Raw genomic sequence first — 115,343 nt, forward strand, 5'->3', positions numbered from 1 at the left:
GCGATAACCAGATCGTCCAGCGACAGCGTAAACGCCAGCAGCCAGCCGGAAAGCAGCGCAGGAGCAATCATCGGCACTGTGATAATGAAGAATACCTTGAGCGGGTTCGCGCCCAGATCCATCGCTGCTTCTTCAATCGAACGGTCCAGTTCACGCAGTCGCGCGCTGATCACCACGGTGACATACGCAGTACAGAACGTGACGTGTGCCAGCCAGATGGTGAGCATTCCCCTTTCCGCGGGCCAACCAATGGCATGCCCTAATGCCACAAAGAGCAACAGCAGCGACAGGCCGGTAATCACATCTGGCATAACCAGCGGCGCTGTCAGCATAAAGGCAAACCCATTGGAGCCACGGAAACGGCCAAAACGCACCATGACCACGGCGGCGATCGTGCCAAGAATCACGGCCATCGTGGCCGAGGCGGCAGCAATCGTCAGGCTCAGGAGTACCGCGCTGATCATCGCCGTATTGTGGAACAGCTCGACGTACCAGCGTGCCGACCAGCCAGCCCATACGGTCACCAGCTTGGAGCTGTTGAACGAGTAGATCACCAGCATCAGCATCGGCGCATAGAGGAACGTAAAGCACAGCACCAAAATCACAATACGCCACGGTGAGCGAACAACAGGTAAATTATTCACGCCTCACCCTCCGCCGTTTTGCTCTGATGTTTGTGGAACCAGATAATCGGCATAATCAACAGCAACAGCATGACGACGGCAACGGCAGATGCCACTGGCCAATCGCGGTTATTGAAGAATTCCTGCCACAGAATACGGCCAATCATGATGCTGTCCGGCCCGCCGAGCAGTTCTGGAATCACGTACTCCCCCACCGCTGGGATAAAGACCAGCATCGAGCCTGCAATGATTCCACCTTTCGTTAACGGGACGATCACGCTGAAGAAGGTTTTCAGCGGTCGCGCTCCGAGATCCAACGACGCTTCCACTAACGAATAGTCCAGACGCATCAGCGCGGTATAGATCGGCAGCACCATAAATGGCAGATAGGAATACACAACGCCGATATACACCGCCAAATTGGTATGCAGAATAACCAGCGGTTCATCGATCACGCCCAGCCACAGCAGGAAGTTATTCAGGATACCGTTATTTTTCAGAATCCCCATCCAGGCATAGACGCGAATCAGGAATGATGTCCACGATGGAAGAATCACCAGCAACAACAGGATATTACGCGTTGACGGTTTACTGTGCGCCACTGCCCAGGCCAGCGGGTAACCGATAAGCAGGCAGCACAGCGTCGACACGGCAGCAACCTGAAGCGATTGCATATAGGCATCGAAATACAGCGGATCGTCCAACAAATGCAGGTAGTTCCCAAGGTTCAGGGAAATATCCAGCTTGCCGTCCAGCCACGAGACCAGATCGGTATACGGCGGGATCGCCCGCGCCATCTCTGCAAGACTGATTTTGAACACGATCAGGAACGGCAGCATGAACAGCAGCAGCAGCCACAGATATGGCAGCGCGATGACCAGCTTACGCCCGTGTTTTTGACGCCAACGCGCCATCAGTACACGGAACCAGAGTCTGGCCTTGCCCGGTGGTTCCGCCGTGTTATGTTCGGGAAATAAAGTCATGACATTCTTCCTCGCTACACCGTCAGAACCACACAGCTATCGGCATCCCAACACAGCCGAACCTCATCTCCCCAGGTCGGTGTGCCTTTGCGATAGCGGTAGGCATTTTGTAACTGCGCGCTGATGATTTGCCCGCTATTAAGCCTGACGTGGTAAATCGACAGGTCGCCCAGATAGGCGATATGCACCACTTCCCCTACTGCGAAGTTACAACCGTCGGCCGGCACTTCTTCGCACAGCATGATTTTCTCTGGACGCAACGCGATGTAGACCGGAACGCCATCGACCACCGAGACATCCGAATCCACCTTCAGCGGATGCACGAGTCCAGGGCTTTTGATGATCAGCGCATCGTCCTGACGTTCCTGCAAGATCCCTTCAAACATATTGACTGAGCCGATGAACTCCGCGCTGAAACGCGTGTTCGGATGCTCATAAATCTCTTCCGGCTCGCCAATTTGTACGAACTTACCGCGATTCATAATGGCAATACGGCCAGCCATCGTCATGGCTTCTTCCTGATCGTGCGTTACCATCACGCAGGTCGCGCCCACACGCTCCAGAATATCGACGACTTCAAGCTGCATGCGGTCGCGCAATTTTTTGTCCAGCGCGCCCATCGGTTCATCAAGCAGCAGCAGTTTAGGGCGCTTCGCCAGACTACGAGCCAGCGCAACACGCTGGCGTTGGCCGCCAGAAAGCTGATGCGGTTTACGATTGGCGAACTCTTGCATGTGCACCAGCGACAACATCTCTTCCACACGATCTTTGATTTCTGCACGCGGCAGTTTGTCCTGCTTCAGACCAAACGCGATATTCTTTTCCACCGTCATGTGTGGGAACAGCGCATAAGACTGGAACATCATATTGATGGGACGCTGGTAAGGCGGCACCAATGATAAATCCTGACCATCCAAAAAAATCTGCCCCTGCGTGGGGAGCTCAAAACCTGCCAGCATACGCAGCAGCGTGGATTTCCCACAGCCGGATGCCCCCAGCAGCGCAAAAATTTCGCCTTTATAAATAGTCAGACTGACATCATCAACGGCGGCCTGACCGTCGAACGACTTCGTCAGGTTACGCACTTCCAGCAGCGGTGTGGCTGCTTTTTGAGGTTTTGATTGAGGGCGGGGGATCGCGTCATTCACTTCGCATTGCTCTCCGGCAAAAGCAGAACAAGCCACACCGCAGATGCCGCCATTCGGCGCTTTTTGCATTCAGCAGTGTGACACAATATAGAGCGCGAACAGGCGGATTATCCGCCTGTTCTTTGCCACGTTTTATACCCATCCATCAGGTTGCCACAACCAGCAACCCTCAAGCTCTTGGGCACTATCCAGATCCAAGAGGCTACTTGCCGCTTTTAACCTTAGTCCATGCACGCGTACGCGTACGGTCAATCTGAGGAGATTGCACCTTAAGCGTAAACAGTTTGGCACGCACATCCGCCGGCGGATAAACGCCTGGGTTGTTACGAATCTCTGCGTTTACCAACGGCAAGGAGGCCAGATTACCGCTCGCGTAATACACATGGTTACTGATTCCCGCCATCACTTCCGGTTTCATCAGGTAATCCAGAAACGCATAGGCTTCATCCAGATTTTTAGCATCTTTTGGAATAGCGAGGACATCAAAGAATGCCAACGCGCCTTCTTTCGGAATGCTGTATTGGATATTCACCCCGTTCTTCGCTTCTTTCGCACGGTTTCCTGCCTGCAGGATATCGCCAGCCCAGCCTACTGCGACGCAGATATCGCCGTTTGCCAGATCGTTGATGTACTGCGATGAATGGAAGTAGCGAATGCTCGGACGCAGTTTCAGCAGCAGGTCGGTCGCAGACGTGGTGTAATCACCCGGTTTGGTGCTGTTTGGATCTTTACCCTGATAGTTCAGCACGGTTGCGAAGATCTCTTCCGGTGCATCCAGGAAGGAGACGCCGCAGCTTTTCAGCTTTTCCAGGTTCTCCGGCTTCAGAACCAGATCCCAGCTGTCAACCGGTGCATCGGCACCCAGCGCGGCTTTGACTTTCTCAACGTTATAGCCGATGCCCGTGGTCGCCCACAGGTAAGGCAGGGCATATTTATTCTCTGGATCGTGCTGCGCAATCAGCTTCATCAGATCAGGATCCAGATTTTTGTAATTCGGTAACTTGCTCTTGTCTAATGGCTGAAAAACTCCCGCAGAGAGCTGGCGCTCCAGGAAGCTGGCAGAAGGCACCACCAGATCAAAACCCGTGCTGCCCGCCATGAGCTTGCCTTCCAACACTTCGTTGGAATCAAACACGTCATAGACGACTTTAATGCCGGTTTCTTTCTGGAAATTGGCTAACGTGTCCGGCGCGATATAGTCGGACCAGTTATAAACATGCAGCGTTTTCTCTTCCGCAGATGCGGTGACGGACGCGGCCATCAGCAAGCCGGTAACAACACCCGATAGCCATTTTTTACGTTGGGTGAACATCCGTTCCTTCCTCCATTCAAGGGGGTGATTCGTGGGAGTAGTATGTATCGTTCCGATACAAAATATGTCCTGCCGCGCTCTCCAATCGGTGAATGAGTATGCACCGATTTTTATTCGCCCAGACACACACATAGCCCTGATTCCGCTGTCTGTGTCTTACAGGAATAAAGCATAACCCCACAACATCGTGTGCACCATACTTGAACGTAAAAAATGGGTTTTAACGATTATTTATTCACATTTTATCGATGTGATGAAGGCGTTTAGCGGCAAACAAAGAGAAATATCTGGCAATAATGCGAAATAACCAGAATAAATGGCGGTGAAAGGAAAATAAGTAAAACCAATTGCTGCCGTTGGCAGCAACCGTATCAATGCAGATGAGAGGTGGTGACTCTGGCAGCAGAGCCCTCTTCTTCCTCACCAATAAACAGCAGATTATTAGCGCCGGCCTCAAGGATCACCATTGAGATTTGTTCTTCGGACTGCTGCATGAAATGTCTGAATTGTTCCAACGTCATGCCAGCGGCTACGCTGAATGACTGGCAGACAATCAGTTTCGGCAGATTATCATCCTGGACGTCGATAAACGCCTTGACGGTCAACGAGCTGGCATTGATTTGGCTCAGATCGCCAACCAGAGGAATCAACGCGCTGGGCTTCACTTCGGCAAGAGCAGAAAACAGAATCACGTTATCTACCAGATCAACTTTCGCATCGAACACGCCATCAAAATTTTGCATATGAGGAAGATGGAGCGCCTGACAGGAATCACATTCGAAATACAGAATGTTCAGTTGATCCAGCCACCGCCGTAGCATAGCCAAATCCGGGACGATGAGTGAATCCATCATGTTTGCCTCATACCTGCCGCCGTACAGACAGCGTTGTTGAAAAGAAAACACCGTTTACACAGAAGCGATGTTAAAACAGAAACAGCGTTAAAAACGGCCCATAGCTTACGGAATATTGCGCGACGATGCCATGATAAAAGCGCCCCGCCACCCGCTTTCCCCGTTCCGCGGCACGTGACGTACCGGATAGCGCCGCTGTCCAGTGCTTACACGCCAAAATAAGGAACGCCGTATTTTACGGCGCGGCCCCTGTTTCAGAAAGCTAACTTTTGCTTATTGTTGCCGATATTGCGAAGCGCCTCTGGGTATTTTGCTCAATAAACTCAATCATCATACCGGCAATATCGAGTCCGGTCGTCGTTTCAATCCCTTCCAGCCCCGGCGAGGCGTTGACTTCCATCACCAGCGGCCCCCGATCGGCACGCAATATATCGACGCCCGCGATATTCAGCCCCAGCGTTTTTGTCGCCTTGATAGCAATCGCACGCTCCTGCGCCGTAATTTTCACTTTATTCGCCGACCCGCCGCGATGCAGGTTTGAACGGAATTCCCCCGCTTTCGCCTGTCGCTCAATCGCCGCCACAACGCGGTTGCCAATCACAAAACAGCGGATATCTTTCCCCTGCGCTTCATGCACATACTCCTGCACCAGAATGTGCGCATTCAGCCCGCGAAAGGCATCAATCACGCTTTCCGCCGCCTGTCGCGTCTCGGCCAATACCACACCAATTCCCTGCGTGCCCTCCACCAGCTTTACAACCAGCGGCGCACCACCCACCATCGCAATCAGATCGCCGGTATCATCCGGCGAATGAGCAAATCCGGTGATCGGCAGGTCAATCCCCTCACGAGCAAGCAGTTGCAGCGAATGCAGTTTGTCGCGGGCGCGAATAATGGCGACTGAATTATTCAGCGGGTAGCTGCCCAGCATTTCAAACTGGCGCAATACCGCCGTACCATAAAACGTGATTTGTGAACCGATACGCGGAATAACCGCATCAAATTTATCCAGCCGACGCCCTCGGTAATGCACCGACGGCGCCGCCGAATTGATATTCATGTAGCAGGAAAGCGGGTCGATAATCTCAACGCTGTGTTGGCGCGCCTCAGCCGCTTCACGCAGACGTTTGCAGGAATATAACGCCCCATCACGAGACAGAATGGCTATCTTCATAAATATCCTACGGATACTAACGTATCGCCCATCCTTGTTGATGTAAGTAGTCCAGCATGAATGGACGTAACTCTTTTTTCAGCGTCCGTTCCACGTGCTCACTCCAGCTTTCACGACGACTACCGGTACGTTGCAGATAATATTCCACCATCTGCTGGTCGTATTGCGCCAGCACATCGCGGTCGAGCGGCTGATAGACATTTTCATGCAGCATCATCGCGGTTGGCATGCGCGGTTTCAGCATGGGGTCCGCGTCTGGATGCCCCAGACACAGACCAAACAACGGCAGAACTAACGTTGGCAGTTGCAACAACTGCGTCACGTCAGCGATTCGATTGCGGATCCCGCCGATAAATACCCCACCCAACCCCAGCGATTCGGCGGCAGTCAGTGCATTCTGCGCCATGAGCGCGGTATCGACACAGCCAATCAGCAATTGCTCAGCCAGCCCGGTTTCTGCCTGTGGGAAGATCGCCACATGCCGGTGGAAATCGGCACAAAATACCCAAAACTCTGCCGCCTGCGCCACATAGCCTTGCTCGCCAGTATAGTGAACGAGCGTTTCACGCACGGCAGGATCGGTAATACGGATAATTGAGCTGCATTGTAAAAAACTGGAGCTGGACGCACTTTGTGCGGCGCTAATGATGGCGTGGCGTTGCTCATCCGTTATGGCCTGAGACGTAAACGCGCGAATAGAACGGTGGCGCTGTAGCAAATCAATCGTTGGTGTCACACTGGCATCCTTCAGTCGGTAAAGTACATCTCATAGGCAGCTTGAAGTATGACGAAATTATATCGTAGCTCGGGCGGAATCTGCATTACCCCACCACCTAATAGCTTCAGCAAATCGTTGTAACAGGTAATGACTACTTTTTTTCATCAATGAATGCGGGCATAGTATTGATAAATTTCGGTATAGTGACGCGATTCGCAGTAACCTCATTAACCGTAACATTTTTAGCCGTGACCTCGTCTGTAATGGGCGTCACGCTATACGTTTCAAGAATGAGAACATTTTTCTAATTTTACAAAGGAGTTTACATGTTCGCTGTAATTTTCGGGCGCCCCGCTTGCCCTTATTGTGTACGTGCGAAAGAACTGGCAGAGAAATTGGCCGAGCAACGTGATGACTTCAGCTTCCGCTATGTAGACATTCACGCAGAAGGCATTTCGAAAGAAGATTTGTCCAAGACGGTAGGAAAGCCGGTTGAAACCGTACCGCAGATTTTCCTGGATGAAAAACACATCGGCGGCTGCACCGATTTTGAAGCCTATGCTAAAGAGCATCTGGCTCTGTTCCAGTCATAATCATCGAACTGACAGAACACCTAGATCATCGAACTGACAAAACAATAGCGCGGCGACAGTCCGCGCTTTTTTATGGGTTCGGAATCGCGTCCGTCAACGCAGATAGCGCCGATAAAGACTCCGCAAACACAGCACGCCCATTGCCCCCAACACGCACCAAAAAACCGCACTCATCACGTAGGCCAGCTCTTGCCAGAAAGAGCGCATTGGCGTATTCCACAGGTGGAGCACCAGCAAACACACGGGCATTGCCGCCAGTGCGCCAAATAGCGGGTAAAGCAGGCGACCGCGCGCGGAAAGAAAACAGGCCACCATGCCGGGCAGCAGAAAAAGCAACATTCCTGGACTACCGCGTAGCCCATCACTCGCCGCAACCTCTGATGCCTCAATCTTTTGACTCAGAAACACGACGGTGAACAATAAAAAACAGCAGGTCGCACCAACCCAGCCTTTATTTCTTGCCATAAATCGCCCCCACTCAATATGCCTCCCAACCTGCCTCAACCAGATACCGAAAATATGCGGCATGGTAAAAATGATTGGTGTATCTATTCCCCGATATGAAAAACATGAGGCTTCGCTACGATTTATTCGACACGCAGGCTGTCCACAGAAAAAGACGATAACCCAGCGCATTTCTTCAACAGCGACACCACAATCATTAAATTAAACAATAATTACACTGAACAATTTTTATCGGATAAATTATACTGAACGAGGCTGATTCCTTTCAGCTGACGCGTATTGATACCGTCACGGGAATTCATGCATTTCATGGCTAAATCTAGCCGCTATAATGAATAACATCAAGAACTTACTGGTAAACAACAAGTTACATTCCATGAATATAAACGTCGCTGATTTGTTAAATGGGAATTACATTTTACTTTTATTCGTGGTTCTTTCATTAGGACTCTGTCTGGGGAAATTGCGCCTCGGGCCAGTACAACTCGGTAATTCCATTGGAGTTTTAGTTGTTTCTTTATTACTCGGCCAACAGCATTTTTCGATTAATACCGAAGCGCTGAGCCTCGGCTTTATGTTATTTATTTTTTGCGTGGGCGTGGAAGCTGGGCCAAATTTCTTTTCTATTTTCTTCCGCGACGGAAAGAATTATTTCATGCTAGCTCTGGTGATGGTCGGCAGTGCTATGTTACTGGCGTTAGGCTTAGGGAAATTCTTTGGTTGGGGAATTGGCCTGACGGCGGGGATGCTGGCCGGGTCCATGACTTCAACGCCGGTGCTGGTCGGTGCGGGCGACACGCTGCGTAACACTGCCAGCTTGGGTAATCAGCTCGGTATCGAGCAAGATCACCTGAGTTTGGGCTATGCGCTGACGTATCTGGTCGGGCTGGTCAGCCTCATTTTTGGCGCACGCTACCTGCCCAAACTCCAGCATCAGGATTTGCCTACCAGCGCTCAGCAGATTGCACGCGAGCGAGGATTAGACCCAGACAGCCAGAGAAAAGTGTACCTGCCAGTGATTCGCGCCTATCGTGTCGGGCCGGAATTGGTTGACTGGGCGGATGGCAAGAATCTGCGCGAGCTGGGGATTTATCGCCAGACTGGCTGCTACATCGAACGTATCCGACGCAACGGGATTTTGGCTAACCCGGATGGTGACGCCGTCTTGCAAATCGGCGATGAGATCGCGCTGGTCGGCTATCCCGACGCCCATTCTCGCCTGAACTCCAATTTCCGCGATGGCAAGGAAGTTTTCGACCGCGATTTGCTGGATATGCGCATCGTAACGGAAGAGATTGTCGTCAAGAACCACAATGCCGTCGGCAAACGCCTGAGCCAATTGAAGCTGACCGATCACGGTTGTTTCCTCAACCGTATTGTCCGTAGCCAAATTGAAATGCCGATTGACGATAACGTCGTGCTGAATAAAGGCGATGTCTTGCAGGTCAGCGGTGACGCCCGCCGGGTAAAAAGCATTGCTGACAGAATCGGCTTCATTTCTATTCATAGCCAGGTCACAGACCTACTGGCCTTCTGCGCCTTTTTCGTCATCGGCGTGATGGTCGGGCTGATCACCATCCAATTCAGCAACTTCACCTTTGGCATCGGTAACGCGGCTGGATTATTGTTCGCCGGTATCATGCTGGGGTTCCTGCGCGCCAACCATCCGACCTTCGGCTATATTCCGCAAGGCGCGCTTAACATGGTCAAAGAATTCGGTCTGATGGTTTTTATGGCTGGCGTTGGCCTGAGTGCAGGTAGCACCATCAACAGCAGCCTGGGCGAGGTTGGTATTCAGATGCTGGTTTCAGGGCTGATCGTTAGCCTGCTGCCGGTGGTGATTTGCTTTCTGTTTGGTGCGTATGTGTTGAAAATGAACCGTGCGCTGCTGTTTGGTGCCATGATGGGTGCACGAACCTGTGCCCCCGCGATGGAAATTATCAGCGATACAGCACGCAGTAACATCCCTGCGCTCGGCTATGCGGGTACCTATGCTATCGCTAACGTGCTACTCACCTTAGCAGGTTCACTGATCGTGGTTATCTGGCCTGAACTGCCCGGCTGAGAAAGTGTAAAAAATCGTCAATATTATTTTCTCAAAGCCAGAACTTTTTCTTTGCCCTACAGTCTGAATAAGTGCCACTGCTTTTCTTTGATTCCCCTTATTGAGGAGCCCATCGTTCCCGCCTTTCAGGTTCAAGAACGATGGGCGTTTTCTTTTCCGCTCTACGTTAGCCAAAACACCTCACCTTCTTACTCTTCATGCGTCTGTTATCACATTCACTTCATTTTTTGTTATTAAAATAACAAAAATTAATTTTATTGTTATTTTTGTGACATTAAAATCATTGAGTGTCATAATCACGCTATCTGATTTCTTATCTCCACCTCCAAGGATTTACCATGACTGACTACGCTCGCTATATCGACCACACACTGTTGGCAGCCAATGCCACCGAACAGCAAATCGCCACCCTGTGCGATGAAGCGATCGCTCACCGTTTTTATGCCGTCTGTGTTAACTCAGGTTACGTTCCTCTGGTGGCCGAAAAGCTGAAAGGCACGGAAGTACAGGTATGTTCTGTTATCGGTTTCCCTCTTGGTGCAGGCCTGACATCCAGCAAAGCTTTTGAGGCGAAAGCGGCGATTGATGCCGGTGCGCAAGAAATTGATATGGTGATTAACGTTGGCTGGTTGAAAAGCGGGAATGTTGCTGCCGTCAAAGCGGATATTCAGGCCGTGCGTGAGGTTTGCGCCGCTATACCGTTGAAGGTAATATTGGAAACCTGTCTGCTTAATGACGAACAGATTGTTCTGGTGTGTGAAATGTGTCGTCAGTTGGATGTCGCGTTCGTCAAAACGTCTACCGGTTTCAGCACGGGCGGTGCTCGTGAAGAACACGTTCGACTGATGCGCAGCACCGTCGGCAGGGACATGGGTGTCAAAGCATCCGGCGCGGTTCGCGATCGCCAAACGGCACAGCGTATGATTGAAGCAGGCGCCACGCGTATCGGCACCAGTTCAGGCGTCGCTATCGTTTCAGGTGAAGCTGCCGCAGCAGGAAACTACTAACAACAAAAATAGCTTACTAGCAGGGAATTTTATGGAAACGCGGCGCGACGAACGCATCGGCAGACTGGCTCAGGCATTAAAGAAAACCGATAAACTCCATCTTAAAGACGCCGCACAGCTACTCGGCGTGTCCGAGATGACCGTGCGCCGCGATCTGAATGCCGATTCCACCAGCGTCATGCTGCTCGGCGGCTACGTGGTTAGCGACCTGAAGAATAACGGCGCCACGAACTATTTTGTCTCCGACCAGCAGACCAAGCACGTAAGAGAGAAGCAGGCTATCGGTACTGCAGCTGCCTATCTGGTGGAAGAAAACGATACCGTTTTTTTCGACTGTGGCACCACAATTCCTTTCATCATTGATGCCATTTCTGATGAGTTGCCCTTTACCGCGATTTGTTATTCCCTGAACACCTTTTTAGCACTACAGGAAAAAAAGGCGTGCAGAGTGATTTTGTGCGGCGGGGAATACCATCCAGATAACGCGATTTTTACCCCGCTCAGCCAGCGAAGTGAGCTGGACAACGTCTGTCCGAACAAAGCCTTTATCTCTGCGGCGGGTATCGAACTGAGCGCGGGAGCCACCTGCTTTAACTTTGCCGAACTGGGCATGAAGCAACGCGCGATGGCAACCGCACAGCGAATCATTCTTGTGGCGGACAGCAGCAAGTTCGGTCAGATTAAACGTGCCTGCATTGGCCCGATGACGCTGTTTGATACCGTCATTTCCGACAGCGCCCCGAGCGACGCCTACTTACGTTATTTTTCCAACAACGGCATTCAGTTAATCCACCCCGGAAATTAACTGAATAATCCACCGAACCACTGCTGAACCTTCATCATCACCGTATCCCAGAGGCGGCTAAAGAAACCAGCCTCGGGGATATCATCCATCGCGACCAGTTCGCGCTGCCCGATGCTCTTACCGTCCAGTTGGAAGTCGATAGTGCCGACAACCTGATTTTTGGTCAGTGGTGCGGCAAGCTGCGGCTGATTTAGCGTAAAGCTGGCTTTCAGGTTCTTCATTTGCCCTTTCGGAATGGTCAGCGCAGCATCCTGTGCGACGCCGAGTCGTGCCTCTTTCTCAGTACCAAACCAGACCCGCTGCGTAGTAAAAGGCGCATCCGTCTTGATAGGCGTTACCGTTTCGAAAAAGCGGAAGCCCCAGGTGAGCAGTTTTTCACTTTCACGGAAGCGAATGGCATCCGTTTGCGCGCCCAGCACCACGGAAATCAGGCGCATATTGCCTTCGGTGGCTGAAGCCACCAGATTGTGTCCTGCCCCGCTGGTGTGGCCGGTTTTCACACCGTCCACATTCAGGTTAGTGCTCCACAACAGACGGTTGCGGTTAGGCTGGCGAATATTATTGAAAGTGAACTCTTTTTCCTTGTGCAACGCGTATTCTTCCGGCACATCGCGAATCAGCGCCTGCCCTAACAGCGCCATATCACGTGCGGTGCTGTACTGCCCCGGCGCATCGAGACCGTGCACGGTCCGAAAATTCGTATTGGTCAGGTTAAGTGCCTTCGCATAATTGTTCATCAGGCTAACGAACGCATCCTGACTACCCGCGACGTAATCCGCCAGCGCGATGCTGGCATCATTGCCGGACTGAATGACAATGCCTTTATTTAACTCAGAAACGGGGATACGGTCGCCCGGCTTAAGGAACATCAGCGACGAGCCACGCAGCGCCGGATTACCGGTTGCCCAGGCATCTTTTCCGACGGTCACTTCATCCGTCGGACGAATTTTACCGGATTTGATCGCCTGCCCAATCACATAGCTCGCCATAATCTTTGTCAGGCTGGCAGGGTCAAGACGCTCATCAGCATTGCTTTCCGCCAGCACTTTGCCGCTGTGGTGATCGATCAGGATATAGGCTTTAGCATCAATCTGCGGCACCGCTGGCAACTGTTCCGCATAGGTGAATGGCACTAAACCAACAAGAAATACCGTACCTACAGAGAAAGACGTGAGTCTAGTCAGAAAAGGAGTTGTTTTCATGAGTTCGCCGCGATATCCATCAGTCGTTAAAAATTCTTAATTTTCAATATGTTTTGAAAACTTTAGCAACATATAAAGGTAACGCGTCATCTCTGGGATGAAAACCGTTCATTCTGTAAAGATAGTCAAAGAAATGAAAGCTTCTAAAAAAACGCAGATAAAAAAAGGACTTAGGGGAATTAAGGAATGTCTGAAAATGCAGACAGCAGGACTACCAGAAAAATAACGGATAGCACGAGGGACATGGCTGCGTAGCCTCCCTCGTACCAGTGATGGACATCCCCTTAGCGGCGTTCGCGCTTATCTGCACGTTTTGACAGCCAGTCACCCAGCGTCTGTACCACCTGTACCAGAATAACCAGCGCAATAACGGTAATCACCATTACCTCGGTTTCATAGCGGTAATAGCCGAAGCGGATCGCCAAATCCCCCACCCCGCCGCCGCCGACAATGCCCGCCATCGCCGAATAGCCAATGAGGCTCACTAGCGTGATCGTCAGGCCACGCAATAGTCCCGCTTTCGCCTCTGGCAGCAGCACCGTGCCGATAATACGCATCGGGCTGGCTCCAAATGCTTCGGCCGCTTCTACGATACCGGGGTCGATTTCACGCAGCGCGCTATCCACCAAACGCGCATAAAACGCGATCGCGGCGACCGACATCGGCACCGCCGCCGCTACAGGCCCAATCGTATTGCCTAAGAGACACTGCGTCAGCGGTAGCAGCAAGACCAGCAGAATCACGAAAGGAATAGAACGGATAATATTCACCAGTACCGTGCCAAACAGATAAACGGCGCGGTTTTGCCAGAACAGGTTCCTGTCGGTGACGTAAATGAGCAACCCCAACGGTAAACCGCCAATCACGGCAAGCAGCGTGGAGATCCCCACCATCTGGAACGTTTCGCCAAACGCCGCGACCAGATCGATCCATAAATCAGCCATGCAGCACCTCCACGTTCGCCGTTCTTACCTGAATATGTTCCACGGCTTCGGTCACTTTTTCGGGGTCGGATGGATGAGCCAGTAGCGCGACGAGGATGCCTAGCGCACGATTACCAATGTATTCGATCTTGCCGTGCAGAATATTAACGGACACGCCAAAGCGCATCGCCACGTCCGACAGCACGGGTTGCTCCGCCGATTCGCCAACGAACAGAATCTTCAGTAGTGTGCCCTGCAAATCCACCAGCAAGCGAGGCGGCAATGCAAGATCGAGCGTGTGGGATACCAGTTGACGCGTAAATGCGTGCTGTGGCGTCGCAAAGATATCGAAAACATCACCCTCTTCTACAACCTGCCCGCCCGTCATTACCGCCACGCGATCGCACACGGCCTTAATCACGCTCATCTCATGAGAAATCAGCACGATGGTAATGCCCAGTGTCTCGTTAATCTCTTTCAGCAACGCCAGAATAGCGGCTGAGGTTTCCAGATCGAGCGCCGACGTTGGCTCATCGCACAGCAATACTTCGGGATCGTTGGCAATGGCTCTGGCGATACCTACTCGCTGTTTCTGACCGCCGCTGAGCTGCGCCGGATAAGACGACGCTTTATCCGTCAGCCCTACCACGTTCAGGATTTCCGGCACGCGCACCGCGATATCCGCACTGGATTTCCCAGCGGCTTTTAGGCTGAACGCCACGTTTTCCGCCACGGTACGCGTCTGCATCAGGTTGAAATGCTGAAAGATCATGCCGATTTTCTGGCGCTGTTCGCGCAGCGGCTGGCCCGCTAATTCGCTGATGAGCACGCCATTGACGAGCACGCGACCCGCAGTCGGCCGCTGCAAGAGATTAATGGTCCGCAGCAGCGTGCTTTTGCCCGCGCCGCTGGTGCCGACAATCCCGTAGACCTCGCCCCGTTGGATGTGCAACGACACGTTGTCTACCGCGCGGTTTTCTGGTTGCTTCCCTTGTGAGAAGTCAACGCTTACCCCTTCTAGCTGAATCATTATCCGCAAACTCCTGGCCTGAGCGGAAAAGAAGAAAGCCGGTCATAGACCGGCCAAAAGATATTCTGTGTAGCCTAAAACTTACTGTGCGGGCGCTGGCGTTTTCGCCTGCATCCACTCTGGTTTCTGGAACTGGCTATACATCAACGCCGGATCGTTGATCACCGCAGCATACGCCGGTGATTCCACAATCGCTTTGGTATCTTTAACAAATGGCTTATCGAGATCGTCGGTGCGCACAGCAATAACATTTTTCAGGTTTTCATCCAGCGTTTCCAGCTTGATAGCCGATGACAGTTTCATACCGGACGCCAGTGCAAAATTCCCGTTCACCAGCGATGCCGTCACGCTATCCAGCGTGCGGGGCAGTTGTGCCGCTTCCATCGGTTTGAAGACCAAGCCGCGCGGGTTTTCAAGAATATCTTTCTCAGATGCCTTGGTCGGATCGATATCAGCTTTGATCGTAACCAACCCTATCGATTGCAGGAAACGCAGACCGCGCGCCAGATTGGTGGCATCGTTAGAGAGCGTGACCACGTCTCCTTTTTTCAGCTCATCCAGCGATTTGATTTTCTTCGAGTAGAAGCCCATGCTGGCTGTCGGTACGGTAATCAGCGGGGAAATTTTTAACCCTTTATCGGCAGCGAATTTTTCCAGATACAGCGTATGCTGGAAGAGGTTGGCATCGATGCTGCCGTTGGCCAGCGCCAGATTGGGCTGAACGTAATCGCTGAATTCACGCACGACAACCTTGTAGCCTTTTTTCACCAGCTCAGGTTTGATGGCCAGATTCACCATGTCACCATACGGCCCGGGTGCTACGCCAAACGTGATCGTCTGTGGATCGCTGCTGGCCAGCGCCAGTTGCATACCGGCGGCAAGCAGTGTGATGCCCAGCACGGCGCGAACAGAATGCGTCAATGTCATTGTGTAACTTTCCTGTCTGAATGTAACTTGCTGTCATTATTAAGAATGACGAGTTAAATCATAAAGACTAAAAAGGCATATCATTATTTCTCATCGACTGTCGCGGATAACCGGGGCAGGCTTCACGAAGAAAGGGGGCAACTATGATAACGATTTGGGGTCGTGATAACTCGACCAACGTAAAGAAAGTCCTGTGGTGTGCGGAAGAACTTGCGCTGCCTTATCAGCATATTGTGGCAGGCGGACAATTCGGTCTTAACCATGAAGCCGACTATCTGGCGATGAATCCTAATGGCCTCATCCCCTGTTTACGTGACGACGATCTGGTGCTGTGGGAATCCAATACCATCGTACGTTATCTGGCGGCACAGTATGGTCAGGATTCGCTGTATCTTGCCGATCCGGGCAAGCGCGCCAGTGCCGAAAAATGGATGGACTGGGCAACCTCTCTCGCCTTCTCCTTCGGGCCGGTGTTCGTTAATATCGTGCGTACGCCACCGGAAAAACGCGATACCGCATTGGTACAGAAAGGCATCGCCGAATGCGAACGTTTGTTTGATATTGTGGATACCGTTCTGGCTAATCAGCCGTGGCTATCCGGCGATCAATTCGGCGTTGGCGATATTCCGCTAGGCTGTATTGCTTACGGCTGGCTGAATATGCCGATTGAACAACAGTCGCATCCTCATCTGGAACACTGGTATCAGCAACTCACCGAGCGCCCGGCGTATCAGAAGCACGTCATGATTCCACTGTCTTAAGTGAAACAGGCACCGTAAGGTGCCTGATTTATTACTCCAACCCGACTTTCAGCAATTTGCCATTGTCGTGATCGGTCAACAGATAGAGGTAACCGTCTGGCCCCAGTCTTACGTCGCGGATGCGTTCACCGCGGTCGCCCAGCAAGCGTTCTTGGGACGCGACTTTGTCGCCATCAAGCGTCAACCGAATCAGGTTCTTCTCTGCCAGCGCGCCGATAAAGACTGAGTTTTTCCACTGCGGGAAACGGTCGCTGTTATAGAAGGCCATTCCGCTGATGCCCGGTGATTTCTCCCAATAAAAATCGGGATTCACCATACCGGCGATCTCTTTTCCTTTCGCTTCTGGAATCTTCAGCCCGGAATAGTTAATGCCATGCGTTGCAATCGGCCAGCCGTAATTTTCGCCCGCTTTGGGAATGTTAATTTCATCGCCACCTTTCGGGCCATGTTCATTTTCCCACAGCACGCCAGACCACGGATTAATCGCCAATCCCTGCGGGTTGCGATGTCCATAAGACCAGATTTCCGGTCGTGCGTTAGGCGTATTCACAAACGGGTTATCGGCCGGTACTTTCCCCTCCGCGGTCAGGCGAACAATTTTGCCCTGTAATTTATCCAAATCTTGTGCAGTCGGGCGTTCGTTGTTTTCGCCCAGTGCGATAAACAGATGCCCTTGTCGATCAAAGGCCAGCTTGCCGCCGAAGTGGTTACCCGTCGACAGCTTCGGTTCCTGACGGAAGAAGACCGTGAAATTCTCTAACCGCTTATTATCCTCGGAGAGTTTACCGTAGCCGACAGCGGTTCCCGCTTTCCCCCCGCTCCCTTCTTCGGCAAAGCTCAGGTAGATGCGTCGATTCTGCGCAAAATCCGGCGATAGCGCGACCTCCAGCAATCCGCCCTGTGATTTAGCAAAGACCTTCGGTACTCCGGCTATCGGCGCAGACAGCGCGCTGCCCGCTTTCCATAAGCGCAAATTCCCGGCGCGTTCCGTAATCAGAATTCCCTGCTCTTCCGGCAAAAACGCTAATGACCACGGGTGATCCAGCTTATCCTGCAATTCCGTCACTTTCGGTTCCGCCGCCAAGAGCTGGCTGGAAAACAGCAGCGTTGCGCTAAGCAGCAGCCAATGTGGGGCAGCAGAAAATCGTCGTAACAGGGGATGTGAAGCAGAATTGCGAGGCATCAGGCGATAGGGCATAGCGTTGTCTCCATCCAACAAAAGTCCTGTAAATTTAGGCGGCAGGCCGTGTTTGTGCAAAAAAACGTGGCAAGGTTTACATTTATTGAAGAAATCGCTCATTAGAAGCGTCATCTCCACAGCGATAAAATGCTGAGTTTTACACCACTGACTATAAGGATAATCAACTATGGTGTAGAATCCTCCGGTTTTTATTTTCTGTTTATTTTGTGAGCGAATAATATGCAACAACCACGTATCGGCTTTGTTTCCCTCGGTTGCCCGAAAAACCTCGTCGACTCCGAGAGGATTCTGACCGAACTGCGTACTGAAGGTTATCAGGTCGTCCCACGTTATGACGACGCTGAGCTGGTGATCGTCAATACCTGTGGTTTTATTGACAGCGCCGTACAAGAGTCGCTGGAAGCCATCGGCGAAGCGCTGAATGAGAACGGTAAAGTCATCGTAACGGGCTGTTTGGGTGCCAAAGAAAATCAAATACGCGAAGTGCATCCAAAAGTTCTGGAAATTACCGGTCCGCACAGCTATGAGCAGGTGCTGTCGCACGTACATCAATACGTCCCTAAACCGACGCATAACCCGTTTACCAGTTTAGTTCCCGAGCAGGGAGTGAAACTCACGCCACGCCATTACGCCTATCTGAAAATTTCAGAAGGCTGTAACCACCGCTGTACGTTCTGCATCATCCCTTCTATGCGTGGTGATTTGGACAGCCGTCCAATCGGCTCGGTGTTGGATGAAGCAAAACGTCTGGTTGATGCCGGGGTAAAAGAGCTGCTGGTAATTTCTCAGGATACCTCAGCGTACGGCGCAGATGTGAAGCAACGTACCGGCTTTTGGAACGGACAACCGGTCAAAACCAGCATGGTCAGCCTGTGTGAGCAACTGGCATCGCTCGGCGTGTGGGTGCGCCTGCACTATGTCTACCCGTATCCGCACGTGGACGATGTGATCCCGTTAATGGCAGAAGGCAAAATCCTGCCTTATCTGGACATTCCGCTCCAACACGCCAGCCCGAAAATTCTCAAGCTGATGAAACGCCCTGGCGCAGTAGAAAGAACGCTGGAGCGCATTAAGCGCTGGCGCGAAATCTGCCCGGACTTAACGCTGCGTTCTACCTTTATTGTCGGCTTCCCCGGCGAAACGGAAGAAGATTTCCAGATGCTGCTCGACTTCCTGAAAGAAGCCAAGCTTGACCGCGTGGGCTGCTTTAAATTCAGCCCGGTCGAAGGTGCTGCGGCAAATGAATTGCCAGATCAGGTGCCGGAAGAGATCAAAGAAGAGCGTTTCCACCGCTTCATGCAGCTTCAACAGGCGATTTCTACCCAGCGTTTGCAGGATAAAATTGGCCGTGAAGTGCTGGTGCTAATCGATGAAATCGACGAAGAAGGCGCGATTGGCCGTAGCATGGCCGATGCCCCTGAGATTGACGGCGCGGTTTATCTGAACGGCGAAACCGGCGTGAAAGTCGGTGACATCGTTAAAGTGAAAGTCGAACACGCAGACGAGTACGATCTGTGGGGTAGCCGAGTTTAATACTCCTGTCACGCCAGCTTTTCTGCCCGAAAGGCTGGCGTTTTATTTTTACGCCATGTCGTCCCGAACGCTGAAAATTCAATCAATAAACCGCCCGTTCCTCGCCTTCGTCTTGCGTCCCCCTGTCAGGTAAAGTAGCCTTGGGGCATGATTAGTCTACTCGCCTTACCTGAGGCATAAGCATGTGGAAACGCCTGACATTCGGTTTGTTAGCCCTCATTGGCGTGCTGCTGCTCTCTGCTTTTGCCCTCGATCGTTGGATCAGTTGGAAAACCGCGCCCTTTATTTACGATGAGCTTCAGACCTTGCCGAAACGTCAGGTCGGCGTCGTATTAGGTACCGCGAAATACTACCGTACCGGCGTAATCAATCAGTATTACCTGTTCCGCATGCAAGGGACGATTAACGCTTACAACAGCGGTAAAGTCAGCTATCTGCTATTAAGCGGTGATAACGCACTACAAAGTTACAATGAACCGATGACGATGCGTCGCGATTTGCTCGCCGCAGGCGTTCCACCTTCGGACATCGTGCTGGACTATGCGGGGTTCCGTACGCTGGATTCTATCGTCAGAACACGTAAGGTGTTTGATACCAACGATTTCACCATCATCACTCAGCGTTTCCACTGTGAGCGTGCGCTATTCATCGCACTGCACCTGGGTATTCAGGCACAGTGTTACGCCGTGCCCTCCCCGAAAAACATGATGACCGTGCGCGTTCGTGAATTTGGCGCTCGTTTGGGCGCGCTGTTCGATCTGTATATCCTGAAACGTGAACCGCGCTTTTTAGGGCCGCAGGTGCCGATTCCTGCTGAACATACTATCCCAGAGGATGCTCCAGATTATCCTGCCGTCCTGCCGGAACAGGTGCTTCCTGCGCCAGCGCATCAGGCTAAACCGGAGCAACCGGCAAAAGCCGAGCCCGAATCCGAACCTCACCACGAACAGGCCGCGCCGTAGCGTCTTTCTCTACGCCGTTTTGCCTATCGCATTGGTGAGTGTGCGCCATAACCATTCGAGCGGTCCCTGACGAAAATAGCGCAGCCAGTAGTGAGAGAACACCAGATTGACGATCCAAATGGCGGGAACCAGTGCCAGCAGTTGCAGACGACTGAACGCCATAAACAGGCCAAGCTGATTAAACAACGCAACGCAAATCAGCGTTTGCAGCAAATAGTTGGTTAATGCCATACGCCCGACATCTGTAATCCAGTAGGTGATACGTGATTGGCACAGCGTGGTCCAGAAGCCATAGCACAGCGCCAGATACCCTATCGCCTGCAAAGGTGAACTCAGCTCGCGCGGAATCTGCAATAACAGCCCGCTCCAGCGATATTCCCAGTCCACCAGCCACTGCCCCACTATGCCAACGCTGTTAATGGCGATACCTAGCGGAATCAGCCACAGCGCAACCTTACGATAGTGTGTCGTGCTGAATTCACCTTTCAGCCAGCCGCTGCGCATTAACCCTGCCCCCAGCAGCATCGACCCCGCCAGCAGCCAGCCGTACTGCACGCCCAGCGACAACAGGCTTTCCGTTAGCAGGTCGACACGATTTCCCCACGCTTCCGGACCACCTAACGCCCGCCAGTAGGCTTCATAGGCGATATCCGCCATGCCCGGCAGCCAAAAACGTCCCGGTTGCAGGCTCAGAATCTGGCTCAACACAAACAGTACGCCGATGCCCACCAGATACAGAACCGCCCCCGTCCGCATTAGCAACCGGCTGCTTTCCGCATGACGAATCATGCCGTAACACACCAGTCCAATCAGCGCATAGTCGAGTAAAATGTCACCATCCCACAGGAAAATGGCATGGATCAGACCGATGATCATCAACCAGAACAGGCGTGCGTGTACCCAGCGTTTTCCCCGCGACAGCAGCAGTTGTAACCCTGCGCCAAAAAGAAGAGAAAACAGCGTCAGAAATTTCGCCTGCGCAAGCAGATCCATCGCCGCCCAGGTTAAGACATCAGACAGCGTGGGGTCCCCTTGCCAGGCGGGATTCAGATAGGCTGCATGCGGTAAACCAAACGCCGTAATATTCAGCAGTAAAATGCCCAAGATGGCGACGCCGCGGGCAAAATCCAGCGTGGCGATCCGCGAGGGTGGCGAATGAGGTGACGGTATAGAGTGAGAAGGCATACAAATTACATTTTCAAATCATCGAAGTAGCGATTGTATGCAGATACAGAGAAAAAGCGAAGATGCTTACTGATTTCACGATGACCGATTTGACGATGACAAAACGTGTTTGCTTCATCATCGTCAATAAGAAGGCTTAATTGTGGTGACGTACCGCGCGCAAGAATTCCTGACGCGTATTTTGGCTGGATTTAAACAGCCCACCGAGCGATGTTGTGGTCGTGGCACTGGTCGCATCACGAATGCCGCGCGCCTTCACGCAGTAGTGCACCGCATCAATCGAGACCGCAACATTGTTGGTTCCCAACAGCGTTTGTAGCGCAACCAGAATCTGCTGCGTTAAGCGTTCCTGCACCTGAGGGCGCTGAGAGAAAAACTGGACGATTCGGTTGAGCTTCGACAAGCCAATGACGCCATCTTTCGGAATATACGCCACAGTCGCTTTCCCATCGATCGTCACGAAATGGTGTTCACAGGTGCTGGTCAGCGTGATATCCCGTACGGTAACCATCTCATCGACCTTCATTTTGTTTTCAATGATGGTGATTTTGGGGAAGTTGGCGTAGTCCAAACCGGAGAATATTTCATCAACGTACATTTTGGCGATACGCGTCGGTGTTTCAGCCAGGCTGTCATCGCTCAGATCGAGGCTCAGCAAATTCATAATTTCCGTCATATGCTCGGCAATACGTTGCTTACGCGTATCCCGATCCAACAACGCCCCGCGCAGCGGCGTTTCCAGACCGCGTGCCAGCAGCGCTTCGTGCACCATAACGGCTTCTTTACTTAGTGATGACATTATTATTCTCCTGCAGGTGTAACTATGCCTATCGCACGGCCCTGATCAGACCCTAGCGCCGTCAACACTCTAGTTGAGAGAGTCACGATTATCCAGCGATTGTATGTCATGATTGTTGAAATAGATTCAAGTTATCAAGCGTGCCGGATGTACCCATGTGCAGTAACAAGGTCGAATCATATGCACAAAAAAACGCCTATTCAGCCGTAACTATTCAGTGATAAACAAAAAAGCACCGGGAAACTATCCCAGTGCTTTTAACGATAAATCACCTGATTTTTGCGGCTGTCAGCGCCTTGACGCCGCGTATTGTGCGGTTATCAGAAAGTTTCCCAGTTATCGTTAGCGTTACCTTTCTTACCACCGGCGGCAGCTAATAACATCGGTTTCTGCACTGCTGGCGCTTCCGCCAAACGCTGCTGAGAACGACGAGGTGCATCTGCGGCCGACAGCTGGAATACCGATACTGCTTCAGTTAACTGACGTGCCTGATCTTCCAGCGATGCCGCAGCGGCGGCTGATTCCTGTACCAGAGAGGCGTTCTGCTGTGTGACGCCATCCATCTCGGTAACAGCCTGACCAATCTGCGTAATACCACGGCTCTGCTCATCCGACGCCGAGGCAATTTCTCCCATCAGATCATTCACCCGGGTAATCGCGGAAATGATGGAATCCATCGCTTCACCGGTTTGTGTAACCTGATTCGACCCTACATTGATGCGTTCAACCGATTCGGTGATCAGGCTTTCAATTTCTTTCGCCGCCTGCGCACTGCGCTGCGCCAGATTGCGAACTTCGCCCGCTACCACCGCAAAGCCACGACCTTGTTCACCGGCTCTGGCGGCTTCTACCGCTGCGTTCAACGCCAGAATATTGGTCTGGAAGGCAATACCGTTAATCACACTGGTGATGTCGGCAATTTTCTTCGAACTGGTCGTAATACTTGCCATCGTCGCCATCACATCAGCCGTGACGTCGCCACCTTTCTTCGCCGCAACAGAAGCGTCCTGAGCCAGCTTGGTCGCCTGATGGACGTTATCGGCATTCTGTTTCACCGTCGCACTCAGCTCTTCCATACTGGCAGCGGTCTGCTCCAGTGCGGCGGCCTGCTGCTCGGTACGTGCGGACAGATCGTTGTTACCGCTTTTGATCTCGCTCGAGCCCTGATGAATCGATGCAGAACTGTCACGGATGATGGAAACGGTATTAACCAGACTGCCCTGCATCTCTTTCAGGTAAGGAATCAGCTGTCCGGCACAGTTGCGGCCAAACTCTTCAAGTGGGTGACCAAGCTGTCCGGCTGCCAGTACCTGGAAATACCCTTTGATCATATTCAACGGCTTGACCAGGTAGTTAACCAGATAGCGATCCGTCAGCAGCAGGATGAGCAGCCCAAGCACCGCCGCGCCCAGCAGAATACGATTACTCCAGCCAACCAGGTCGTAGACCTCACTCATTGACCGCTCTGACGACGAAATAATCGCGGTCTGGTATTTATCCATATTCGCGCCAAACGCGACACTCAACGGCGGGTAGGTTTTACGGAAAAGCTGACGGAACTCCTCTTGACGATTCTCACGCGCGGCGTTCAGCATCGGCGTCAACCCGTTATCCAATATCTGGGTCCACGCAGCGATCATATTGTCTGCCGTTTCTTTATCGACGCCGACATGCCCAGCGGCTTTAAACGCAGCCAGCTGATCTGACGTGTTTTTAAACGCGGTTGTTGCTGACGTAAATACTTTTTCTGCTTCCGCAGTTTCACCTGTTTGCTGGAAATCCATAGAACGCAACAAGCGAGTAACCGTACGAAAATACTGGTCATTGCCTTTCACCAGCATCTCTACGTTTTTACGCTGAGTTTCGCCGGACTCCAATAGTTTGGTCATGCTGCTTAATGAGGTGGTGGTAAAGAAAGACGCGCCCCCCCATACAACCAGAAACAGACCCAGTATTGTTAAAAGCATTGCCCTGATGGTGATATTTTTTAAAAAATTCACAGAAGACTCCTATAAATTATCTGGCGATTTTCCTCTGCGCTTTCTGCAAGATAGCCGCACATTTTTAATTGGAAATACGCCGGGTGTTACGTCATTTAATGAAGAGCAGAGGCTCTCATTAGTTAGAGTTATTTTCCTTTAATGACAAAAAGACACACTTCCTTACAATAACGATAATGTATTCCTACCATACATTAACTTTATCGGCACTTTAGGCGGGCACTTTACGCCTTCCCATCAACAAATGCGATAAAAATGAAGAATTGCGATAGTTTCTGGCTATTGCTCCGATACAACAATTTATCTTCACATTTAACTGTTTATTTTAATTATCTATTTATTTTCACGCTTCCACTATTGCGTCAGGATAAAATACAGTTTTATTTTTCTGTGATTATTCTTATTTTTTCATTCTGCCCTATTCATTAGAAAATATGCCCCTATTCGGGGTAATAGTTGATTGTGGTGCTATTAATTCCGGCCGCGATCATTTTATCGCGTTCTTCTCTTTCTAAGCCCAAATATTAATCCTGATGATAATTACGCCCGTCATTTTCATCATTCAGAGCACATCTCATCGCGCTGGGTTTACGTTACGTTCACATCAGTGTGGCGTAAGCCAGTTGCGAAATGTGCTGCTTGCCGCTACACTTCACAAAAAATGAATAATCAAACATCAGTTCATTACGAAAAGAGAAAGATATGGATTTGACCCAGCTCCGCATGTTCTGTCTCGTCGCCGAAACGGGCTCCGTCGCGCGCGCCGCAGAGCAGCTTCATCGGGTACCCTCAAATCTGACCACGCGGCTGCGCCAGTTGGAACAAGAACTGGGCACCGATCTGTTTATCCGTGAGAAGCAGCGCCTGCGCCTGTCCCCTATTGGCCACAATTTCTTATGTTATGCACAGCGCATTCTGGCGCTTAGTGAGGAAGCGATCAGCATGACGCGCACGGGGGAACCTGCCGGTAATTTCGCGCTCGGTTCGATGGAAAGCACTGCGGCAACCCGTTTGCCTACGCTATTAGCGGCTTACCATCAGCGTTACCCCAATGTTTCGCTGTCCCTGAATACCGGTACATCCGGCGAAATCATTGAGCGCGTGCGCGCGGGAACATTAGCGGCAGCGTTAGTCGATGGCCCCGTTGTCTACGATGAGCTGAATGGCTGTTCGTGTTTTACGGAACGACTCGTGCTGATATCCGACACGACGCACGCGCCGATTACCCATGCGCGGGACGCCAGCTACGATACGCTGTTTGCCTTCCGCCCCAGCTGTTCCTATAGAAAGCGCCTTGAGAACTGGTTCCGGCAGGATGGCGTGGTGCCCGGCACGATCATGGAAATCCACTCATACCATGCCATGCTTGCCTGTGTAGCCAGCGGTGCCGGACTCGCCATGCTCCCGTATGCCGTCCTTGAATCACTGCCCGCAGGCACGCGCGTTCAGGTGCATGAATTACCGCCCGACATCGCTGCCGCGTCCACCTGGCTTGTCTGGCGACGCGACGCCTTCGGCCCGAATGTCGAAGCGCTTAAAAAGCTCATTATTGAACAGGGCAGCATGATTGAACCACCCGCTCAGTCGGAATGAACCCATTATTTTCTCTGAGCAGCCATTTTCAAGACAGGACGACACCGTGATGAATAGCACGTCCTGTCATTCAATTTACCACCCATAACGGAATGCCATTAGGAGCCTCCACCATGCAAATGATTAAAACCCGTGCCGCTATCGCCTGGGGTCCCAACCAGCCACTGTCGGTTGAAGAAGTGGATCTGATGCCACCGCAGAAAGGTGAAGTATTGGTGCGCATCGTCGCAACCGGCGTGTGCCACACAGATGCCTACACGCTGTCCGGCAAAGATCCTGAAGGCGTGTTCCCGGCGATTCTTGGCCATGAAGGCGGCGGGATTGTCGAAGCCATCGGGGAAGGCGTGACCAGCGTTGCCGTTGGCGATCACGTTATTCCGCTTTACACCCCAGAATGTGGCGAATGTAAATTCTGTCGCTCTGGCAAAACCAACCTGTGCCAGGCTATTCGTTCCACGCAGGGTAAAGGCCTGATGCCGGACGGCACGACTCGCTTCTCCAAAAATGGCCAGCCGATTTTCCATTACATGGGCACATCTACCTTCGCTGAGCACACCGTTGTGCCTGAAATTTCGCTGGCGAAAGTGAATAAAGAAGCACCACTGGAAGAAGTTTGCCTGCTGGGTTGTGGCGTCACCACCGGTATGGGTGCCGTGCTGAATACCGCAAAAGTGAAAGCGGGCGATACCGTTGCGATTTTCGGCCTCGGCGGCATTGGTCTGTCGGCGATTATCGGTGCGCAAATGGCAGGTGCCGGACGCATCATCGGTATCGATCTCAACACCAGCAAATTCGATCTGGCGCGTAAACTGGGTGCGACCGATCTGATCAACCCGAAAGATTACGATAAGCCGATTCAGGACGTCATCGTTGAACTGACCGATGGCGGCGTGGACTTCTCCTTCGAGTGTATCGGTAACGTCAATGTCATGCGTTCCGCGCTAGAGTGCTGTCATAAAGGCTGGGGCGAATCCATCATCATCGGCGTGGCGGGTGCAGGTGAAGAAATCGCCACTCGTCCGTTCCAACTGGTGACGGGTCGCGTATGGCGTGGTTCTGCTTTCGGCGGCGTGAAAGGCCGCAGCGAGCTGCCAGGCATTGTCGATCGTTACCTGAAAGGTGAATTCCCGCTGAATGACTTCATCACCCACACCATGGGGCTGGACGAGATCAACACGGCATTCGATTTAATGCACGAAGGCAAATCGATTCGCTCTGTGATTCATTTCGGTTAATTGCGCTACTGTCAGGAACAGAATAAAGGAGGCTGTACAGCGATGACTTCATCACTGGAACTGCTGGAAGAACACCGTATGTTTGGCGGTTGGCAACAGCGCTACCGCCATGTGTCGGAAACGCTGAACACCGCAATGACGTTCAGTATTTATCTGCCGCCGACACAGGATGACACGCCGCCGCCCGTGCTTTACTGGCTGTCAGGGTTAACCTGCAACGACGAAAACTTTACGACGAAAGCCGGTGCGCAACGCGTTGCCTCCGAGCTGGGTCTGGTGCTAGTCATGCCGGACACCAGCCCGCGCGGCGATGGCGTAGCAGACGACGCGGGATACGATCTGGGTCAAGGGGCGGGATTCTACGTGAATGCCACGCAGGCACCCTGGGCGGCACACTACCGGATGTATGACTACATCAGCAGTGAATTGCCGGCGTTAATCCAGCAACATTTTAACGTGAATCGCCGTCAGTCCATCAGTGGGCATTCGATGGGCGGCCACGGCGCACTGATGCTGGCGCTACGCAACCCAGATCAATTCCAGTCTGCGTCAGCGTTCGCACCGATCGTTAACCCGAGTCAGGTTCCCTGGGGACGCAAGGCGCTGACCGCCTACCTCGGTGAGGATGAAACGCAGTGGTTGCAGTATGACAGCTGCCATTTGCTGGCGAATAGCCAGAAGAAGCTGCCCATGCTGGTCGATCAGGGCGATTGCGATCAGTTCCTTCCCGATCAGCTGCAACCGGCGAAACTGGAAGAACTGGCAAGCCAGTATGACTGGCCGCTGACGCTGCGGACACAGTCTGGCTATGACCACAGCTATTTCTTCATTGCCAGTTTCATCGAAGATCATCTGCGCTTCCACGCCCGCTATTTATTGGAAGAATAGTTATTGGAAGAATAGCGCGTCGAATAATGGTGCTATGCTTACCTTGTTGAGCGCCGCGCTCAGGAATCTCCTGAGCGCGTTTTCTCTTCCTGTAATAACTCCATCGTCATAACCCCTGAAAGACATGAGCGCACCTGCCGCGTGCAACATGACGGATAAAAAAAGAAAAAAAGGAAACCTTGATGATACACGTTCATCACCTCGAAAAATCCCGTTCGACCCGCGTAACCTGGCTGCTGGAAGAGCTGGGCGTTGACTATGAAATCATTCGCTACGCGCGTGATCCAAAAACGTTTAGCGCTCCGGCATCACTCAAACAAATCCACCCGTTAGGGAAATCACCGGTGATTACCGATGGCGAACTCACGATTGCCGAATCCGGGGCCATTGTAGAATACCTGATTGAGACTTACGGCAACGGCAGGCTCCGCCCACAGAGCGGACAAGCACTGCTGGACTATCGCTTCTGGCTGCATTTTGCGGAAGGTTCACTCATGCCGCTGCTGGTGATGCGTTTAGTTTTGGCAAAAACAGAATCCGCACCGATGCCATTTTTCATCCGCCCCATTGCACGCAAAATTGTGCAAAGCATCGAGAAGGCCTTTATTGTGCCGCGGCTGACGACACAGCTTCAGTTCATCGAGCAGCATTTGAGTAAACAAGAGTGGTTTGCAGGAGCGTCGCTCAGCGGTGCCGATATACAAATGGCCGTTCCGCTGGTGTTGGCGAAAACGCGTTTGGATTTCAGCCACTACCCGCACATCAAGCAATACATTGAGCGGATAGAAAGTCAGCCAGCTTTTCAGCGGGCTCTCGCTCAGGATTAACGGTGCGATTGGAATATCACCTCATCGACAACGACAAACAAAGCGGGTCGCTGGGCGACAGAGCAAGAATTCTGTGAGCGTTTACTGATTATTCATGAACTGATAACGATATGCTGCTGTTTACCCCCGATATATTTCGAGCTATAACACGCTATAGCTAAAAGGTGGTATACCGTCAGGATGCGGCATTGATACGTTGGGAGTGATTAATTTTGCAGAGAAAACGAGTTTCATCAACAGAGTTGTTTTCAGTCGGATACGATGCAGAAAAAAGCCAATTGGAAGTCGAATTGCTAAATGGGAGCATCTATCTCTACAGCGGCGTAGCACGCATGATTTATGAAGAGCTGATGGCCAGCAAGACGAAGTACCGTTACTACGCCAGCTTTATCAAAAATTCATTCCCCTACGAGAAAACGCAGTAGCAGTAATTTTTGAAGATAAATAATAGCCTTTAGGGCGGAGAATACTCTCCGCCCTTCTCTTTCTACCCGCTTATTCCCCAGTCGACTCAACGGTATTAAACGCCGCCAGCAGGACGTCTTCATTGAGCGTCAACGGCAGATAATGAATGGATTCCCCCGCCTGCAAGGTGCGGGCAATAACCGCCTGAAGCGCGGCGCGATCGTGAATATCCACGTCCAGTGCGGCGAGTGTGGTCGGCAAACCGAATGCCTTAAACGCCTCCTTCAGTTGAAGCAGCGTGTCGTTATCGCCCAGTAACGCGCTTTGCACCAGAATGCCATAAGCCACCTTGGTGCCGTGCAGGAAGCGCTCAGTTTGTGGCAAGACCGTTAAACCGTTGTGCACCGCATGCGCCGCCGCCACACGGGTATAGCGTTCACCCAACCCGCCAACCATGCCGCCACCAGCAATGATCGCATCTACGACATCCAGAAAATCCTGCGTCAGTTCACCACGCTCGACGGCTTCCAGCGCCGCCGCACTTTGTTGCAGCAACACATTGCGGATATCCAGCGCAGCCTGTAAGCCCAGCCGAACAGAAAGCGGCAGCGTTTCTGGCTGAGGGCTGAGAACGACGGCTTCATACCACTTCGCCAGCGTGTCGCCGACGCCAGCCAGTAAGTATTCCACCGGTGCCGCCAGCATAATCCGCGGTTCCACCAGCACCAGATGGTTAGCATCAGTGAAAATCTCGAAGCACAGCGCCTGTCCGGCATCGTTATACCACACGGACAGCGGCGTCCAGGCCGCACAGGTCGCTGCAATAGTCGGGATAGCAACAAGCGGCACACCGATATGACGCGCGGCGACCTTCGCGGTATCCAGCACCGCCCCGCCGCCGACACCAATGACGACCTGACATTCATCGCCCGCCTGCGCCACCAGTTTTGCGACTTCCCCTTCGCTACAATGCGCACCAAACTGCACGCGGCGGGCTGAAGGCGCATCGAATTCGGCCGGTAAATACGGTCGAGCCGCAGCAATCGCCCGCTCGCCGTAGATCCACAGCGCGTTTTTCAGTACATCTGGTGGATAAAAATCCAGCAGCTTATCGATAGCGCCAGAGAAAGAGAAATAGTTAGCAGGGCCAACCTGTACGCGGACTGTCGTTGTGTGCATGTTTGAATCTTCCTCGCCGCGCTCTCTCTTGAACACGGTTCTTATCTTATGTTTGTCTGATAGATGAATCTGCTGCGCTACCCTATTGATAACCTCATCTTATTCACTTGCCTGCGCCAGCTTAAGAACTTTTTTATTTAATTTATGCCTTTTCGTTCATAGCCAATAACTCTCAAACACTTGAAGCTGTATTAAATTCTCTGGGATATGTGCTACCTTTCTTTTCCGTTATTTCATGACCCTGACCGCCAAGAGCGTTACCGACCATGATTCCTACCTCCCAAAGCCGATTGGAAATGCACAACATTTCCATCTCCTTTTCTGGTTTCCACGCCCTCAAGCAGGTTAATTTCACACTGGAAGGTGGTTCGATTCATGCCCTGACTGGCGCAAACGGCGCAGGTAAATCCACGCTTATGACGATCTTATCGGGCGCTTACGATCACTATCAGGGCGACATTCTGATTAATGGTAAGCAGGTCGATGTCCATTCCCCGCGTGATGCCAAGCGATACGGCATTCATCTGGTGCAGCAGGAAGTCGATGTCGCGCTGATCCCCACGCTGTCCGTGGCGGAAAACATTATGCTGGATACGCTGGCGCAGGACGGACATCTGCTAAGTTGGCCGCAGATCTATCGTCAGGCGCAGGCGCTGCTCGATCAGCTTGGCGTTCACCTCAATGTTCGTCAACGGCTGGATACCTGCTCGCTCGCTGAGAAACAGCAAATTCTGCTCGCCCGCGCGTTATCTCACGAATGTCGTTTTCTTATTCTGGATGAACCCACCGCCCCGCTGGATCAGGCCGAAAGCGCGCGCCTCTTCGAGGTGGTACGCCGTTTACAGGCCGATGGCATCGGGATCGTGTTTATTTCCCACCGTATTCATGAGTTGAGCGAAATCTGCGATACGTTAACCGTTCTGCGTGACGGCGAGTTTGTCAGCAGCGGTGCGATGCAGGGACTCAGCGGTGAAGCGATCGTAGAGAGAATGCTGGGGCACCGGCTTGACGATATCTTCCCACCGCGCCGAACAACACCTGCTGCAGAGACGCTGCTTCAGGTTACGGGTTTGCACGACGAAACGCTGTTGCACAATATTTCTCTCACGCTGCGCAAAGGAGAAATTCTGGGCATTGCCGGGCTGGCTGGTGCGGGGAAAACTGAGCTGTGTAAAGCGCTATTCGGCGCAGAACCCTGCCAGATCGCACAGGGAGAATATCGTGGTAAACCCTGGCGGCCGCATTCGCCGCACCAGTCCGTCGAACAGGGACTGGCGCTGGTTCCTGAAGAGCGGCGCAAAGAAGGCATTTTTATTGATGAATCTGTCACCATGAATCTCAGCATCACCGCCACCGATAGCTTTTCCCGTTGGAGTGTATTCAGCCGTGGCAAGGCATTGCGCTGGGCAAAACAGATCGTTGAGCAGTTGGCGGTTCGCACCACCGGTCCGGCGCAAAAGCTGGCGCGCCTGTCGGGTGGGAATCAGCAGAAAGTCGCTATCGGCAAGTGGCTGCGCAGTGAAGCACAGGTTCTGATTTTTGACGAACCCACCAAAGGCGTGGATATCAAGGCCAAACAGGACTTGTTCACCCTCATTGACGGCCTCGCCCGTCAGGGTAAAGGCATTATTTATGCGTCGGGCGAGTTCTCCGAACTTGTCGGGCTCTGCGATCGCATCTGCGTGCTATGGGACGGCCGCATTGTCGCAGAGCTAAATGCCGCTGAGATTGACGAAGAAACCCTACTTTTATATTCAACTGGAGGAACTCCCGCGTGAGTCACCCACTTTCATCTAACGGGGCGCTCCCCTTCCGTCACCACGTTTTCGAGTTTCTCTATAAGTGGGGCATGCTGATCACGGTTGTTGCGCTGATTGCCCTCTTCGGGCTGGCGTCGGAGAACTTTCTCGACCCGTATAACATCATCAATATTTTGCGCTCTATCGCCATCGTTACGGTGATTGCGATTGGCGTCTCCATTTCGCTGTCCGTGGGCGGATTCGACCTTTCCGTGGGGTCAACGGCCTCGCTGGCTAATGCGCTGGTTATCTCGCTTTTCGTCTGGCATGGATTCGGCACCACCGGCGCGATTGTCCTGACGTTGCTGCTGTGTACGCTGGTCGGGCTATTCAACGCCTTCCTCATCGTCGTGCTGAAGATTCCCGATATGCTGGCGACACTCGCCAGCCTATTCGTCATTCAGGGCGTGGCGATGACCTACAGCTATGGCGGCTCCATCACGCAGAACATGGTGCTGCCTAGCGGCGAAATGGCGGAAGGCGTCATTCCTGAATTCTTTGCCACGCTAGGTCAGGTACCGGTCATTGTTGTCATCATGCTGGCGGTAACGGTACTGGTGCAGCTATATCTGTCCCTTACCAAGCACGGTCGCCGGATGTACGCCATTGGCGGCAACCCAGAAGCCGCGCGACTGGCGGGCATTCGCACGGCGCGTTATCGGGTACAGGCGTATGTGTTTTCTTCACTACTCGCGGCGCTGGGCGGTATCTTACTGGCATCGCGCATCGGCTCTTCGCAGGTCAATGCCGGAGGCGGCTATTTGATGGATGCCGTTGCAGCGGCCTACATCGGCTTTTCACTGGCGGGATCCGGCAAGCCGAACGCGCTGGGTACGCTGCTCGGTGCCGTTATTCTTGGCGTCTTGCAGAATGGGCTGGTGATGCTCTCCGTGCCTTATTACGCAATGGACATCATCAAAGGTCTGGTTCTGGCACTCGCGCTAGCCATGACGTATATCCAGAAGCGCTAACCTCTCTCGCGTTCAGTAGCGTCTCACTTCCGCCCCGTTCATCCGAATTTGGGGCGGATTCATAATACAGCCCACCAATGCCTTCTCTCATTAAGCCGCGTTTTGCCGCAGACACCTATCGCTGCACTCGTTCTATTATTTACTTCCGTTATTATTAAGAAATAAATATTCGCTCATACAATCAAGAGTGGTTCAGAATAATCACAAATAATAACGTTCTCACTTTAGGTCTGACGTGCGCCACTTTCATTCCCTGTCGATATAGCGAGAGCGACAAAGATAATCGACAGGGAAAGATTCAATCCGATGAAACGTTCAATTTTGATAATCAATTAAAATTGATGAATATCATCATTCCTCTACCGGGCAATATTCCGTCATACCCGACGAAATCAAACTACACGTTATTTATATCCGTTCTGCTGAGCATACTCATCAATATTTTCAATCGTCTTTTCCATCAGTAATTGCAGCGATGAGGCGGATGTCCAGGAGATATGCGGAGTAATCAGAAGATTAGGCAGGGTTTTCGCCGCAGCCATCAATGGGTTGTCTTTTGCTGGCGGTTCCTGTGTCAGGCAGTCTAACGCAGCGCCGGCAATGACGCGCTGCTGCAAGGCTTCTGCCAGCGCGTGCTCATCAATCAGCCCGCCTCTGGCCGTGTTAATAATAAACGCGGTAGGCTTACACAGTGCGAGCGTCTCCGCATTAATCAGATGCTGCGTGCTCTCATTGAGCGGGCAGTTGAGTGAAATCACATTCGCCAACCGCAGAACGTCTTCAAACGGCAGATACCCAGCGCGACACGATGAAGCTCCCCGGTGCTCGGCAAAAATCACCTTCATCCCCAGCGCCTGCGCCAGACGTGCAACTTCCCGCCCAATCGTACCCGCGCCGATGATGCCCAGCGTAGCACCGGCGATGTCCTTGACCGGATGATCAAAATAAGCAAATTGCGACTGGCTGGCCCAGCGATCGCCCAGTTGATCGCGATACCACGCCATCAGGCTGTGCTTTAGCGCAAAAATCATGGCAATCACGTGCTCGGATACGGCCTGCGTCGAGTAGCCCGGTACATTTTTGACCGTGATACCCAGTTCTTTGGCAGCAACAAGATCGATATTGTCGGTGCCCGTTGCCGTCACGGCAATCAGCTTCAACGCAGGTAACGCGGCCAGGGTGTCTCGCGTTAATAGGGCTTTATTCGTGATGATGACGTGGGTGTCTTTTGCTCGGGCGATAACGTGATCGGGCGAGGTATAGTTATATTCAATCCATTCATGGCGGCACTGTGGACGCCTAAAACTCGTCTTTTTCAGGAAAATGGTTTCAGGCAGTGAGCCTTTATCCAAAAAGGTAATTTTTAACATCATCGTGCCCTGGTTGCTATTCATACACTGATTTCCGCTTGCAGATATCAAGGGTTCCGCAGTCGACAATCACGACAGGTATTCTCATACAAAAATAATGAATTAAATTCTCTGTATGACACAAGACAACGAACGTATTAATGACGTTACACTTCCTGCCTCATCGGAAATCCATCACTCCGTAACGTGAAGCGTAGTCAGCATTAAAGCAATTAACAATACCTAATATAATGAATTTCATTCATCGACATTGTTATCGTCGATATTCAGAAATATCACAAAAACAATAAAGCCCTGCTGCTCATTGTTATCATGACATCGGTAAAGAGATAACCGTAATAACGGGTCACAACTAAGCCCTGTAGTTAATCAGAAAGAATACATTCGCGAGAAAAACCGCAGAAGTGGCGCCATATCATTGGAGAGAGGGAGTAAGCGAGGGTCATAATGCCCCGGAACGAGCTGGCCCATTCCGGGGAGGTGCTACATCAGAAGTTGACGTTTACCGATACCCAGTAGTTACGACCTGGCAGTACGGAACCCGTAGTCACCTGGCTTGACGTAAAGTAATCGCCAGCCGTCGTGGTATCCGTACCAACAGGGAAAACATAGGTTTTGGTGAAGTCTTTATCTAACAGGTTATTAACTGACCCGTTCAATGTTACATCTTTAGAGATCTTATACGATCCGCCCAGATTCACGACGGTAAACGATTTGAAATCCGAGCCAAGATTGTCATAGACGACTCTGTTTGCTTGATTGCTCGCTGCGGCAAGCGTGGAATAATTCTCCGTAAAGCGTGCTGTTTTACCCCGATATTCAGCCTTGAGCCAGGTGGTCAATTGCTCGTTAACATTCCAGTTTAAACGGGCATTTGCCATGTGCTTAGGCGTATTGGTCAAGCGAGCGCCGGGATTTTCTCCGCCTTTTTGCTCGCTGTCAGTAAAGGTGTAATTCACATTCAGCGTCCAGTTATCCGACCATAGCGGGATCGTCGAACCCAGTTCCAAACCTTGCGTGTTAGCTTTACCGATATTGCGATAGCTAGACGTTACTGTATCAATGTCGTAACTATCGATCTTATTACGGAAGCGGTTATGGAAAAGCGTAGCGTTAGTAGAGAAACCGCTAAAATGCTCATAGTACGCACCCAGTTCCGTATTCACGCTTTCTTCTGGCTTCAGATTTGGGTTGCCAATCGTATTGCGTGTACCTTGTCCTGTTACGCCACTTATCCCGTTATGTAACCGCGCCAATGACGGTGTCTTGTAGCCTGTACTTACCCCACCTTTGATCGTTAATTCATCCAGCGCATTCCACACTAAATAGGCACGCGGGCTCACATGACCACCAAATGCTTCATGATGTTCATAACGGGCACCTGTCGTTAGCGCGAGCGAATCAACGATACGCCATTCATCTTCAGCAAAAAGTGACCACGAATTCTGTTCGAATTTTTCACCCGTATTCGCCAGAACAATCCCGTCTTTCATGACGGCATTCCAGTATTGCCCACCTAACGTCAGTAAATGACTCTCTCCTAGCGGGCTCACCAGTTTCGTATCAAGGATGTAGTTAGTGTTTTTAAGCTCGCGCTTTTGCCCTGCCGTTGCTGAGCCCGCAGGTACCGTAGAGCGAGGGATCAAACGTCCTTTATTTTCAGTCTGGTTGAAGGACAAGCTTGAATTCCATGTACCAAAATCGAGTTGATTATCGCTACCCAGCGTAATCTTGCGACGCTCATAACGCAGTGTATCTTCATAACCGCCGCCCCGAGTTGCAGCACCCGCCCCCAGCGCACCGAGTTGTTCTTCCTTGTTATCATATTTCTGATTGGAGACTTCACCATCCAGCCATAGGGTATTACGGCTATCCAGCAGCCAGGATAGTTTGCCACCGAGGAGGTAATTATCTGACTTCACTGGATTCGGGCCGCGTGTACTAAGTTCCTGTCCAGTCGAGGATGAACTCACCTCTGACGCATCACGGCGTAAAATATTACCGCGCAGGGCGAGCCCCAGTTTGTCTTCGATCAGCGCACCGCTGGAATAAATCGAGAACTTGGAAGCGTCACCATAGTCTCTGTCTTCCTGGAAGGTATGATCCAGCGTGATATTCCCAACCCACTCTTTCGACGCTTTTTTGGTGATGATATTGACCACTCCGCCCATCGCATCAGAGCCATATAACGTTGACATCGGCCCACGGATAACTTCAATACGTTCGATCGCTGCCAGCGGGGGAATAAAGCTGGTGTTCATCGTACCAAACCCATTCGGGGTGACGTCCGATGAACCATTCTGGCGAATACCATCAACCAGAATCAGCGTGTAGTCACTTGGCATACCGCGAATACTGATGTCCAGACCGCCCGTTTTCCCCGTTGAACTACGCACATCCACGCCTTCTACGTCGCTAAGCGCTTCGCCAAGATCGTTATATTTACGCTTCGTCAGTTCATCCTGGCTGACAACGGAAATACTCGCTGCCGCCTCAGTGATTTTTTGTTCATAGCCAGAAGCCGTTACAACCAACGTATCGTCCTGTGCGGCGATAACAGGTGTAGATACGGTTGTAGCAAGTGCCAATGCCACCGATTTTCTTATATTTATTGCCATGCGTCTGTGTCCTCAGAGCGAATAACTTACATTGAGTTTTTTTGTCGGACACATTGTAATGATCGAGAAATAATTGTAAATGAAAATTAAAATCATTTGTATGCGCAATAAAAACAAACAAGAATTAATATAAAATCATTAATAAACAATTAATTAATGCTATCCATTATTCATTAAATCGAGTTAATGTAAAATATCCCTAAAAAATCAATGTGAATAAATTTGATTTAAATCAACATGCGAGTGCAAAGGAAGACGTGAGACGTAACGACAGAACAGAAAAAAACCAATAAAAAAGGCGACACCCGTCAGGGAGTCGCCCGTTAACCGCGTTCTTACGATTTAGTCTTTATGATCGGGGTACGTCATATCCTGATACTTGATAAAGCGCGTGCCACGGCACAGCTTATAGCCGAACCAAATCAGCAGGAACAGCGGAATACCGATGTACGTTGCCGTCACACCATACCAGTCGATTTTATCTTCCAGAAACGCCTGATAGTTCTGCCCCAACGTAATGATCAGACAGAGCACAAACGCGAAGATCGGTCCGAGCGGGAAGAAACTTGATAAATAAGGTAAGCGATTCAGATCGTGACCTTGCATGACATAGCCACGACGGAAACGGTAATGGCTGATCGCGATCCCTAGCCAGGCAATAAAGCCTGTCATACCGGAGGTATTCAACAGCCACAGGTAAACCGTTTGGTTACCATATAAAGAAGACAGGAAACACAGCGCCGCCACCACGGTGGTAGCGTACAGCGCATTACGCGGCACGCCGCCTTTTGACAGTCTGGCGAAAATGCGCGGTGCTTTACCTTCCGATGCCAGCGTAAACAGCATACGCGTAGACGCGTACATCCCGGAGTTACCCGCCGACAGCACCGCCGTCAGGATAACCGCATTCATGACCGCCGCCGCAGACAGCAGGCCTGCGTTCTCAAACACCAGCGTAAACGGACTCACCGTAATGTCTTTGACATCATTACGCAGCAGGTTCGGATCGGTATACGGAATGATTAAGCTGATAATCAGAATCGCGAAGATGTAGAACAACAGAATGCGCCAGAAAACCTGACGGATCGCACGCGGAATGTTTTTGCTGGGTTCCTGAGATTCCCCCGCCGCCACGCCGATCAATTCCGTTCCCTGAAAAGAGAAGCCGACGATCATCGCCACACCGATCATGGCAGAGAAACCGCCAGCAAACGGCGCATCGCCAATCTCCCAGTTGTGGAATCCGGCATTTTCCGCGCCGCTCATGATGCCCGTAATCATCATCACGCCAACAGCAATGAAAACGACGACCGTGACCACTTTAATCAATGAGAACCAGTATTCCGCTTCGCCAAATCCTTTCACGGAAATGTAGTTAAGCAGGAACATCAGCGCGAGGAACAGCGCGCTCCAGATCCAGCCGGAGACATCGGGGAACCAGTATCCCATCACCAGCTGCGCCGCCACCAGATCGACCGCGATGGTCACCGCCCAGTTGTACCAGTAGTTCCAGCCCAGCGCAAAGCCGAACCCTTCTTCTACATAGCGGGAACCGTAGCTGGAGAACGAACCGGAAACCGGCATGAACGCCGCCAGTTCGCCCAGGCTGGTCATCAGGAAGTAAACCATCAGCCCAATCAGGGCATAAGACAGAAGTGCGCCGCCCGGGCCGGCTTGTGAAACCGTCGCACCAGACGCGACAAATAACCCGGTGCCAATCGATCCGCCAATGGCGATCATCGTTAAATGCCGTGCTTTCAGTTCACGGCGCAGGGTCGGTGTGCCCTGTGTTGTTTGTTGAATATCGTGCTGAGCCATTGTTATCCTGCATGCTCGTGCTAAAAATCGAGGCAGGATTGTAGCAAATAGCGTTGTGCTGAATAGTTAAGATCGTCGAGTTATAAGAGAGGTTAATAACTCACGTCCGATTATTAGCAGCAGAAAATATTTTCGCTATGGCGTTTCGCAGCAATAACTCAGGAAACGCTGCAGCACATTTGAAAGATGTTTCTGTCGGTGATGAACCAGATACAGCGTCCGCGTGAGTTTAGGCAGCGGCACCTTCAGCTCCACCAGCGAGCCTGACGCCAGTTGCTCGGCAATGACATGCCGCGACAGGCAACTGATGCCGATCCCGTGGCGCACCGCATGTTTGATCGCCTCTGAATTCCCTAATTCCATCACCAGATGAAAATGCGACAGGTGCGTTAGCAGCAGATGATCCAGCACTTCGCGCGTTCCTGAGCCACGTTCACGCAGGATCCAGTGCGCATCCGCCAGCGCGGTTAATGAGACAGTGCCCCGGCTGAGCGGATGTTCGGGAGAGCAAAACACCACCAGCTCATCTTCCAGCCAGGGTTGCGTAATCAAATCAGGATGATGGCAAGGCCCTTCGATCAAGCCCAAATCGACACTGAATTCAGACACGCGCGTGATCACATCTTTCGTATTGCCGACATGCAGTTCCAGCGGAATATCGGGGTAGTCATGACGATAGCGGGCAATCATCGCAGGCAATAAGTAGTTACCAATCGTGCTACTGGCATACACACGCAGCGCCCCGTTATCACGCCGGAACAGTTGCTCAATTTCCATCGACTGTTCAAGCAGAGCCAGTGCCTTGGGATACAGCAGGCGGCCATGCTCATTCACCACCAGACGTTTACCCACGCGGTCGAAAAGTTGAACCCCCAACTGCCCTTCTAAATCCGCCAGAGCCGCGCTGACAGCCGATTGAGACAGGGCAAGCACAACGGAGGCCTGTGTCGTTGAACCACTTTTCAGGACTTCGGCAAAGACTTCCAGCTGACGTAACGTGATATGCATAGTGCGCTCTTTATCTGAAATACTTATAGGTTATAAATATATAATCAATTTCTCTTTTAATCTCGTGGATTATAAGCTGGCTTCTCAATTTTCGGTACGGTCAGAATAGGCACCCAATCCATGGCTCTTCCTGCGACATTACACACGATAGCCCCGCCCGATGGAGCAAAAGCGCGATTACCCGGCCTGTTGTTAGTAAGTTTAATGACTTTTTTGCTCCTCTGGCTGGCAAATATTCCGAAAATCGCCCACTGGGGTCCGGGTTCGCTGACATTGGCGATCCTGATTGGGATCGTGCTCGGAAATAGCATTTATCCACGTATTCATCCGCTGTGCGATCCGGGCGTGCAGTGGGCCAAACAGCATTTACTCCGCTGGGGCATCATACTTTATGGTTTTCGTCTCAGTTTTCAGCAGGTTGCTGCCGTTGGCTTTACCGGTGTCGCGGTCGATCTTACCGTCGTCACGCTGACGTTTTTACTCGCCTGCTGGATAGGCAAGCGCTGGCTGAAACTCAACAATCAAACCGTAATGCTCATCGGTGCTGGCAGCAGCATCTGCGGTGCGGCGGCGATCATGGCAACCGCACCGGTTGTCAAAGCGTCCAGCAATGCGATTGCCGTCTCCGTTTCCACCGTGGTGATTTTCGGTACGACGGCGATGTTTTTGTATCCGTGGCTCTATCAGCTCAATCTCGAACATCACTGGATTGACGCCACACCACAGATTGTCGGTCTGTACTTCGGCTCAACGATACACGAAGTCGCTCAGGTTGTTGCCGCCGGACATGCCGTTGATGGTGCGACGGAAAACATCGCCGTCATCAGCAAGATGCTGCGCGTGATGCTGCTAGCCCCTTTCCTTCTCATTCTTGGGTTTTACCTGAAAAAAACGACGCAAAAAAGTGACGCGGAAAACGCGATTCCACTGATGTTTCCGTGGTTTGCACTGGGGTTTATCGCCGTAGCGGCATTCAATTCTTTCCAGCTACTTTCACCTACGCTCGTCACGCAGTTGGTACAGCTCGATAATGTGCTGTTGACCATGGCGATGGTTGCGCTGGGGCTCACAACCCGATTCAGCGCCATCCGTCAGGCCGGCGCAAAACCACTTCTGCTGGCACTCATTCTGTTTCTCTGGCTGGTTGTTGGCGGTGCGGGCATCAATTTGTTCTTCGAGCATTTATTCGGCTAACGATAAATTATTTACCTGTTAACGTCTGATTAACGTGCCCGGCGGAGCCATGACAATGCCATAATGTCTCCGTTACCAAAGGAGACCAACATGAAATACATCGGGGCGCACGTTAGCGCATCTGGCGGGGTCGATCAGGCCGTGATTCGCGCGCATGAGATAAAGGCGACGGCTTTCGCGTTATTTACCAAGAACCAGCGCCAATGGCAGGCTGCACCGCTCAGCGCCGAGGTCATCGACCGTTTTAAAACCGCCTGTGAGCAGTACGCGTATACGTCAGCACAGATTCTGCCCCACGATAGCTATCTGATTAATCTGGGTCACCCGGATGCCGAGGCGCTGGAGAAGTCACGCATCGCGTTTATTGATGAAATGTCCCGTTGCCAGCAGCTTGGGCTAAGCCTCCTGAATTTTCATCCCGGCAGCCATCTAAAGCAGATCGAGGAAGCTGACTGTCTGGCACGTATCGCCGAGTCCATCAACATCGCGCTGGCGGAAACGGACGGCGTCACCGCCGTGATTGAAAACACCGCCGGGCAAGGCAGTAATTTGGGTTTCCGCTTTGAGCACCTGGCGGCCATCATCGATGGCGTAGAAGATAAAAGCCGCGTCGGCGTCTGTATCGATACCTGTCACGCCTTCGCTGGTGGCTACGATCTGCGGACAGAAGCCGATTGCGAAGCCACCTTTGCTGAATTCGATCGCATTGTTGGGTTTCGCTATCTGCGCGGAATGCATTTGAATGATGCCAAAAGCACGTTCGCCAGCCGCGTTGACCGACACCATAGTCTGGGAGAAGGCAACATCGGCAAAACCGCTTTCAGCTATATCATGAAAGATGCCCGCTTTGACGGCATCCCGATGATTCTGGAAACGATCAACCCCGATATCTGGGCCGACGAAATCGCCTGGCTCAAATCTGAAGCCCAGCGCTAATTAGTTTTTATCCCATAAAAAAGCGCCAGTTGGTGAATACCAACTGGCGCTATCTCATCCACATCCTTGTGTTATGGCGTTACTTTTTATTCACGACGATGATCAAACTTACGCAACTTTCGCCAGTTGTTCATCAGAGCGTTTCAGCAGTGCGTACAGCACGCCAGCGACGGCAGTACCCGCAATGATCGCTAACAGGTAGCCGATAACTGGGGTAATCGCGCCAGGAATCAACAGCACGAACAGACCGCCGTGTGGTGCCATCAACTTAGCGCCCACCGCCATTGACAGCGCACCAGTCAGTGCCCCACCGATGATGCAGCAAGGCAGAACGCGCATTGGATCACGCGCCGCGTAAGGAATCGCCCCTTCGGAGATAAAGCACAGGCCCAGTACAAACGCCGCTTTGCCCCCTTCACGTTCGGTCGGGTTGAATTTTTTGCTTGCCAGTACCGTCGCCAGACCCATTGCCAACGGTGGCACCATACCGGCTGCCATGACGGCGGCCATCGGCGCGTAAATCTGGCTACTGAGCAAGGTGGTACCGAAAACGTAAGCGACCTTGTTAACCGGCCCGCCCATATCCGTACACATCATCGCGCCCAGGATCGCACCCAGAATCACCGCATTCGCCGTGCCCATGGATTGCAGCCAGCCTGTCAGGCCAGTCAGGATTTTCGCCACTGGCGTGCCAACGACGTAAATCATGATGAGACCGGTGATCAGCGTAGCGAACAGTGGAATGATCAGGATCGGTTTTAGCGCCGTCAGACTTTGCGGCAGAATCAGTTTATTGTTGATCGCTTTGGCAACATAACCGGCCAGGAAACCAGCAATGATCCCACCGAGGAAGCCTGCACCCGTACTCACCGCCAACATCCCGCCAACCAGACCAGGCGTTAAGCCCGGACGATCCGCAATGGAGAACGCGATATAGCCCGCCAGCACCGGCACCATCAGTGCGAAGGCAGAACCGCCACCGATCTTCATCAGCGCCGCTGCCAGCGTACCTTCCTGTTTAAAGGCTTCAATACCAAAGACAAACGACAGGGCGATACACAAACCGCCTGCCACAACCATCGGCAGCATGTAAGACACGCCGGTTAACAGGTGACGGTACGGGCCTGCTCCACCTTTCTGGCCAGACTCGCTCGTGCTTGCCGCGCTGGCTTGTCCGGACGGCTGGTACACTTTCGCTTCAGCCTGCGCTTTATCTAACTCCTGCGCCGTCTTCTTCAGTGCCAGCCCGGTCGACGTGCGATACATTTTCTTACCGGCAAACTTCGCCAGATCGACTTCAATATCCGCAGCCACGATCACCAGATCGGCTTGTTCAACTTCTTCAGGGGTAATCGCGTTGCCGGCGCCAACAGAGCCGCGCGTTTCCACTTTGACCCACCAGCCGCGTTTTTTCGCTTCGCTTTCAATCGCTTCTGCCGCCATAAACGTGTGCGCGACGCCCGTCGGGCACGCCGTTATCGCCACAATACGCTTGGCAGCTGCAGGCTGCTGAACAGGCGCTGACGTAGCGGCCTGATAGACCGTGGCTTCAGCCTGTGCTTTCGCCAAAAAGGCTTCCGGCTGCGAAACTGCCAGTTCGATGTCACCGACATAAACTCGCTTGCCATTCAGTGCGCTGTCCGCCGCAGCGGATGCACCCAGAACGATCGCCAGTTCAGCGTCGTTAACCTGTTCTGTAAACGTCACCCCTGCTTTCGCAGCGGCAGCGCCGAGTAGGTTCTTCACCAGTTGGCTTCTCGCCAGGCCCAGTGATTTATCCAAAATCAGCAGCGTTTTCATTGTTTATCTCCTGCTGTATCAGTTAAAGGGTTTGAGGTCGACACGCGCCATCATTGCGGCCAACTGAGGACGATCGGTAATACCAACATTACTTTGGCTGACGGCCAGCGCTGAAACCGCCGTAGCCAAACGCAGAGTGTGCTCACTGGACTCACGCATTAATAAGCCATAAATCAACCCCCCAACCATGGAGTCGCCCGCACCTACCGTACTTACCACATCACAGGCCGGTGGTTTTGCCAGCCACGCACCCGATGCATTCACCCACAGCGCGCCTTCCGCACCCAGTGAGATCACAACATGCGCGATACCCTGCTCACGCAGCGCGTGGGCGGCATCCACCACATCAGCCAGCGTAGGTAATTTACGCCCAGCCCATATCTCCAGCTCCCGGCGGTTTGGTTTCACCAACCAAGGAGAGGCTTTCAGTCCCGCCACCAGCGCTTCACGGCTGCTGTCGAAAATAATGCAAGGACACTGCGTACGCAGACGCGACATCCAGTCGGTAAAGGCATCAGGATCGACGCCAGCAGGCAGACTGCCGCTCACCGCGACCATGTCGAACTGCCCCAGCCAGCTCAGCGAGTCATTGACGAAACGCTGCCAGTCTTGCTGTGTCACTTCAAAACCGGAAAAGTTGAAGTCGGTTACGTCGCCATCTTTTTCGGTTAATTTGACATTAATACGCGTACGTCCTGGCACAACCTGGAAACGGTTGGCAATGCCCAGCTCGCTGAACAATTGCTGAAAACCATCCTGATTGTCTTTACCCAGAAAGCCACCTACCGTGACATCAATCCCAAGATCTTTCAGCACCTTGGCAACGTTAATACCTTTGCCTGCGGCGTGCAGACCCGCTGTCTGAACCAGATTGACTTCGCCTTTCTCAACTTCCGGGCAATAGCCAACCAGGTCATAAGCTGGATTCAGGGTAATTGTGGCTACTCTCCTGCTCATGCTGCCCCCTCGCCCAAACCGGACGTAATCGCGTCGCCAATAGCGGCCAGTGCTTGTTCTGCATCGCTACCGCTCGCGGTGAAACGCAATTTGTGACCTTTCTTCACGCCCAGCGCGACGACTTTCATCAGGCTGCGGCCATTTGCCGGTTTGCCTGTGCCATCCAGATTGGTGACGGTAATGTCACTGCTGAATTGCTTGATCACGTTCACCAGCATCGTTCCCGGACGCGCATGCAGACCGTGTTCGTTGCGAATGGTGAACTCTGCCGTCAGCACTTCGCTTTCTTCTGGTACGTCGCTGGTCAAGAGTGCCAGCAGCGTCGGTGCGTCAGCCGTCAGCAGACGTTCCGCTTTTTGCGCAATCAGCAGGTTGCTCAGGTAATCGATCGGGGCGAAAGCCTGATCGTCAGCTGCGGCTACCGTCACCAGTAAGGCCACGTTTTCGCCGTCAACGCTGAAAGGCGTAGCCGGACGTGCCACCGCAGCCGCGCTGCTGAGGTTACCGACAGCGCTATCGCTGAACCACACACCTTGCCCCAGATTCAGCGGCTTGCTGCTGACTGCGGTGCTGACGAAGCTGGCGTCTGCTGCACCGATCTGCTGAAGACGGCCGGCGTTCAGCGCCTGAAGCGTCAACAGATTATCGGTCGCCACATCCAGCGCAATCAGCGAGGTATCAAAGCGGAACTCCGCCAGTTGCTGCTCGCCCATCAGCAGGCTACGCAGTTCTTCTGCTGACGTTGTACTTGCCAAACGTGCTGCCACGCGATCGTCGCTCAGAACGTGGGTCAGCTGACGCAGCAGCGCAAGGTGTTCATCAGAACGGGCTGCAATCCCCAACACCACGTAGGCGGTTTGATCTTCACCCCAGGAAATACCCTGAGGAAATTGAAATACTTGAACCCCGGTCTTCAATACCAGATCGCGGGTATCGGTTGTGCCGTGAGGGATAGCAATGCCGCTTCCCAAATAGGTGGATGTTTGCTGTTCACGCTGGAGCATGCCGTCGACATACCCTGCGTTAACGCACCCGGCCTCGGTCAGTGCTGAAGCAACAAGCTGGATAGCTTCCTGCTTAGTACTGGCCGCTGCGCCCAAATGAATATCTTGCTGTGACAACTGGAACATGGCACTCCTCTCTTGCTGAAAGTTGAATCGTTTCAGCTTTTATGAGAAAAAAATGTGTCGATTGTTAGGGCGTTTCAAAAAAATTCCGCTGAAACGTTTCAAAAGTCTCATTCTATTACGCCATTTATGCAAGCTTTCTACGCTGCTGACGTAACAGAATTTTGACATCACGCACATTTTAACGTGGATGACGCGCTGCCCGCCAACAAAAATCACCCAATGGCTGAAGCCGTGCTGACGAAAAATAATGAAACAAGATTTCTGTTTCATTATAAACCCGAGTACTATGTCGCGCTCGACAGCCTCTGCCTATTTTCCAAGCGCTATCAATTTATGTTCATTCCTGCAAACACAACGCGACGTCCGCTCGATCTGACATCGTCAGCATTTTTAGTTATTGCCTTCCTGACCGGAACGGCCGGTGCCCTGCAACTTCCTACGCTTAGCCTCTTTCTTTCCAGCGAAGTCCAGGCTCGTCCTTTCTTAGTCGGGATGTTTTATACCGGTAGCGCTGTTATCGGTATTGTCGTCAGCCAAATGCTGGCCACACGGTCGGACCGTCAGGGCGATCGCAAATCGCTGATTTTCGTTTGCTGCCTGCTGGGCGCACTCGCCTGCATGCTGTTTGCCTGGAACCGTAACTACTTTATTCTGCTCTTTATCGGTGTATTGCTGAGCAGCTTTGGCTCGACCGCGAACCCACAGCTTTTTGCGCTGGCGCGGGAGCATGCAGATAAGACTGGTCGTGAAGCGGCGATGTTCAGCTCCATCCTCCGCGCACAAATTTCTCTCGCCTGGGTTGTCGGCCCGCCTATCGCCTTTGCGCTGGCACTGGGATTCGGCTTCACGACGATGTACCTGACCGCCGCGGTCGTCTTTATCTTATGCGGCATTCTGGTCAAACTCTTTCTGCCTTCCATGCCCAAAGCCGTGGAAAAGACCACTTCCACACTGGAATCACCACGTCGCAACCGCCGGGACACGCTCTTGCTGTTCGTGGCGTGTACCTTGATGTGGACCTGCAACGGCATTTACCTCATTAATATGCCGCTGTATCTGGTGCATGAGTTGCATCTGCCGGAAAAGCTGGCGGGTATCATGATGGGTGTGGCCGCCGGGCTGGAAATTCCCGTGATGCTGATTGCCGGCTACGTTGCCAAACGCTTCGGTAAACGTTTCCTGATGCGGCTTGCTGTTGCTTCCGGTTTACTGTTCTTCGGCGGCTTGCTGGTTCTTGATGGCGAAATAGCGCTGCTGGCGTTACAGGTGCTGAACGCCATTTTCATCGGTATTCTGGCGGGAATCGGTATGCTTTACTTTCAGGACTTGATGCCCGGACAGGCAGGTGCGGCAACCACGCTATTTACCAATACCACGCGAGTTGGCTGGATCATATCTGGTTCACTGGCAGGGATTGTTGCTGAAATCTGGAACTATCACGCCGTCTTCTTCTTCGCGCTGCTGATGATCGCTGGCTCTGTCTATTGTATGTGGCGCATCAAAGACGCCTGATCGCTGCACATTAAGGAGCGGTATCAGCTTCCAGCTTCAGCAGGTAAATCATCGCCTCATCACGACGGCCGAAACACATATCCGCGCGCGGCTTTAGCCCCGCGCAAACCTCAGGTCGCAGTGGAGAATGGAACAGCCCGCAGCGCATCGCCTCATCGAGATGAATACAGGGTGTGTTTGCAGGCTTACCGTGCGGCAGACCCGGCATCGGCGTTGAAATCGATGGTGCGGTACAACAGGCACCGCAATGGGGGCGACAGTCCATCAGCAAGCTCTCCGGTGGGCTGACAAGAAGTAAGAGCGCCACGATAGCAGTCCCGTCGTAAAAAACCAATATCAGCCCTTTTTTCCTTATACTTTAAATAATTCGAATTTCAGGCAGGCGGCAAGTGAAGGAATCCCGATGAGCTTACACAAGTAAGTGATTCGGGTGAGTGAACGTAGCCAACGTACATGAAATTTGAAGGATGACGAGTATATACTTGCCTGAACTCTTCGGCGCGAGTAACGTGTCGCCACAAAAATCACACTCCTTATAGCAGGTAATTTTTATGGCAAGAGCGAACGAAATTAAACGCGGAATGGTCGTTAACTATAACGACAAGTTATTGCTGGTAAAGGACATCGACGTCCAGAGTCCCAGCGCCCGCGGTGCCAGCACGCTGTACAAAATGCGTTTTTCTGATGTCCGCACGGGGTTGAAAGTGGAAGAGCGTTTTAAAGGCGACGACATTATCGATACCATCACGCTGACGCGCCGCACGGTGACTTTCTCTTATATTGACGGCGACGAGTACGTCTTCATGGATGATGAGGACTACACCCCTTACCTCTTCAAAAAAGATCAAATAGAAGAAGAGCTGCTGTTTATCCCTGAAGGCGGTATGCCGGGGATTCAGGTATTGAGCTGGGACGGCCAAATCATCGCGCTGGAATTGCCACAAACGGTCGATCTGGAAATTGTTGAGACGGCACCGGGCATTAAAGGTGCCTCCGCCAGTTCACGCAACAAACCAGCGACCATGAGCACCGGTCTGGTTATCCCCGTTCCAGAATATCTGAGCGCGGGTGAAAAGATCCGTATTCATATTCCAGAACGTCGCTACATGGGTCGTGCAGACTAACATTCTACCTTGTGCTTCCCGCACAATACTTGTCGCCGGATGCTCTATCCGGCACACGTCAACTCTCCCCCGCATAGGAGCCTGCCATGCTAACGAAAGTCAATTTGATCACAGGGTTTCTCGGTAGTGGAAAAACCACCACGATTCGTCATCTTCTGTCGCAAAAACCTGAAGACGAAGTCTGGGCGGTGCTGGTCAATGAATTCGGCGAAGTGGGTATTGACGGTGCGCTACTGGCGGACAGCGGTGCAGTGTTAAAAGAGATTCCCGGCGGCTGCATGTGCTGCGTAAACGGCTTGCCGATGCAGGTTGGCCTGAATATGCTGCTGCAACAGAAGAAGCCCCATCGGTTGCTCATCGAACCTACGGGGCTCGGCCACCCGAAACAAATTCTCTCCTTGCTGACAAGTGATATCTATCAGCCCTGGCTGACATTACAGGCGACGCTATGTCTGCTGGATGCTCGCCAGTTAAGTGAAACGCGTTACACGGAAAATGAGAACTTCCGCGATCAGCTTGCCGCCGCGGATATGATTATCGCTAACAAGCGTGATACTTATACCGCCGACGATCTCGCGGCCTTGCAGCAGTGGCAGCAGGCAAGCGGCGGCGGTCGACAAATTATCGAGACTAGTCAGGGAAATGTTGACTGGCAGTTGCTCGACCAACCGCGCCCCCCTTCATCGCAAGAACGTATACGCGAACTTCCAGATGGTGCACATCACCATGCGCATCAGCCCAAAAATGGCCTGGCCGCGCTGCAATTACCGGGTGGTCAATCCTGGCGACGCTCTCTCAATCAGGGACAGGGCTACCACGCCTGTGGTTGGATATTCGCACCTGAAACCGCTTTTGATACCGCTGCCCTGCTGGACTGGGTCCGCCTTTCTCCCGTGAGTCGGGTTAAAGGGGTGATGCGTATAAAGGAAGGGACGCTCGTCGTGAACCGTCAGGGACACGATCTGCATATAGAAACCCGATCGGCGGCACCGATTGATAGCCGTATCGAAGTCATTAATGAAACACCAGCAGAATGGAATACGTTACAAGCCTCGTTGTTAAAGGCTCGTTTAGTTAACGTGGAGTAGACTGGAGTTTTTTCGTCTTTGTTTGGATGCTTTGCCTTATGTCATTTGCCCGTTTTTCTTCTATTTTAGTGCTCAACGTGTTGGGCATCAGTCTGTTTTTATCCTGGTATCTACCGGAAAATCATGGTTTTTGGCTCACGATCGACAGCCATATCTTTTTCTATTTCAATCGTCTCTTGGTTGATAGCCCGACGTTTTTACATCTGGTTGCCATTACCAATAACCGCGCTTTTGACGGCTGTGCGCTCGTTGCAATGGGATTGCTGTATCTGTCGTTTTATCTAAAAGCGACGTCAACAGAGCGTCGCCGTTTGTTGATCCTTGGTTTTATCATGCTGTTAACTGCTGTCGTGCTGAATCAAGCAGGACATTTATTGCCGGTGCAACACGCCAGCCCAACGCTCTATTTTAGTGACGTCAACCGCGTTTCAGACTTAACCGGTATTCCGACCAAAGATGCGTCATCGGACAGCTTCCCCGGTGACCACGGCATGATGTTGATGATCTTTGCTGCTTTTATGCTGCGTTATTTTACCCGTACCGCTTTCGCTATCGGTCTGGCCATCATGGTGATTTTCTCATTGCCTCGCATCATGATTGGTGCACATTGGTTTACCGATATTGCAGTCGGTTCTCTGTCGGTTGTTCTGGTCGGATTGAGTTGGTGGTTATTAACGCCAGCGAGCGATGCCGCTATTAACCTGTTAAATCGGCTATTACCTAAAAAATCGACAGTATAAATCCCTATGATTTCAGATTTTTTACATCGACATTTTTTAGCTGAACACATCATTAAATCTTATAAATAAAATGGTTAAAACTTCTCGCAATCCTGCTGCTGTTGCGGTAGTCTCGTTCAAGTTTGCTTTTTAGCGCACACTGAACTACCAGCGGCAAGAAAAATAATGTGCATTCTGGCACATTTTCGTCGATGAGTGTTTGGCTAAGAAGAAACTCTGATTTAGTCTGAGTCTCGTTTTCGTTTGGCATTTATACCCCAGTGAAATGGGGATACTACATAGCGATATTTATCGTTAAGGACAGCAAGGGAACATAACAATAATGGTCAAGTCTCAACCGATTCTGAGATATATCTGGCGGGCAGTGCCTGCCGTTGCGGTAGCAATGATGCTCTCCGCATGTGGAAGTAATAGTGCATACAACAGTAAAGCTCAAACTGATATGCATGCAGTTAATGATAAAGATGGTCTTTTACTGCAAGCCTCTCAGGATGAATTTGAAGCTCTGGTTCGTAACGTGGACATCAAGTCTAAGTTGCTTAACCAATATGCCAGTTGGAAAGGTGTTCGTTACCGTTTAGGCGGTGATAGCCGCCGTGGCATTGACTGCTCAGCTTTCGTTCAACGCACGTTCCGCGAACAGTTTGGTATGGATTTACCGCGTTCAACCTATGAACAGCAAGAGATGGGCCAGCAAATTCAGCGTAGTAAACTGCGCGTTGGCGATCTTGTTCTGTTCCGTGCAGGTTCGACCGGTCGTCACGTTGGCATTTATCTCGGCAACGATCAGTTCGTCCACGCGTCAACCAGCAGTGGTGTCATCATTTCTAAAATGACAGAAGACTACTGGAATAAGCGTTATCAGGAAGGACGCCGTGTCCTGAGCAAAGGAAAAACCAGCTAAACAATATCGCTCCCTTGCTGTGACATTGTTTTTTAGTAAAAGAACTTTGCTGTTAGCCAACGAAATCAGACAACATCAACGCCGCTTATCACCACAAGCGGCGTTTTTTTATGATGGACATCCTGGTTCCATCACCCTACGGGCCGTTGCTACGCAACGTTGAAAAACGTTCCCTACGTTTTTTTATGCCTGCTTTTCCCCCGAATATCACCGAGTTCCTCCCCTTCTGCGGCACACTGCGCAAAATATGACTTGTTCAACAACCTGAAACATTAACAGGACGTGATTAAGGTAGGTTTATCACCTGATTTCATGATAAAAAGAAAACACGCAGCTTCCCGATGGGAATGTTAATTATTTCAAGAACTTTATGCCGAGGAAATCGGCATTGTTGACGTTACAGTATGGCATGTCTGCATCAGACGATGCCTAGTCAGATAACGTCCACTCGCAGGAGATTACCGTCAGATGTTAAAACGCGTTATCGCTGCCGTATTGCTTTGCACGGCCCATTTTGGGGCGCATGCCGAGACGATTGAAAACAGCACCAGCTTTGCACTTTTGGGGGAGCCCAAATATGCCGAGAACTTCAGCCATTTTGATTACGTCAACCCAGATGCCCCGAAAGGCGGCAGCATCACCCTCAGCTCACTGGGTACTTTTGACAATTTCAATCGTTATGCGCTACGCGGCGTGGCAGCGGCACGTACCGAACGCCTCTACGATTCCCTCTTCACGACGTCTGATGACGAGCCCGGCAGTTATTATCCGCTGGTCGCCCTGACGACGCGCCATTCGGCGGATTTTCGCTGGATTGAAATCGAGATGAATCCCAAAGCCCGCTTTCATGACGGCTCACCAATCACCGCCGCTGACGTCGCGTTCACCTACAATATGTTTATGACGCAGGGCGTGCCGCAGTTCCGCATCTATTTTAAAGATGTCACCGCCAAGGCCGTTGCCCCGCTGACTGTGCGTTTCGATTTTCCCGTATCCGACAAAAATCGCATGTTCAGCCTGCTGACGCTGCCAATCATGCCGGAGAAGTTCTGGAAGAATCATAAATTCAACGAACCGCTAGCGTATCCGCCACCGGCCAGTGGGCCTTATCGCATCACCGCCTATCGTACCGGACAATATGTCACCTATTCTCGAGTGAAAGACTATTGGGGTGCCGATCTGCCGGTCAATAAAGGCCAATACAATTTCGATAAAATTCGCTACGACTACTATATGGATGACAGTGTCGCGCTGGAGGCGTTTAAAGCCGGCGCTTTCGACCTGCGTGAGGAAGGTTCGCCAAAAAACTGGGCGACCCAATATCAGGGCGGCAACTTCGCGCGTGGCTACATCATCAAACAGGATCAGGTCAATCAATCCGCTCAGTCTACGCGCTGGCTGGTATTCAATACCCAACGCCCACTGTTTCAGGATCGACGCGTGCGTCAGGCATTAGCGCTGGCATTTGACTTTAACTGGATGAACAAGGCGCTGTATTACAACGCCTATCAGCGTACCAACAGCTATTTCCAAAACACCGAGTATGCTGCTAAAGGCGAACCCAGCGCAGAAGAATTGGCCTGGCTGACGCCGCTGAAAGACAAGATACCCGCCGAGGTCTTTGGCCCCAGCTATCAACCGCCCTCTTCCGACGGCAGCGGCTATGATCGACAAAACTGGCTTAAGGCACTCAAACTGCTGGAAGAAGCCGGTTGGGACTTGAAAGATCAAAAGCTGGTCAATCGCAAAACCGGACAGCCATTTACGTTTGAACTGCTGCTGCCAAGCGCCGGTAACTCGCAGTATGTCCTGCCTTTTCAACAGAGCCTGAAAAAACTCGGTATCACCATGAACGTGCGTAATATCGACAGCACGCAGTTCAACAGCCGCCTGCGCAAGCGCGATTTAGATATGACGGCAACGGTGTACCCTGCGTTCATCTACCCCGATGACAGTCTGCAAATGCGCTGGAGCTCGCAGTATATCGACTCAACCTACAATACTTCCGGCGTCAGCGATCCCGCGATTGATTCGCTCATCGCAGAAATCGTTAAGCATCAGGGGCAGAAAGTCCCGTTGCTGTCATTAGGCCGCGCGCTGGACAGGGTATTGACCTGGAATCAGCTTATGATTCCGATGTGGTATTCCAATCATGACCGTTTCGCCTATTGGAACAAGTTTGCCATGCCTGCTGTACGCCCGGCCTATTCGCTTGGGTTTGATGGCTGGTGGTTCGATACCAAACAGGCGGCCACGCTGCCCGCAGAGCGACGTTAAGGAATAAAAATGGGAACGTATCTGTTACGCCGCCTCTTGCTGGTTATTCCAACCCTGTGGGCAATCATCACAATTAATTTCTTCATTGTACAAATTGCTCCCGGCGGCCCGGTGGATCAGGCCATTGCGGCGATTGAAATGGGCCACGGCAGCGGTTATACCGCTAATAGCGGAATGGATGCCGGTATGGCACGGGCGGGCACCAGCGGCGCACCGAATATCGAGAACGCTTATCGCGGTTCACGCGGCCTCGACCCAGAAGTCATCGAGGAAATCACCAAACGCTATGGCTTCGATAAGCCGATCCATGAACGTTATTTTAAACTGCTGTGGGATTACGTACGCTTTGACTTCGGCGATAGCCTGTTCCGTGGTTCTTCGGTGATGCAACTCATTAAGGAGAGCATGCCGGTTTCGATTACGCTGGGGCTGTGGAGTACGCTGATCGTCTACCTGATTTCCATTCCTCTTGGCATCAAAAAAGCCGTGAAGAACGGCACACCGTTCGATACCTGGAGCAGCACGTTAATCATTATCGGCTATGCCATTCCGGCGTTTTTGTTTGCGATCATTTTGATTGTGCTATTCGCGGGCGGCAGTTACCTGGACTGGTTCCCGCTTCGAGGGCTGGTTTCCAGCAATTTTGATACCCTGCCGTGGTACAGCAAGATTACCGACTACTTGTGGCATATCGCGCTACCGGTTCTGGCTTCCGTCATTGGCGGTTTCGCCACGCTAACGATGCTCACCAAGAACTCCTTTATGGATGAGATTCGTAAGCAGTACGTTGTTACCGCGCGCGCTAAAGGGCTGGATGAAAAGAGCATTCTCTACCGCCACGTATTCCGTAATGCCATGTTGCTGGTGATTGCCGGCTTCCCCGCCACGTTTATCAGTATGTTTTTCACCGGCTCGCTACTGATTGAGGTGATGTTCTCGCTCAACGGGCTGGGCCTGTTGGGCTATGACGCCACGCTGCAACGTGACTATCCCGTCATGTTCGGTACGCTGTATATCTTCACGCTGATCGGCTTATTGCTGAATATCGTCAGTGACATAACCTATACGCTGGTGGATCCGCGTATCGATTTTGAGGGACGCCAATGAGCCGCTTAAGCCCGATTAATCAGGCGCGCTGGGCGCGTTTTAAAAGTAATCGTCGCGGTTACTGGTCGCTGTGGATTTTCATGGCGCTGTTTATCGTCAGCCTGTTTTCCGAATTGATCGCCAACGACAAACCGCTACTGGTGAAGTATGACGGCCAGTTCTATACGCCGGTGCTCATTGACCACAGCGAGAGAATGTTCGGCGGACAGTTGGATACCACCGCTGACTTCCGCGATCCTTATATCGCCGAACGTATCAGCAGCCACGGTTGGGCCATCTGGCCTCTGATTCACTACAGTTACGACACCATAAACTACGCCACTACAGCGTCCTTTCCCTCTGCACCAAACTGGCAGAACTGGCTGGGCACGGATAGCCAAGGGAAAGATGTGGTCGCGCAGGTGCTGTATGGCTTCCGTATTTCACTGCTGTTCGGTCTGGCGCTCACGATCCTGTCCAGCGTGATTGGTATCGCCGTCGGTGCGACACAGGGCTATTACGGCGGACGTCTCGACCTGTGGGGGCAACGCTTTATCGAAGTCTGGTCCGGCATGCCGACGCTGTTTCTGATTATCTTGCTGTCCAGCGTGATTCAGCCGGATTTCTGGTGGCTATTAGGCATTACCGTCCTTTTCGGCTGGATGAGTCTGGTTGGCGTGGTACGGGCGGAATTTCTGCGTACCCGCAACTTTGACTATATTCGTGCCGCGCAGGCGATGGGGGTCAGTGACCGTGCCATTATGTTCCGCTGCATGCTGCCAAACGCGATGGTCGCTACGCTGACCTATCTGCCCTTTATTCTTTGCGGCTCGATTACCACGCTAACATCGCTGGATTTTCTCGGCTTTGGTCTGCCGATGGGCTCGCCATCATTAGGCACTTTATTGCTGGAAGGGAAAAATAACCTTCAGGCGCCGTGGCTGGGCATTACCGTGTTTATGGTGCTTTCCATCGTGCTTTCCTTACTCATTTTTATCGGCGAAGCGGTGCGCGACGCCTTTGACCCCAGCAAGGCGCATTAATATGTCCAGTTCACCTTTATTGCAGATAGATAATCTCAGCATTGCCTTCCGCAAAGGCGATCAGGAGCAATGCGTTGTCGACCAGCTTTCACTGGCGGTGAACGCGGGTGAGACGCTGGCGCTGGTCGGTGAGTCGGGTTCGGGGAAAAGCGTCACCGCGCTGTCGGTTTTGCGTTTGCTCCCCTCCCCGCCCGTGGTTTATCCGCAAGGGGATATCCGCTTCGCAGGACAATCGCTGCTGCATGCTGATGAAAAAACACTGCGTCAGATACGCGGCAATCGGATCGCGATGATCTTTCAGGAACCGATGGTGTCGCTTAACCCCCTGCAAAGCATTGAGAAACAGCTGATTGAAGTGCTTTCGCTCCACCGTGGCATGCGTACCGAAGCAGCCCGCAGCGAAGTCATCACCTGTCTGGATCGCGTGGGTATTCGGCAGGCTAAGAGTCGATTGAATGATTTCCCGCACCAGCTTTCCGGCGGGGAACGCCAGCGTGTCATGATTGCGATGGCGCTGCTGACACAGCCGGATTTACTGATTGCCGATGAACCCACAACGGCGTTGGACGTGACCGTTCAGGCGCAAATATTGAAATTGCTGAACGAGCTGAAGCAGGAACTGGGGATGAGCTTACTGTTCATCACCCATAACCTGAATATTGTCCGCCAGTTGGCAGATAACGTGTCGGTCATGAAAGCCGGTCAGGCCGTGGAACATAATCGCTGTCAGCAACTTTTCAGCGCACCGCAGCATCCCTACACGCGCCAATTGCTGGATGCCGAGCCGTCGGGCGAGCCGCTTCCGGTAACAGATAATGGCGAACCTCTTTTGCGGGTGGAAAAACTGCACGTTTCGTTTCCCATCAAACGTGGCCTTTTGCGCCGTACCGTTGACGAAAAGCAGGTGGTGAACAATATCAACTTCACCTTGCGGCGCGGCGAAAGTCTGGGTCTGGTGGGGGAATCCGGTTCAGGAAAAAGCACGACCGGACTCGCGCTGCTGCGCCTGATTCAATCACGCGGCGATATCTGGTTCGATGGACAGCCCTTGCAAGGGCTAACCCGTAAACAAATGCTGCCTTTCCGTCATCGGATTCAGGTTGTCTTTCAGGATCCAAACTCCGCGCTGAACCCGCGACTGAATGTAGAGCAAATTATTGCTGAGGGGTTGACCGTCCATCAGAAGTTGAGCAAAGAGGCACTCGACCAGCGTGTGGTCGAGGCGATGCAGGAAGTTGGGCTGGATCCGACGACCCGCTACCGCTATCCCTCCGAGTTTTCCGGCGGTCAGCGCCAGCGTATCGCTATCGCTCGCGCCCTGATACTGCAACCGGAGCTGCTGATCCTTGATGAACCCACCTCATCGCTGGACAGAACGGTGCAGGCACAAATTCTGGCGCTACTGAAATCATTACAGGAAAAGCACAAAATCGCCTACCTGTTTATCAGCCATGACTTACAGGTTATCCGTTCGCTGTGCCATCAGGTTATTGTGTTGCGACAAGGTGAAGTAGTCGAACAGGGCGAATGCAAACAGGTATTTGCGCACCCTGCCGAACATTACACGCGTGAACTGCTACAGTTTTCATCCTATACGGCGGAAACGCAGTCAGCATAAATGAGGGAATACTGCAGCGTCAGTCTGCTGACGCTGCGGTTTAAAAGGGGTATTGTGCTGATACGGACTCAGCGATAGCGACACCAACATTCTTCAGACGGCACATTGCTGTGCTTTCATCATTGCGATGCAAAAACAGGCACGGTTCGCCTTCCCATTCCAGAACGGCGCATTCAACCTGAATTTCAGACAGAGACTGATGCAGCTGGTGCATGATTTTCCATGCAATATCGCCGTCATGGCTCAACAGCTTGAGGCCAATCAGGTTATTCTCTTCTTCTCTGCCGCTCAGCGGAATCGGTTCAACATTGATACCTGCAAAACCCGATAACCAGCGATAACTTTGCGGCAAACGATGAACTACCGAAAGTTGGAAACTGTCCACTACTGTTTTCCTCAGGTAATAATTCACAAAATAGTAACATATTTATCATAGTAGCGTGTTCAGACCATTTCTTGCCACTTTTAGAGAACAAAAAAACAACAAACACGCTTTTTTCATATCGTGATAGTGGCTAACAGATCTGATTGCAAGGACTATTAATGCCAAATTGATCACGAATCTTTCTTCTTTTCCGGCTATATGTAACCTTTTCCATTTAATATCTCAACCCTTTTTAGCCCATTCGTTCACTTTTGGGTCAAATATTTTACATTAACAAAACAAAAAGCTATGCCTGGGTATCGTCTTAAGAAGCAAAATGAGGAAGAGAGAACAGACTCAAATGCAGGAACATCTTTCCTGCATTTGAGAAGAAGGGAAAATCAGGATGCGGGGGAACGGTTTGCGTACAGATACAGCAGGAAGGCACCAATCGAACAAAGTGCCATTGATAGCACCATCGGCCAGGCGCTGTTGAATGAAGCCAGCGATAGGATAACGCCTACGATCGCGCCCAGGCCGAAGCGCAACGTGCCGGCCAACGACGAAGCCGTACCTGCCATATGCGGGAAATCATCGAGAATCACCGCCATCGCATTCGACGCCACCATCGCAATGCAGCCGACAAACAGTGCCACGCCAAACACCAGCGGTAAGAACCCGAGATCGAACAGGCAGACGACCACCAGCCATATTCCCATCACAAACTGAATGACCAGCCCCGTGCGGAACATCGCCATCGCTCCCAGCCGTCGCACATTGCGGCTGTTAAACAACGTGACCACAAAGAGAAAGACGACGTTCAGAGCAAAGTAGTAGCCAAAATTCTGAGGAGAAACGCCATACAGATTGATATACACAAACGGCCCGGCGCTCAGGAAGGAGAACATGCCGCAAAACGAAAGCCCGCTTGCCACCATATAGCTGAACACCCGCTTGTGGCGGAACAGGATGGCAAAATTCCCGATGGTGGTGCGCAGATGAAATTTCTGCCGCTTAGCGGGCGGTAAGGTTTCTTTGATAAAAAAGAAAATCAGCGCTGACGCGAGAAAAGCCGCACCAGAGATCGTCCAGAAAATAGAATGCCAGCTAAACCACAGCAGCAGCCAGCCACCGGCAATCGGCGCAATGAGCGGCGCGACGGTCATCACCAATACGACAAACGACATCATGCGAGAAAAATCATCCCGTGAGAACATATCGCGCATCAGGGCATTAATCACCACCGCAGCCGCCGCAGCGGAGACACCGTGCAGAAAACGCATGTAGATCAGTTGCTCTACCGTTTGTGCCAGCGCACAGGCCACGCCTGCAAACGCAAAAACCAGCGTACCGCCGAGAATCACAGGCTTACGCCCCAGGCTGTCCGCCATCGGCCCGTAGAACATCTGGCCAATCGCAAAACCCAGTACATAGGTACTGAGCGTCATTTGGACATGCCCGTCCCCCACGCCAAATTCGTTAGCAATGGTCGGCAACGCAGGTAAATACATATCGATAGCTAACGGCATTAGCATCGAAATCAGGCCGAGAATAAAGATCAGCCCGAAATGAGAAGAGCGGCGTAATTGCACTAATAACTCCAGATTAGAAAAAAGGTCATGCTATGCAGCATTATTTTACGCTGGCGATCTCCTCAGCACTTAACTCCCGGTATTCCCCCGGTTCCAGTTCGCTATCCAGATAGATGCCACCGATACGTTCGCGATGCAGCTCAACGACCCGATTTCCCACTGCCGCAAACATCCTTTTGACCTGATGATAGCGGCCTTCGCTAATCGTCAGTCGAACGACATAATCCGTTATCTTCTCAAGCGTAGCGGGTTTGGTAAGGTTCTTCTCGTTATGCAGTTGTACGCCCGCCGTAAATTGCGCAGCGGTGTCCTCGGCCAGCGGCTGTTCCAACGTCACCAGATACGTTTTTTCACACTGATGCTTAGGCGAAGTAATGCGATGCGACCATTGCCCGTCGTCAGTTAACAGCACTAGTCCGGTGGTATCGATATCCAGACGCCCCGCCGCGTGCAGTTTGTACGCCACCGGGACATCCATGAAATACAAAATGGTGGGATGATCGGGATCGTCCGTTGAACAGACGTAGCCCTGAGGCTTATTCAACATGAAATAACGTGAGCCGTTCTGCTGTTTCAACGGGTTACCATCAAATTCAACGTTATGCTCGGGGGATAACTTGAACGCACCGCTTTTTACCACTTCACCATCGACGGTAACACGCTGTGCGTGGAGCTCGCGCGCCACCAGTGAACGACTAATTTCCAACTGCTGGGATAAAAATTTGTCCAATCGCATTAAAGCTCACTACCTATCTCAAATAACGGCCTGTCTCACATCATGAGACCCTAAATTGTGAAAGGGTAGTATAACGGGGGTTTGTTCACTCGTCCTGCAATTCACGGCCCATAAGTTGCTCTTTTTAGCCGACCTTGAATTTGAACGCCTCTTGCTTATCCCTCGCGCCAGGTATTATCAACAGGCATAATAAGGGCAATTTTTTACATTTTAAGGACAGCCCCATGTCATCTATTCACGGTCATGAAGTGTTGCAAATGATGCTCACATCCGGTGAGTCATTTACCACTGAACAGCTGATTAGCACGATAGAAGCCCGCTTCGGCAGCGAGGCGCGTTTTCATACCTGTTCCGCTGAAAATATGACGGCCTCGATGCTGGTACAGTTTCTGTCTGAACGCGGAAAATTTATCCCGCACGATGCGGGCTTTACCACCAGTGCCAGTAAAATCTGCCAGCACTAGTTATGTCATTCACGCTACGGCCTTACCAGCGTGAGGCTGTTTCTGCCACACTCGACTATTTTCGCCGTCACACCCAACCGGCCGTCATCGTTTTGCCTACCGGTGCGGGGAAAAGTCTGGTCATTGCCGAACTGGCGCGGCTTGCCCGTGGCCGCGTGCTGGTGCTCGCGCACGTTAAGGAACTGGTCGCACAAAACCATGCCAAATATTGCGCCTTGGATTTGGAAGCGGATATCTTCGCGGCAGGGCTACAGCAGCGAGAGAGTCAGGGAAAGGTGGTCTTTGGCAGCGTGCAGTCCGTCGCGCGTAATCTCGACCAGTTCGATGGTGCCTTCTCTCTGCTGATCATTGATGAATGCCACCGCATTAGCGACGACGATAACAGCCAATATCAGCAAATCATCCAGCATCTGCAAAAAATCAATCCACAGCTGCGGTTGCTCGGCTTAACGGCAACGCCCTATCGGCTTGGTAAAGGCTGGATATATCAGTATCACTATCACGGCATGATCCGTGGCGACGAACGCAGTTTGTTCCGCGACTGCATCTATGAGCTGCCGCTGCGTTATATGATCAAACATGGCTTTCTGGTGCCGCCTGACCGGCTGGACATGCCAGTGGTGCAATATGATTTCAGTAAGCTCGTCGCCCGCAGCAACGGGTTATTCAGCGAAGCCGACCTGAACCTCGAACTCAAACGTCAGCAGCGTATTACGCCGCACATCATCAGTCAGGTCATCGATTATGCGCAAACGCGGCGCGGCGTGATGATTTTTGCGTCCACCGTCGAACATGCCAAAGAAATTACGGCCTTGTTACCAAACGGACAGGCTGCACTGGTTAGCGCCGATACGCCAGCGGCCGAGCGTGATGCGCTGATTGACGCCTTTAAACATCAATCGCTGCGGTATCTGGTCAATGTGGCAGTGCTGACGACCGGGTTTGACGCTCCGCATGTCGACCTTATTGCTATCCTTCGACCAACAGAATCCGTCAGCCTGTATCAGCAAATCGTCGGGCGAGGTTTACGTTTGTATCCAGGGAAAACGGACTGCCTGATTCTGGATTATGCGGGCAACCCACACGATCTCTACACGCCAGAAGTCGGCAACAGCAAGCCGCATGCTGGCAGCCAGCCGGTACAGGTCTTCTGCCCCGAATGTGGCTTTGCCAATCTGTTCTGGGGGAAAACGACCCCGGACGGCGACATCATCGAACACTATGGCCGCCGCTGTCAGGGCTGGGAAATGGCAGAAAGCGGCCAACGCCAGCAGTGTGATTTCCGGTTTCGGTTTAAAGTCTGTCCGCACTGCGGCGCGGAAAATGATATTGCCGCACGGCGCTGCCACCAGTGTGACGAGGTATTGGTCGATCCTGACGATATGCTGAAAGCGGCGTTGAAACTGAAAGATGCATTGGTTTTACGCTGTAGCGGCATGAGTTTCGAGCAGGGGCAGGATGCAAAAGGTGAATGGTTAAAAATCACCTACCACGATGAAGACGGTGCCGAAGTGAGTGAACGTTTTCGCCTGCGCACTACCGCTCAGCGCCACGTTTTCCTGCAACAGTTCTTACGTGTTCACCAACGCGCGCCGGGAACCCCGTTTAACTGGCAAAATGCCGCCGACGTCATCGCACAGCAGCTATTATTACGCGCACCTGATTTTGTCGTCGCCCGTAAACATGGAAAATTCTGGCAAATACGCGAAAGGCTCTTTGATTATCAGGGACGCTTTCGCCGCGCCAACGAGATCCGCGGCTAAGTAATTTTGGGATTCATTTGCCCGCGGAGCCATATTCCGCTAGAATTCAGCCCGCTTTTGTTCGCAAAAGCTGAATAACCCAACCTGCTGCTGGGTCGCCTGTAGCAGGATTACTTTATATAAGTAGAGAAGAAAATGATTACTATCAAAGCAGAAGCACGTCAAGGTCAGGGTAAGGGTGCGAGCCGCCGCCTGCGTTCAGCTGGTAAATTCCCAGCCATCGTTTACGGTGGTTCAGAAGCACCAGTATCTATCGAACTGGATCACGACTCAGTAAAAAACCAAGAAGCGAAAGAAGGCTTCTACGGTGAAACCGTTATCCTGTCTATCGATGGCAAAGAAGTTAAAGTTAAAGTTCAGGCTGTACAACGTCACGTTTACAAGCCAAAACTGACTCACATCGACTTCGTTCGCGTTTAGTTTGCGCTGAAGTTGTTTTCCGGGACGCCGGAAAAGAAGAACGCCGCTATGCGGCGTTTTTTTTATAAAAATTTGTTTATTCACAAAGGAATGTGAACATGTCTCGTGATCTCTCACAGCGACTTATCGCTATCGATGCCCTGCGCGGTCTGGTTATGGTACTTATGCTACTGGACCATGTGCGGGAAACCTTTTATCTACACCTGCAACTCGCCGATCCGATTGATGTAACCAGTACCGATCCCATGCTATTCATCAACCGCACGCTGGCGCACCTGTGTGCTCCCGTATTTGTCTTTTTAACCGGGCTTTCTGCCGCGCTTTATCATCAGAAAGTGCAAGATCGCCGACAAACCGCCCTCTTCCTGTTCCAGCGCGGCTTAATTCTTATTCTTCTTGAGCTCACGCTAGTCAACTTCGCGTGGACGTTCCAATTCCCGCCGCAGGTCATCTATTTACAGGTTATCTGGGCCATCGGTATGAGTATGCTTGCCCTCAGCGCGTTGATCTGGCTCCCTGCGGGGCTGGTTTTCATACTGGGCATCGTTATCGTGGGCGGACATAACCTGCTGGATTCTCTGCAGGCTTCCGCAGGTTCCATCTGGTCTATTCCCTGGGCGATTTTGCACGATCGCGGTTGGATAGACATCGGCAACACATTCCGTATGCGCACTTCATACCCGGTATTGCCATGGATTGGCGTCATTTCACTTGGCTACGTCGCTGGGGCACTATATCGAAAAGAGGTATTTCCGCTTCAGCGCCAGAAAGTCCTGCTCACGCTGGCTGGGATCACGCTAGCGCTGTTCTTCGTTCTGCGTAGCATCAATCTGTATGGCGAAAAACCCTGGCAGCAGGGTGATGTCATCACGCAAACGCTCATGAGTTATTTCAACATCACGAAATACCCGCCATCGCTGCTGTTCCTCTGCCTGACGCTTAGCATCGGGCTTTGCCTGCTTGCCGTGTTTGAACGCCAGCAGCAACGGCGCTGGCTAGTTATACTGGCGAGCTTCGGTGCCGCACCGATGTTTTTCTACCTACTGCATCTGTATGTTTTAAAAGGTATGTATTTAACCGCTGTCGCGATCTGGGGGAAAAATCAGGGAGAATGGTTCGGCTTTTCCGCCGTCTGGCAATTGTGGGTGTGCACTCTGGTGCTGATGGTCGTGTTATTTTCGCCAGTTCGCGCGTTTGCCCGCTTAAAAGCCCGCCGCAGAGACATCCGCTGGCTTAAATACTTCTAATCTCTATCGTTTCAGCGCGCTATCAGCCGCTGCCCTTTTCATAAAATAAGAAAAAGGGCAGCGTATTCTGGTGCGATGTCTACGACTTACCGCTGCTTGTCCGACGCTGTAACTGATCGCGCAGGTTCGGTGGCGTGCCTTTAATCGTCAATGTATCCGTCGCCGGATCCCAGAAAATTCGCTCTCCGAGCAATAGCGCATCAAAATTCAGGCTGATACCACCGCCGCTGCCCGCAAATTTGGTCAACTGGCGCAGTGTTCCACGATCGGCAGGGAAGCTCTCTTCCAGCTCATAACCCTGCTCGGTTGAAAACTGCTGAAAGGTTTTCTCGCCCAGCGGTGGCAGTTCCTGCGACAGCGACGCCAGCTCGATTTCCTCACCGGACTGCAACTGCTCATTACAGTAGCTATACACCTGCTGGCGATAATTCTGGCGCTCGTTTTTATCTAACTGGGCTTCTTCACAATACTCATCAACGGCTTTCAGCAAGCCACGGTTTTGTGCTTTGGTGTCCAGCCCTTCTGACGCGGCCAGAAAATCCATAAAGAAGTCAGATACTTTGCGCCCAACGCGGCCTTTAAGGAACGTCAGATAACGTGTCGATTCTGGATTGGTCTCCCATTCCGTCAAATCGATACGCGCAACGATATCGGCATGGTTGATATCCAGATAGTGCGTGGTGCTGATATCCAGCTGTTCATTAACTCGCATGCTGTTGCAGCTATTGAGCACGGATATCAGTAAATACTCGACCGCCAGATAACGGTACTGGCAGAACAACACGATACCGCCTTCGGCAAACGGGTACTTCGCCAGCTCATCACGCAGACGCCCTGTCGCGGCGCGCGAGAAACTCAGAAAATCCTCATCCCCTTTGCGGCAAGCTCGCAGCGCATCCGCCAGCTCGCTTTGCTCATTAAACAGCCCATAGGCCTTACTCTTGGCGCTGTAGACGCGATGCAGTTCAGCCATCATCTCTTCTACTGCCGCATTGGTCGACAGCAGGGAATCACGCAACACCATTTCCAGCGTTTGTTCGTCACGTTTAATTAGCTGATGCAGGGCAATCTGGGCGATATCCAGACTCATGATAAACTCTCCTTTTGGCAAGGCGCGTATTCAAACACTGATACGAACGGCCCGCAACACATTAAAGCGGGCCCTTTACATCTGTACGCGCGCTAAGCGTCTACACTACTTATTGATAAAAGCACGCCAGTGATAAAAATACGTTAATGATAAAAGTGCAGAAAAGCATAAGCCTATACGGTAAGATAAGCGACTTTACCAGCTTGAGATACGCCATTTTATGCCACAATCATCCCGTTATAGTGACGAACACGTTGAACAACTGCTTTCTGAGATGGTCAATGTTCTGGAAAAGCACCACGCCCCAACCGATCTTGCTTTGATGGTGCTCGGTAACATGGTGACAAACCTGATTAACACCAGCATCGCGCCTGCACAACGTCAGGTTCTGGCGCGTTCTTTCGCTGAAGCCCTGCAGGCTTCGATTAAAAAAGCCGATAAAGCTCACTAAGTTTTGACCAACGTATGGTAACCAACCGTCAGCGCTACCGCGAAAAAGTCTCCCAGATGATCAGTTGGGGACACTGGTTCGCCTTATTCAACATTTTGCTCACTTTGGGGCTGGGTAGCCGCTACCTGTTTGTTGCCGATTGGCCGACATCCCTGTTCGGTCGACTTTACGCGCTGGTTAGCTGGCTTGGTCATTTTAGCTTTATCGTCTTTGCTGCTTATCTGCTGGTCATCTTCCCGCTCACGTTTATTGTGATGTCGCAGCGCCTGTTGCGGTTCCTGTCTGCGGCGCTGGCAACGGCTGGGCTGACGATACTGTTAGTGGATGTTGAGGTCTTTACACGCTTTCACCTGCACCTCAACAGCACCGTTTGGGAACTCGTCGTCAACCCCGGACAGGGTGAGATTGCCCGCGACTGGCAGTGGATGTTTATCGGCATTCCATTGATTTTCATGGCGGAAATGCTGTTCGGCACCTGGTGCTGGCAAAAACTCCGCAGCCTGAATCGCCGCCATTTTGGCAAACCGCTGGCGGGCGTTTTCATCTCGGCGTTCTTCGCATCGCATCTGATGTACATTTGGGCCGATGCGAATTTCTATCGCCCAATTACCATGCAGCGTGCCAACCTGCCGCTGTCTTATCCGATGACGGCACGTCGTTTTCTGGAAAAACATGGCCTGCTGGATGCACAGGAATATCAGCGTCGCCTGACGCAGCAGGGTAATCCTGAAGCCATGACGGTGGAGTATCCGCTCAGTGACATCACCTTCCGCGATAGCGGCAGCGGCTACAACCTGCTGATGGTGATGATCGACGATACGCAGCCCGACGCTATACAAAACCGGATGCCAAACCTGTCGCGCTTCGCCGCAGAAAACGTGCGCTTTAGCGATCATTACGATTCAGGATCTCAGCCAGACGCCGCCTTGTTTAACCTGTTTTACGGCCTCTCGACGACCTATATGGACGGCATCCTGAGCGCGCGCAAACCTTCTGCCTTGATCACCGCGTTAAGCCAGCAGGGTTATCAGTTCGGACTATTTTCGGCGAACGGCTTCAACAGCCCGCTTTATCGTCAGGCGCTGCTTTCTGATTTCTCCTTACCTGCACCCCAGCAGCAAAGCGGCGATGCCATCATCACGCAATGGCAGGAATGGCTCAGCCGCGATAATAATCCAGCCCCCTGGTTCTCTTACGTTGAACTGAGCAGCGCACCGAAAACCGCAGATGGCAAAGACGCTGGGCCTAACGGCCGCATGAATATTCAGGACGTCGATCGCCAGATTGGGCAAATCATTCATACCCTGCAGGAAAAAAACATTCTGAATAACACCGTCGTCATCGTGACAACGGCACAAAACCAGAATGCTAATGCCAGCAACGCGGCACGTTTTGCCCGAACTCAGTGGCAAACGCCGCTCATTGTTCACTGGCCGAACACGCCTGCGCAGACTATTACGAAAATGACGGATAACAAAGACGTCATGACCACGCTAATGCAGCGCCTGCTCCACGTTAAAAACAGCACGGATGATTATTCGCAGGGTGAAGACCTGTTCTCAGCCCAGCGACGCTACCCGTGGTTGATTAACGGCAACGGTGGCACCCTGCTCATCACAACGCAGGATCAGCTCATCGTATTGGAAAGCAACGGCAACTACCGGGCTTACGACATGGCGGGAAATCGGTTGAATGATGAAAAACCGCAGCTTGCCCTACTCTTGCAGGTACTAACGAACGAAAGACGCTTTATCGCCAACTAACTGCCTAAATCTAAAGCAGTCGTTCCATCCGGCTATTGCAATAAGGTCAGGAAAAGGTAGTATGAATGCCCATAGCATCGGCACGTAGCGCAGCCTGGTAGCGCACCGTCATGGGGTGTCGGGGGTCGGAGGTTCAAATCCTCTCGTGCCGACCAAATAATCCCAGAAAAACCAACCTCTTACGGTTGGTTTTTTTTCGTCTTCAATTTGCCGATGGTAAAACAATGGTAAAATGATGGTAAAACCACAGACGGAAGGAACCCGTAGAACTGTAATAAGTGACAGTTTTTGAGTTGCCTGGCTGAATGGACAGGAGCTTTACTGGCAGGGTGAAGGCGGACAGCGGCAGCATTTGGTTCCCCCCCTTCCTTATGTGGTTGCGGCGCTGGTTGTCACTCTTACCCGATGATGCCAGCGAACAAGTGCGGCGCGTGGCGTCACGTTTTGCCGTATTGGAAGCCACTTTATTACTCTCTGCCTCTTTTACCGGCTGGACAACGCAGGAATGCCACGATGCGCTACAACACAGTTTCTATGCCTGGGTAAATGAATTTGGCATGGACAACCGTGAAGCCAAAGCCTGGGTAGAACAGGCCGACGCATTTTTGCACCAGTTTGGCTACAGCCGTTATTTACCTCACCCCAACCCTGATCCACGCGATTTACCCATCAAGGATCTGGCAGGATATAGGGTGAAAAAGCCGGGAGCCGATACACTGGTATTTCACACCTTCCCTGCCGTATTCAATAACGAAATTGCCACAGGTGCGAATGCCGCCGCGTTTGCGCAGGTGCTGGCCGATGCCGGAATGCTGGATAAACCCGCCAAAGGCATTACACGTAAATCACTGCGCATTGACGGCAAGCAGCCGCGCTTTGTGGTGCTCATGACGCTCGACGACGAGGAAGAGTAAATCACGCGTAAGGTAAAATAAGGTCGGTTCGGTAGGTTCAGTCGGTTCATTATTTTAATACTTTGATTTATCGTTATTTTTATTTGAATAGTGAACCGACCCTGAACCGACTTTAGCCCTTTTGAACCGACCTAACCAAACCCCCTTTTTCTGGCTGGCTTGGTGAACCGACTTACACACCGCGTGAACCTACCCATAGGTCGGTTCAATTCTGAAAATAATCATCTTATCTATCAATCAGTTGACTACATGAACCGACTGAACCTACCGAACCTACCCACTTTTGCTTATCTATAAGAATTTGCGCACACAAAAATCATGATGGGTTAAACCATTACCAGCAAAAAGTACGCAAAACGACACAGCGCCGTTACGGAAAAATGCGCAATATGGTACGCAATTGTGCGCATTGCTGTGCGAACTGCGTACCGCGCTACAACCAGCGCCACACCTCATTTTATTCAATTTAAAATCAATTTTTTGGTCGGTACGCATGTATCGAAATGCTATGGTTTTTTGCGAAGTCGGCGCGGCGAGTGGTTGAATCGGAAAATAGCCTGAAATGGTAAATTGGGGGGATTCATCTATGACCGAGTAAAACATTACTAATATTAGATTTTGATGGATGTTTCTTTATGCCCATTGCTCTCGACCAAGCTTGATGCACAGACCGTGTGAAAAACGGAAATTACTAACAACACAGTGTATTAATAAAAGGGGCAGAAGTTCTGCTTGTAACTGGGTAGCAGGGAATGTTATAAATTTCTTGCCCTAGGTGAAGGCTTAGGGGTGATGTACAGTTTGTCAACTCTCGGACAGCTAACTTCGCTGCAAACCGACCAGAGTATGACCAACAAGTGGACGATGCTCATAACGGTCTCCATAATACTGATTACATTATACAGTGTTTCTAACATTTGCGGTGAAATGCACTATCTGGGCTACTTGTAGTTCTATGTGTATGAGAAGGTTGGATAAAGACCACTTTGTTAAGCCGGGGCAATATTTTTCTGAATGACCGCAGTTCGAAATTGCCCCGGTTTCACAAATATTGAGAATTCATAAAATGGAATCCCATGAACATCCTTGGTTTAGGAAACGTGGCTATCTTCATTTCGATAAACCCATTTCCCTTGAACATGCATTAGACATAGTCACGAACCCTAAAACGATTGCAACTCATTCGTTTCTTCCGTTTATTACATTCACATCTACTACTTACAAAATACAAAAAGACAAAGGCACTAATGCTATAAATAAAACGCTTAAAGAAAGGCCTATAGCTTATTCATCGCATATAGATAGTCATATCTACTCTTACTATGCTGCAACTCTTGATGAACTCTATGAGAACGAACTGCGGACGCATAAAATTACTAAAAATGTATTGGCATTTAGAGCATTAAATAAAAGTAATATTGAATTCGCCTATGAGGCTTTTCAAGAAATAAAAAAGAGAGGTGACTGTAGTGTCGTTGCTTTAGATTTATCGAAGTTTTTCGATACTCTTGATCATTCTTTTCTGAAAGATTCTTGGTGCAGATTACTTGCTACAGATAAGTTACCAGAAGATCATTATGCCGTTTTCAAAGCGATAACAAAATATTCAAAAGTGGATAAAGAAAAAGTATATGATTTAATGTCAATCCCGAAAAACAATGCTAAGCACACTAAGAAAACAAAGAAGCAAATTTGTTCTTTTGTAGATTTCAGGGATAAAGTCAGGAAAGCTAATTTGATAATACCTAATAAGGCTAGCTATGGAATACCGCAAGGCTCACCAATTAGTGCTCTTCTATCAAATATATATATGCTTAATTTCGATATTGAAATGAATGAATACGTTTCATCTTTAGGGGGTGAATATTTTCGATATTGTGACGATATGCTTTTCATTGTTCCTACACATGAAAAAAACAATGTAGCTGGCGAAGCAGAAAAAAGATTAATTAAGCTTAAGGTATCTCTTAACATCAAGAAAACAGAGATCAGAGAGTTTTCAGTTACCCCATCTAAAATAAAATGTGATAAACCTCTGCAATACTTAGGGTTTATATTCGATGGGGAAAATATTTTCCTCAGGTCATCATCTCTATCACGTTATTCTGACAGAATGAAACGAGGTGTACGCCTTGCAAAAGCGACAATGAAACGAAAAAATAAAATTAGAAAATATAAGGGGTTAGCTAAGAAAGATCTCTTTAAAGAAAAAATTTATGCCCGTTATGCACACGTAGGTAAACGAAATTTTTTAACTTACGGGTATAGAGCATCTCGTATAATGAATTCGAAATCAATAAGGAAACAATTAAAACCTCTATGGGAAAGATTACAGAACGAAGTTAACAAATAAAAGATCAATGATATGTATTACTAAAAAAGTGTTATTGAACGCAATCTAAGGTAACTCTCTCATTAGAACTGTTCATCACCTATAACATACAGAGCTATTGATAATTAATCTATTTTTGACACAATTATTATTCTTCAAAATCTGGTACGTTTACTTCGGCTCTTAACTGGCGATAACAAACCTACTTCAACATATGACTTGATCTCCCAAATACCATTAAGTAGCCACTTGCCTCTCTCTTCTCACCTCACTACAATGTATACAAAACACACAATGTAGTGAGGTGGCAGTATGGGTGTCATGTCCGTTCGCTTAAATGATGAAACAACCGCGCAACTTGATGCGCTGGCTAAAGCCACGGGACGTACCCGCTCTTTTCTGGCTGGACAAGCCATTGAAGATTATCTTGCGCGGGAAGCCTGGCAGATAGCAGAGATCGAGCAAGCTATTAAAGAAGCCGATGCGGGCGATTTTGTCTCATCAGATGAGATGAACAATCTGTTTAAAAAGTTAGGTACGGTAAGACATGGAAATTAAATGGCTGCGTAAAGCTGCGGCCAATTTGGAAGCCGAGTACCTCTATATCGCGCAAGACAATCCACAAGCTGCCAGCCAGTTCGTAGATGAAGTTCAAAGGTTAACGGAATTACTACCGCAACAGCCAGCAATGGGAAGACCTGGCCGTGTACCTGGAACGCGTGAACTGGTGTTAACGCACTATCCCTACATCATCCCCTACCGTGTGAAAGATAATATGATCCAGATTCTGCGCGTTTTTCATACGCACAGGCGTTTACCATCAAAATGGTGAACAACTCGTTTTCCTGAATTTTAACGAACATACATCCACCAACTAACCGTCACGCAGATATAAAAGACGACAAAAAAAGAGCCAACAATCAATATCGTCCGATCGGGGTGGGAAACGTATCGGTGCAGGCGATCCCATTGGTAATACCAATACGGTGAAACATGGAGGGCGCTGCCGTCAGGCATTCTTTCCGTTGACTGGTGATAATGGACGATTCACGCCGTTGCAATTGCTACGAGAAACCTGCTCTTTGCCGAACGTGTCGGCGAGTTGATGCACAGACCTCTTTCTTTGGGGGACAGTCGAGTGGCGTGAGTTTATGTTGCCTGATAGGATTCTATGGTAGCCCCCCCGGAAAATGATGGTATTGGTACGTCGCCAGGCAAAAGCAAACCCTACACCATAATGGTAGGAGTGTATTAATCGAAAACACCGTTGATGACCGCAGTCACAATAGCGGTGCTTAAAGCAACGAGCACCAAATCCTTACCCACAGCTCGCCATTCATAGCCAGGGTAATAGGGTAAGTTGTTAATCATTGATGCAGGCAACGTTTTCTTGGCAATGCCCGGAGGCAATGGTTTGCCACGTGCTACATTTTTAGCGATACCCGGAGGGAGAGCCTGATATCCAAGCAGGCCATAATTAACAGCCAGAGCACGGGCCTGAGAAAAGCTAATATCGGAATCGACATGGCTCGGCTTACCGTAGTTCTTGCGGTTTCCATTGTCTTCATTCCATTTCCCAGCACCATGGCCTTTGTTGCCATGAACACCACTATTACCGTGGCCATTGCCATTACCCGGGTTTGCATAAACCGGTGCGGCAAGGATAGTGAAAGAGATAACCGCCGCAAGTGCGGTTTTGATAGTGCGATGCTTAAGCATGCGGTTTATTCCTTGGGACAAGGTACATATTCTTAAGATAGAACAAGGTTATAACCTTAACAATCTCATGATTTCTTATTTTTAAATACTTCCACATAAGTTGCATAAACATCAGCGTTGCGTTGGCAGAGGGGCGACCATAGGTTTACACCACTTTGTTGTGTACCAATATGTTGCACTTTTTCTGACTATCCAACACATCAGTCAGTGAGGCAGATTGCATAGGTGCCATGTCCACTCGACGGAATGATAAAACGGCCACTCAGCGTGAGCCGCAGGATAAAGCCACAGCGCGTACACGCTCTTTTCTGCTCCCAAATAAGTGAAAGATAATATGCTCCAGATTCTGCACGTCTTTCATACGCACAGATATTTAGCGCAAAAATAATAAAAAATAGTATCTACTAGCCATCATCAAAAATATCCGTTTTCTTCTGGCAATAAATATCCCAGATAGCAAAATCAATAATACAACACTATGCAAAGCAGATTGAGAATATCATTGCAATTGCGCGGCTTGCGCTGACCTTTCATCTCTATAACAGGTTCACTTATCAGAAAATCCACCTCGCATAAGTACTAAAACAGATTTAAATGAAGCACCGAGGATTTGCGAGATCATTACCCAACGTGAATCGGTCGTCAATGCTATTAGGTACTACCTATTGTCGGTGCGATGACACGTGTTATTTACGTGCTAGCACAATGTCCGTCGATACTGTCATGGGCTAATTATTAACGTGCCGGCATACGTAAAATGGAATCAATGCGTTCCCCATAATCGTGGGGATTTTTATATTAAGAGGAAGTGAAATGAAAAAATATGCAATTGCATTAATGTGCCTATTATCAGCGTCAGCCTTTTCAGAAACCTATAAAGGCTATCCTGATATTCCAGGTACCGCAGTGGGTTTTGCCACGGAAATCGTAAGCTATACGCCAGGCCCTAATGTATCTTCAAGTTATAAAGTGCCCGAAAGAATACTTGGCGAACCTAACCGTTACAGCACGAATGAAAATATACTTTCTCTCGGTGCAGCAGGTAGCGTTGTGGTTCGCTTTTCCCCATACGCGATTAAAAAGAGCGGTACTGCCGATGCGGATTTTTATGTCTATGAAGCAGGAACCTATGAATCGTGGGATGCCTACGTATCCAATGACGGCAGTGAATGGATCAAGGCCACCCCCGTGTTTCAAGCCATTAATCCTGCATCCGCTCAGACGACAACCAATCGTGGTTCTGTAATCGGGTATGATGTTGATGTGATTGATTCCGAGTCTGATTCATTTACCTACCTGAAAATCGTCGACACCAGTCTGTCGAAATATGCCGATTCACCGGGTGCCGACCTTGACGCGATTGTTTTGACGAGTGTAAAAGCGTTGGGCACGGAAGTATTTATTGATACCGATTCTCGTAACGGAAAAGTCTATAACCTGTATCAGAACGACATTACTGGTGCGGTAGGTGTCAAAATTATCAGTAAAGACAATACGGTCTCGTATATTCCCTTCTCTACCGATGATTCGCTGAAAGCCATCGCGCTATCGTTGCAAGGTGATTTCAATTGCGATGATGAAAAGGATATTAATGTTTTAGCTACACGAAAATCTGACGGGGTTCAGTTAAACATCATCAAACAACAGAATGGGACAGCTATTAAGACTATCGATAACTCAGTGACTAAGTGATGCATTACAACAGGCATTCATTGAGTGCCTGTGATAATGATAAATACCCTCACCATGCCAAGATATACCACAATGTAATCTTTCACGGCGTATTATCAGTAACGATGCAGGCTGCTCCGATATTTTTATTTTTAAACCAATCTCAATAAACGGACTTAATTCACTTTTTCAACAGACTGCCATATTTCAATTTCCCAGTTACCGTTGCTTCCGTCGCATAAATAACTTTCATAACATATATCGCCTGCTGGACGATATCCCTGCGCATGAATGGCTTTATAAAAGTCATCCCAGGCTTTCGCAAAGTCGCCCTTTTCCACAATGGTGTGCGTTACGGCATAAAGCCCACCGGGAATGATTTTCCTGCGTATTTCTGTCCCTTCCGGCAGCGTTGACGGCATCTCTTTGCACGTAATCGCCACATCCGCCCGTAATTCATCCGGTTCTACTTTGCTGGGATCATCCCAGTAGAACGCCAAAGATTTATCGATAGAGAGATGATGCTCCCTTGCCCACGATAATATTTCATCAAATCCCTGCGGTATTTTTTCGTAATAAGGACCGACGACCCGAAGACTCAGCACTTCCATAGATTCTGCAAGTTCAATTCTGATAGACACGATCATGCACTCCTGATTCATGTAGATAATAAACTCGGTACCATTAGACATACTAAGTGTATGGCTATATGCCAATGTCGGCAACAGGCTTAGAGGCGAATTTCTTTCGTCTCTATCAACGGATTGAGCATTGCTACACAGATTTTTTCCTAGCTTCGACGAACGCGATCCCAGATAGGATGAGTTAACTAATCAAGGGCTAATCCCCATACTCTGGATTAGCCCCTAGCATCAATCCACAACAAACGGCTTCGCGCCCGTCTCTGTGTAGGAGCGATGGGCTTCCGCGTTATCCGCAACCTGGTAGCTCATTCCCGGTTTTAGGACAAAAACACGGCCATCATCTAATTCCGTATGAAGTTCACCTTCAAGGCACAGCAAAATATGCCCTTTAGAGCACCAGTGATCGGCCAGATAGCCTGGCGTGTACTCAACAATGCGAACCCGAATATTATCAAAACGCTGTGTTCGCCAGTAGGCGATCCCCGTGTCGCCCCGGTGCTCGGTGGGCTCTATTTGCGACCAGTCAGTCGTACCAAACGGAATGTTTTTCATATCCATATTACTGCCCCTATTCTTTAACGTTATCGGTTAACACTCCACTTACTCTTCCGGCAAGCCATCCCGGCACATCAGCGTTTGGCGCCACGGTTCCACGGCATTTTCATCAACAGTCTTGCCATGCCACAAAAACCCGTGATCCCTGCAAACAGCAGCCCTGCTCCTACAAAACCAGAAAGCAGGAAGAAAGCGCTGTTTACACTGTAACCCAGTAATACACCACCCAGAATCAGGGCGCCAGCGACGATTTGAACCTGCCGCATGAGTTCAATCGGCTGCTTACGATTCACTTCCGTTGGAAATCCTGCCTTTTTCCATGCGGTCATTCCCCCTTCCAGAAGAAATACCGTTGCGGGTGAAACCGCCTGCACCAGCAAGTCAGCATTCTGCTCCGAGCGCATGCCAGACAAACAATGGAAAATCACAACCTGTCCTTCTTTCTCATCATCAGGAAGGACATACCCAGCAGAGGAATTCAGCGGGTGCAACCTTGCCTGTGCGATATGCTCGCGGGCATATTCTTCCGGCTGGCGAATATCAATGAGCACCGCCCCTTCATCTAACAATTTACGAGCCTGAGCGGGGGAGATAGCAAGTGGCGTTGGCATGATCGTAATCCTCTTTTTGAGCCGCTGAACCCCGTCATCATGCATCGTTCAACGTGGTATTCAGTCAGCAAGGAAGGTGATATCGCTGATTGTTTGCGTGTCACCATTAGTTTAGTTAAATCTAATTAAGTAAAATCTAAATTAAATAATGGGCACGTGCAACAACTTTCCGCGCGGAGAAAGCAATCCAGACTGGACATCGATTTAGCGGCTGATACTCTGTAAACAGAAACGCTATTTTAAAAAACAACCATGCTGCCGCGATCGTACAAAATGGATCAGTCACGGTATGGATAAGTCACTGTATGCATAAGTACTGTGCAAAAATAATGCTATTTGCGAGCCACCTTGTGGCTCTGTTTACCGTGCCGACTGGGAAACTTGAGATACCGCCAAGATCGTTTCATGAAAAAATTAAAAGATACCGACTGGTATAAAAAGCGTTACTCCAACCGCGTTCTCTTCTGGAGAGAAATCTCACCGCTCGCCTTTCCCATCTTTATTGAAGGCCTTTGCGTCGTGTTGATGGGGGTTTTCAGCACCTTCCTGGTCAGTTGGCTAGGGAAAGAGGCCATGGCAGCCGTCGGTCTGGCTGATAGCTTCAATATGGTTATCATCGCGTTCTTTACCGCCGTCGCATTAGGTACCGCCGTTGTTGTCGCGTTCAGCCTGGGACAACGTAACAGAAAGCAGGCACGGTCGGCCGCTCGTCAGTCAATGTCATTACTGGTTCTGTCATCGTTTCTGTTGGTCGCTCTGGTTGAATTCGCCGGCTCAGCGATTATCGATCTGATCGCAGGACAGGCCGACGTACAGGTTAAAGCACTTGCCCTCACGTTCCTTCGCTGGACGGTGTGGGGATATCCTGCCGTCGCCATCGCGCTGGTAGGCTGTGGTGCGTTGCGGGGCGCGGGTAATACCAAGTTGCCTATGGTCATCAACATTGGGATGAATATTCTCAATATTGGCATCAGTAGCCTACTGATTTACGGTGCATTTTCCTGGGATGGCCTTGGCTTTGTTGGCGCGGGCATTGGTATTACTATTTCGCGCTATATCGGCGCGGTATTCGTGATTCTGACGCTAATCCACGGTTTTAACGGTGCGCTGCGCATTCCCTTCAAGTCTTACTTTGCGCCTTTTACCCTGTCGATCCTTTATGAAGTGCTCAGTATCGGTATTCCCGCCAGCATTGAATCCGTTATGTTTAACATCGGCAAGCTGATCACCCAGCGTTTTGTGGCAGATATGGGAACCGAGGTCATTGCCGGAAACTTTATTGCTTTCTCCATCTCAACGCTGATCAACCTTCCCGGTAATTCACTCGGTGCGGCCGCCACCATTATCGTTGGTACACGGCTGGGGAAAGGCCAAATCATGCAGTCCACCCGCCAGTTAAAGCACATCTTCTGGCTGTCCAATATCGGTCTGTGCGTACTTGCCGTCCTGTCGGTGCCAAGTGCCAGCTTTTTGGCATCGTTTTACACCAATGAGCCGGAAGTTATCGAAGTGGCAAAACATCTCCTGTGGCTCAACGCACTATTTATGCCGATCTGGGCGGCGTCCTGGGTGCTTCCTGCTGGTCTAAAAGGCGCGAAAGACGCCAGCTACACCATGTGGGTAGCAATGGCAGGCATGTGGGGATGTCGGGTCATCGCGGGATATATCCTCGGCGTGATGCTCGGTTTTGGCGTGATCGGCGTGTGGATGGGGATGTTCTTTGACTGGATTGTACGCGGGTTCTTCTATTACCGCCGCCTGATGAGTGGACGCTGGCTATGGCGCTATCGCCCACCAACAAACTGATGATAGCGAGCGGGTTTCCGCTCGCTGACAACACAACAAACCGCTTAGCGACCCGGGCTCTTCACCGGAGCAAAACGGGTCGCCATGAGAATCAACACGACCACGCCAACAGTCATGATCATCCAGGCCTGTTCCAGACCCGCCGTATGCTGACGAATGAAACCGGCCAGCAAAGGCATCAGGCTGGCGAGGATGTAGCCACCGCCCTGCACAAAGCCCATCAGTGAACCGGTTTTATGTGATTCGGTCACCTGATCCAACGCCACAATCAGCGACAGCGGGAACAGCGCACCAATGCCAACACCCAGCATGATAATGATGGGATACGTAAACGTCAGCGGTGCCACAATCAACCCAATCATTCCCACCAGCATCACGGTCAGGATCGGAAGCAACAGCTTGCGTCGATCGGGAAAACGGTTGATGAACGTTGATACCAACAGGCCGGAAATTACTTCCGTCAGCGTTAATCCGCCCAACATCAGGCCGCTTTGCGTCGCATCTAACCCCAGTTGAATGTAATACGGCGGCAGCCATGCCAGCACCAGCGTATACGCACCCGTACCAATACCGAAGAACACCATCAGCAGCCAGTCCATCCCGCTTCGGCGCGTTGCTACAACAGCCACCGCATCCTGCTTCACGGTATACGCTTTAGGGATACACCGCCAGGCCACCGCAGCCACTAGTGCCACAATCCCCCAGCAGGCCAGCGCACTTTGCCAGCCCCACACATTTGCCAGCGGAGAAACCGATGACGCCGCAAACGCCGCACCGGTCATAATCGCCGTGGTATAAAAACCCATGAGGAGACTGCTGTGGCGACCAAAATGGAGCTTGATAAACGACGGCACCAGCGCCTGAATCAAGGCAATCCCGATTCCGGCAAGCGCGGCGCTAACCAGCAGCGCAATGCCGCTATTCAGCCACCAGCGGGCGCTGCACGCCAAGGCAATGACCACAATGCCCAGCGTGATTCCCCGATATTCACCAAGACGCGCCTGCAACTGACCGCCATATAACGCGCACCACCCCATAGCGAACACCGGGAGCGTAGTTAACATTCCCGCCATGCTGTCATCCAGGCCCGTTGCAGCCTGAATCTGATTCAGCAATGGGCCAATCCCAGCCAGAACAGGACGTAAATTCAGCCCCAACAGGATAATTGTGAAGAACAGAAAAGCCCGCGTGCGGGCCGTTGATGTCACTGCCATGTATAACCTCAATAGCTTGAGTAAATCACTACGACTTGATGAACATTATCTTCACATAAAGAATCTTAACGTCAAGATAAAATCTTATGGCAGACCGATGCAGCATAAATTTGATCAATGCCGATAAGCGCATTCGGATATCAACCGGCTGGAAAGTGACTGGATAAATGACTGATGAAGCTCATCGCTGATTTAGACAAACAGCCGTAAAAAAACGTCGCTTGCGACAGATCACAGAGTGGCGGGCAAGAAGCTCGCCATAAAAAAATCCGCCCTAAAAAGAGCGGATTCTTCCGACACATCTAACAACCAACGCTGAGGGTAAGTAAACCCTACAGGGTTAGATTAGAAGCGGTAACCTACGCCAACAGCCCAGGCACCAACATCAACACTGCGGATACGGCTTTGTTCGTAACCCACATCCAGAGCAACGTCCTGCATTGGGTTGAACTGAACACCTGCACCGTAGGTGAAGCCGTAATCGTCGTTGCTGCTGTTGTTCAGACCGTTGGTCGCGTTATTCGTTACTTTACCGTGGCTGAAACCAACAACGCCGTACAGGCTTGCCCAGTCATTCAGACGGTAAGCTGGACCCGCAGTGAAGCCCATGTACTGACCTTTGCTGTAAAGACCGTTATCGCTACCATTTTTTTCCAGGTAGGTGAATGAGCTAATAACGCCCAGTGGGTTATTATCTTGCTCATAACGATATTTCAGGTTAAAGCCTTTAACTTTATTTTGTACGCCCTGAGCATCACCTTGAGCATAGCCTGCAGTTACAGTACTTTGACCAGCAAATGCAGAACCTGCGCCAACGGCTAATACACAAGCCAGAGCGGAAAGACACGCGATTTTTTTCATATTTACAGCCTCGAATTTATTTTATGAAAGACTAACTAACGCAGTAAATATAACAAAGAAATTCGGGACTTGCCGCCCTATAAATATTTATCAATTAGGCTTTAGATGTAACAAATATTGTCAAAAACAACCTATCATACTAATTATATTGATTTTTTTATTGTGACAATTAGATTAAAAATAAATTCACCACAACGCAGTAAAACAGACAATTCCGAATTACCCGCTCAGTTTGTACGCTAATTGCATTGTACAAAAACACATCAGTTAAATGATGCGTAAATAAAGGTCAATAAAAGTCAACTCATACCAGACAAATTGTTTACAATTGGATATAATAGCAACGGAATGTTATACCTGTTTTAAGGCCAAAAGAATGACCTTATTTTCCCATCGCTCATCATCATTTGTCCCTGTATTGCTCATCATTATCTCGATGCTTTCTATCCAAAGCGGTGCCGCTCTGGCCAAAAGTTTGTTTCCACTTATTGGAGCCACTGGCGTTACGGCACTGCGTCTGGGAATTGGTACGATCATCCTGTGCATCATCTTCAAGCCGTGGCGTATGCGATTTAGCAGTAACCGCCTGCCGCTGCTGGTGTATGGGATGACACTGGGCGGGATGAACTTTCTGTTCTACCTGTCATTACAGACGGTGCCGCTTGGCATTGCTGTCGCACTGGAATTCACCGGCCCGCTTGCCGTTGCTATGTTAGCCTCACGCAGACCGATTGATTTTCTGTGGGTTTTTCTGGCCGTTGCCGGACTATGGTTCTTATTGCCGCTGGGACACAATATCGGCAATGTTGACTTAACGGGTGCGGCTTGCGCTGTGGGTGCGGGTGCCTGTTGGGCACTTTATATTCTGTTTGGGCAAAAAGCGGGAGCAAATCACGGGCCGGGAACCGTCGCTATCGGCTCCTGCATTGCTGCGCTGATCTTCTGCCCTATTGGTGCGTATTACGCTGAGAGCACGCTGTTCTCGCTCTCGATACTCCCGCTCGGTATTGCCGTCGCTATTCTGTCCACCGCGCTTCCTTATTCTCTGGAAATGGTGGCATTAACCCGTCTTCCCGCCAGAACGTTCAGCACGCTGATGAGTATGGAACCCGCTATTGCCGCCCTCTCCGGGATTCTTTTTCTCGGCGAACATTTATCGTTCATACAGTGGATGGCGCTGATCTTTATTATCATCGCGTCAATCGGTGCAACGCTGACAATAAAACCTGCAGGTGAGGCAAAAGTAACGACTCAAGCCGAATGAGTGTGTATTTCCTTGGGAAAGTGTTGCAGAAAAGTTTCACATTCCCGAGGAGAACGCAAAGTAATAAAACGGATATGGCGATAGTGAGGATCGGCTAAATCCGCCAAATACCGTTTCCGGTTTCTTGAATAGGTTTTTATTGTCCAGAGGATAATTGAATCCCGACTAAAGAAACTGCGGAGAAAAGACTCTTTATTACCCGTGCCGCTCCAGAGCTCCTCTTTACGCCATGCCCGAAGAAAGGCACGCCGTACTGCCTGAAAAAGCGTACGGCTAAAGCTGTAATCGACCCAAATCACGACATCAACATTGTGCCATTTGATATCACGCGTTCGATTATAGTTGCCATCCAGCACCCAGTTTTCAGGCTCCAGCGCGTTTTCAAGCCGTTGAAAAAAATCGGCATCCGTCCGTTCTTGCCAGTCCTTCAGCCAAAACAACGCATCCATCTCAACGTACGGAATGGCCAGCTTGTCAGACAAGCGACGAGCAAGCGTAGATTTGCCACTTCCGCTGGTACCAATAATATTCACTCTCATTCGCCACGACCCCTTTTACTCGTACACACGATATTTTAAGAATAAAACGATACATTTTAAGAAGAAAATTACGCGGTCATTCTATTTAAGAAATAGCGGAGAATAATAACTATTTTCACCTAACCAGTAATGACATTTATCAACATATGACATTATGTTTCAGTAGTAATTAAAATATTACCCTGACATCACCGCAGGCACATTATTGATATCAGATAAATCCTGACTACAAATACCCACACCATCGTTATGCTATAGCTATCCATTTGATAGGTAATTCTTTTCAATATTAATTTTTATCACTGCTATAATTAGTCACATTGAACAGCAAGACTATCAATAATTAAAGAGAGGATACTATTATGCCTACCGCTAAACTCGTGAAATCAGTACCGTCCGAACTGCTTTACACTCGTAATGATTTGGACGATAGCGTTAAGACCTCGACGATCGCGCTGTTAAACCAACTGGTTGTTGATTTCATCGACCTGTCATTGATTACCAAACAGGCGCACTGGAACATGCGCGGTGCAAACTTCATCGCCGTTCATGAAATGCTGGATGGCTTCCGCACCTCGATTATTGACCATCAGGATACCATCGCCGAGCGCGTGGTGCAGATAGGCGGCGTTGCTCTGGGTACTGTGCAAGTCGTGGGTAAACAAACCTCACTGAAAAGCTACCCAACCACTATCCATAGCGTTCAAGATCATCTGAAAGCGCTGGCCGAACGCTATGCGATTGTTGCCAACAACGTACGCAAAGCCATTGGTAAAACGGAAGATGAGGCCTCTGCGGATATTCTAACCGCCGCATCACGCGATCTGGATCAGTTCCTGTGGTTCATTGAATCAAACATCGAATAGTCGGCGTTATCGTCCCGCGAACGCGTTCAAGGCTGCTTAGGCAGCCTTTTTTCTGCCAATCTCCCGACTTAAGCCGCCCTCTTTTCTGGCATAACCCGCACAAACCACGCATTTTATCCGTTAAGACGCTCAAAAAATTAGCTTTTGCCCGTATTAATTGGCCATAACGCTAATCAACGGTTGTTTCCCTTCTGTAAATCAGTTAATCATAGCAGCGCCTTGCCTGAGCGAATCGGAGGTGAAAATTTCACCACTAGCAAGGTAATAAATAAAGCAACAGGTTAAGCACAGCGCAGGGTAACTGACTCAGGTTTCACTTTCGTACGATGTACTATGCTTAAAACGCCTGTAAAACAAAAAGCTCCCACAACTGCTAATAGGAAGGGTTTAATGAAATCACTACTTAAGGCCTCTTTGGCTGCACTGACGCTGATGATGAGCGTATCTAGCTATGCTGCTGAGAAAGAACTGATTGTCGCTACAGACACCGCTTTCGTCCCTTTTGAATTCAAACAAGGTGACAAGTACGTCGGTTTTGACATCGACCTCTGGGATGCTATCGCTAAACAGCTCAACCTGAAGTACACCCTGAAGCCAATGGACTTCGGCGGCATTATTCCTGCACTGCAAACACGTAACATCGATCTGGCACTCGCAGGCATTACGATTACTGAAGAGCGCAAAAAAGCAATCGATTTCTCTGACGGCTATTACAACAGCGGCCTGCTGGTAATGGTCAAAGCAGACAACAACGACATCAAAGGCGAGCAGGATTTGGCAGGTAAAGTGCTGGCAGTGAAGAGCGGCACCGGTTCCGTTGATTACGCGAAAGCCAATATCAAAACCAAAGATCTGCGCCAGTTCCCGAACATCGACAATGCCTATATGGAACTGGGCACCAACCGTGCTGACGCCGTGCTGCACGATACGCCAAATATTCTCTACTTCATCAAAACCGCAGGCAACGGCCAGTTTAAAGCGGTAGGTGATTCCATTAAAGCCCAGCAATACGGCATCGCGTTCCCGAAAGGCAGCAACGAGCTGCGTGAAAAAGTGAATGGCGCCCTGAAAACACTGCGTGAAAACGGCACTTATGCTGAGATCTACAAGAAGTGGTTTGGCGTAGAACCTAAGTAATTGCCGATTTAATCTGGAGATATTCCATGCAGTTTGACTGGAGCGCCATTTGGCCTTCTCTGCCCCTCCTGATGGAAGGGGCAAAAATGACGTTGTTGATTTCTGTTCTGGGTCTGCTTGGCGGCCTGGTGATTGGCGTGGTCGCGGGTTTTGCCCGCGCCTACGGCGGCTGGTTTTCCAGCCGCATTTCGCTCGTTTTTATTGAAATTATTCGCGGCACCCCGATCGTTGTGCAGGTGATGTTTATTTACTTCGCCTTGCCAATGATTTTCACGTCCGTACGCATCGACCCTTTTGCCGCCGCCGTCGTCACCATCATGATTAACTCTGGTGCTTACATCGCGGAAATCACCCGTGGCTCGGTATTGTCGATTCATAACGGTTTCCGTGAAGCGGGTCTGGCGCTTGGGCTGTCTCGCAGCGCGACATTACGCCATGTGATTGCCCCACTCGCCCTGCGTCGCATGCTGCCGCCGCTGGGTAACCAGTGGATTATCAGCATCAAAGATACGTCACTGTTTATTGTCATCGGCGTGGCTGAACTCACGCGTTCAGGTCAGGAAATCATCGCGGGCAACTTCCGTGCGCTGGAAATCTGGACTGCGGTTGCCATTATTTACCTGTGCATCACGCTGATCCTCAGCTTTATTCTGCGTCGTCTGGAAAGAAGACTTAAGATTATATGATTGAATTTAAAAACGTATCCAAACACTTTGGCAAGACACAGGTCTTACACAATATCGATCTCACCATCGGTCAGGGTGAAGTTGTGGTCATCATCGGGCCTTCAGGTTCGGGTAAATCCACGCTGCTGCGCTGCATCAACAAGCTGGAAGAAATTACCAGCGGCGAATTGGTTGTTGATGGCCTGAAAGTGAACGATCCGCGCGTTGACGAGCGTTTAATCCGTCAGGAAGCAGGGATGGTATTCCAGCAGTTTTATCTGTTCCCGCATCTTACCGCGCTGGAAAACGTTGCGTTCGGCCCTATTCGGGTTCGCGGCGCAAGTAAAGCCGATGCCGAGAAGCTGGCGCTGGAATTACTGGCGAAAGTGGGTCTGTCAGAACGCGCGCATCATTACCCTTCCGAGCTTTCCGGCGGTCAACAGCAGCGTGTCGCTATCGCCCGTGCGTTAGCGGTTAAACCAAAGCTGATGCTGTTTGATGAGCCGACATCGGCACTCGACCCGGAACTGCGTCATGAAGTGCTGACCGTCATGAAAGATCTGGCCGAAGAAGGCATGACGATGGTCATCGTCACTCACGAAGTGGGCTTTGCCCATAAAGTGGCTTCGCGTCTGATCTTTATTGATAAAGGCCGCATCGCAGAAGATGGCGACCCGGAAACGCTGATTACGAATCCACCCAGCGACCGTCTGCGTGAATTCCTGCAACACGTATCTTGATCAACAAGGGGGCTTTCGCCCCCTTTCTCTTACTCGCGATGTCAGCGAACGTTATGCCTGCGAATGCGGATATTCTCGTTCAATAAACGCCGCAAAATCCTGGCACATCTTCTCGTCGCTCTGTTCATTATCCGCCAGCACGCGGCTACCATCGACCACGCGAATACGCGCAGACAGATCGAAATCTGCAGCAGGCTGAGGACGAGCTGCCGCATTCGCCATCATGCCTTCTGCCTGTTGCCAGGCTTCATCAACCGTCAGATTACAGGCCTGCGCCAGATAAGCGGGGTTGAAGCCCTCACCGGTCAGGCTACGCAGCGTATCGTCGTGACTTACGCTATTGCCCGGATGCCAATAGTGTTGTGCCAAATCAGGGCCGATAGCCGGGTTATCCGTCAGATAACCGTCACGTTGCAGGAAATAGCTGCGCGTCTGCTCCACCGCCATCAATGCCAGCAGGTATCCCTGATAAGAACACGCCGACTCCATAGACAGCAGATGAGGGATCGCCAACGTCGGGCGTGGGCTACCGCTAATGCCCAAAATACGCTGCTCGGTGTCGCGCGCCAGTTTCGTCATCGCTTCTGGCGTACGCGCTTCGTCATCCCACGAATAGAGTTGCCACTCAAAATACGGCACCAGCAGGATGTGTCGCTCACTAAAGGCTCGCATTGGCTGCTGCGTGCTGATATCCGCACGGATTAATTCATCAGGAATCGTCTCTCCCTGCGCATTCTTTGCATAACGTTTTAACCAGTCGGCATCACCCAGCAGGCTGTCGCAGAACATGGACTGCGTTTCCGCATAAGCCATTGAGGTTGGCGGGAACTCCTGCGAAAAGCAGGGCGCATTTTGCCGAATATTGGCAAAATGCGCGGCGTGCCCACCTTCATGAAACAGCGTATTAATGCCGCTGGCACCGCTGCCAATTTGATCCGGCTTTGCCAGACTGGTGAAATTAATCCGTGCCGGAACCCATTTTCCTTCCTGCACAAACGGCGGCACCGGGCCATGCATAAAGCCGTTCTCGTATTTACCTTTGCGCACCAGCAAATCGAGCTGCATTTCTGCACCGTTAAACCCAATACGCAGACGCTTAAAGCTGTTGATCCAACGCTCCAGCGACGCGGAGAAAGGGAAATAGGGATCGAGCTGGCGCGTCACATCGCCCGCGCTGGCATAGCGAATATTCCACGGCTGCAGAGCCTCTTCGCCCTTTTCATCCGCCAGATTTTTCAGGCTGCGAGTATTCGCTTCACGCGTTTGTTCTTCAAAAGGATCGAGGATGGCAAAAAGCTGCTCAGGCGTCATCCGCTCCGTCTTGTTGACCTTATAGTCAAAATAGTTGCGGTAGCCCATCTGACGAGCAAAACGGTTACGCAGTGAAATCAGCTCAGGGAAGCCGTTCTGCAATAGCCACTGTTCGAGATCGCGCAGCGCCTGCTGGGAACTTTGACGATAAGCTTCGGTATCATTGGTCGTCTGGTTGGTCAGCAGTTCTCCGAGCGAGGCGGAAACACGCTCACCTTTGGCATCCAGATGTGTCATTTCATAGGATTTACGCTTGGCGTATAACGCACTTTCGGCGGTGATAATCTCATCCATCAGCGCCTGAGCCTGCGGATCTTCAATCACATTGCAGTCGAAAAACCGATACCAGCCTTGCAAACCGTGCGACAGCGCCTGCTGTTGCTCATCACGCGGACTGTTTTCCAGTGTCGCAAGATGGGTTCTTAGCTCAGCCAGACGCTGCGGCTGCGAAATAAAACGCTTATACGCACTTTCTGCGGCGGAGAAACGCTCGGACACGTCATCGTTGCCCGCTCCCATATACAGTTGCCAAAACAGTTCTTCTTTCGCCTGATGAACCGCAAGATAGTCGCGATTCAAGGCGTTAAAATAGTCCGCTACCTGTTGCATGCTATTCCTTCTCTCTTCAAATGGCAGCCGCCTGGCTGCGTGAAGTGCCGCGGCAAACCGCGTCCGAATCCGCTCCGGCAAACCAATCAGCCGAGGCGTTTCTTAATCGTGGCGACAGCCTGTTCCATTGTCGCCGCTTCACCGGCAGCAACCAGACAGCATGCCAGCTGCAGACGAATCGCCTGCGGTATGGCAATTTCGCCCGTCAGGCACTGTACCGTCCAGCGCGCCGTGGTTACAGCATCTTTCGCAATCGGCAATGCATCGGGTGCGACGCTGATCTCCTGCCGAAGCTGCAGCACTTTGGTATTTTGCTGATGAATAAAATGAATTTCCGGGCAGCGCTGCGGATTGGCGTAAACCTCCCCTTCCGTGCCGTGCATCAGAAGTGCGCGCCCGTTGATGTCATTAAAAAACGTCCCCACGCGGGAAACATATTCAGGATGGGAAACGCTGGCAACGCGCAGCGCGTCGCTTTCACCAAACGGCGTCGCCACCTTAGCCAGCGTGTGGCTACTATTACGCACCCCCATCCGCCAGCGCAGCTGTAACTGGCGATCGATGGCCGGGCACAGCGTCGAGACAGGGATAAAGACCGGGCTGCCGTTATCAAGCTCCTGCTGCGCCTGCTCGGCATTCTCCGCAATCGTCACGCCGAGATTACGCAAAATTTCAGCACTGGTAACACGGGTCGGATCGTCGCTGACGCCGTGAACCACGACCGGAAAACCCAATTTTGCCAACAGCAGCGCCAACAGTGGCGTCAGGTTTGCCTGCTTCCGCGCGCCATTATAGCTGGGAACCACGATGGGCATAGGGAAGCCCTTAGGCGGGGTCAGGCGCAACACATGCTCGTTCATCGCCTGATAAAAACCCAACATCTCGGCTTCCGATTCGCCTTTGATGCGCAACGCAATCAGCAGTCCACCGAGCTCCAGCTCCGGCACGTCACCGCGCAGCATCGCGCTATACAGTTCATAAGCCGTTGCCTGATCGACATCACGCGCATGATTTTTCCCGCGCCCCACTTCTTTGATAATTTTGGTGTAATCCATGCTAGCCTCTCATTTTCGGCGACACAGTAAAGAACTTATCAATGAAAATAACATGTTTGGTGGGATTCTGGTGATTCTGACGCAAAGGAAATTGCTATCGCGCTGCTTTTGGCTGGTAATAGGAATAGAACGAACATCGCATGCAGACAAAGCAAGTGGATTATGCATGACCATAAGATATAGAAGGAAAAAGCCCACCATCTTACTGTCGGTGGGCTCCACGTCCCCTAATTTATAATAACAAGTTTATGGGCACGATTTTTTATAACCACTGTATATTATATCAGTTTTGCGTTATTGACTGATTTTGACGATCGGCTCATTAGCTTGTTTTGCCATGACATCAAACGTATTAGAACTGTGTTTGTGAGCGTCGATTTCGTCTTCTGTGGCTAGACGAGTTCCTTCTGTTTCATTACCAATTAAAATCAACTGTCTTTCTGGCTCCACATTGGATATCCATCTACGACACATCTAGTAAAAAATGCGAAAAATGAAACGCCAGTAGTCAGTATTCAATTTCTGATTGCCTACTGTGCTGCTTTTGAATGACGCAACAAGATTATTCATCATGTTCAACTGAATAGTGCTGGTATTCAATGCAGGCAATAACGAGTAAGGATGCCCGACGCTGTTTTGTATAAAAAGCGTCATAGGGTTAATAGCAAAATCGCCTACACGGTATTCACCTTCAGCAACAATACATTTAACCAAAACATCGCAACGACAGTGCAAAGGATTGATATTAACTAGTCCATGAGATACCACGATTGGTGTGTTTATTGCAGGAGTGTATTCACCTGAAACCCATATTCTCGTACCAGATGAATTTGCAGGCATCGCACCTACATCATCCGCCGTTAACGTGATATCTGCTGTTAATGCTTTACCGTTTACCTTGCGTACGGACGGTACGCGACTATTAGCGTTAGCATTGGCACTATTAGCAGTTGCAATTGCACCAGTGACATGGGTATCTGTCTCTGCTTTCGTATATGCTCCCACATCAGTTGCTGTCGGTACACGAGACGAACTTAGTGCAATCACCCAAGGCGCATAAACACCATCATCCCATTTCTGTCGCCAGGCATAGTCTCCGCTATGATTGATATATTCTTGCCCAACAAAATTATCGCGCCGAGAAACATGTAGTACACCATATCCATACAGTTTCTGACCTTTATACGTCGGCATATCAGGAACGGTACTGGGATCGGTTATCATCACAACATAATCACCCGCTTTATCACAGTTGGCGAATGTCATACCGTTACCCAGCGTTCCACGTAATGACACGTTATTGTAAAAGGCTGTTTTATCGGAAATATCCGCACCGTTTTTGGTTTTTGACAAAGCACCAACAGCAAGATCGACCGTTTCCCCCAAACCGAGGTTTGCTGGCGTCAACGCAATATTAGCGGTACCGTCAAACGGCACGCCGTTGATGGTACGGGGTGTTGCAAGTTTTACCGCAGACTGAGCAACAGCCTTCTCAGGTAATGCACCAATATCAGCTGCTGTAGGTTTATTTCTTGTATTGTAATCACGTCTCCAGCCAGGAGAATAATCAAACCCGTTATAGATATACGTAAACTGTGCATTAGCGGAATCGCTCAGCCCATTTGACGTTGTTGAAGGCGTCGTCACCCTGATTGTTATCGCAGAATGTTGCCCCATAACCTCAACAACAGAGCCAGCCAGTGGTATCTGGCCACACCCGGTATCAGAGATGATTTTATTGTGGGCATATGACCACGAACCACGACAAACCCAATAGGCATGTACAAAAGCACCCTGACTTTCTAACCAGTCAGTAAACTCAGCCGTTGTCCATAAACCGGCACTGCCGCCAATAGGGATCGAGGAACTGTATGCACGTGATGACCCCAGATTACGGTTGAACAGCTCTCTATCCTGAATATCCGCACCGTTTTGGTCTTTCTCCAATTTCGTCGCGCCGACTGAGCGCACAAACGCCGTCGTTGCAACCTGCTGGCTATTGCTGTCTGCGGCTGGCATTGGCGCTTTTGGTATGCCGGTGAAGGTGGGATTCACCTTCGGCGCATATTGCGTATGCGGATCGGCGGTGGCGACATGTGTCGCCAGATCGCTGCCCGTTTTTTCCTGCTCTTTTTTCAAGTAGCTGGTACGACTGGCCAATTCTTTAGCCTGTCGGTTTGAAACGCCATCCGGTCCACCTGCGACCGGATCTGACGTTTCGATTTGGTAAATGCCGTCAACCCATTGTGGGTTCTCTGACAAATTCGCCATGTTCAAGCGCTCCCATGATTGTAGTTACTGTCGTATGTTGCTGTCCGGTTATAGCGGATAGGCACTGCCCAATATTCGATGCTGGCCAGATGACATCGCGCCGGGGCAAGCATCCCAATGGCATTGCGCAGCATGCTGGCCTGATCGTTGGTAATGGGTTGTTTTAGCAGCACGCGATAAACTGCCCATGCCGCTTTGTCGCCGTACACATACAGGTTGTTGTAGGTGGTTTCGCCGTCGTAGCTCAGGCGGCCAATATTCTCGATCAGCGTGCTGTCACCGAAACCAAATCGGCGGATGATCTCTTTAATGCTCCAGGGCGTACCTTTGCTGCGATGCAGATCGATAGCGGCCTTGATCAGCGCACGTTTGGAATCATCCGACTCCGCCAGTTCCCAGCCGTCGCCAAACAACGAGAACTGCTCTGCCAGCCAGGGCAACACGCTGCCGTCAGTGATATCGATCAGATAAACCAACAAAGCATTCAGATCGATGTCATCAAAGCGGTCGGCCAATTCCGCCAGCGAACGAAAGCTGGCATCAGCCGCCAACGGCGGTGGCAGCAGTTGTAGTGAATCAGCCATTCGACACTCCGACGACACTGACATTGATGCCCGTACAGTTCGCCCATTCACTGTCATCAAGCACCATCAATGACGGCGAAACGAGCTCCACTTGATATACGCCGGGGATGGATAACGTGGCGATAATCTGGCTTGGGACAATATCGCGCCCCAACGTGGCAGTACGGGTTTCCACCCAGGCCTGCACTGCTTTTTCTGCGGCAGTTTGAACGACAGCAGCCTGTTCGCCGTTAAACAGCGTCAATTTGGCGCTGATGGCGTAATCCACCTGCGTGGGTGATTTGGCGGAAACAAAATCCGTCAGTGGACGCACCTGCTCGTCGGAGCAAAAACTTTCTACCAGCGAGAGTATGCTACTGTCCGGCAGGCCAGTGCTGAGCAACGGATACAGCACCACTTCACCCGGTTCGGGTGACATCACCGCCACATCGACAATGTTTTGGTGTGCCCGCATCGCATGGAAGCGATACGCCAGCTTCGATCCCGCCGTACTGAACGATTCCGGTGCCAGCTGAACACGTTCACGCAGGCGATCGTCATCTTCCTCGGCGGAACCGCCGCTGCTTTTAGTGATATTGATGACGCTTAAATCGCTGTCGCCAATCTCATCCAGCAGCGTACTGATCTGGGCAGGCAGCCAGTCATTACCCACATCACCACTTTCGGTACAGGTCGCCAACACGGTGACGCCGCTACCGTTCATTCTCAGCAACGCGTCGCTGTCGGTGGTGAAAATCACGCTGTCCGACGCACTAACGCGAGTGCCCGCAGGAATCAGCAGATCGCTGGCTAGCGGCGTTTCAGGAGTAAAGCGAAGCTCTGCACGTGCCGGCTGCGCCGCCAAACGGTAGACACCGACCAGTTCTGCCAGATAATCCAGCATCGGTGCACGAGCAAACGCAACCAGGTTCTGCTTGGCGGCTTCCTGGACCGCACTACGCAATAAAGTTTCCCGGTAGGCAAAGAGGTTAATCAGCAGGCGTTCGGCCTGCGCCGGATAGAGTGTTTTCCCCGAATCAGCTTCATATTTCGCGATCATTTCGGCGGTAATCTTCGCCGCATCGCGTTCAATAAAATTGGGTTCTGTCAGCGCCATAACAACTCCGTGGTCTGTGTCGCGCCGTTAGCGGTTTTCCAGCTAACGTGCAGCGTCAGGTGAGCCCCATTCACAGAAGGTTTAACCGCCAGTAGCTGGCAGCGAGGTTCCCATCGTTTGATCGCGTCTACCGATTCCCTGACGACATGCGGGATCGCACGATCGATCGGATAATCGAGATACAGATGTAGATTGCTACCAAAGTCAGGCCGATGTGGGTCGCTGCCGCAGGGTGTCCGCAGGATGATGTGAATCGCCTGCATGATATCTGCCGTTCCTTCGACGATGTCGCCAGAACGTTGCAGCGCCGGTTGCCAAAAAACAGATTGAGTTTTCATAGGGGGCTATTGTCGCCCCCGGTGAGAGGAAAGAATTGTAAAGCGGTTTAGGAAAACGCTAGTGCGAGTGGTGGTTGGAGTTACCGCCGGCATCCATGACGCTACCGCTGGCGCTGACGTTGCCGGAGATACTGACATCACCGCTGAGGCTGGCACCGCCGGAACCCGACATCCCGCTCTCGTAGGTGAGTTGGCCTTGCACCAGTAGCTTGCCCGTCACCGTCGTCTCTGGTGCATTAATGGTGACACGCTGAGCGTTAACCACTACGTCAGCCCCGCTGCTAATCGCAATATGCTCCACGCCACCGTTGATCGTTAACGTATGCGTTCGGCGATCGTATTCAATATGCGCGCCGTCAGCGAACGTTACCGCCCTTTTGTCCTTATCTGTCAGCGTTGGCACATCGACGGCAGAGTAAATCGCCCCCAGCACCAGGCCATCCTCGCCGTTTCCGTCCAGCAGAACTTCGACCTGTTCGCCAATATCCGGCAACCAATAATCCTTATTATTCTGCGTATTGCGCTGTAATACCGGCAGCCAGGCCGTACGCAGATTGTCGCACTCTGGTAGACGAACGCGCACCATCACGCGAGCCTCATCCACCGCGCTTATTGTGCCAATTCGACGAGATAAACTCATGATACCGCCCCCTTTTTACTCTTGGCCTTCTGCGTTGTTGAGCTGCCATTCGGGTGGTAAGTCACCACCGTTTTTCCGCTCTCCGACTTTCGCTTGCCCGCCGTAATCGGCCCGCGAATCAGCCCAATCTCCGTGGTGTAACCACTGCTACGATCCAGAATATGGCGAGCCGATTCGATCAACCAATGCCCGGAAAGTTGGCCGAATGACACCAGCTCCACTTTATTCCCCGCCGCCAACTGCGGGCTACCCATCAGCGTCATCGACCCCTTTTGTTGCTTTTCGTTGTGCGCATCCAATGCAGCATCCGTTTTCATCCTCGCTCCAGAAGCATCCGCCGCGCGCACGTTAACTTTCAACGTATCCGCACTGGTCTCAGCGCCGGCAGACTTCATTTCATCGTTCGCGCTACCGTCGGCTTCACACACCACCAGTTTCTTTTCACTCCCTTTCTGATATTTCGTCTTGGCATTTTTATAGACGTGACTGATCGTGTCGCTCAGTGAAAAACGCGCGACGTCCGTTGGCTTAATTTGTCGAACAGACGCCTGATTACGCAGCGTTGCCAGATGGGAAAAAATCAGCTGGTCGCTAACGACTTTCACGACATAGCCATATTCACTGGCGAGCCGCTTTAGAAAAGCGACATCGGTTTCCGCATATTGCGTAACGCGATCGATCTTGATGATCTGAATCATCCCTACCAGCATCAACTGATGCTTTTTCGCGATGCGCGTCGCAATAGCGGCTAACGTCGTATCTTCAAAACCGCAGTTTGATTTGGTTCGCAACGCACGATTGACCGATGTCGCGACGCCGCGAATCATCACTTCATTAGGCGGCGCGCTCACCTCAATTTCATCAATCGAGAAAGTGCCGCAGTCAAACAGCATTTCACCGAGATAGCCTAGTTTGAGCGATAATGTATCGCCCGTACCGGGATACCACTGATCCATCCAGCGGCCATCGGTATCATCGAGCCTGACCTCAATCGAATCCGATTCATTCTTGATGCTATCGGTATACGTCACGCTGGTAACATACGGTGCGATATCATTGGTAATATCCTTTTGCAGATACCACAGGGTGAACGCCGGTTGCAGTACTTCCGACACCGCAGGAGAAGACAGGGTTAGTTCTTCCGTTAACGCAGCCATGGTGGGGTGTCCTCCGCTTTACTGGCCTCTGCCTGTTCAATAATCGGAATCAGCACCACCACACCCGATGGCAACAGCGGCACGATGGGGACATGCGGGTTAGCCGCAATAATCCGCGGATAGCCGAGCGGATCGCCGTAATACAGGTAGGACAAGGTATCCCAGCGTTCGCCCTGTGTAGTGATATGTTCAAGGTGCATATGCTTCAACCCTCTTCACGATTTCCGCCGTCAGTTTGCTCAGCGCAGGCTCAGCGCCTTTAAATGTGTCGCTAGCGGCCTCAACATGTTTACTGATGGCTTCCAGCTTCTCGATAACGTTTTTGCTGTCGACGCCCTGCAACAAGGTGGCAACTTGCTTGACCTGACTCAGCATTTCATTCGCCGCTTTATTAACCGCTGTAATTTCAGGCATCATCTTCTCTGCCTGAACCGCCGTATCAGATATGGCCTCTGCCACTTTTTTAAACGCTGGTTCCACCTGACTTAACGGCGTCAATACATTCCCGACTTGCGTTAGCAGTCCGGGAATTTGCAACAGCGCGGTTTCAGGATTGTCCTTCATCCGTTTTATAATCTGAACGGTGGTTCTCGCCGCCTTAACGGCTGAATGTGCCTTCTTGGCATACGTGACAGCCGTGCGTAGTGAAGCTGAAAAATTGCTCACTTTCTGGACCGCCGTGGTGATGGCACTGACGTTAGGAACAGGCGTCTCTATCGCAGGCGGCTTGAGCGGATTTTTCGGATCGCCAATGTATTCTCGCAGCGTTAGCGAGGCATTCATGGCCAATACGTTGCCCTTCGCGTCGGTATGTTCGCTGGTTGACGTCAGTGCCGTAATCACAAACCAGCCGCGATAATCTCCATTGCCGAAGACTAACGCCATCGCCTGATGCGCCCGCATCGCCTCAGTCAACCGCTTCAACTCCACATCCGGCGTGCAGTACTGCTTGTGAAACACCAGACTAATAGTAATCTCGTCCAGCTTCGCACCGATGAATTGCAGACCGGGTTTACCTTCAATGCGGCCATGCTCGGCATAATCTGCACCGAATGACGTATTAAAGCCGTCCCAGTAGGCGGTCACTTTAAATTCAATATTTCCTAATACCGCAAACATCAGGCGTACCCCCTGCGCTCACGCTGAGTGAGCAGCTTGTTCAACATGTTTTCCAGTTCATTCATGCTAAGCGTCAGCGTCTTCGTCATTTCAGGCGTTGGCGCTGCCTTCTGGCCGTTGAGATAAATGGTGGGTGAGAAAGAAACCCGAACATGCTCGGGAGCATTGGTGATAACGGCATTTCCCTTCGCGCCGCCGACAAACGGTGCCATGGCGACACGCTGTTGCGGGGTTGGCATTGTGTCTTCCGTCTTCGGTAATTCAACAGGCAATGTCGGCTGTAGCGACAATGCAGATACGGGAGTTGGGGCCAAAACGGCTGCCGCCTGATTGTTATTAGCGATTAACTCCTCACTAGGACCAGAACTAAAGAAATTTTTGATGCCATCAGGAATAGCGTTACTGACGGTTTCCATCGGAGAATTGAAAAAATTGCTGATTGTTGATACAAACTTATTCCAAAGTTCGGCAATCTGGTCGGAATATTTGTAAATCAGCGCGAATAACCCAGCAATCGCAACCCCTATCCCCACAATCAACTCGGCTGGCAATGTCAGCAGTATTCCCCCTAGAAGCAAAACCACTCGGACTACCATCATAAAGCCGCTACTCATCACACTGCTCAATATGCGTCCTAATAATGTCCCTGCGCTACTACCCAGCCCGCTCAGCGCCGCTCGAATGCCCGGCCATAAACTATTCAGATTTAGCCCTGTTTTAAGCCGCTGCCAGCCCTGTAAAATGCCCTGCCATAAACCCTTCGGATTTAGCCCTTTAAGCCACTGCCAGCCCTGCTGAATGCCTTTCCAAACGCTCTGCAAGGAGGGTAACAGTATGTCCATTCCCAGCTTCGCCCCGCTCAACGCCGTTCTGAACGCGAAGAAACCGGCCACGGCCATCACGATCCCGCGAACCAGTTCGGGGTTCGCTGCCGTCCAGGTCACCAATTGATCCAAAATGGGGATCAGCGCATCACTCAGAGAAACCAATACTGGCGTCAACGCTTCACCCACATTGAGCGCAATATTCAGCAACGACGTTGTCATTCGGTTCCAGCGCGCGGTCAACGTGTCATTCTGTCGGGCGAAGTCGAGCTCCAGCGTTTGTGTAGCCGCCGGGCTGTTCATCACCTGCTGGTTTGCTTGATAACTCTGCCAGTTTTGCTTCATCGACATCGCATGATTGACAGCTTCTGGCGTACGGAACACCTCCTGCAATCCGTAGCGCTGCATTAAACTTTGCTGTGCGTCCACATTACCCGCCGCCATGTCCCAGCGTTTCTGGAATTCGCTGCCTTTGCTATCGATCAACTGATTGCCAATCAGAACCGCTGCGTCGTACTGTGAATATCCATCTTTCATATGGTTTTTCAGCAACGCGTTATAATTCACGCCTGCTTTGCCGTAACTGTCAGCAATGTCGGTTCGCCCCACGGCATTCATAAAGCTCTCCAGCCGAGCCACCGTGTTTGCTTCCGTATCACCACCTTTCGTGGCGCTCAGGCTGGAAACCAATTGGCTCAGCGCCTGATTGCCCGTCGCCCCCATCGCCGTAAATCCTGAAGCCAACGCAGGAACATATTGCGACATCAACGCTGCGGAGAACCCCTGTTTCGTACCCGCCAGCATGCGTGAGAGGGACTCTTGCTGCACCTCCGCACCTTTCAGGTTAAACACGTTATCCAACGTGACCGAAAGTGCTGTAAGGTCGGTCAACGCCGCGCCGGAGGCCGTTGACGTTTTCCCCAGCACCTCTGTTAGATCCGTTACCCCCTTTATCTGCTCCTTTGACATACCGCGCTCAAGCAGCTTTCCGGCACTGCTAAGTAACGCATCCGGTGTTTGGTTCACCCGTTGAGAAGATTGACGCAGCTGCTGCCCCATCAATTTTTCCTGCTCTCTCGATATATCATGAGCAATGCTGATGCTACGCAACTGCGCCTCAAATGACGCATAGTGTGTGACCGACGCCACAACGGGCTTCATGACAAAACCAAACTGTTCGCGCTTAGTCTTAAAGTCACTAGCGAGTTCACTTCGACTCTTACCTGACGTTTCCTTACTCGGCGTTTCCTTACTCGGCTTGTTACGCCTCAGTCGTTCCTGATTAGTTTCTAGTTCATGTAGCGACTTGTTCAGTCGGGACGTCGCCTGTGCGATGCGAGATATCGCTTGCGAACTGACAGTGCCAAAGCGCTCCAGCGACTGATTAAACTGCCGCTGCCGCTCCTGCGCCTGTTTGAGGCCATCACTAAGTGACTGCAGCGATTTTTTTGTGTCATCTAGCGTGGTACTAAACGACCTGCCCGGCATGACACCGTTTAAAGACATATCCACGGTTCACTCTCATTCAGAAAAGCCCCTTGCGGGGCGGATCGGAGACGGCGGCTTGCGCCGCTCCAGTTTGGTTTCCCCATCACAAACAGGGGATAAAACGAGGAAAAGGACGAGTGATAAGCGGGAGAAGAAGACAGGTGGTGAGGGAGGAAAACAGCCAGCGTCCTGTCGCTGGCCGGGTTGGGTGGATGGTGGCCTAATTAATCCTGTCAGTAATCAGTCTTCCTCACCGTTCTCACGTTTTATCTGTTCGCTGGCTTCATCCAGCCAGCGTTCAAAGTCATCCAGTTCCAGCGCATCAATCTCACTCGGCTGAAAGCGAAACCACCTCGCCAGCAGAGCTTGCGCTTTCCACAGCAGCGCCGGCTGCGTTATCCAACCCAAGTAACTGCTGAAATCGTTTTTGCAACGCCATGTAGTCCTGCGCGTCCATTTCATCAATGTCTTCCGGCACCAGACCGGTCATGCGTGACAGCAGCGCGTCGTCCCAGTTGCTTGGGTCATCGCTGATTTTTTTCACCGCTTTGATATCTTTGACTTTCAGACGCTTGAGCGAAATGGACTCCACGCGTTGGCCGGCAGAAGTGGTGTAAGGGAATTGCAGAGAATAGGTTTCAGTGTGCATAACGGCTCCTTAGTAAATGTCGGGAGCAGTATCGCGTGCGGCGAGGAATAACGATTTTAAAGTGAATTAGAAACGAAAGCGGCAGGCATAAGAAAGGGGCCGAAGCCCCTTAAAGATTGATAATAAATATCAAATGGTCATGAAATTAATTATGACTATTCGTAATTATACAGCTCCGCTTCAACAAAAAATTGAACAACACAGTCACTCAGTGGATAAGAGGTATCAGTCAAAAAAAATCCAGCAGCTTTCTGCTTCTCATTCAGAAATGAACCATCACGCTGATCCACCTTACCAGAGAGTAAACGAGCAGCAGATGATGAATCTGCACCAGCACGGCCACTATACGGCAGATTTATGCCCGCCTTTTCTCCCGCATCTAAAATGTACTCATCGTCACTGCACGAAAAGTGAAACTGCTTTTCAAAATCGATAATAGAATAAATTGCCATAATAACCTCACTGATTGATAGAAACACCCGCCCCACTGGCGGGCTTAGAAGATAAATTAACCGCCGATATTGGCGCGGTAGCTGTTCAGTTGATCCACGCCGCCCACCATGAAGATGTTGGACAGGTAATCCAGCTCCAGCAGGTCTTCACCGTTCATCACCTGCTTGATGTAGGTGCAGCTGAACGCGCTGCTAAAATCCGGGTTTTCGTGCTGTTTGAACGTGCCCAGCGGATTCTTTTTGAACATGATGGTCATGTGCGTCACCAGCGGCACTTCTTCGATACGGCCTTGAGAACCGTAGCGTTCCACGCTGGAGCGACACTGCAGCGCCAGCGACTGGTAAGGGTTCGCCGCCGCCAGCATCGCTTCACGGTAGAAGGAGTTCCACTTGATCTCGCCTTCCAGCTTGTCGAAGCCCGCAGGCAGTTCGATCTTGCCGACCATACCCAGCGCTTTGTGCTCCTGCATGATCATGGAGATATCCGGCAGTTTAATTTCCTGCGCACGCCCCAGCAGGTTGGTACCGTTGATGTAGATGTTGGCGTTGGTAATACGGTTTACTTCAATTTTCCCGGCCATCAGTTAGTGCCCTCCAGCGTTACCAGGTATTCCGAGGTGATCTCCGTCTCAAAGGTCAGACGCTCAAGCGGCGGCGGCGGAGTGAATTTGTAGTTAAGCAACAGGTGCCCTGCCGCCAGCTCGGTTTGCTCGTTACGCGCAGCATCGAACCAGCATTTGAAGCCCAGCAGCGCGCCGTCACCGATCAGTTTGCGACCGTAAGCGTTGACGGATTCCACCAGCGCATCGATCAGCGCCTGATTGATCGGCATATCGATGTACTGCTGGCTGAAATAGCGGATGGATTCGTTAATCACATCGCCGGTACGACGCACGTTTTCAAAGTTCTTCATGTGCGTCACGGTTGGCCAGGCCGCGGTGCGATTGCCCCACAGGCGCAGGCCGGAGCCGTAGCTGTTGAAAATGGTGCTGATACCCTGCTCGTTCAGCAGGTTCACTTCACTCTGCGGATCGTCAATCATTGCGGACAGCTGGCGCTCTACGCCGGTGATCCCTTTGATTTCCTGATTGGATGATGACCACCAGAAGCCTTTGTCCAGATCGACTTTGGCACGCAGACCCGCGGCACGCGCCGACAGCGGCTCCAGACGTTCGCTGTTGGTTTCCGCGTCGTACACTTTTACGTGCGGATAGCACAGACGAGCGCGTTCAGAGCTGGTGTTGAAGTTGATCGTGCCTTCCGGGCCACGGCCGCTCAGCGCCTGCGCAAAGGTGGTACCGATTGGCGCATCGATATAGGCAATCGCGCCCAGTTTGTCGGCCAGCGCGATCAGCTCGGTCGTTACGCTATTTTGCGTACAGAACACCGGCGAAATCAGAATCTTGGCAAAGAAGCCGTACAGGTTGTAGGTATCGTTCAGCAGCTTCATACCGGTGCGTTTGCCCGCGGCGTTGATGCTGCCGATGATGTCGGCGGCAGTCACTTTCGTGACATCAGCAAAGTCGTAAGACGCGCTGACCACAGCGGTAACATCGATGTTTTTACCCAGATTTTTCAGTACACCGGTTTGTGCATCCAGCGTATAGTCCTGACCTTCGACAAACGGCTGACCGCCTTCTGCCGCCGTCAGCACCACTTTGGCAACCACGCGGTTCGCCAGTTGTGCCGTACCGGTCGCTTTGTCAAAGGTGACTTTTTCTGCGCTCACAGACGATTTGTGTTTCGCCGGATCCAGCACGTTGATAACCAGAACCGTACCCGCGCCGTGATCGTAAATTGCATCCAGCGCCTGCGGGATGGTATAGCCGCCGAACTGGCTACCAAACTGTGCCGCGTCTTTTTCGGACAGACACAGCGTAACGTCATTTACCGCACCCTGCGGCGCCGTACCAATCAGCCCAATCACCGCAGATTTGACGGTTTTCACCGGACGAGCACCGGTTTCAACTTCAATTGTTTCTACACCATGTAAATAATTAGCGGCCAAGGGTCACCTCCGTTGCGTTATCAGCCAGAACCTGATCCGCGACAGGCAGCAAATAGCCCAGCGCGATCAGCGTTTTCACGTACTCATGATCTGCCGGCAGTTCAGTTACCTGAGCGGGCCAAAGCAGAATTTCCTGACCATCTGCCAGCGTGACGCCGCTGGCGGGGCCGGTGTAGCGGTATTTCATGCGTCTTTCTCCTCATAATTAACCGTGGTAAGCAGCGGACCATCCGTCTGCTCGCGGTCTTCGATAAAAAGGGTTTCTGTGGTGCAATCGATGGCGTAATGCCAGCGTCCTTCGGTGTAACCAACGTAGCGATCGCGTACTAGCCGAATACCGCGATGACAGTCAGGCAGTCGATATCCTCCCAGCGCCTGACGGACGATATCGAGCGTGGCCAGCACGCCGTCTTCGCCATCCAGCTCCGGCAGCAGCACGGCAACCATCAGCTGTGGTCGCTGCGTCTGAACCGGAGAATCCGCATCTTCCGGTGCGGAAAATTCGGAACCGCGATATCCCACCAGCACATCGCCAGGTGTCAGGAGATCGGGTCCAAGCAGAATGTTTTCTGGGCAGGACGCAATCCGCCGTGCAGGTAAGTGCTGCTGGAGGCGGGCTATCACCGCATCGATAATTGGTCTGGTATTCATATCCGTTCACCCGCTGTGTTAATGGCGCACTGTTTTGGTGGCACATCGTGTTGATGGCGCTAGTATCCGGATAATGATTGGCTGCGGCTTTTAATCTGTTTTAGAAAAAACAGCGAAGTGATTTATTTGAAAAAAGACGGCTAATACGCTGAAAAATAAAAATTATTTTAATAAAAAAACGCCAGCACAATCGTGCTGGCGCAAAGACAGAAGAGAACCCAATACAATAGGATTACCGATCCCAATATTTTTCTGGCCGGGCAATGCCAACCATACCGTCAACCGCATATTCCACGACATCCACACCAAGGCGGGTAAGATTCGCTAGCCAGACGCCGCCCACCGCCTTGGTCAATACTGCCATCTTGCGATCGGCCAGATAATCCAGTGCATGACGCAGCTCCGGCTCTGAGGCATCGGCATACAGCCGCTGCATCAGCGCTAGCAGGAACATTTCATTCGCGGTGTAAGGTCGCGTTTTGTTTAATGCGATAAGCAAGTGCCAACGCATCGATTCCTGTCGGATACGCTGCGTATCAGCCATGATTGCCTCCCGAATACCGCTGCTGCACCAACTCCAGCTTGTTATAAAGCGCATCCAGCTTGGCTTCGATGACCGTCTGACCACGGATGTAATCCTCACGTCGAACATAGATCAGCGGTAAGTCAGCACGAAACTCCAGAAACTCGCGCTCCAGTCGCGTCCAGCCTTGCTCGCTCTTCTGGCGTGCATTTTCCAGAGCGGCAAAACGCTCGTTCAGTCGCTTTTCAATCTGGGTGAGCAGAATCCGTCCGGCGGCAAACAGGAAACTCATAAACGACAATAGCAGGCCGACCAGCGACCAGAATTCCACTTCAATCTTCACGTGTTACCTCCCCTGCCTGTTGTAGCGCGTCGATGTAATCCAGCAGCGCGTTAACCTGCGCACTCAGCGCTTGATAGCGCTCTCCGTTGTCGCTGATGTTGGCGAGAATATCGCGCTGGGAGACGCCTGAAGGCTGTAATTCGGCGTTAGCGGTTGCGCCGAAACCGGACGCTGTGCCAGTGCGGCCGGCAGCGGCGGTAATGTCTGAGGCACCATTGGCGGACAGACCGAAAGCGGCGTTGTAGTGCTGCACGAAGCCACGAGTAAACACGCACTGCACAGGCTGAACTTTGCCTTTTTCGTCAATGTATTGCTGAGTAACATGGTCGATTCTCCGTTGCAGAGCGGCGTTATCCGCCGCCAGTTTTTGACGCGCTGCGACATAGCGCTGCTCGAGTTGATTCCCACGCTCTACATGCTGCTGGTATTGCTCCGCCGCCGCACGTAGTAGCTGGTTCTGGGTTTCGGCCTGTTGCTGCTGTAGCAAGTTAAATGCCGCCTGCTGTTTCGCCAGCTCGGCATCCCCCAGCGCCTGCGCCAGTTGATAACCCTGATGACGGCCTGTCAGATAGACCGCGAGTAGCAGCGCCACGACAATCAGGACGGCGACCACACGTGGGGAAAGAAAGGATTTCAGGCTATTGAGAAACAGACTATTCCACACAGCTCGCCCTCCCCCAGCTCAAATACCGTGGTGCCAACTGATGCAAAATGCGGTCGGGATAATGACGATTTTCACGCCAGTTGGCGGCACTGCGTCCAGCATTGACGGTTTCCACATGACCAAACCAGCGGAGTATGTCCTTCTCGGCGATCTTCGCGCGTTGCTTATCACGCTGTAACCAGCCAAGCCCGCCGTTGTAGGACGACAAGGTCATTGCCATGCGTTCGCAGTCGTTGCTGGCACTGATTCGCGTCCACAGCCAGCGGTCGTAGCCCGTCAGAGCACGGATCGCCCAGGCGGGATTAAACGGTTGATTAGCTCGAAGTTCAGGAACGATACCGCTAAACCAGTCGGCGGTGGTCGGCATAAACTGCGCCAGCCCCTGCGCACCGACGGGTGAAACAGCCCGAGGATTCCAGCCGCTTTCCTGATGCAGCTGCGCCGCAAAGTCAGCAATCGGGGCATTCATGCCCCAATCCAACCGTGCGCTGCGAATCACATCACTGCGGTACGCCTGCGCGGCCCGAGGGATCGTGTCGGCGCAGACCGTCGCGCTAAAAAGCATCGGGCTAACAAGCAGCGTGATGAGAAGGTGTCGCATATCACAACCCCATCGCTACGCCGATGCAAACGGCTGACACAATCAGCGCACGTCGTAACATCGCGGCGGCAAATACGGTGTGGTGGCCGTCCCGAACCGGGAAACGCCCACGCGGAACCGGCTCATCACCCTGTTCAAGGAACAAACCGGGACGCGCTTTAGGAAACAGCGAGCGATCCAGCCAATAACCTAGTACCGCAGCGAGTGAGATAAGCGAGAGCTTATAAACGGTGACGGGAAGCTGTTGTGGTGAAATCAGCCCGATAACAGCAAAGAGAAAAGCGGATGTCACAATCCAGCCGGTAAGACGCGGTTTTTTGATTTTTTTCACGATAAAGCCTCCTGATAAGAATGGAGGCCATTATCTAAAATGAGGGAGTTTTATGATTTTAAAGGAGTTTAAGTATTACTGAGACGCGATATCACACAAAATCGCACCATTTCTATTCGTCATCCCTTTCTACTTTTCATACTGCACGTTATACGTGCGTAGACTTCTCTACTGATAAAAATCATAGCCGATTATCCGTATATGATTTTTATCATCTGTTTTAGTGTCTGCTGGTTTTGTTATTGGCTAATGGCTCTGTTGTTGGCAACTGACGCTGTTGCAGGCTGAAACCAGGCTGCCAGTTCCAGAATATCTTTCTCGTTTAGCGTACCTGCGGTATAGCGCAGTAATAGCCATGCCTGGAGCCAGCTGTATTTCGCTTCTGCCAGCTCTCGTCGGGCGTTATACCAATCCTGTTCGGCCAGCAAAATATCCAGATTGATACGTTCTCCGCCTGCAACACTCAACCGCGTGGCGTTGACCGCTTCTTGCGCCGACGAGGCCGTCATTTGCCAGGCCTTAATTTTCGCCGACCCGTTGTTATACAAGTTGTAGTACTTTTTCAATTCCGCAAGCGTTTTCTTGGTTTGATCGTCCAGCTCCGCCTGACTTTGCTGATATTCTGCCGCCGCCTGTCGCATAGATGCGGAGACAGAGCCGCCAGCGTAAAGCGGGACATTCAGCTGCAAACCGATACTCTGCGTGTCGTATTTCTGGTTGTAGTTGTATTCACTTTCCGAACGACTATTGCGTGACGATGCCACCAGCGACAGCGTAGGTAAATGCCCGGCGCGGCTGCGTTCGATTTCATAGCGGCTGACCGCCAGCCCTTCGCGCTGCGTCGCCAGTTTGGCGTTGTGCTGCACGGCAAGATCGCGCCACTGTGCCAGTGTCTGCTTGCCTGATTCCGCAGACGGCAGTTGAGTGAGCGCCAGAGGAGACAGCGTCGTGATATCCAGCGATGTTCCCGTCATATTTTCCAGATCGGTGATCGCGGCATCCAGATTGTCCTGCTGCTCAATGCGCTGCGCCTCGATCAGCGTAAAACGCGCCTCCGTTTCCCGCACATCCGTTAGCGTACCTTCGCCCGCCAACAGCAGGCGTTTATTAAGCGTCAGCTGTTCCTGATACGCCCGCTGCTGCGCATCCAGCAATTGCAGCTTTTCCTGCGCCAGCAGCGCACTGCTCCAGGCTTGATATAACCGCACCATCAAATCCTGACTGCGATCGCGAAAACGCTGATCGGCCATCAGCGTGCGGGCAACACCCTGCTGATAACGCGCCCAGGCTGCATAATCCAGCAGCGGCTGGCGCAGCGATAGCGTTGACGTATAGCTGTCATAATTACGTTTTAGCGTGTTACCCGTGAAACTATCCGTTTGGGTGACTTTGGAATGGCTGCGGTTCGCGTTATAGCCATACTGGAGATTGGGAAGCAGATTGGCACGCCCAATCGTCTCCTCTTCCTGACCTGCCGCATGCTCAAATCCCGCCGCACGAAACTGAGCGTCGTTACGCAGCGCCAATTCCCACGCATCAAGCAGTCCTAATGCGTTGGCCCCCGAAGAAAGCAGCCCAAACAGCACGATTATCGCGATCCTTTGCATGATTATTCTTCCGTTAATGCCAGATGCAGGCGATCCATTAAAGGCTTAAAGAGATAATTGACGAACGACCGCTCTCCGGTACGAACAAACCCTTGAACCGGCATACCGGGCTTGACTTCCAGCCCTTCCAGCGCACGTTTCCCAGCCTCATCCACCTGAACACGCAGGCTGTAATAAGGGGAACCGTCTCGCTCATCCAGCAGGCGGTCGGCGGACAGCAGCTCGACCGTTCCCGCCACGCGCGGCGTCGTACTTTGGTTAAACGCGACGAACTGAAGCTCGACGGATAACCCCGGCCAGACCTTATCCACCAGTTCAACGGGCAGACGCGCATCCACAAAGAGAGGCTGATCGTCCGGCACAATTTCCAGAAGCGTCTGCCCCGGCGCGATCACACCGCCTTCCGTAAACACTTTCAGCCCGACCACCGTGCCGGAAACAGGTGCGCGCATCTGAATATTCGCCAGATTGAAATCGGCCTTTTCCTTCTTGCTACCCACATCACTCAGCAGCGCCCGCACGTCCGCCAGCTCGCTGTTCACTTCTTTGTCGTATTCCTGCTGGCGCTGGGCGATCAGCAGCGTTTGTTGTTCAATATCACGACGAGTACGATTAATATCCCCCGCCAGTTGGGCGATATCGCCGTTAAGCTGCGCCAGCAGACGTTCGTTCTCCAGCATTTTGTTGCGCGGGACATAGTTTTCCGCCGCCAGTGAGCGCAGCCCTTGCAGCTGTTGTTCCAACGTCTCCCGCTGTTTCTGCTTACTGGACATCACCTGACGCTGAGCGCTGAGCGACGCCTCCATCCCCGCAATGCTGGTGCGCATTCCTTCCGCTTCAAGCTTGAGTGATTGCTGGCGGCTGCGCAGTAAATCACGCTGTAATGCCGTAATCACACTCATCTCCGGCTTCCCCGCTAGCGGTTGCAAGCGAGGCGTCATCACCATGTCACTCAGGCGCTGCTGCTCGGCAAGCAGCCGACCTTCGCGCGCGACCAGTTGTAAGTACTGACCATCCAGCCCTTCACTCGCCGAACGCGCATCGACCTCATTCAGCGTTAGCAGAATCTGACCGGCCTCGACCCTGTCGCCGTCTTTCACCTGGATTTTATCGACGATGCCGCCCTGATTGTGCTGCACAACCTTGCGGTTGCCAGAAATCACGACGCTACCATTTACCATGACGCCCTTGTCCAGCGGTGCAAACAGTGCCCACAGGAGAAAACCGCCGAACCCGGCGAGCACCAGCAGCCACCCCAAACGCACGGCACGTTTTTCATCGCGCCGCGCCGTCTGGTTCATACTCTCTTCACTTATTTCTGATGCGGACATGTCTTTCCCTGTATTCGTCATTCCCTGTTACGGCCGGACAGCGGCGGCAGGTGTCATTTGTGCTTGATTGGCGGCACGACGCGGCTGCAATTCGTTCAGAATGTCACGCGCTGGCCCAAAGCGCTGTTGCTTACCCTGATTGAGCACCAGAATTTTATGCGCCAGCGTGGTTAATGCGGGACGATGCGTAATCAGTATCACCGTCGCTCCCCGCTTCTGAAGATGCGAGATCGCCTGCGCCAGCGCCATTTCGCCTTCGTTATCGAGGCTGGAATTTGGCTCATCGAGAACCACCAGGCAGGGATCGCCATACACCGCACGTGCCAGAGCGATACGTTGCCGTTGCCCGCCCGACAGCCCGTTGCCATCAGCGCCAAGAGGCGTGTCATATCCCTGCGGTTGGCTAAGAATCATTTCGTGGACGCCAGCCAGTTTCGCCGCTGCGACAATCTTTTCCGCGTCATGCTCGCCAAAGCGGGAAATATTCTCCGCCAGCGTGCCTTTAAAGAGCTGCACATCCTGTGGCAGATAGCCCATTGCCGGGCCAAACGCCGTTTTATCTACCTGACTGAGATCGGCTCCATCCAGTCGAACCTTGCCACGCGTCGGTGTTTGCGTCGCAACCAGCAGACGTGCCAGCGTAGATTTACCTGAACCCGATGCGCCTAGAATCGCCAGCGTTTCGCCTGCCTGAAGCGAGAAATGGATATCCTGCAATCTTGATGCCCCTTGCGGCGTTTGCAATAACACATTCTCGACGCTAAGCTGGCCAACCGGTGCGGGCAGCGCCATCGCCTCCGCTTTGGGTGGATAAGCCGTCATGATACGGCTGAGTCGATACCAGGCCTGCCGCGCGCTGCTCAGCGGCTTCCAGATACCGATAAACTGATCGATAGGGCTCAACACGCGCCCGACAAGAATTGACCCCGCAATCATCATCCCCGGTGTGATTTCGCCCTTAATCGCTAGCATGGCCCCCACGCCGAGCATCAGCGATTGCAGAAAAATGCGCGCATGTTTTGATGCAGCTCCGACAACCGCGGCCCGCTCACTTGCCAGATTTTGCAGCGTAATAAAACGATAGTGTTGCCCCAGCCAACGGCGGCGCAAATTAGGCAGCATCCCCATCGATTCAATGACTTCGGCATTACGCAGTTGCGTATCCGCAAGATGGGTCGCCTGTAGCGCTTCATGGTTTGCCTCTTCTAAAGGCGACGTAGTGAGATACTGATTCAGCCATGCCAGCAGCACCAGCACCACCGACCCTCCCAACGCCAGAAAGCCGAGAACCGGATGGATCAGGAACAGCACCAGTAAAAAGAAGGGAAACCAGGGAATATCGAAGAAGGCAAACAGCGAGTTGCCCGTAATAAACTGCCGCAATAGCGTGAGATCGTTCAGCGCCTGACCGGCTTTGGCCTCGCCGGCCTCCAGATTGCGCTCAAATGCGGCGTTGAAGACCTGCTGATTCAGCTGTAGATCGATACGGGTACCGAGCCTTACGACCACCAGGCTTCGCACCCATTCGAGTGCCGCCATGAATATCCCCAGACCGGCAATCAGCAGGGTGAGCATCAGCAACGTGGTGCCATTCCCCGAAGCCAGTACGCGATCGTAAACCTGAAGCATATAGATCGAAGGCGACAGCATCAGTAGATTAACGATGGCGCTGAAAATCCCAATGCTCCAAAAGCTGCGCCGGAAAGGACGCAGTATACTCAACAACGAACGTTCCTTATTTGCTAGTTGACTCACTGCGTTTGCCTCTCCTGTCAGGGCTGTTTATGCAACGTACGTGCACTGCCATCAGGCAATATCAGCGTATAGCCCTCTTTTTCTTTGCTAAAGAACGCCACGGACTGGCCCTGCTCTTTCGTCAGCGTGATACCGTCCGGCGTCGGCCGCCATCCCGCAGGCACATCCGGCAGCAGCGCTTTTAAACACGGCGCGTCACCTTCAAAGCGCCAGGTGTTATCCACTAACGGCGTATTGTGCAGCACAACTTCGCACTGCTGTTCCCCGCCACGCAATTGCCATACGCCGCTTAGCTCACTTGCTGAAGGCAACTTCAAACTACTCGCCATACATCCTCCGCTTATTGCACTTAACAGCGCCGCGATGATTAACTTTTTCATAGTGGCCCCAAGTCGATAACAGAAAAGGACGGGGCTTACCCCGTCCTTGTTACATCACACGATAAAATCGGTTGCCGCAGAAGGCTGACCAACAATATGTACAACAAAGTCTGGCGTGGTCTGACCCGCAAAATTCAGCCACAGATCGGTGGTATTGCTCTCTGCATTCCAGTTAAGCAGCGCTTCATTACCGAGTCCGGTGAAATTGTTGACGAACTGCAAATCACCTTTTTGATTCAACGCTGACAGATCGATTTTGTCGATACCGCGTTGGAAATCCGTGATGGTGTCATAGCCATTCTTATAGGAAGAATCGCTCGCGCTGGCATAGACAAAAATATCTTTGCCCGCACCGCCCGTCAGCGTATCTGCACCGCCGCCGCCGTAAATAACGTCATCGCCTGCACCACCGTTCAGAATATTATTCGCGTCGTTGCCGATAATAATATCGTTGCCGGAGCCGCCAATGGCGTTTTCGATCGTGACGCCGTGGGCGATAGAAACGTTACCTTTCAGGCCGCCAACATCAGAGAACCCGCCTTCATTCAGGTTGATACGCTGATCGTTTCTGTAACCAGAGAAATCAAACGTATCGTTACCACCTGCATCCCAAACGGAGAAAATCAGTTTTTGGCTATTGCTGGTAGTGGTATAGAAATCACGACCCGTATTGGAGTTGAAGCCGTATACCGTATCACCCGTACGCGTGTTCATGTTTGCGCCGTACAGATACTGGATCGCCGTGATGTCATCAATCAGCGGACCCGCAGCATAGTGCCCCTGGAAATCACCCCCGGTGTTTTGCTCACTCCAGTAGCTCATCAGGCTGAACTGGCGCGTATCTTCCGCGTAGGTCACATCGCGGTAGGTCGGGTTGCCTTCGCCCGCATTGTAAGAACCCGGGTGATTCAGGCCCAGCGCATGACCGATTTCATGCGTCAGCGTCTGTTTGCCGTATTCCGTTGCCGGATTACGCACCGTGTCGGAGTTGTAGTTAAACCAGGCGCTGCCCGCTGCCGAGTGGTTACCCGGCATATAAGCGTAAGCCTGAGTATCGTAGTCCATCCGGCCACTTGAATCACGGGTGTAGTTACCAAACGTGATGGTGGCTTTTTGGGTAGGGCTAACCTGAGTAAACGTGATATTAGCGACATCTGACCACGATTGCAGAGACAGTTTGGCTTGTTGTTCCTGCGCTGCGCTGAATTTCACAAAGCCCTGATCGCCAGAAGGGATAGACCGCACGTTCTGTAAGAACGAATAGGTCAAATTAGCGGATTTACCAAATACGTTCGTGCCATTCCAGGTCAGGCCGTCACGGACAATTTCCTTGGCTGCCAGATCGCTTGTGAACGAGGGTTTGCCATTAAGCTGTCCATCGCCACGGGAGTGGTAATTATACAGATCGTACACATCACTATATCCCGTACCCGCTGCATGCAATGCCGATTCAGCGGTATCCTTATCTTCATCTCGTAAAGCCATCTTTTCTTCTCCATAAGTCTGATCGGGATGATCAGAATCCTAAATCCCTTCATGCAATCGAGGTATTGCATGTACCGCGCATAGCCGCAGTCTAATCGTCTCCTGGGTAGATAAAGCTCACTAAAAATATTTATATCCAAAAAACGCATATAAATAAAAATTATCTCTATAAGGAAATAATTAAGAAAGAACGCCAATTATTTTCGTTATTATCAAATGATAAATAATAAAGTCACGGTGACTAATTTTTATTATTGGTATTGATGTGGATAGCAAGAGAAACGGATGCCGAGCGGCATTCATTTTTAAACAGGAAGGAAATTTTATTCACTGCGTTAATTTTCATCATGACACCTGTCCCTGGTTGATAAAAACCGCACTACGTAATCACATACTTTGTCACACGTATTAACGGCATCCTTGCTGTTCCGAGACAAATCTAACAAATAAGAATAAAAAAATATAGCGCTAAATAGGGACTAATTACCCCCTTATTCGGAGGACGGATATACCCGTCATACTTCAAGTTACCTGTGCGTTGGCCGCGTTCAGTCGCCCGAATCACTTACCTGAGTAAGCTCATCGGGACTCCTTCTCTTGCCGCCTGCCTGAAACTCGAATTATTTAGGGTATAGAGGAATTTGTTATGGCATGTCCCGTTGTTCAATCGGGAAGACGGGCAGCGCGGCCAGCAGCTGTGCGCCATAGCCTTTGGTCAACAGACGCCGATCGTAAATAACGATTTCACCAAAACAGTCATGGCTACGAATAAGGCGGCCAACCTGCTGGATGAGGTTAAACGAGGCACTGGGCAGGCTTTGTACGATAAACGGATGCCGTTTGAGGCTTTTTAACCATTCGCCTTCCGTCAGAATGACCGGACTGTCGATAGGCGGAAACGCGATTTTATGGATATGCACCTGAGAAAGGAGCTCCCCTTTCAGATCCAACCCTTCCGCAAAGGACTGCAAGCCAATCAGCACGCTAGTCTGACCTTCCTGTACCCGCTGACGATGTAGCTCAACCAGCCTGTAGCGCGGCTTATCTCCCTGAACCAGCAGCATCAGGCGTAAATCGGTCACCTGCGTCAGAAAGAGCTGCATCGCACGCTGGCTGGCGAACAGCATCAGTATCCCTTTATGCTTATCCTGTTTTAGCTCCGCTCGGAAAAATTGTGCCATTTCAGCAATATGCTGCGCTTCAGACTCCATCAGCGGTTCATAACGCATCTTAGGTATTACCAGACGTCCCTGCTCGCGGTGGTTGAACGGCGAATCCAGCGCGATGAAGGTGTCCCCTTCCTGCTCGCTCAGGCCAGAAAGCTCCTGTATCCGCGCGAAACTGTTCAGCGAGCGTAGCGTGGCCGAGGTCATCACAACGTGAGAGACCTTTCCCCACAGCAGCCTTTCAAGCTGGTCGCAGACGCGAATGCCCGCGCAGTGCAGGTGAAGATGCGGCTGGTTATCACGCATTTCTCGCGTGATCCATTTGGAAACCGGCGCGTTTGACGATTTCTCCATCGCCGCCAGCCGCCACAGCTTGCTTAGCGCTTCAAGATAGCCCTGTTGGCGACTCATTTTCAGCAGAGCCTGGTAGACCCGCACCACGTCATGCTTGCCGGTTTTCTCGCTGAGATCGTTAAGCATATACTCTGCCAGCGCCCGCAGCGTGTCGGTCAGTTTGAACAACCGCACGCAGAGTTCACGCATTTCATCCGGCATTTTTCCCATCGCGAAGCGGTACTCGGTTTCCTGCCCGTCATGCGGAAGGAAAAGCCCACACATTTGCGAGAAAGACAGCACGCACTCGCGTATCTCTTCACAATGGCTGGTTAACCGCTCGCTGTTAGCCAGTCGCGGCGGTGATTTAGGGGCAAACTGCGCCATACATTGCCCAATAAGCTGCACCAGCTGTTCCAGTTGCGCCATCATATACGCAGGATGAATATCGCCAGACATCTCCAGCGTATCGCGGGCAACGTCGGGAATGTGGTGTCCTTCGTCGAGCACCAGCAGGAGATTCTTCGGGGGAGGAAGTACCGATTCGCTTTCCATCGCCGCCATCACCAGCGCATGGTTGGTTACGACAACATCGGCCTGTTCGATCTCACGCCGTGCGGTGAAGAACGGGCACTCGCGGTAGTAATGGCAGTTATGCGCGAGACAGTTCGCTTTGTCGGTACTCAGTTTCTGCCACAGGCTATCGTCAATCGAATCCTGATAATGGTCGCGTAGTCCATCCCAGACATGACCTTGCAGCGCTTTCTCAAGCCGTACACAGGTACGTTTTTCCTCCTTGCTGGCGGACATCAGTTCATCATCAAGAAAGAGCGGTAAGTCCCCCTGCGCATCGGGATCGGTTGCCAGCATCGCCAGATTACGTGGGCAAATATAACGACGACGGCCAAATGCAGCGGTAAATGTCAGTTCAGGAATAAACTTCTGCAACAACGGCAAATCTTTGCTGTAAATCTGATCCTGCAACGCCACATTCGCGGTGCTGACCACCAGCGTTTTGTCCTCCGCACGCCCTACCGCAATACCCGGAATCAGGTAAGAAAGCGTTTTCCCGACGCCGGTTGGCGCTTCAATAGCCAAATGGCGCGGGTAATCACCCGCCAGCGTTTTCGCCACTTCGGCAATCATCTGTCGCTGGGGAACGCGGGAAATAAAATCCGGGATTTGCTCTTGCAGGGCCTTATACCATTGACCAATCTGCAATTTTATTGCGGGGGACAGCGTCATGCATACTCTGTATCTGTGTAATCTGGCCGCCATTGTCCCACAGACGCCCGGCGACGTCAGCCGATATCACGTTCGCGACCATTCCGACCTCGACAATCGTCTGCCCAGCGATTAGGGTTAACTATTATTTTTATCAAACACGTATTTTTATCAAACACGGTCTTTATCGCGAGCGGTACATTATGTCTTCAGTCCACGCCATTAACCAATCGTACTGGTTTTCGCCACGACTACCGCATGTTGAAAACCGCAGCACGCGCAACAGCAGCCACGCCTATAAAACACACAGCCATGCACAGTTCTCGATTGGCGCGATAGAACACGGCGAAACGCTTTGCCATTACCGCAACGAAATGCATCACTTGCAGGTTGGCGATCTGATCTTCATCGATCCTCAACAGCCGCACAGCTGTAACCCGCTTCCCGGAAAAACACGCAGTTATCACATGCTTTATCTGGATACCGCATGGTGTCTCGATCAGATCGCCGCTCACTGTGGTTATCAGGCGGAGACCTTGCATTGCAACCGCGTTGTTCTGCGCGATCCCGCACTGTTTATACGTTATCAGCACGTGGTTGACCTGCTGTATCGGGGGGACATTACATCGGCAGATAACCAGCTCAAAGCAATGTTAGAGCCCATTTGGCGACAATATTGCCTGCCTGCGCCGTCCCGCTTGCCCGCCTTACCCCATCATGCTTCGCAAACTACGACGCGACACGTACGCGAACGTCTGCTGAATAATTTGCAAGAATCGCCCTCGTTGGAAACGCTGGCGGAGGAGCTGAACCTGCGACGTGAAACCATCGTGCGACAGTTTCGTCACGATACCGGTATTACACCGATGGCCTTCCTGAATAATGCCCGTATTGAATATGCCAAATCGCTGCTGAAACAGGGCACGCCGCTGGTGGATGCCAGCTATCAAAGCGGCTTCTGCGATCAGAGCCATTTCCACAAAACGTTTGTGCAATACACGGCCGCGACGCCGGGTCAGTACGCGCGATCAATATTTGACAATAAATAGCCGAACACCTTGTCTAGACTGACCTCGATTATTTATCGAGGTCAGAAATATCATGTTTATCAATACCCTTTTTTCCGCCGATTCGCTCTTCCCCACCCACTTTCCTGCTCTGGCGCTGGCACATTTTGTGGCGCTACTGAGCCCCGGCCCAGACTTCTTTCTGCTGACGGCCTATGCCATTCGCTACCGACTGCGCGGCAGTGCGGGAATTTGTCTGGGCATTGCGCTGGGCAACGGCGTTTACATTCTGCTGGCGACGATCGGCTGGGCAGGCATTCAACATTCGCCCACGCTGTTTACTCTCATCGAATTAGCCGGGGCGGCTTATCTGCTCTGGGTTGGCTATCAGTTAGTGAAAAGTCGCTCTGTGCTATCACTACAGGCGGAACAGCAGTCCGATCGCTGCCCAACGCTGCGTAAACAAATCCTGCTGGGACTCGGTTCGGCGCTGTTGAACCCCAAAAACATGCTGTTCTACATCAGCCTGATGACCAGTATTCTTGGGCAACATGTGACACCTACGCAGCAAGTCGTCAGCGGTAGCTGGATGTTTTCTGTCGTTCTGGTGTGGGATTTGTTGATCGCCGCGCTGATCGCTCGCCCGCTGCTTCAGCAGCATTTAACCCGCTGGCTTAGCCCGATTGAGCGCGGAGCCGGCGTCATTCTGATGTTTTTCGGTCTGCTGTTGTTATTTCGGTAAATGTTATTTCGCTAAAGCTATTCCGGTAATGAGGGGCATTTAAAAAGCAAGGCGCGTTTCGGCCTTGTTTCATGGGCGGAAGGCATTATAATTCGAGGTAATTAACAAAAGGATAACCTGATGACTCTTCAAAAAATCGGCATTATCGGTCTCTTTGCCTTTCTCGCCTTAGGTGGCATGTCCGGCATGATGCTCGTGGGCTACATTATTATCGAGCACGCGGGCTGAGGCTTTCGACCCATAGCGCCCGCCGACTGCACGAACGGTGCCGCACGGAAACGCGGCAATCAGCATCGCTTTACTTAATTTGGTTGTTCAGACTGAAACGTCTGCCAGTACTCAGGAATACGTGCGAAGGTCAGTTGGAACCAGGCCGTAAATTGTTCGGGCGTCGTCGCCATCTGCTGGGCAATCTCGTCTATTGACTGGTAGGCGTAGCTCGACACTTCATCAGGATTCATCTGCGGAACGTCGTCCGTCACGCCAAAATACACATGCCCCAGCTCATGCTCAATCAGCCCGTTATCCAGCGGCAAACGATAGGTCAGCGTAAACATCGGCGTCAGCGCACAGCGTAACCCCATTTCTTCATACAAACGGCGATGTGCTGCCTGCAACGTCTCTTCACCGGGCGCAGGATGGCTACAGCAGGTATTACTCCATAAACCGCCGCTGTGGTATTTCTCCTCTGCGCGCTGCTGCAATAACAACTGCTGGCGAGAGTTGAAAATATAGACGGTAATCGCACGATGTAATGCTCCTTTTACATGCGCTTCCTGCT

At 51.4% G+C, this 115,343-nt stretch carries 110 protein-coding genes, 1 tRNA gene and 1 pseudogene (2 of these 112 running past the window's edge); 45 read left to right on the forward strand and 67 right to left on the reverse strand.

Features of this window, described 5'->3' with window-relative positions:
* From potI to nfsA, 7 genes are all read right to left on the reverse strand, one after another.
* Window positions 1-644, reverse strand: the 5' portion of a protein-coding gene (gene potI / locus ACIPUG_RS03845; RefSeq protein ID WP_010277277.1) for a putrescine ABC transporter permease PotI. The gene continues 202 nt to the left of window position 1, outside the view; the window shows 644 of its 846 coding nt (coding positions 1-644); the start codon lies at window positions 642-644; the stop codon falls past the left edge of the window.
* Window positions 641-1,606: a putrescine ABC transporter permease PotH gene (gene potH / locus ACIPUG_RS03850; protein ID WP_400320901.1), complete on the reverse strand. Its 966-nt coding sequence runs from the start codon at window positions 1,604-1,606 to the stop codon at window positions 641-643. The genes potI and potH overlap by 4 nt, the downstream gene beginning before the upstream one ends.
* Before the next feature lie 14 nt (window positions 1,607-1,620).
* Window positions 1,621-2,754, reverse strand: coding sequence for a putrescine ABC transporter ATP-binding subunit PotG (gene potG, locus ACIPUG_RS03855; RefSeq protein ID WP_039501328.1), 1,134 nt, complete (start codon window positions 2,752-2,754; stop codon window positions 1,621-1,623).
* Window positions 2,755-2,956: 202 nt separating this feature from the next.
* Complete coding sequence (potF, locus tag ACIPUG_RS03860) at window positions 2,957-4,066, reverse strand: spermidine/putrescine ABC transporter substrate-binding protein PotF (RefSeq protein WP_014915052.1); 1,110 nt, start codon at window positions 4,064-4,066, stop codon at window positions 2,957-2,959.
* A 371-nt stretch (window positions 4,067-4,437) separates the two neighbouring features.
* Entirely contained in the window at window positions 4,438-4,917 is a 480-nt protein-coding gene (locus ACIPUG_RS03865; protein ID WP_039275494.1) for a YbjN domain-containing protein, read from the reverse strand.
* 265 nt (window positions 4,918-5,182) lie between these two features.
* Complete coding sequence (rimK, locus tag ACIPUG_RS03870) at window positions 5,183-6,094, reverse strand: 30S ribosomal protein S6--L-glutamate ligase (RefSeq protein WP_014915049.1); 912 nt, start codon at window positions 6,092-6,094, stop codon at window positions 5,183-5,185.
* Between the two features lie 16 nt (window positions 6,095-6,110).
* Window positions 6,111-6,830, reverse strand: coding sequence for an oxygen-insensitive NADPH nitroreductase (nfsA, locus tag ACIPUG_RS03875; protein ID WP_400337359.1), 720 nt, complete (start codon window positions 6,828-6,830; stop codon window positions 6,111-6,113).
* Window positions 6,831-7,138: 308 nt separating this feature from the next.
* Between nfsA and ACIPUG_RS03880 the strand changes: the two genes are divergently transcribed.
* A complete protein-coding gene (locus ACIPUG_RS03880) occupies window positions 7,139-7,405 on the forward strand; it encodes a GrxA family glutaredoxin (RefSeq protein WP_010277298.1) in 267 nt (88 codons plus the stop codon).
* 93 nt (window positions 7,406-7,498) lie between these two features.
* Here ACIPUG_RS03880 and ACIPUG_RS03885 read toward each other — a convergent pair whose 3' ends face one another.
* A complete protein-coding gene (locus ACIPUG_RS03885; RefSeq protein WP_039509094.1) occupies window positions 7,499-7,870 on the reverse strand; it encodes an inner membrane protein YbjM in 372 nt (123 codons plus the stop codon).
* 376 nt (window positions 7,871-8,246) lie between these two features.
* On the opposite strand from ACIPUG_RS03885, the gene ACIPUG_RS03890 reads away from it, so the two are divergent.
* From ACIPUG_RS03890 to deoR, 3 genes are all read left to right on the forward strand, one after another.
* On the forward strand, window positions 8,247-9,935 hold the full coding sequence (locus ACIPUG_RS03890; RefSeq protein ID WP_010277302.1) for an aspartate:alanine antiporter: 1,689 nt from the start codon (window positions 8,247-8,249) through the stop codon (window positions 9,933-9,935).
* Window positions 9,936-10,273: 338 nt separating this feature from the next.
* On the forward strand, window positions 10,274-10,942 hold the full coding sequence (gene deoC, locus ACIPUG_RS03895; RefSeq protein WP_400337362.1) for a deoxyribose-phosphate aldolase: 669 nt from the start codon (window positions 10,274-10,276) through the stop codon (window positions 10,940-10,942).
* Between the two features lie 31 nt (window positions 10,943-10,973).
* Window positions 10,974-11,747, forward strand: a complete 774-nt coding sequence (gene deoR / locus ACIPUG_RS03900; RefSeq protein ID WP_400337364.1) for a DNA-binding transcriptional repressor DeoR — start codon at window positions 10,974-10,976, stop codon at window positions 11,745-11,747.
* Here the strand turns inward: deoR and ACIPUG_RS03905 are convergent.
* The 4 genes from ACIPUG_RS03905 to ACIPUG_RS03920 all read right to left on the reverse strand — a co-directional run bounded on the left by ACIPUG_RS03905 (window position 11,744) and on the right by ACIPUG_RS03920 (window position 15,829).
* Window positions 11,744-12,949, reverse strand: a complete 1,206-nt coding sequence (locus ACIPUG_RS03905; RefSeq protein WP_400337366.1) for a serine hydrolase — start codon at window positions 12,947-12,949, stop codon at window positions 11,744-11,746. The two genes, deoR and ACIPUG_RS03905, sit on opposite strands and share 4 nt — an antisense overlap.
* Window positions 12,950-13,233: 284 nt before the next feature.
* A complete protein-coding gene (locus ACIPUG_RS03910) occupies window positions 13,234-13,893 on the reverse strand; it encodes a methionine ABC transporter permease (protein WP_014915042.1) in 660 nt (219 codons plus the stop codon).
* Window positions 13,886-14,902 carry a methionine ABC transporter ATP-binding protein gene (locus ACIPUG_RS03915; protein WP_400337368.1) on the reverse strand — a complete coding sequence of 339 codons (1,017 nt, stop codon included), beginning with the start codon at window positions 14,900-14,902 and terminating at the stop codon, window positions 13,886-13,888. Before ACIPUG_RS03915 ends, ACIPUG_RS03910 begins: the two co-directional genes overlap by 8 nt.
* A gap of 81 nt (window positions 14,903-14,983) precedes the next feature.
* Window positions 14,984-15,829, reverse strand: coding sequence for a MetQ/NlpA family ABC transporter substrate-binding protein (locus ACIPUG_RS03920; RefSeq protein ID WP_400337370.1), 846 nt, complete (start codon window positions 15,827-15,829; stop codon window positions 14,984-14,986).
* Window positions 15,830-15,972: 143 nt separating this feature from the next.
* On the opposite strand from ACIPUG_RS03920, the gene ACIPUG_RS03925 reads away from it, so the two are divergent.
* Complete coding sequence (locus ACIPUG_RS03925) at window positions 15,973-16,590, forward strand: glutathione S-transferase (RefSeq protein WP_320721801.1); 618 nt, start codon at window positions 15,973-15,975, stop codon at window positions 16,588-16,590.
* Window positions 16,591-16,621: 31 nt separating this feature from the next.
* Here ACIPUG_RS03925 and ACIPUG_RS03930 read toward each other — a convergent pair whose 3' ends face one another.
* Window positions 16,622-17,788 (reverse strand): PQQ-dependent sugar dehydrogenase, encoded by a 1,167-nt coding sequence (locus tag ACIPUG_RS03930; RefSeq protein ID WP_039500645.1) that lies wholly within the window; start codon window positions 17,786-17,788, stop codon window positions 16,622-16,624.
* A 222-nt stretch (window positions 17,789-18,010) separates the two neighbouring features.
* Between ACIPUG_RS03930 and rimO the strand changes: the two genes are divergently transcribed.
* Complete coding sequence (rimO, locus tag ACIPUG_RS03935) at window positions 18,011-19,324, forward strand: 30S ribosomal protein S12 methylthiotransferase RimO (protein WP_104210203.1); 1,314 nt, start codon at window positions 18,011-18,013, stop codon at window positions 19,322-19,324.
* A 182-nt stretch (window positions 19,325-19,506) separates the two neighbouring features.
* Window positions 19,507-20,286: an outer membrane permeability protein SanA gene (gene sanA, locus ACIPUG_RS03940; protein ID WP_400337373.1), complete on the forward strand. Its 780-nt coding sequence runs from the start codon at window positions 19,507-19,509 to the stop codon at window positions 20,284-20,286.
* A gap of 9 nt (window positions 20,287-20,295) precedes the next feature.
* On the opposite strand, the gene yeiB is transcribed toward sanA, so the two are convergent.
* The 3 genes from yeiB to ACIPUG_RS03955 all read right to left on the reverse strand — a co-directional run bounded on the left by yeiB (window position 20,296) and on the right by ACIPUG_RS03955 (window position 24,270).
* Window positions 20,296-21,471 carry a DUF418 domain-containing protein YeiB gene (yeiB, locus tag ACIPUG_RS03945; RefSeq protein ID WP_400337375.1) on the reverse strand — a complete coding sequence of 392 codons (1,176 nt, stop codon included), beginning with the start codon at window positions 21,469-21,471 and terminating at the stop codon, window positions 20,296-20,298.
* A 136-nt stretch (window positions 21,472-21,607) separates the two neighbouring features.
* Entirely contained in the window at window positions 21,608-22,270 is a 663-nt protein-coding gene (gene folE, locus ACIPUG_RS03950; RefSeq protein ID WP_005967317.1) for a GTP cyclohydrolase I FolE, read from the reverse strand.
* Window positions 22,271-22,590: 320 nt separating this feature from the next.
* Window positions 22,591-24,270, reverse strand: coding sequence for a methyl-accepting chemotaxis protein (locus ACIPUG_RS03955; RefSeq protein WP_400337377.1), 1,680 nt, complete (start codon window positions 24,268-24,270; stop codon window positions 22,591-22,593).
* A gap of 702 nt (window positions 24,271-24,972) precedes the next feature.
* Here ACIPUG_RS03955 and ACIPUG_RS03960 point away from each other — a divergent pair.
* The 5 genes from ACIPUG_RS03960 (at window position 24,973) to ACIPUG_RS03980 (ending at window position 29,238) form a co-directional block, all read left to right on the forward strand.
* The gene (locus tag ACIPUG_RS03960) at window positions 24,973-25,863 is read left to right on the forward strand and encodes a LysR family transcriptional regulator (protein WP_400337379.1); all 891 of its coding nucleotides are present in this window, start codon (window positions 24,973-24,975) and stop codon (window positions 25,861-25,863) included.
* A gap of 113 nt (window positions 25,864-25,976) precedes the next feature.
* On the forward strand, window positions 25,977-27,098 hold the full coding sequence (locus tag ACIPUG_RS03965; protein ID WP_010294737.1) for an S-(hydroxymethyl)glutathione dehydrogenase/class III alcohol dehydrogenase: 1,122 nt from the start codon (window positions 25,977-25,979) through the stop codon (window positions 27,096-27,098).
* A 42-nt stretch (window positions 27,099-27,140) separates the two neighbouring features.
* Window positions 27,141-27,986, forward strand: a complete 846-nt coding sequence (fghA, locus tag ACIPUG_RS03970; protein ID WP_039468895.1) for an S-formylglutathione hydrolase — start codon at window positions 27,141-27,143, stop codon at window positions 27,984-27,986.
* Between the two features lie 182 nt (window positions 27,987-28,168).
* Window positions 28,169-28,813: a glutathione S-transferase family protein gene (locus tag ACIPUG_RS03975; protein ID WP_039468893.1), complete on the forward strand. Its 645-nt coding sequence runs from the start codon at window positions 28,169-28,171 to the stop codon at window positions 28,811-28,813.
* A 212-nt stretch (window positions 28,814-29,025) separates the two neighbouring features.
* Window positions 29,026-29,238 carry a KTSC domain-containing protein gene (locus ACIPUG_RS03980; RefSeq protein ID WP_039275478.1) on the forward strand — a complete coding sequence of 71 codons (213 nt, stop codon included), beginning with the start codon at window positions 29,026-29,028 and terminating at the stop codon, window positions 29,236-29,238.
* A gap of 70 nt (window positions 29,239-29,308) precedes the next feature.
* Here the strand turns inward: ACIPUG_RS03980 and ACIPUG_RS03985 are convergent, their stop codons facing one another.
* Complete coding sequence (locus tag ACIPUG_RS03985; RefSeq protein WP_400337381.1) at window positions 29,309-30,397, reverse strand: oxidoreductase; 1,089 nt, start codon at window positions 30,395-30,397, stop codon at window positions 29,309-29,311.
* Window positions 30,398-30,663: 266 nt separating this feature from the next.
* Between ACIPUG_RS03985 and ACIPUG_RS03990 the strand changes: the two genes are divergently transcribed.
* Window positions 30,664-32,175: a sugar ABC transporter ATP-binding protein gene (locus ACIPUG_RS03990; RefSeq protein WP_400337383.1), complete on the forward strand. Its 1,512-nt coding sequence runs from the start codon at window positions 30,664-30,666 to the stop codon at window positions 32,173-32,175.
* A gap of 71 nt (window positions 32,176-32,246) precedes the next feature.
* Complete coding sequence (locus ACIPUG_RS03995) at window positions 32,247-33,167, forward strand: ABC transporter permease (RefSeq protein ID WP_207193806.1); 921 nt, start codon at window positions 32,247-32,249, stop codon at window positions 33,165-33,167.
* Between the two features lie 404 nt (window positions 33,168-33,571).
* Here ACIPUG_RS03995 and ACIPUG_RS04000 read toward each other — a convergent pair whose 3' ends face one another.
* From ACIPUG_RS04000 to yieE, 4 genes are all read right to left on the reverse strand, one after another.
* On the reverse strand, window positions 33,572-34,561 hold the full coding sequence (locus tag ACIPUG_RS04000; protein ID WP_080753112.1) for a 2-hydroxyacid dehydrogenase: 990 nt from the start codon (window positions 34,559-34,561) through the stop codon (window positions 33,572-33,574).
* A 464-nt stretch (window positions 34,562-35,025) separates the two neighbouring features.
* Entirely contained in the window at window positions 35,026-37,155 is a 2,130-nt protein-coding gene (locus tag ACIPUG_RS04005) for a TonB-dependent receptor (protein ID WP_400337385.1), read from the reverse strand.
* 342 nt (window positions 37,156-37,497) lie between these two features.
* Entirely contained in the window at window positions 37,498-38,973 is a 1,476-nt protein-coding gene (locus tag ACIPUG_RS04010) for an amino acid permease (protein WP_014915024.1), read from the reverse strand.
* Window positions 38,974-39,108: 135 nt separating this feature from the next.
* Window positions 39,109-39,981 carry a DNA-binding transcriptional regulator YeiE gene (yieE, locus tag ACIPUG_RS04015; protein WP_014915023.1) on the reverse strand — a complete coding sequence of 291 codons (873 nt, stop codon included), beginning with the start codon at window positions 39,979-39,981 and terminating at the stop codon, window positions 39,109-39,111.
* 120 nt (window positions 39,982-40,101) lie between these two features.
* Here yieE and ACIPUG_RS04020 point away from each other — a divergent pair, with 120 nt between their 5' ends.
* Window positions 40,102-41,175: a YeiH family protein gene (locus ACIPUG_RS04020; protein WP_400337386.1), complete on the forward strand. Its 1,074-nt coding sequence runs from the start codon at window positions 40,102-40,104 to the stop codon at window positions 41,173-41,175.
* A gap of 90 nt (window positions 41,176-41,265) precedes the next feature.
* Window positions 41,266-42,111, forward strand: coding sequence for a deoxyribonuclease IV (nfo, locus tag ACIPUG_RS04025; protein ID WP_400337388.1), 846 nt, complete (start codon window positions 41,266-41,268; stop codon window positions 42,109-42,111).
* A 108-nt stretch (window positions 42,112-42,219) separates the two neighbouring features.
* Here the strand turns inward: nfo and fruA are convergent, their stop codons facing one another.
* Genes fruA through fruB form a run of 3 tightly spaced genes read right to left on the reverse strand, consistent with a single transcriptional unit; the run spans window position 42,220 to window position 45,998 of the window.
* Entirely contained in the window at window positions 42,220-43,911 is a 1,692-nt protein-coding gene (fruA, locus tag ACIPUG_RS04030) for a PTS fructose transporter subunit IIBC (protein ID WP_400337390.1), read from the reverse strand.
* An 18-nt stretch (window positions 43,912-43,929) separates the two neighbouring features.
* Entirely contained in the window at window positions 43,930-44,868 is a 939-nt protein-coding gene (gene fruK / locus ACIPUG_RS04035; protein ID WP_005967280.1) for a 1-phosphofructokinase, read from the reverse strand.
* Window positions 44,865-45,998, reverse strand: a complete 1,134-nt coding sequence (fruB, locus tag ACIPUG_RS04040) for a fused PTS fructose transporter subunit IIA/HPr protein (protein ID WP_014915019.1) — start codon at window positions 45,996-45,998, stop codon at window positions 44,865-44,867. The genes fruK and fruB overlap by 4 nt, the downstream gene beginning before the upstream one ends.
* 333 nt (window positions 45,999-46,331) lie before the next feature.
* Here fruB and setB point away from each other — a divergent pair, with 333 nt between their 5' ends.
* Window positions 46,332-47,510, forward strand: coding sequence for a sugar efflux transporter SetB (gene setB / locus ACIPUG_RS04045; RefSeq protein WP_400337588.1), 1,179 nt, complete (start codon window positions 46,332-46,334; stop codon window positions 47,508-47,510).
* A 10-nt stretch (window positions 47,511-47,520) separates the two neighbouring features.
* On the opposite strand, the gene ACIPUG_RS04050 is transcribed toward setB, so the two are convergent.
* On the reverse strand, window positions 47,521-47,775 hold the full coding sequence (locus tag ACIPUG_RS04050) for a YkgJ family cysteine cluster protein (RefSeq protein ID WP_400337590.1): 255 nt from the start codon (window positions 47,773-47,775) through the stop codon (window positions 47,521-47,523).
* Between the two features lie 286 nt (window positions 47,776-48,061).
* Between ACIPUG_RS04050 and yeiP the strand changes: the two genes are divergently transcribed.
* The 8 genes from yeiP to yejF all read left to right on the forward strand — a co-directional run bounded on the left by yeiP (window position 48,062) and on the right by yejF (window position 57,390).
* Window positions 48,062-48,634, forward strand: a complete 573-nt coding sequence (yeiP, locus tag ACIPUG_RS04055) for an elongation factor P-like protein YeiP (protein WP_010277377.1) — start codon at window positions 48,062-48,064, stop codon at window positions 48,632-48,634.
* An 86-nt stretch (window positions 48,635-48,720) separates the two neighbouring features.
* Window positions 48,721-49,722: a GTP-binding protein gene (locus ACIPUG_RS04060; RefSeq protein WP_320695758.1), complete on the forward strand. Its 1,002-nt coding sequence runs from the start codon at window positions 48,721-48,723 to the stop codon at window positions 49,720-49,722.
* A 38-nt stretch (window positions 49,723-49,760) separates the two neighbouring features.
* A complete protein-coding gene (locus ACIPUG_RS04065; RefSeq protein ID WP_039468876.1) occupies window positions 49,761-50,462 on the forward strand; it encodes a phosphatase PAP2 family protein in 702 nt (233 codons plus the stop codon).
* Between the two features lie 322 nt (window positions 50,463-50,784).
* Window positions 50,785-51,366: a bifunctional murein DD-endopeptidase/murein LD-carboxypeptidase gene (gene mepS / locus ACIPUG_RS04070; protein ID WP_010277383.1), complete on the forward strand. Its 582-nt coding sequence runs from the start codon at window positions 50,785-50,787 to the stop codon at window positions 51,364-51,366.
* A 468-nt stretch (window positions 51,367-51,834) separates the two neighbouring features.
* A complete protein-coding gene (locus ACIPUG_RS04075; RefSeq protein WP_400337392.1) occupies window positions 51,835-53,643 on the forward strand; it encodes an extracellular solute-binding protein in 1,809 nt (602 codons plus the stop codon).
* Window positions 53,644-53,652: 9 nt separating this feature from the next.
* Window positions 53,653-54,750: a microcin C ABC transporter permease YejB gene (locus ACIPUG_RS04080; protein ID WP_014915013.1), complete on the forward strand. Its 1,098-nt coding sequence runs from the start codon at window positions 53,653-53,655 to the stop codon at window positions 54,748-54,750.
* Window positions 54,747-55,772, forward strand: coding sequence for an ABC transporter permease (locus ACIPUG_RS04085; protein WP_014915012.1), 1,026 nt, complete (start codon window positions 54,747-54,749; stop codon window positions 55,770-55,772). Before ACIPUG_RS04080 ends, ACIPUG_RS04085 begins: the two co-directional genes overlap by 4 nt.
* Before the next feature lies 1 nt (window position 55,773).
* Window positions 55,774-57,390 carry a microcin C ABC transporter ATP-binding protein YejF gene (yejF, locus tag ACIPUG_RS04090; protein ID WP_400337394.1) on the forward strand — a complete coding sequence of 539 codons (1,617 nt, stop codon included), beginning with the start codon at window positions 55,774-55,776 and terminating at the stop codon, window positions 57,388-57,390.
* A gap of 40 nt (window positions 57,391-57,430) precedes the next feature.
* Here yejF and ACIPUG_RS04095 read toward each other — a convergent pair whose 3' ends face one another.
* The 3 genes from ACIPUG_RS04095 to rsuA form a co-directional block, all read right to left on the reverse strand.
* The gene (locus tag ACIPUG_RS04095) at window positions 57,431-57,775 is read right to left on the reverse strand and encodes a YejG family protein (protein WP_010294807.1); all 345 of its coding nucleotides are present in this window, start codon (window positions 57,773-57,775) and stop codon (window positions 57,431-57,433) included.
* 380 nt (window positions 57,776-58,155) lie between these two features.
* Window positions 58,156-59,346 (reverse strand): Bcr/CflA family multidrug efflux MFS transporter, encoded by a 1,191-nt coding sequence (locus ACIPUG_RS04100; protein WP_400337396.1) that lies wholly within the window; start codon window positions 59,344-59,346, stop codon window positions 58,156-58,158.
* Between the two features lie 40 nt (window positions 59,347-59,386).
* Window positions 59,387-60,082, reverse strand: coding sequence for a 16S rRNA pseudouridine(516) synthase RsuA (gene rsuA / locus ACIPUG_RS04105; RefSeq protein WP_400337398.1), 696 nt, complete (start codon window positions 60,080-60,082; stop codon window positions 59,387-59,389).
* Between the two features lie 224 nt (window positions 60,083-60,306).
* Here rsuA and ACIPUG_RS04110 point away from each other — a divergent pair, with 224 nt between their 5' ends.
* The 4 genes from ACIPUG_RS04110 to ACIPUG_RS04125 all read left to right on the forward strand — a co-directional run bounded on the left by ACIPUG_RS04110 (window position 60,307) and on the right by ACIPUG_RS04125 (window position 63,976).
* Window positions 60,307-60,546: a YecH family metal-binding protein gene (locus ACIPUG_RS04110; RefSeq protein WP_014915008.1), complete on the forward strand. Its 240-nt coding sequence runs from the start codon at window positions 60,307-60,309 to the stop codon at window positions 60,544-60,546.
* Window positions 60,547-60,548: 2 nt separating this feature from the next.
* Window positions 60,549-62,309 (forward strand): DEAD/DEAH box helicase, encoded by a 1,761-nt coding sequence (locus ACIPUG_RS04115; RefSeq protein ID WP_400337400.1) that lies wholly within the window; start codon window positions 60,549-60,551, stop codon window positions 62,307-62,309.
* 135 nt (window positions 62,310-62,444) lie between these two features.
* Window positions 62,445-62,729 (forward strand): 50S ribosomal protein L25, encoded by a 285-nt coding sequence (rplY, locus tag ACIPUG_RS04120; RefSeq protein WP_014915006.1) that lies wholly within the window; start codon window positions 62,445-62,447, stop codon window positions 62,727-62,729.
* A 98-nt stretch (window positions 62,730-62,827) separates the two neighbouring features.
* The gene (locus ACIPUG_RS04125; protein WP_400337402.1) at window positions 62,828-63,976 is read left to right on the forward strand and encodes a DUF1624 domain-containing protein; all 1,149 of its coding nucleotides are present in this window, start codon (window positions 62,828-62,830) and stop codon (window positions 63,974-63,976) included.
* 79 nt (window positions 63,977-64,055) lie between these two features.
* Here the strand turns inward: ACIPUG_RS04125 and yejK are convergent, their stop codons facing one another.
* Entirely contained in the window at window positions 64,056-65,066 is a 1,011-nt protein-coding gene (gene yejK, locus ACIPUG_RS04130; RefSeq protein WP_039275459.1) for a nucleoid-associated protein YejK, read from the reverse strand.
* A 220-nt stretch (window positions 65,067-65,286) separates the two neighbouring features.
* On the opposite strand from yejK, the gene ACIPUG_RS04135 reads away from it, so the two are divergent.
* The 7 genes and pseudogenes from ACIPUG_RS04135 to ACIPUG_RS04165 all read left to right on the forward strand — a co-directional run bounded on the left by ACIPUG_RS04135 (window position 65,287) and on the right by ACIPUG_RS04165 (window position 71,358).
* On the forward strand, window positions 65,287-65,517 hold the full coding sequence (locus ACIPUG_RS04135; RefSeq protein ID WP_005967239.1) for a YejL family protein: 231 nt from the start codon (window positions 65,287-65,289) through the stop codon (window positions 65,515-65,517).
* A 14-nt stretch (window positions 65,518-65,531) separates the two neighbouring features.
* Window positions 65,532-67,280 (forward strand): LPS biosynthesis-modulating metalloenzyme YejM, encoded by a 1,749-nt coding sequence (gene yejM / locus ACIPUG_RS04140; protein ID WP_039468869.1) that lies wholly within the window; start codon window positions 65,532-65,534, stop codon window positions 67,278-67,280.
* A 78-nt stretch (window positions 67,281-67,358) separates the two neighbouring features.
* Window positions 67,359-67,435, forward strand: a tRNA-Pro gene (locus ACIPUG_RS04145).
* A 225-nt stretch (window positions 67,436-67,660) separates the two neighbouring features.
* Window positions 67,661-68,194: pseudogene (locus ACIPUG_RS04150) on the forward strand (DNA primase); the annotation flags it as partial.
* A 1,066-nt stretch (window positions 68,195-69,260) separates the two neighbouring features.
* A complete protein-coding gene (drt2, locus tag ACIPUG_RS04155; protein WP_182099562.1) occupies window positions 69,261-70,547 on the forward strand; it encodes an antiviral reverse transcriptase Drt2 in 1,287 nt (428 codons plus the stop codon).
* Between the two features lie 291 nt (window positions 70,548-70,838).
* Window positions 70,839-71,084: a CopG family ribbon-helix-helix protein gene (locus tag ACIPUG_RS04160; protein ID WP_039302781.1), complete on the forward strand. Its 246-nt coding sequence runs from the start codon at window positions 70,839-70,841 to the stop codon at window positions 71,082-71,084.
* The gene (locus ACIPUG_RS04165) at window positions 71,074-71,358 is read left to right on the forward strand and encodes a type II toxin-antitoxin system RelE/ParE family toxin (protein ID WP_203450337.1); all 285 of its coding nucleotides are present in this window, start codon (window positions 71,074-71,076) and stop codon (window positions 71,356-71,358) included. Before ACIPUG_RS04160 ends, ACIPUG_RS04165 begins: the two co-directional genes overlap by 11 nt.
* Window positions 71,359-71,777: 419 nt before the next feature.
* Here the strand turns inward: ACIPUG_RS04165 and ACIPUG_RS04170 are convergent, their stop codons facing one another.
* Entirely contained in the window at window positions 71,778-72,245 is a 468-nt protein-coding gene (locus tag ACIPUG_RS04170) for an anti-virulence regulator CigR family protein (protein ID WP_400337405.1), read from the reverse strand.
* A gap of 813 nt (window positions 72,246-73,058) precedes the next feature.
* Here ACIPUG_RS04170 and ACIPUG_RS04175 point away from each other — a divergent pair.
* Window positions 73,059-73,937, forward strand: a complete 879-nt coding sequence (locus tag ACIPUG_RS04175) for a cell envelope biogenesis protein OmpA (RefSeq protein ID WP_400337407.1) — start codon at window positions 73,059-73,061, stop codon at window positions 73,935-73,937.
* Between the two features lie 155 nt (window positions 73,938-74,092).
* Here ACIPUG_RS04175 and ACIPUG_RS04180 read toward each other — a convergent pair whose 3' ends face one another.
* From ACIPUG_RS04180 to ACIPUG_RS04190, 3 genes are all read right to left on the reverse strand, one after another.
* On the reverse strand, window positions 74,093-74,563 hold the full coding sequence (locus ACIPUG_RS04180) for a GyrI-like domain-containing protein (protein ID WP_400337409.1): 471 nt from the start codon (window positions 74,561-74,563) through the stop codon (window positions 74,093-74,095).
* Between the two features lie 225 nt (window positions 74,564-74,788).
* Window positions 74,789-75,118 carry a DHCW motif cupin fold protein gene (locus tag ACIPUG_RS04185; RefSeq protein WP_400337411.1) on the reverse strand — a complete coding sequence of 110 codons (330 nt, stop codon included), beginning with the start codon at window positions 75,116-75,118 and terminating at the stop codon, window positions 74,789-74,791.
* 71 nt (window positions 75,119-75,189) lie between these two features.
* A complete protein-coding gene (locus ACIPUG_RS04190; protein ID WP_400337413.1) occupies window positions 75,190-75,726 on the reverse strand; it encodes a rhodanese family protein in 537 nt (178 codons plus the stop codon).
* 405 nt (window positions 75,727-76,131) lie between these two features.
* On the opposite strand from ACIPUG_RS04190, the gene ACIPUG_RS04195 reads away from it, so the two are divergent.
* Window positions 76,132-77,532: an EmmdR/YeeO family multidrug/toxin efflux MATE transporter gene (locus ACIPUG_RS04195; RefSeq protein WP_400337415.1), complete on the forward strand. Its 1,401-nt coding sequence runs from the start codon at window positions 76,132-76,134 to the stop codon at window positions 77,530-77,532.
* A 44-nt stretch (window positions 77,533-77,576) separates the two neighbouring features.
* Here ACIPUG_RS04195 and ACIPUG_RS04200 read toward each other — a convergent pair whose 3' ends face one another.
* The gene (locus tag ACIPUG_RS04200) at window positions 77,577-78,746 is read right to left on the reverse strand and encodes an MFS transporter (RefSeq protein WP_400337417.1); all 1,170 of its coding nucleotides are present in this window, start codon (window positions 78,744-78,746) and stop codon (window positions 77,577-77,579) included.
* 345 nt (window positions 78,747-79,091) lie between these two features.
* Window positions 79,092-79,607: an outer membrane protein OmpX gene (ompX, locus tag ACIPUG_RS04205; protein WP_014914977.1), complete on the reverse strand. Its 516-nt coding sequence runs from the start codon at window positions 79,605-79,607 to the stop codon at window positions 79,092-79,094.
* Window positions 79,608-79,983: 376 nt separating this feature from the next.
* Between ompX and rhtA the strand changes: the two genes are divergently transcribed.
* Complete coding sequence (gene rhtA / locus ACIPUG_RS04210) at window positions 79,984-80,871, forward strand: threonine/homoserine exporter RhtA (protein WP_014914976.1); 888 nt, start codon at window positions 79,984-79,986, stop codon at window positions 80,869-80,871.
* Here rhtA and ACIPUG_RS04215 read toward each other — a convergent pair.
* Window positions 80,859-81,410 (reverse strand): adenylate kinase, encoded by a 552-nt coding sequence (locus ACIPUG_RS04215; protein ID WP_205530272.1) that lies wholly within the window; start codon window positions 81,408-81,410, stop codon window positions 80,859-80,861. The two genes, rhtA and ACIPUG_RS04215, sit on opposite strands and share 13 nt — an antisense overlap.
* Window positions 81,411-81,772: 362 nt before the next feature.
* Between ACIPUG_RS04215 and dps the strand changes: the two genes are divergently transcribed.
* From dps to glnQ, 4 genes are all read left to right on the forward strand, one after another.
* On the forward strand, window positions 81,773-82,276 hold the full coding sequence (gene dps, locus ACIPUG_RS04220; RefSeq protein ID WP_014914974.1) for a DNA starvation/stationary phase protection protein Dps: 504 nt from the start codon (window positions 81,773-81,775) through the stop codon (window positions 82,274-82,276).
* A 390-nt stretch (window positions 82,277-82,666) separates the two neighbouring features.
* Window positions 82,667-83,413: a glutamine ABC transporter substrate-binding protein GlnH gene (glnH, locus tag ACIPUG_RS04225; protein ID WP_010294862.1), complete on the forward strand. Its 747-nt coding sequence runs from the start codon at window positions 82,667-82,669 to the stop codon at window positions 83,411-83,413.
* Window positions 83,414-83,439: 26 nt separating this feature from the next.
* Window positions 83,440-84,099, forward strand: coding sequence for a glutamine ABC transporter permease GlnP (glnP, locus tag ACIPUG_RS04230; RefSeq protein ID WP_010294864.1), 660 nt, complete (start codon window positions 83,440-83,442; stop codon window positions 84,097-84,099).
* Window positions 84,096-84,818, forward strand: a complete 723-nt coding sequence (glnQ, locus tag ACIPUG_RS04235; protein ID WP_014914973.1) for a glutamine ABC transporter ATP-binding protein GlnQ — start codon at window positions 84,096-84,098, stop codon at window positions 84,816-84,818. The genes glnP and glnQ overlap by 4 nt, the downstream gene beginning before the upstream one ends.
* A gap of 51 nt (window positions 84,819-84,869) precedes the next feature.
* Here the strand turns inward: glnQ and ACIPUG_RS04240 are convergent, their stop codons facing one another.
* The 30 genes from ACIPUG_RS04240 to dinG all read right to left on the reverse strand — a co-directional run bounded on the left by ACIPUG_RS04240 (window position 84,870) and on the right by dinG (window position 112,834).
* On the reverse strand, window positions 84,870-86,738 hold the full coding sequence (locus ACIPUG_RS04240) for a M3 family metallopeptidase (RefSeq protein ID WP_400337419.1): 1,869 nt from the start codon (window positions 86,736-86,738) through the stop codon (window positions 84,870-84,872).
* Window positions 86,739-86,824: 86 nt separating this feature from the next.
* Window positions 86,825-87,793: a DNA-binding protein YbiB gene (ybiB, locus tag ACIPUG_RS04245; RefSeq protein ID WP_400337421.1), complete on the reverse strand. Its 969-nt coding sequence runs from the start codon at window positions 87,791-87,793 to the stop codon at window positions 86,825-86,827.
* A gap of 294 nt (window positions 87,794-88,087) precedes the next feature.
* Window positions 88,088-88,243 carry a hypothetical protein gene (locus tag ACIPUG_RS04250; protein WP_157765228.1) on the reverse strand — a complete coding sequence of 52 codons (156 nt, stop codon included), beginning with the start codon at window positions 88,241-88,243 and terminating at the stop codon, window positions 88,088-88,090.
* A 24-nt stretch (window positions 88,244-88,267) separates the two neighbouring features.
* Entirely contained in the window at window positions 88,268-90,064 is a 1,797-nt protein-coding gene (locus ACIPUG_RS04255; protein ID WP_240476734.1) for a hypothetical protein, read from the reverse strand.
* A gap of 2 nt (window positions 90,065-90,066) precedes the next feature.
* The gene (locus ACIPUG_RS04260) at window positions 90,067-90,648 is read right to left on the reverse strand and encodes a phage tail protein I (protein WP_014914969.1); all 582 of its coding nucleotides are present in this window, start codon (window positions 90,646-90,648) and stop codon (window positions 90,067-90,069) included.
* A complete protein-coding gene (locus ACIPUG_RS04265; protein WP_400337423.1) occupies window positions 90,641-91,744 on the reverse strand; it encodes a baseplate J/gp47 family protein in 1,104 nt (367 codons plus the stop codon). Before ACIPUG_RS04265 ends, ACIPUG_RS04260 begins: the two co-directional genes overlap by 8 nt.
* Window positions 91,735-92,082, reverse strand: a complete 348-nt coding sequence (locus tag ACIPUG_RS04270; protein ID WP_010286901.1) for a GPW/gp25 family protein — start codon at window positions 92,080-92,082, stop codon at window positions 91,735-91,737. The genes ACIPUG_RS04265 and ACIPUG_RS04270 overlap by 10 nt, the downstream gene beginning before the upstream one ends.
* A 58-nt stretch (window positions 92,083-92,140) precedes the next feature.
* A complete protein-coding gene (locus ACIPUG_RS04275) occupies window positions 92,141-92,722 on the reverse strand; it encodes a phage baseplate assembly protein V (protein ID WP_400337425.1) in 582 nt (193 codons plus the stop codon).
* Complete coding sequence (locus ACIPUG_RS04280) at window positions 92,719-93,879, reverse strand: phage late control D family protein (RefSeq protein WP_100017062.1); 1,161 nt, start codon at window positions 93,877-93,879, stop codon at window positions 92,719-92,721. Before ACIPUG_RS04280 ends, ACIPUG_RS04275 begins: the two co-directional genes overlap by 4 nt.
* Window positions 93,867-94,079: a tail protein X gene (locus tag ACIPUG_RS04285; protein ID WP_014914964.1), complete on the reverse strand. Its 213-nt coding sequence runs from the start codon at window positions 94,077-94,079 to the stop codon at window positions 93,867-93,869. The genes ACIPUG_RS04280 and ACIPUG_RS04285 overlap by 13 nt, the downstream gene beginning before the upstream one ends.
* Window positions 94,069-94,998: a phage tail protein gene (locus ACIPUG_RS04290; protein WP_039519058.1), complete on the reverse strand. Its 930-nt coding sequence runs from the start codon at window positions 94,996-94,998 to the stop codon at window positions 94,069-94,071. The genes ACIPUG_RS04285 and ACIPUG_RS04290 overlap by 11 nt, the downstream gene beginning before the upstream one ends.
* Entirely contained in the window at window positions 94,998-97,328 is a 2,331-nt protein-coding gene (locus ACIPUG_RS04295; RefSeq protein ID WP_400337593.1) for a phage tail tape measure protein, read from the reverse strand. The genes ACIPUG_RS04290 and ACIPUG_RS04295 overlap by 1 nt, the downstream gene beginning before the upstream one ends.
* Window positions 97,329-97,550: 222 nt before the next feature.
* Window positions 97,551-97,694, reverse strand: coding sequence for a GpE family phage tail protein (locus ACIPUG_RS04300; protein ID WP_094431851.1), 144 nt, complete (start codon window positions 97,692-97,694; stop codon window positions 97,551-97,553).
* The gene (locus tag ACIPUG_RS04305) at window positions 97,639-97,959 is read right to left on the reverse strand and encodes a phage tail assembly protein (RefSeq protein ID WP_039527426.1); all 321 of its coding nucleotides are present in this window, start codon (window positions 97,957-97,959) and stop codon (window positions 97,639-97,641) included. Before ACIPUG_RS04305 ends, ACIPUG_RS04300 begins: the two co-directional genes overlap by 56 nt.
* Window positions 97,960-98,114: 155 nt before the next feature.
* Window positions 98,115-98,411, reverse strand: a complete 297-nt coding sequence (locus tag ACIPUG_RS04310; protein ID WP_203450328.1) for a 2Fe-2S iron-sulfur cluster-binding protein — start codon at window positions 98,409-98,411, stop codon at window positions 98,115-98,117.
* Between the two features lie 56 nt (window positions 98,412-98,467).
* Entirely contained in the window at window positions 98,468-98,992 is a 525-nt protein-coding gene (locus ACIPUG_RS04315; RefSeq protein WP_010281046.1) for a phage major tail tube protein, read from the reverse strand.
* Window positions 98,992-100,419 carry a phage tail sheath subtilisin-like domain-containing protein gene (locus tag ACIPUG_RS04320; protein ID WP_010281043.1) on the reverse strand — a complete coding sequence of 476 codons (1,428 nt, stop codon included), beginning with the start codon at window positions 100,417-100,419 and terminating at the stop codon, window positions 98,992-98,994. Before ACIPUG_RS04320 ends, ACIPUG_RS04315 begins: the two co-directional genes overlap by 1 nt.
* A complete protein-coding gene (locus ACIPUG_RS04325; RefSeq protein WP_039468777.1) occupies window positions 100,409-100,606 on the reverse strand; it encodes a hypothetical protein in 198 nt (65 codons plus the stop codon). Before ACIPUG_RS04325 ends, ACIPUG_RS04320 begins: the two co-directional genes overlap by 11 nt.
* Window positions 100,603-101,070, reverse strand: a complete 468-nt coding sequence (locus ACIPUG_RS04330) for a Gp37 family protein (protein WP_039468774.1) — start codon at window positions 101,068-101,070, stop codon at window positions 100,603-100,605. Before ACIPUG_RS04330 ends, ACIPUG_RS04325 begins: the two co-directional genes overlap by 4 nt.
* A gap of 232 nt (window positions 101,071-101,302) precedes the next feature.
* A complete protein-coding gene (locus tag ACIPUG_RS04335; protein WP_010281036.1) occupies window positions 101,303-101,614 on the reverse strand; it encodes a hypothetical protein in 312 nt (103 codons plus the stop codon).
* A complete protein-coding gene (locus ACIPUG_RS04340) occupies window positions 101,607-101,936 on the reverse strand; it encodes a hypothetical protein (protein ID WP_010281034.1) in 330 nt (109 codons plus the stop codon). Before ACIPUG_RS04340 ends, ACIPUG_RS04335 begins: the two co-directional genes overlap by 8 nt.
* Window positions 101,926-102,600 (reverse strand): hypothetical protein, encoded by a 675-nt coding sequence (locus ACIPUG_RS04345; protein ID WP_400337429.1) that lies wholly within the window; start codon window positions 102,598-102,600, stop codon window positions 101,926-101,928. The genes ACIPUG_RS04340 and ACIPUG_RS04345 overlap by 11 nt, the downstream gene beginning before the upstream one ends.
* Window positions 102,590-103,201, reverse strand: a complete 612-nt coding sequence (locus ACIPUG_RS04350) for a transglycosylase SLT domain-containing protein (RefSeq protein WP_039315950.1) — start codon at window positions 103,199-103,201, stop codon at window positions 102,590-102,592. Before ACIPUG_RS04350 ends, ACIPUG_RS04345 begins: the two co-directional genes overlap by 11 nt.
* A gap of 1 nt (window position 103,202) precedes the next feature.
* Window positions 103,203-103,532, reverse strand: coding sequence for a putative holin (locus ACIPUG_RS04355; RefSeq protein ID WP_010281025.1), 330 nt, complete (start codon window positions 103,530-103,532; stop codon window positions 103,203-103,205).
* A gap of 239 nt (window positions 103,533-103,771) precedes the next feature.
* Complete coding sequence (locus ACIPUG_RS04360) at window positions 103,772-105,139, reverse strand: TolC family outer membrane protein (protein ID WP_400337431.1); 1,368 nt, start codon at window positions 105,137-105,139, stop codon at window positions 103,772-103,774.
* Window positions 105,140-105,141: 2 nt separating this feature from the next.
* Window positions 105,142-106,470, reverse strand: coding sequence for an HlyD family type I secretion periplasmic adaptor subunit (locus tag ACIPUG_RS04365; protein WP_400337433.1), 1,329 nt, complete (start codon window positions 106,468-106,470; stop codon window positions 105,142-105,144).
* Between the two features lie 27 nt (window positions 106,471-106,497).
* The gene (locus ACIPUG_RS04370; protein WP_400337435.1) at window positions 106,498-108,225 is read right to left on the reverse strand and encodes a type I secretion system permease/ATPase; all 1,728 of its coding nucleotides are present in this window, start codon (window positions 108,223-108,225) and stop codon (window positions 106,498-106,500) included.
* A 17-nt stretch (window positions 108,226-108,242) separates the two neighbouring features.
* On the reverse strand, window positions 108,243-108,554 hold the full coding sequence (locus ACIPUG_RS04375) for a protease inhibitor Inh/omp19 family protein (RefSeq protein WP_010281012.1): 312 nt from the start codon (window positions 108,552-108,554) through the stop codon (window positions 108,243-108,245).
* A 105-nt stretch (window positions 108,555-108,659) separates the two neighbouring features.
* Window positions 108,660-110,090 carry a serralysin family metalloprotease gene (locus ACIPUG_RS04380; protein WP_014914952.1) on the reverse strand — a complete coding sequence of 477 codons (1,431 nt, stop codon included), beginning with the start codon at window positions 110,088-110,090 and terminating at the stop codon, window positions 108,660-108,662.
* Window positions 110,091-110,734: 644 nt separating this feature from the next.
* Window positions 110,735-112,834: an ATP-dependent DNA helicase DinG gene (gene dinG, locus ACIPUG_RS04385; protein WP_203450323.1), complete on the reverse strand. Its 2,100-nt coding sequence runs from the start codon at window positions 112,832-112,834 to the stop codon at window positions 110,735-110,737.
* A gap of 182 nt (window positions 112,835-113,016) precedes the next feature.
* On the opposite strand from dinG, the gene ACIPUG_RS04390 reads away from it, so the two are divergent.
* Together ACIPUG_RS04390 and ACIPUG_RS04395 are read left to right on the forward strand one after the other, a co-directional pair.
* Window positions 113,017-113,862: a helix-turn-helix domain-containing protein gene (locus tag ACIPUG_RS04390; RefSeq protein ID WP_400337436.1), complete on the forward strand. Its 846-nt coding sequence runs from the start codon at window positions 113,017-113,019 to the stop codon at window positions 113,860-113,862.
* A 52-nt stretch (window positions 113,863-113,914) separates the two neighbouring features.
* Window positions 113,915-114,562, forward strand: a complete 648-nt coding sequence (locus tag ACIPUG_RS04395; RefSeq protein WP_400337438.1) for a LysE family translocator — start codon at window positions 113,915-113,917, stop codon at window positions 114,560-114,562.
* 302 nt (window positions 114,563-114,864) lie between these two features.
* Here the strand turns inward: ACIPUG_RS04395 and idi are convergent, their stop codons facing one another.
* Window positions 114,865-115,343: the 3' portion of an isopentenyl-diphosphate Delta-isomerase gene (idi, locus tag ACIPUG_RS04400; protein ID WP_039556608.1), read on the reverse strand. 61 nt of this gene lie beyond the right edge of the window; 479 of the gene's 540 nt are visible here — the last part of the coding sequence; its start codon lies beyond the right edge, outside the window; its stop codon occupies window positions 114,865-114,867.

It is taken from the genome of Pectobacterium sp. CHL-2024, from assembly GCF_044751765.1.
Lineage (GTDB): Bacteria > Pseudomonadota > Gammaproteobacteria > Enterobacterales > Enterobacteriaceae > Pectobacterium > Pectobacterium brasiliense.

Coding starts and splice junctions, on each gene's coding strand:
- ACIPUG_RS03960 (WP_400337379.1), top strand. CDS start 24,973: ATGGATTTGACCCAGCTCCGCATGTTCTGTCTCGTCGCCGAAACGGGC.
- ACIPUG_RS03985 (WP_400337381.1), bottom strand. CDS start 30,397: ATGCACACAACGACAGTCCGCGTACAGGTTGGCCCTGCTAACTATTTC.
- ACIPUG_RS04265 (WP_400337423.1), bottom strand. CDS start 91,744: ATGGCGCTGACAGAACCCAATTTTATTGAACGCGATGCGGCGAAGATT.
- ACIPUG_RS04135 (WP_005967239.1), top strand. CDS start 65,287: ATGCCACAATCATCCCGTTATAGTGACGAACACGTTGAACAACTGCTT.
- ACIPUG_RS04085 (WP_014915012.1), top strand. CDS start 54,747: ATGAGCCGCTTAAGCCCGATTAATCAGGCGCGCTGGGCGCGTTTTAAA.
- ACIPUG_RS04005 (WP_400337385.1), bottom strand. CDS start 37,155: ATGGCAATAAATATAAGAAAATCGGTGGCATTGGCACTTGCTACAACC.
- ACIPUG_RS04310 (WP_203450328.1), bottom strand. CDS start 98,411: ATGGCAATTTATTCTATTATCGATTTTGAAAAGCAGTTTCACTTTTCG.
- glnP (WP_010294864.1), top strand. CDS start 83,440: ATGCAGTTTGACTGGAGCGCCATTTGGCCTTCTCTGCCCCTCCTGATG.
- ACIPUG_RS04195 (WP_400337415.1), top strand. CDS start 76,132: ATGAAAAAATTAAAAGATACCGACTGGTATAAAAAGCGTTACTCCAAC.
- ACIPUG_RS03990 (WP_400337383.1), top strand. CDS start 30,664: ATGATTCCTACCTCCCAAAGCCGATTGGAAATGCACAACATTTCCATC.
- ACIPUG_RS04285 (WP_014914964.1), bottom strand. CDS start 94,079: ATGCACCTTGAACATATCACTACACAGGGCGAACGCTGGGATACCTTG.
- ACIPUG_RS04330 (WP_039468774.1), bottom strand. CDS start 101,070: ATGAATACCAGACCAATTATCGATGCGGTGATAGCCCGCCTCCAGCAG.
- ACIPUG_RS04290 (WP_039519058.1), bottom strand. CDS start 94,998: ATGTTTGCGGTATTAGGAAATATTGAATTTAAAGTGACCGCCTACTGG.
- ACIPUG_RS04255 (WP_240476734.1), bottom strand. CDS start 90,064: ATGGCGAATTTGTCAGAGAACCCACAATGGGTTGACGGCATTTACCAA.
- ACIPUG_RS04295 (WP_400337593.1), bottom strand. CDS start 97,328: ATGTCTTTAAACGGTGTCATGCCGGGCAGGTCGTTTAGTACCACGCTA.
- fghA (WP_039468895.1), top strand. CDS start 27,141: ATGACTTCATCACTGGAACTGCTGGAAGAACACCGTATGTTTGGCGGT.
- ACIPUG_RS04305 (WP_039527426.1), bottom strand. CDS start 97,959: ATGCACACTGAAACCTATTCTCTGCAATTCCCTTACACCACTTCTGCC.
- ACIPUG_RS03925 (WP_320721801.1), top strand. CDS start 15,973: ATGATAACGATTTGGGGTCGTGATAACTCGACCAACGTAAAGAAAGTC.
- ACIPUG_RS04275 (WP_400337425.1), bottom strand. CDS start 92,722: ATGAGTTTATCTCGTCGAATTGGCACAATAAGCGCGGTGGATGAGGCT.
- rimK (WP_014915049.1), bottom strand. CDS start 6,094: ATGAAGATAGCCATTCTGTCTCGTGATGGGGCGTTATATTCCTGCAAA.
- ACIPUG_RS04165 (WP_203450337.1), top strand. CDS start 71,074: ATGGAAATTAAATGGCTGCGTAAAGCTGCGGCCAATTTGGAAGCCGAG.
- ACIPUG_RS04175 (WP_400337407.1), top strand. CDS start 73,059: ATGAAAAAATATGCAATTGCATTAATGTGCCTATTATCAGCGTCAGCC.
- ACIPUG_RS04060 (WP_320695758.1), top strand. CDS start 48,721: ATGCTAACGAAAGTCAATTTGATCACAGGGTTTCTCGGTAGTGGAAAA.
- ACIPUG_RS04125 (WP_400337402.1), top strand. CDS start 62,828: ATGTCTCGTGATCTCTCACAGCGACTTATCGCTATCGATGCCCTGCGC.
- yejM (WP_039468869.1), top strand. CDS start 65,532: ATGGTAACCAACCGTCAGCGCTACCGCGAAAAAGTCTCCCAGATGATC.
- dinG (WP_203450323.1), bottom strand. CDS start 112,834: ATGACGCTGTCCCCCGCAATAAAATTGCAGATTGGTCAATGGTATAAG.
- rimO (WP_104210203.1), top strand. CDS start 18,011: ATGCAACAACCACGTATCGGCTTTGTTTCCCTCGGTTGCCCGAAAAAC.
- ACIPUG_RS04190 (WP_400337413.1), bottom strand. CDS start 75,726: ATGCCAACGCCACTTGCTATCTCCCCCGCTCAGGCTCGTAAATTGTTA.
- ACIPUG_RS04010 (WP_014915024.1), bottom strand. CDS start 38,973: ATGGCTCAGCACGATATTCAACAAACAACACAGGGCACACCGACCCTG.
- yeiP (WP_010277377.1), top strand. CDS start 48,062: ATGGCAAGAGCGAACGAAATTAAACGCGGAATGGTCGTTAACTATAAC.
- rsuA (WP_400337398.1), bottom strand. CDS start 60,082: ATGCGATTGGACAAATTTTTATCCCAGCAGTTGGAAATTAGTCGTTCA.
- yejK (WP_039275459.1), bottom strand. CDS start 65,066: ATGAGTCTGGATATCGCCCAGATTGCCCTGCATCAGCTAATTAAACGT.
- ACIPUG_RS04280 (WP_100017062.1), bottom strand. CDS start 93,879: ATGGCTGCGTTAACGGAAGAACTAACCCTGTCTTCTCCTGCGGTGTCG.
- ACIPUG_RS04170 (WP_400337405.1), bottom strand. CDS start 72,245: ATGCTTAAGCATCGCACTATCAAAACCGCACTTGCGGCGGTTATCTCT.
- ACIPUG_RS03915 (WP_400337368.1), bottom strand. CDS start 14,902: ATGATTCAGCTAGAAGGGGTAAGCGTTGACTTCTCACAAGGGAAGCAA.
- mepS (WP_010277383.1), top strand. CDS start 50,785: ATGGTCAAGTCTCAACCGATTCTGAGATATATCTGGCGGGCAGTGCCT.
- deoR (WP_400337364.1), top strand. CDS start 10,974: ATGGAAACGCGGCGCGACGAACGCATCGGCAGACTGGCTCAGGCATTA.
- ybiB (WP_400337421.1), bottom strand. CDS start 87,793: ATGGATTACACCAAAATTATCAAAGAAGTGGGGCGCGGGAAAAATCAT.
- ACIPUG_RS03920 (WP_400337370.1), bottom strand. CDS start 15,829: ATGACATTGACGCATTCTGTTCGCGCCGTGCTGGGCATCACACTGCTT.
- ACIPUG_RS03965 (WP_010294737.1), top strand. CDS start 25,977: ATGCAAATGATTAAAACCCGTGCCGCTATCGCCTGGGGTCCCAACCAG.
- yieE (WP_014915023.1), bottom strand. CDS start 39,981: ATGCATATCACGTTACGTCAGCTGGAAGTCTTTGCCGAAGTCCTGAAA.
- deoC (WP_400337362.1), top strand. CDS start 10,274: ATGACTGACTACGCTCGCTATATCGACCACACACTGTTGGCAGCCAAT.
- ACIPUG_RS04390 (WP_400337436.1), top strand. CDS start 113,017: ATGTCTTCAGTCCACGCCATTAACCAATCGTACTGGTTTTCGCCACGA.
- ACIPUG_RS04365 (WP_400337433.1), bottom strand. CDS start 106,470: ATGTCCGCATCAGAAATAAGTGAAGAGAGTATGAACCAGACGGCGCGG.
- rplY (WP_014915006.1), top strand. CDS start 62,445: ATGATTACTATCAAAGCAGAAGCACGTCAAGGTCAGGGTAAGGGTGCG.
- dps (WP_014914974.1), top strand. CDS start 81,773: ATGCCTACCGCTAAACTCGTGAAATCAGTACCGTCCGAACTGCTTTAC.
- ACIPUG_RS03905 (WP_400337366.1), bottom strand. CDS start 12,949: ATGAAAACAACTCCTTTTCTGACTAGACTCACGTCTTTCTCTGTAGGT.
- ACIPUG_RS04360 (WP_400337431.1), bottom strand. CDS start 105,139: ATGCAAAGGATCGCGATAATCGTGCTGTTTGGGCTGCTTTCTTCGGGG.
- ACIPUG_RS03865 (WP_039275494.1), bottom strand. CDS start 4,917: ATGGATTCACTCATCGTCCCGGATTTGGCTATGCTACGGCGGTGGCTG.
- fruB (WP_014915019.1), bottom strand. CDS start 45,998: ATGTTCCAGTTGTCACAGCAAGATATTCATTTGGGCGCAGCGGCCAGT.
- ACIPUG_RS04110 (WP_014915008.1), top strand. CDS start 60,307: ATGTCATCTATTCACGGTCATGAAGTGTTGCAAATGATGCTCACATCC.
- ACIPUG_RS04240 (WP_400337419.1), bottom strand. CDS start 86,738: ATGCAACAGGTAGCGGACTATTTTAACGCCTTGAATCGCGACTATCTT.
- yejF (WP_400337394.1), top strand. CDS start 55,774: ATGTCCAGTTCACCTTTATTGCAGATAGATAATCTCAGCATTGCCTTC.
- fruK (WP_005967280.1), bottom strand. CDS start 44,868: ATGAGCAGGAGAGTAGCCACAATTACCCTGAATCCAGCTTATGACCTG.
- setB (WP_400337588.1), top strand. CDS start 46,332: ATGTTCATTCCTGCAAACACAACGCGACGTCCGCTCGATCTGACATCG.
- ACIPUG_RS03880 (WP_010277298.1), top strand. CDS start 7,139: ATGTTCGCTGTAATTTTCGGGCGCCCCGCTTGCCCTTATTGTGTACGT.
- ACIPUG_RS04335 (WP_010281036.1), bottom strand. CDS start 101,614: ATGGCTGATACGCAGCGTATCCGACAGGAATCGATGCGTTGGCACTTG.
- sanA (WP_400337373.1), top strand. CDS start 19,507: ATGTGGAAACGCCTGACATTCGGTTTGTTAGCCCTCATTGGCGTGCTG.
- potH (WP_400320901.1), bottom strand. CDS start 1,606: ATGACTTTATTTCCCGAACATAACACGGCGGAACCACCGGGCAAGGCC.
- ACIPUG_RS04375 (WP_010281012.1), bottom strand. CDS start 108,554: ATGGCGAGTAGTTTGAAGTTGCCTTCAGCAAGTGAGCTAAGCGGCGTA.
- nfo (WP_400337388.1), top strand. CDS start 41,266: ATGAAATACATCGGGGCGCACGTTAGCGCATCTGGCGGGGTCGATCAG.
- yeiB (WP_400337375.1), bottom strand. CDS start 21,471: ATGCCTTCTCACTCTATACCGTCACCTCATTCGCCACCCTCGCGGATC.
- ACIPUG_RS04215 (WP_205530272.1), bottom strand. CDS start 81,410: ATGAGAGTGAATATTATTGGTACCAGCGGAAGTGGCAAATCTACGCTT.
- ACIPUG_RS04080 (WP_014915013.1), top strand. CDS start 53,653: ATGGGAACGTATCTGTTACGCCGCCTCTTGCTGGTTATTCCAACCCTG.
- ACIPUG_RS03975 (WP_039468893.1), top strand. CDS start 28,169: ATGATACACGTTCATCACCTCGAAAAATCCCGTTCGACCCGCGTAACC.
- ACIPUG_RS04050 (WP_400337590.1), bottom strand. CDS start 47,775: ATGGACTGTCGCCCCCATTGCGGTGCCTGTTGTACCGCACCATCGATT.
- drt2 (WP_182099562.1), top strand. CDS start 69,261: ATGGAATCCCATGAACATCCTTGGTTTAGGAAACGTGGCTATCTTCAT.
- ACIPUG_RS04395 (WP_400337438.1), top strand. CDS start 113,915: ATGTTTATCAATACCCTTTTTTCCGCCGATTCGCTCTTCCCCACCCAC.
- ACIPUG_RS04000 (WP_080753112.1), bottom strand. CDS start 34,561: ATGAATAGCAACCAGGGCACGATGATGTTAAAAATTACCTTTTTGGAT.
- ACIPUG_RS04115 (WP_400337400.1), top strand. CDS start 60,549: ATGTCATTCACGCTACGGCCTTACCAGCGTGAGGCTGTTTCTGCCACA.
- ACIPUG_RS03995 (WP_207193806.1), top strand. CDS start 32,247: ATGCTGATCACGGTTGTTGCGCTGATTGCCCTCTTCGGGCTGGCGTCG.
- fruA (WP_400337390.1), bottom strand. CDS start 43,911: ATGAAAACGCTGCTGATTTTGGATAAATCACTGGGCCTGGCGAGAAGC.
- ACIPUG_RS04020 (WP_400337386.1), top strand. CDS start 40,102: ATGGCTCTTCCTGCGACATTACACACGATAGCCCCGCCCGATGGAGCA.
- rhtA (WP_014914976.1), top strand. CDS start 79,984: ATGACCTTATTTTCCCATCGCTCATCATCATTTGTCCCTGTATTGCTC.
- ACIPUG_RS03890 (WP_010277302.1), top strand. CDS start 8,247: ATGAATATAAACGTCGCTGATTTGTTAAATGGGAATTACATTTTACTT.
- ACIPUG_RS04325 (WP_039468777.1), bottom strand. CDS start 100,606: ATGAAATACCGCTACACCGGCCCCGCCAGCGGCGTCACGCTGGCAGAT.
- ACIPUG_RS04200 (WP_400337417.1), bottom strand. CDS start 78,746: ATGGCAGTGACATCAACGGCCCGCACGCGGGCTTTTCTGTTCTTCACA.
- ACIPUG_RS04075 (WP_400337392.1), top strand. CDS start 51,835: ATGTTAAAACGCGTTATCGCTGCCGTATTGCTTTGCACGGCCCATTTT.
- ACIPUG_RS04315 (WP_010281046.1), bottom strand. CDS start 98,992: ATGGCCGGGAAAATTGAAGTAAACCGTATTACCAACGCCAACATCTAC.
- ACIPUG_RS03885 (WP_039509094.1), bottom strand. CDS start 7,870: ATGGCAAGAAATAAAGGCTGGGTTGGTGCGACCTGCTGTTTTTTATTG.
- ACIPUG_RS03910 (WP_014915042.1), bottom strand. CDS start 13,893: ATGGCTGATTTATGGATCGATCTGGTCGCGGCGTTTGGCGAAACGTTC.
- ACIPUG_RS04180 (WP_400337409.1), bottom strand. CDS start 74,563: ATGATCGTGTCTATCAGAATTGAACTTGCAGAATCTATGGAAGTGCTG.
- ACIPUG_RS03930 (WP_039500645.1), bottom strand. CDS start 17,788: ATGCCCTATCGCCTGATGCCTCGCAATTCTGCTTCACATCCCCTGTTA.
- ACIPUG_RS04380 (WP_014914952.1), bottom strand. CDS start 110,090: ATGGCTTTACGAGATGAAGATAAGGATACCGCTGAATCGGCATTGCAT.
- ACIPUG_RS04350 (WP_039315950.1), bottom strand. CDS start 103,201: ATGCGACACCTTCTCATCACGCTGCTTGTTAGCCCGATGCTTTTTAGC.
- ACIPUG_RS04270 (WP_010286901.1), bottom strand. CDS start 92,082: ATGAAAACTCAATCTGTTTTTTGGCAACCGGCGCTGCAACGTTCTGGC.
- ACIPUG_RS04185 (WP_400337411.1), bottom strand. CDS start 75,118: ATGGATATGAAAAACATTCCGTTTGGTACGACTGACTGGTCGCAAATA.
- ompX (WP_014914977.1), bottom strand. CDS start 79,607: ATGAAAAAAATCGCGTGTCTTTCCGCTCTGGCTTGTGTATTAGCCGTT.
- glnH (WP_010294862.1), top strand. CDS start 82,667: ATGAAATCACTACTTAAGGCCTCTTTGGCTGCACTGACGCTGATGATG.
- potF (WP_014915052.1), bottom strand. CDS start 4,066: ATGTTCACCCAACGTAAAAAATGGCTATCGGGTGTTGTTACCGGCTTG.
- ACIPUG_RS04260 (WP_014914969.1), bottom strand. CDS start 90,648: ATGGCTGATTCACTACAACTGCTGCCACCGCCGTTGGCGGCTGATGCC.
- ACIPUG_RS04160 (WP_039302781.1), top strand. CDS start 70,839: ATGGGTGTCATGTCCGTTCGCTTAAATGATGAAACAACCGCGCAACTT.
- ACIPUG_RS04065 (WP_039468876.1), top strand. CDS start 49,761: ATGTCATTTGCCCGTTTTTCTTCTATTTTAGTGCTCAACGTGTTGGGC.
- glnQ (WP_014914973.1), top strand. CDS start 84,096: ATGATTGAATTTAAAAACGTATCCAAACACTTTGGCAAGACACAGGTC.
- folE (WP_005967317.1), bottom strand. CDS start 22,270: ATGTCATCACTAAGTAAAGAAGCCGTTATGGTGCACGAAGCGCTGCTG.